We start from the raw sequence: 115,343 nt of genomic DNA on the forward strand, positions 1-115,343 counted from the left end.
TGGCGAAATGCTTTAAGACAACCGTTGTTACCACCAGCGATTCCGCGCGGCTGCCGGGAGCAGAGCATTATGCCTTTGACCATCACCATTCCAATCTGGGAGAGATCCATGACCTGGCTGCCAGGATTGTGGAACGGGGCATCGAAAGCTTTCAGGCACGCAGGGAGGTGCCGGTGTTCATCCCAAAGTATGAAGTGGAGGCGGAGATTGGGTTTTCTGCTGAATTTGCCACAGAGCACTTCGGAGGGCTGGAGGCTGTTGCAGAGGCCCTGAAGGATGGAAGGATCCTTGGCATCGTGAACCTGGTGGGGTGCAGCAACCCCAGGGTCATTTATGAAAAAGCCGTGGCAGAGACAGCGGATATCCTGCTTAAGAACAATGTCTTGATCCTGACCAACGGATGCGCCTCATTTCCGCTGATGAAGCTGGGATACTGCTCGGTAAAGGCCCTGGAGCAGACAGGGGAGGGACTGCGAAGCTTCCTTGCTGATGTGCCCCCGGTATGGCAGATGGGCGAATGTCTGGACAATGCCCGCGCCTCCGCACTATTTTCCGGTGTAGCGGCAAAAAGCGGCCATGCAATCAAAGACCTGCCATATGCTTTCGTAAGCCCTGAGTGGTCCAACGAAAAGGGCATCTGTGCGTCACTGGCCTTCCGGCTTCTGGGCATGAATTCCTACCACAGTGTCTATGCGCCCACCCAGGGTTCAAAAAAAGTGTCGGATTTCCTGGAACATGGCACGAAGGAACTTTTAGGCTCAGAAATGATCGTAGATGTGGACCACATGGCCCTGGCGGAGCGTATCGTGGGTGACCTGAAAGAAAAAAGAAAGGGATTAGGCTGGGATTTATAAAAAGACGTGAATAAAAGAAACGAAAAGCACATGCGGCACTGCTGACATTGGTTTTACTGTTTGGCAGTGTATTTAACTATAAATATGGCAGGATACTACTATATATGAAAAAAACTGCAAGAAAATAGCTGCTGTACGGCGGCTTTTTTCTTGCGCGGCCGTGCAGCAGATTACATATTGAGAATGACCACAGCCCCTTTGTCTTCGATCTTAACAGTGTTTTCTTCAACCGATATAACGACAGCTTTTTGGTAAACATCTGTGGACAATATGAATGCAGTCAGGTTGGGAAGCATCGCTTTGGTTAGGTATTTGGGGAACTTAAGCATTGCAGTTAGCAGTGTGTATTTTACAAGCATGTTATTGAAGAAATCTGTTTGTTTTGGTATATTTATAATGAAAACATGTAGGAGAATAAAAAGGAACAAGAGGGGCTGCTAATGAAGAGAACAGAGCAGGCATCCAGGTGCATTTTTGAGGCATACCATGCACTGAAGAGGGTAGGGTGCGGGACAATGAAGTCGAACTGCTTTACCAGAAAGTTATGCTTTGCCCGGTAGGCAATCGAACGAGAAGCCTCCTTCTTTCTATCCTAATGGCTTTTTCCCTTTATTTCATACACTGTAAAAAATAAATCATGAAATTAATTTTCATTTCTATCACGAATGAGGAGGGCGTCACAAATGAAAAAACAAACCGCAGTAATCCTGTCACTGCTATTTCTGATCTGTACGCTATCAGCATGCGGTTCGGCAGAGAAAGAGAAGACCAATGCCCTACAGAGTGAAAGAAAGAAAATAGTCACGCTAAAGGTCATCAGCATCGGCACACCTCCGAAGAATGGCTTGGACTCTCTCTATAAATCCCTGGATGAGATGACAGAGGAGGAGCTTGGCTGCAGGATCAGGATAGATTATATTCCCTGGGGAGATGAAAGGAAACAGCTTCAGATCGCTATCGCTTCAGGAGAGTACGATCTGATCCCAAACGGAACTTTCTCTGATTATTATGAGGAGGCCGTAAAGGGGGCTTTTGTGGATCTAAATCAATATAGGGATACAGTGCCGGAGTTATTTCAACATTATGAAGAGTACCGGAGTGATTATCTGGAAGGGATTGAGATAGATAATAGGCTGTATGGTATTCCCCAGTTTGAGAAGGATGGGCCTATCCATGTTGGGGAAGGGTTCCTGTACCGCAAGGACCTGCTTGAGGTATGGGGCCTGGAACCGGTCACAGACCTGGAGACCATGGAGAAGTATCTGTATGCCGCGAAGGCGGATGTCAGATATGCAGGCAGCTCACTGGTAACGGATAACAGGATTTGGAATTCTCTGTGGTATATGCTGTGTTCTCCCGATTATCCCGAGTTGGAATCTATTACATCCATTCCCTACGCAGTTGTGAGTGCCGAGAATCCACGGAAGATACTCAGCCGATTCGAGACAGAGGAGTTTCAGGAAATTTTGTCCGTTGTGCGAAAATGGTATCAGGACGGCATTTTGAATCCCAGTATTCTGGCTTCCAGTGATAATGAGGGGACAGCCGGACTTGAGCTGATGCTCAGCGACAAGAAGCCCTGTGAGACCAATACGCCTGTTTGGGCGGTAAACAGCAATTATATTCCTGCGCTATATGAGAAAAATCCAAAATGGACCTATGATTTTTTTGATTACAGCATTAACCAGGAAGTTGTCTGGAGAAAAAACAGAGGGCGAGAGGTTTCCTGTATTTCTATTTCCAGTAAGTCAAAGAATCCTGAGACAGCGGTCAGGCTTCTGGAAAAGCTTCATACAGACCAGAGGTATCACGACCTGCTGAATTACGGGGTCCCTGGTGAGAACTATGATCTGGACGGAGAGTATGTGACATATGAACAAGTTGCGCCCGATAATAAATTCAGTTATCTGACAGGAGGCGCAGATTTTCAGATGGCACGGAAAAGTTCGAGTGTCAATGCCCAATGGCAGGAGGTCTATGAGCGGGAAGTAAAGAAGCAGGATGATAGGGTTTCTGAGGCGGAAGTTACACCATTGGATGGTTTTTCACCAGACCTTTCTTCTATACAGAAGGTGAAGAGGGAGCTGGATGCAGTAAATAAAACATATTTGCTTCCCCTCTGCTGCGGGGTGACGGAGGAGCCGGAGGAGGATTATGGGAATGCGGTCCGGAAGCTATATGAGGCGGGGCTGCAGAAGTATCTGGATGAACTGCAGAGACAATTGGATATGTATTGGGAGGAGAGAGACAATGAAGCTGCTGATCGTGGATGATGATGAATATACAAGAGAAGGGCTTGCGGAGGATATTGACTGGGATTTGTATGGGATTGATGAAGTCATGCAGGCAGCCAATGGCAGAGATGCCCTTAAGCTGGCAAAATGGTATCAGCCGGAAATCGTCCTCACAGATATCCGTATGCCCCAGAAAGACGGAATTGCGTTTACCAGTGAATTCAGGAAGCAGGTCCCTGAATGCCGTATCATTTTTATTACCGGATATATGCAGACTGATTACCTAAAAAGTGCCATTGAACTTTCAGCAGTGGCTTTTATCGAAAAGCCTATTCGTATAGAGGAAGTGATGAAGGCTGTGGATAAGGCGGTCCGGGAAGTGAGGCAGAGTCGGAAGCATAGCGAGATTGCCAAGGATAATCTGTCATACAGGAAAAAACGTCTCGTACATCTTCTTCTTAGCAAAGAGGAAGATCATCGGAAACTTTTGGATGCCTGCCGGGATATCGGATTTTCGGTGGGGGAGGATATGGTGTATATCTGCTGTTTTGCGGAGTACAGGAGAGCGGACCGGGAGATTGAGGTGTGCATGGAGGAGACAGAGGCCTATTTTCAGGAGCTGGGTTTTTGCATTATAACCGGGGAACCGGAGAAAAAGAGATTTCCCATTATCCTGGCATGCAGACAGAACCAGTCCGAAGAGATGGGGCATTGCTGCAGACGGTATGCGGCATTTAAGACAGATTATCTGATTGCGGCAGGTTACTGTGTGGACAGCATCTATAATATTTATAACAGCGGGCGCATGGCGGCGGCTGCTTGGGAGCAGTCTTATTTTCAGAAAGATAAAAATTACTTTGAGATGGAGGAATTGCCGGCAGGAGAAACCATGGGACCGGGGATTTACCAGGAGTTCTTGGATGTTTACAGGAATGAACCGTTTCAGCTGAGGGTCTGGTTTTTGAAATTGACAGAGGAACTGACTGACAGGAAATCATGCAGGAAGGATCAGATCATTTCCCTTACGAAATCATTTGCATACCTGATATTGAATGAGCATCCTGAGGTGTTTGAGATCTTGCAGGGACGGTACAGAGACAGGGAGGAGATATTTACTCGGATGGATGACACGGAAAATATCTTCAGCCTCAGGGAATTGTTTTTGGCGACAGTCATTGCACTTGAGGAATACCTGACTAGGAATAATAAGTATTCCAGACTGATCAATGACATCTGCAGATACTGTGGGGTGCATCTCTCCGATACTGAGTTGTGCGGACAGGCCATATCAGATGAATTCAGGCTCTCCCTGACGTATCTTAATATTCTGTTTAAAAAGGAACTGAACGTAACTATAAAACAATACATCAGCGATATGCGCATGGAACGGGCAAAGGATCTGCTGAAAAACAGTTACTGCACCATTGATGAGATAGCGGCACAGTGTGGGTATTCCACAGGTAATTATTTTGCGAAAGTATTCAAGGAAAATGTAAAGATGACGCCTTCTTCATACCGGAAGAAAGAGGGGCAAGCGGATGGCACACAGTAATAAGCCAAAAAACGGGAGGCTGAGGGAGCATTATCTGAATCTGGAGCTTGGAAAGAAAATGGCACTGTTGTTTCTGACAGCAGGTATCCTGCCCATAACCCTTTTGTTTGGAATTGCTGTTTTCAGAATAGCACGCAATTCCCAGGAAATGCAGACGTATATGCTGAACAAGGGATTTGAGCAGACGGCCCAGTCTATTGATGACATGCTGCGGCGGGTTTACAGGGTGTCCACAATGGTCACGGTATATGATAAGGTAAGGGAAATGCTGCAGCCCGGACAGAATCTGACTCAGATTGAGGAGCTGCAAGCTTTTGAGGAGATTTCTGACTATACCTATGAGGTGGAGATGAGCTCTGAGGATATAACGGTTCTCTACTATATTAATGATACATTTATCATTGCGGACAGCTCCAATACTTGTTTCCGGTCCATGCTCAGGCTGAAGGATACCAGCCTGAAGGAATGCCTTCTGGAGAACAATGGCAGGGCTCTGTGGCGGGTGGTCAAAGAGAAGAACAGGTATGGGCAGACAGAGGAATACTTAGCTGTTTACAGGGCTGTGTGGAATGAGGAGAAATACAGTGAGATGATCGGTGCCACTGCGGTAATGATCCCTGTCCGGTGCGTTCAGCAGGCACTGATCAGTTCTATGAGAAATCAGGTGTTGTATTTGCAGGATGAGAGAGGATATGTGCTCGTTTCCAGTGGGAAGATTCCAGGGGAAATGAAGGATTTACCGGAGGGCGGACTGCAGGAAACTTTTGAGGAGATGATGCTGGGAGAAGAGGAGTATCTGGTATGCGAAAAGGAGATGGAGGATGAAAATTTGAGCCTGGTATCCGCAGCTTTGGCAGAAGAATTCTCGGCAGATACGGTCCGGATCGTGAAGGAAATGTTCCTCTGGTTCCTTGGCATTTGTGCTCTTGCAGCGTGTCTCATGATTCGTGTATCCAGACACATTTTAAGAAGGATCAAAATGCTGGATAAGGGAATGGAGACCGTGGATCAGGGCAGGCTTGAGAAGTTGGATATCCCGGAATACCGAGATGAGGTTGGACGCCTGGTCACAAGATATAACAAAATGGTTGACAAAATAGAGGAACTTTTGAGACAGCAGTATGTGCTGGGTAAGGAGAAAGCTAACGCCCAGCTCCAGGCATTGCAGTCCCAGATCAATCCCCATTTTTTGTACAACACACTGGATATGATCAGTTGGATGGCAAGGAAAAATGAGATGGGGAATATCCAGACAGCTCTGCTGGCAGTTTCCCGATTTTACCGCATGGTTCTCAGCAGGGGGCAGGATATTGTGCCTATAAAACGGGAAATTGAAATGTGCAGCGCCTATATGGAAATACAGCGGCTTCGGAAAAAGGACAAGATACGTTTTATCATGGAAGCAGATGAAAGCTTGTTCTCCTATATGATCCCCAAAATAACGCTGCAGCCCATCATAGAAAATGCTGTAGTCCACGGTATAGAGGAGAAGGAGGACGGAAAGGGAACCATAACAGTGAGGGCGTTCTCAGAAGAGGACAGGATCATCCTCCAGGTCATAGATGACGGTGCAGGTGTAAGACAAGACAGCGGTATAAAAGAAGAGGGAGATATAAAGGAGGTGCATGAGAGCAGCCACTACGGGCTGTATAATATCCAGAGACGCCTCTCCCTCTATTACGAGGAGGATATAAAAATTGACGTAAAAAGTGCTTCCGGTATTGGGACGGAGGTGACGATCCGGATTCCCAAAAAGCAGGAAGAGACGTCAACAGCAAATATCATAAATAATGGGTAAAAACAAAAACAGCATGGCAGAGATTTGAAAACTGCCATGCTGTTTTTGTGTGGAAAATTCCTGCTGTGTTGCATTTTTTTCTCTTAAATTTACAGGGAAAAAACGGTTATGATTATCACATAAAAGAAATGTTCATTTTCTGCTAAAATGGTTGAAAATGATAAAATAGAGGAGGGGATCAAAACAGTGAATACCGCAGAAAGGGAAAAAGAAAAGGTTGAATTCCGCTATTATGAAATACCCCAGAAACTTCCTCTTATAGCGCTTCTGGGTGAACGATGGGAGACTAGATACGGCGGAGATCCCATGCATTTTCACAATTATATGGAAATAGGTTACTGTCACTATGGGAATGGAACCATGTATTTTGGAAATAAGGAGGAGGAGTACGGGGACGGAACGGTCACAATCATACCCAGGAATTTTCCCCATCATACAAAAGGCAGAAAAGGTGGAATAGAGAAGTGGGAATACTTGTTTATTGATACGGAACGTTTCATCAGAGAGACTTATAGGGATAAGCCGTTTCTGGCCGGCAGCATGCTGCAGCGGCTTCATAGCCAGATAATTATTATGTCAAAAGAGGAACATCCGGAGATATACAAAAGTGTAAAATCTCTCCTGGAAGAGATGCGGGATAAAAAAGAATTTTATCAGGAGGTAGTCCAGGGGGAACTGTTGGTATTGCTTCTGAACATTGTACGTCTCAATGCGGATGTGCAGATAACGGATGTAGAATATACATCAGACGGGAAGTTAAATGGAATTCTGCAGAGCCTTAATTACATAGAGAATAACTATCAAAATGAAATACGAGTGGAACATCTGGCAGCTGTAAGCAGAATGAGTGAGACACATTTCCGGAGAAAATTTTCAGAGTACATGAATACATCTCCAGCGGAGTATGTAAATCTTGTTCGTATTGAAAAGGCGTGTGAATTTTTGGTAAAGACAGAGTACCGGATGGAGGATATATCCAGAATGACGGGATACAGTACATCCGGAGTATTTATACGGAACTTTAAGAAGATAGTTGGTATGCTGCCCCGGGAATGGAGAAAGGCAGCGAGAGAGAAAGGGGATGTGACGACGCACTATAATATTTCAGTTCTGAGAGGCTGGTAGCAGCAGACAGGACAATATGACTACAGCACTTAAAGTATCATGTAACTATTCAGTAGGTCTGCGCATTCACTGCGCTGACCGTAAGGAAGCATTCCGCAGCCAAGCAAAAATCCCATCGCCAAAGGCGATTCTGCATAGATTTTTGCCTGTAACTGTGAGGGTACTGAACAGTTACAGTATTATTTAATCAAGGAGGACAATTTTCATGAAAAAAGGAAAGATAAGCAGAATCCTAAAGCGCAGCGGATTAGCTTTCACGATGGCAGTTACTATGGCAGCAACATCTTTGCCGGTATCCGTAATGGCAGCAGAAGACACGGCAGAGATCCCTTCTGTGGAGGACAGAAGTGTCCATGATTATGGAAAGTCAGGGGATGATCCAGCAACACCGGAGGACGAATCAAATTTAGTGGCAGATGAAAATGTGTTTCGATCAGCACAATATCAGGAGTCGACGAAATACAGCCTTACAGCAAACGGGACTCCCATTTCTGTATATAAGTATCAAAAGCAGGAGAATCCCGGGAAATATTATCATATGGATGTAGCCAGATTTTCCTCAGACGATGCACAGCCAACGTTTCAGGTGACAGTGAATGACGGAACGACAATTGACAGTGTAACTATATATCCGGAGAGGTATTATACTCAGGAAGATTTTCAGATCAGTGAGGATGGGAAAACTCTTACATTTAAAATGGCAGAGGAACTGAGATACTGTATTGTAAATATTAATGGCACTGAGAATAACCTGGATGGAAAACCTCAGCTTGCAATCATCAATGACCCTACAGAGACAGATGCACCGGATGTAAACGGTGCTAATGTGCTGAACTTTAAGACCTTTTCCGAACAGTATCTTAAAAAACACCCAATCAAAGATAAGGTAGGAGACACATGTAGAGATGCCGGTGAGGTTACAGATACTTCTATGAATAACAATACAGAATACACATGGGAGTATGGAGAAGGTAAATTCGAGGACTATTGGGCAAAAGAAGTTAAATTTCCCAATAAACGTGCCAGACTGACCTATGATGTATCTGAGGCGTTTCAGGCAGCCCTTGAGGAAGTAAGATCAAGTAGCACATTGAATACAATATATTTTCCGGCAGGTACATATGTCTGGTCTGGCCTTTCTATTAAAGATTGGGATGGTAATGGAACAGATGGAGCACTGAATATTTATGTAGATGAAGACGCTCTGATGGTAAACCGCATGCAGGAATGCCAGGAAGCTATGGAACCGGCTATTGGTATATGGGATTCATCAAATATTACGGTATCCGGACGGGGAATTTTTGACGGCCAGGGAACATATTCAAAAACTACGGACAGAGCGGATGCCAACAAGTCGCCGCATCAGGGCGGATGTATGCTGGTCCGTTCACAGAATATAACATTTAATGATACTTATGTGCGCGATGTGAAACAGTGGAACTGGGAATGCCATACCGTTGAAAATATTGTATACAATAATATCAAGGGGTTGTCTCCGTTCCAGCATTCCTGGGTAGACGGTCTTGATTTGACTAGCGGGAAAAATGTTACTGTGAACGGCGCCATAACAATGGGTAATGATGATACTTTTGCAGCCGGCCATTATAATCCCAGTGATGGATTTCCGTTTAGTAAACTTACAGGGCAAAACCTTGATGACCTGAGTGAGGAAGATAAAAATATCGCAGCAGCAGCAGGTGTTTATAACAAAGACAGACTGCAGTGGGATACAGATGATTCCGAAGGTTTTACAGTGAATAACACACTGGGGTGGAGCACCTTTGCTAATGCTGTGCGCCTTGGTCATAATACAAAATGGAAGGGCGAAGGAGGCAGCTATCAGATGAAGGACTATACCTTTAACAATGTAAATACGCTGCATGTTACAGGCTGGAGTCCAAACGGGGGAGGCGGAGCGTTCAGTATACAAAATGGTACAAATGGATGCCATCCGGATTATCAAAGCTTGACATTCAACAACTGTTCTTTTACAGCAAATACCGGAAACAGCGCACTGTTCCCAAATGGAAACGATTTGAATGAATTTTACCCGGAATCTGTTACATTAAAGAATTGCTGGTTTAAAGATGCAAAGACTCCGGTGGGATTTAGAAAGATCCAAAATGTCACCATTGAGGACTTGTATCTTGGAGGGAAACTGGTAGAGTATACAAGTCAGGTGGATTTGAGATTGGGAGAAGGTAAAGAAGCAGTCGACCATTTCGTATTTACAGCCAATGGAGAGCCGGTGAAGGATAATCAGCTGCCGGTCATTACATCTCCGGGAGAAAAAATACAGGCATATGCAGGAAATCCGCTGATTTTTTATCTGCAGGCAGAAGACCCGGACAGCAATGACACCGTTACCATGGAGGACGCAGATGTAAGTGCAATGGAAGGTGCATCCTTTGATCCTGCTACAGGGAAATTTACATGGACTCCTTCAGAGGACGAAATAGGAAAGGCTTACGAGGTTACCTTTACAGTATCAGACCATACAGAACAGCCGGTTCGGCGCACGGTACATATTGAAGTGGACTCTCCGCTGAACAGCGCGCAGAGTTTTATGGTGTCTGAAGATGCTCATATGCAGACCTGGAAAGGTGAAAAAAATCAGAATTTTGGAAATACCAGGTACCTTACTACAGTTCTGATAAAGAATCAGGGGTTGATGGGAGAACAGTTCACGAACACCAGCACTAATGATGGTACAGACGGAAAAATGATTTATTTCAAATTTGACCTTTCTGATATGAAGGAACAAAAAGGATTGTATGATAAGGCGGAATTGGTGCTGACCTATCTCAATAAGCGTGATAGTAAATATGGTGATGTGGATAGTAATCTGCGCGTTGCGGTTGTGGGGGAGTCTGAGTGGAATGAAAATACAATAACATGGACGAACAAACCAATATTTTCAGCTCAGGAAGACAATACGAAAGTATCTGAGAAGTTCAAACTGGGGACGGCATATAAAGATAAGCCGTCTGCTAATGACCAGGCTATAAACGGTACAAAAGTAAAAACAGATATCACCGATTTTGTGACTGACGCCATAGAATCAGGGAAAGATTACCTTACTCTTGCAGTATGTGAAACACTGGGAGCAGAAATCTATTTTGTAAGCCGGGAAGGTGCTGAGGAATTTGAAAAGGCCTCTCCTGACATGGCGCCAGCAATTCAGCTGAACCTTCCTACTGCGGTAGATGTGGAAGGTCCTGAAGGCATGACAGTGAAAGAAGGTTATAACGCAGCGGATTCAGATAGTTTCTCATTAAAAGGCAAAGGTCCGTTTACAGTATTACTTTCCTGTGAAAATGGTGATGGAAAAATCACATGGAACGAAGAAACACAGCAGATCCATATAGAAGAGGGACTTCAGGCTGGCACATATGCTGTAACGCTTACAGTCAATAATGCTGACGGGAACGAGAAAACTACAGAGTTTATCCTTACAGTATTAGAGAATCCGGACCTTCCGGTTCCGGTGGATAAGACTGCATTGCAGCAATTATATGATGATAATAAAGATAAGGTACAGGGAAACTACACAGATAATAGCTGGAATGCATTTACGGAAGCTCTAACAGTGGCAAAAGATGTACTGGAAAGTGAGGTAGCAGATGAATCGGCAGTTTCCAATGCGCTGATAAATCTTCAGAAAGCAGCAGATAATCTGATTCAGATACAAATTCAGAAAACCAGCCTTAGGCTTGCTGTGGAAATGGCAGACAATTTAAGAGAAGGAAGTCAGGAGTTTACAGAGGAAAGCTGGAATCAGGTAGAAATTGCGCTGGAGGCAGCTAGAGCAATTCTGGAGGACGAAAACGCTTGTCAGAACCAGGTGGATGAGGCATTTATTGGACTGGTGACAGCTTGTACCAATCTGGAAGCCGGTGTACAGAGATCTGGCCTTCGTATAGCCATTTCCAGTGCGGAAGCAGTTCTCGCCGATGAGGATATAATAAACAATTATACATCAGAGAGTATTCAGAATGTACAGGATAAACTTGAGGCGGCAAAGGATATTCTGGATACAAAATATGATGATATAGAGGAAGGGCAGGAAGCTGTCAATCTTGCCACAAATGACTTGATCACTGCAGTGACCGAGATGTTGAGGAAAGATTTTGGACGTCTGGGGACTTTGATCGGTCAGGCAAATGCTATTCTCGATAAACCTGAGAATTTTACACCTGACTCTATACAGAACCTTCAGGAGGCGGTTGATGCAGCGGTAAAAGTAGTAGAAGAACAAAAGGCAGACCCAGAAGAAATTGATCGGGTATATAATGATCTGTCAAATGCACTTATAGCTATACAGTTAAGAGGAAACAAGTCTGAGTTGGAGACAGTTCTGGCAAATGCGAAAGGTATGCTTGACCAGCCAGACAGATATCTTTCCGCATCACTGGAAGGACTGCAGGGAGCTTACGACTCTGCGTGGAGTGTATTTGGGGATGACAACGCTGTTCAGAGCGAAATTGAACGTGTACTTGAGCTTCTGCTTAATGAATGTATGGAGGTCAGAGTTTTAGGTGATATAGATTTAAACGGTAAAGTAGAGACTGCGGACAGTGCAATGATGCTTCAATATAATGCAGAATTGATTTCCCTAACCGATGAACAGGTTCAGGCAGGGGATGTGAACAGAGATGGACAGAGTGATACTACAGATGCATCGGTAATCCTGCAGATGGCAGCAGAAAAAATTAATACCTTTTAATCCGCGTTCCGGACACCGCAGGGTGTTACACTGTAGTGTCCGGACTCCGGAAACAACATCAAAAAGGCAGGTAATCATATGAGTAAGAGAAAGAAACTGGCAGCGATTTTATGTGTAAGTTTATCTATGCTTCTGCAATCCATACCGGTTCTGGCGGCAGAAGGGACAGAAATCACAATAGAGGCAGACAGAGTCCAGGAAGGCAGCGGCCAGATAGAGGTTGCCTGCCGTATTACAGGCGGACAGGATGTGACCAACGGAAAACTGCGGATTCAGTACGACAGTAGCAAGGCTGTATTAATCGAAAACAGTGCCGGGGATGCGCTGCCAGGCGCCCTGTGTGAAATTAATGACTGTCTCACAGGAAATAAAACAGAGGGAGAGATTGTAGTGGCATTTGCGTCTTCTGGGACAATCTCCGGCGAAGGGAGCTTACTGGATATGACATTTGAGGTTTCACAGGATGTAAAGGCAGGAGATTCCATAGATTTTTCGGTTAATCCGGAAGAATTAGCAGGCAGCAATGGAACGATTGCTCTGGAGCCTTCCGAATTCAAAGTGACTGTAGAAGAAAAAGACAGTAATACCCCGGTACAGGAGCCTGATAATAACCCAAATGATACAGAAAAGGATAATAAGCCGGATAATGATCAGGACAATACAGAAAAAGATAATAAGGCCGATAATGATCAGAATAATACAGAAAAGGGGAAAAAGCAGGTAAGCAGTAGCAACAACCAACAGACGTCATCCGGTAAAACAAACGGTACAGCTTCTAAATCCAATCCTGTAAAAACTGGAGACAGGACAAACCTGTTTCTCCCGGCAGCAGGCATCTGTATATCTCTATTGAGCTTTGCGGCAGTTATACGATGCGGTAGAAAAAGAAACAGAAATCAAGCAAGGTAATACAAAGATAAAAAGAGACTGTGAAAATACAGTCTGAATAGCAAAGAGGATCTTCAATACACGTTAGTGGTTGAAAATCCTCTTTTTTAACTGATTATACACCAAAACAAGGCGTTTTGATATGAAGACCACAAAGACACCGACCATCACACCCACGAAAACGAACGCCATAAAATGGAGAGCCTACCATCCGATAACAGATTTTGGAAGGATTTTATTATATTATCTTAATAAATTTTGAGATTTTTTCCTTTTTATATTAGCTGGTGCATCAGGCTTAGTTTTCAGAACACATTATTACAGTAACTGTAAGTGTATTTTTTCATCAAGCTGTGCTATCATTTGAGCAGAAAATGGTAGTGTAAAACAGCCTTGAGGCTGAGCCGACTTTAGAGATATAAAATGGACACTGCCAGAAAAATACAGGAGGTATCTCATGGAACCGATTTTGAATATCGAAAATCTAACAAAAATATATGGTATTGTGCCCAACCAAACCAAGGCGCTGGATGGCATCACCTTTCAGGCGATGCCCGGAGAATTTCTGGGGATCATGGGAAGCAGTGGCTCCGGAAAGTCCACGCTGCTTAACTGCATTGCAACGGTGATCAAACCCACCGGCGGCAGTATCGTGATGGATGGCAGGGATTTGCAGTCCATGAATGGCAGGGCACTGGCGGAATACCGGGGGAAAACCGTGGGTTACCTGTTTCAGAATTTTGAACTGCTGGACAATCTCACCGGCCGGGAGAATATTTTGCTGCCTACTTCGCTCCACAATGTAACAGAGAAAGAGAGTCATCTGCGTCTGAAGCAACTGGCAGAATATCTGGAAATTACGGATGTACTGGATAAATTTCCTATGCAGATGTCCGGCGGCCAGTGTCAGCGTGTGGCAGCAGCCAGGGCTATGATCCTTCACCCTAAACTGATTCTTGCGGATGAACCTACAGGCGCATTGGACAGTAAAAATGCGAAGAATATTATGGAGAAACTCTCCGGTCTGAATCAGGACGAACAGGCCACTATTTTGATGGTGACCCATGATTCCAACGCAGCCAGCTTTTGCAAACGAATCTTGTTCATCCAAGATGGAGTTATCTTTCATGAACTTCGCCGTGGCGACGAAAGCCAGCAGGATTTCTACCAGCGTATCCTAAAAGTCATGGCTCAGTTGGGAGGAGGTAGCTGCAATGTTCTCTAATCTGATACTTAGGAATAGCAGACGCAACCGCAAAGAAAACGGGCTGTTTTTCAGCTCTTTGGTCATTTCCATTGTGGCTTTTTATATAATCCTCTCCCTCTCCAAGCAGGATGTGATGATATTTCTTGCGAAAATGGAGAGTGATGCGGTAAGCCGGCTGCTGCTGATGATTCCTGTTTTCTATGTGATGACATTGGGAATCCTTTTTTTTCTGAGCTATTTTGCCTGTAAATATCAGCTGGAACGCCGCAGAAAAGAGTTTGGCGTCTATCTGATGATGGGGATGCGCAGAAGCAAGCTCTTTATCATGCTTCTTGCGGAGGATCTTTTGAGCAGTATCTTGGCTCTGGTCATTGGACTTCCGGTTGCGGTGCTGCTTTCTGAACTCATCAGTCTTGTGACTGCCAAACTTGTTGGTATGGGGATCATCGGACATCAGTTCACATTTTCTCTGTCTGCTGTTTGCTTTACCGTTGCGGGATTTCTGGCCATTAAGCTGACAGCGTTTTTGATCCTCAGCGGTAAGATCAGCCGTCAGGAGATTGGCACTCTTTTGGCTCATTCCTCCGGGAATGAAAAAAAGCAAAAACGGGCATTTGTCTATGGGATTTGCACAGTCTTAGGTGTCATAATGCTGGCAGCCGCCTATACCATGGCCATTCAGGGGATAGCTTGGTACGCAGCAGATATGATGCTCCTCACCATGCTCCTGGGTCTGTTGGGAACCATTCTTCTGTTCTACGGGATGCGGGCAGTGATCGCTTTACTGGTGAAAGCGGGAAAAGCAAATCGAAAGCTTCATGTATTTTCATTCCGTCAGATCCAGGAAAATGTCATTCACCAGTCTACCGCCATGGCCATCAGTTCTCTGCTGATCTTGGCAGCGCTGTGCTGCTTTGGCGCCGGCATCTCAATTGCAAGCGCCAATCAGCAAGGGGGGGATCATGTGTTGGATTATACTTTTCAAGAGGATAACACGGAAGAGCCACAGGATGCCCTTCCTCATTTACAAACCGTACTAAAGGAAAATGATCTTGAAAGTCAATTCTCCCAGCTTTTTGATATGCGGATAGGATACGTCCAAACTACAAAGGATTATGACAATGTGTTTCAGATGGATTCTGTTATGGAGTCCCTGCGTAACCTTACACAGTCGGAGGACCGGGATATTCTTCTGAACAATCTGAGCTATGACGACTATCCAGAGCTTATCTGTTTGTCAGATTATAACGATTTGCTGAAGGCCGCCGGTAAGCCTGCACTGACACTGGCGGAGAATGAGGCTGCCGTCTATCAGGATACTGAATTCACGAATGTGTCCAGAATGGCCATGCTCAATAAGATCATATCCAGCCATCCGGAGACCATACTGGACGGAAATCCTGTGTATCTGACCGGGGATATCCAGTCTGTTGATTTGGTGACAGACCGTTCTATCACCTTGTCTTTTGCTCTGATCTTGCCTGACGAGCAGTTTTTGCAATATACAAATGGAGACTATGAGGTCTATATCAACGGCATTATGAGCCGGGACGCTACCAGGGGCGGCAGTCTGATGAACGCAATATCTGACATGAACGCCCGACTGGATGGAATTGGCCTTCAGGATATGGGAATTGTATATGAAAGCTATCTGCAAAATATAGGGCGGCAGTTATTCTATGTGGTAGCAGCCAGTTATATTACCATCTATTTGGCCATCATCTTTCTGGTGGTTGCCAATACCATCATGGGTGTTCAGTTCCTGATGAATCAACAGCAGACAGGCCGCAGATATCAGACGCTGGTACATCTTGGTGCTACTTATAAGGATATTTGTTTATCTGCCCGGAAACAGATCGGCTGGTTTGTAGGGCTGCCCGTCTTTGTGGCGGCGATCAGCAGTATCTTTGGGGTCAAGGCATTGTTTACGGGATTGCTTTCCTCCCTGTTACAGGGAACACAAAGGGAAATGCTTGTGGTGTCTGCCGCTATGATTTTTCTGCTGTGTGTGGTAGAATATATATACATGACCGTTATTAAGCGTTCCAGCGACCGGTACTTGCTGACGCTGATGCAGCCGCAGAGAGAAGAGTGACCAAGGAGGGCTGTCATGAAGAGAATTGCAGTTGTAGAAGATGAAGTCTATATGCGTGAAGAACTTTGCAGTATGCTGGAGAAGGCAGGATACTCCGTTTTGGAAATAACTGCATTTGAAAATGCCGAAGAGCAGTTGACAGCTATCACTCCTGATCTTGTGATCCTGGATCTCAATCTGCCTGAAATCAGTGGTTTTCAGATTTGCCGGAATCTCAAGCAGAAAACCCCCATTCCTGTTCTTGTTTTGACTTCCAGAGACCAGATGGCCGACGAATTACATGCCCTCCGGCTTGGGGCGGACGAATATCTGACAAAGCCCTGCCGTAAAGAGCGGCTCCTGGCCAGAATCGCCAATATACTGAAACGATACGAAGGCCGCTCCAATCTTTTGGAAGGGCAGGGGTTCCTGCTGGATCGTGGGACTTATACTTTATATATAAACAACACTTCCGTGGTACTTCCCAAGAATCAAGGAAAGCTTATGGAAGCATTGCTTGCGGGAGGAAACAATTTGGTGACTTCTGAGCAGCTATGCAGGGCGCTCTGGGATACCACGGAGTTCATTGACGAAAACGCACTCCAGGTTAATTTGACGCGTCTTAAAAAGACCATGGCGAATTTAGACATGAAGCAGAAAGTGGTGGCTGTCCGTGGGTTGGGCTACCGGCTGGAAACGGAGGGCACACCATGAGACAGTTCTGGAAAATCTTAAAACGATATGCCCCGTGGCTTCTTTTGCTGCTGATAATAGATGTCTTTTCCACATTGCTCCTCTGGCTTTGCGATGCGCGGGCATTTCAATTTCTGATCGGGCTCATTTTGCTTACAAGCCTTGTACTTTTTTCAGCAACCGTGATGGTTTTTTACTTCAAAGAGCAGCACAAACAGGCATTCTTTCGGGCTTTTCTTACGGAGCCGGACGTGGTGAATACGGAGAAGCTTCTGGGGGCAGTGAGCCAGCAAGAACGGGAACAGCTTTATCTGCTGGTTTCTATCTTGCAGGAAAAGCAGAGAAGGATTCAGAAGATGGAGGAATCTCTTCGAGATTATGAGGAATATGTGGAGGGATGGGCACATGAAACCAAGACACCGCTATCTCTGCTCACCATGATCTTGGATAATCGGGCCGATGAGCTTTCTCCTTCTTTGCAAGCCAAATTAGAATATGTGCGAAGCCAGTTTCAGGAGGACATTACCCAAATACTCTACTATGCCCGGTTAGGGAGCAGTACAAAAGATTACCGGTTTGAGGCGGTTCATCTTCAAAGCGTATTAGAAGAAATCATGGATGATTATGCGCCTCTCCTGGAAGAAAAGCAGTTTCTTGTTGAAAACCTCCTGCAATCGGAAACCGTTTATACAGACCGGCGAGGTCTTCAATTCATGTTGGGACAAATCATCAGCAACGCCATAAAATACAGCGGTGATGATCCTCGGCTCACCGTATCCCTGCAGCAATCCACGGCGGCAGATATTCTGATCATTGCCGATAACGGTATGGGGGTCAAGAGTTATGATCTGCCCTATATCTTTCAGAAGGGTTTTACCGGTGACTCCACCGACGGCGGGAAGAAAGCCACCGGCATGGGACTGTATCTTACAAAAAAGATGGCGGATGATCTTAATTTACAGCTGGAAGCAGAATCACAATGGGGAAAGGGACTTTCGATTTTTATCATCTTTCCCAGAGTTCGACTTAATTGATAAAAAGTATTGTATTTCTTTTGTTTCATCCTGTACACTGACGATCAGTTTCTTCACATTTCCGCATGATCCTTTTTCGACTGGTAAGTGTCACTCTATACGGGGGCTTTTATGGGGCTGGCAAGTTCGCCCCCACCGTCAGAGTGAACCGGCCCGTTGCCGGAAAAACTGGCATGGCGTATGGCTGAGAGCCACATCACCACGTCTGGATCACTTAGGCGGTTTGAGAGTTTTTGAGCTAATATACTATGCAAACCGAGATTTATATGACGAAACCAATTTAAAGTTCTTCAACAAAATTAAAGTTCTTCAACAAAATGGTTTTCATACATATTCCAATACTTTTTATAAATAAAATTTTCATCGCCATTAAAATTTAATTGATACATTCTGAAAATCACAGGGATATTTTTCGGCTGCCACTGTTCTTCATACGAGTAGCAATATTTCATACCCACTTTTTGCATAACCGTTCCGCTTCTTGGATTATTTCTGTCATGGGTTGCTGTGATATAAGGAAGCCCATCTTTTTTTACTTGCTCCACAACAGCTTTTCCCGCTTCTGTAACAATCCCCTTATGCCAAAATTCTTTGCGAAGCCCATAGCCAAAATCGTGATGCTCTTCCATATCAACTTTAATATAGCCGATAGGGAAATTGTCACTTTTAAGGCAAATAGCATAAGCGTATGCTTGCGGCTGCTCATATATTACAGAATATCTTTCCTCATAGAATTTTCTGGTTTCCTCAAGATCTTTCATAGGATACCAGGGCAAAAATTTATTAACTTCCTCATCTTTAAGAATGAGGAAAAGAGCTTCCATATCTGCTTCCGTAAACTTTCTCAAAATTAAGCGTTCTGTTTCTAATGTTGGTGTATTCATAATGCTATCCCTCCGAGATGTTTTATCAAATTCATATAAAATTTCTTTCAATGTATGGTGGGCGTTTTGGGCTACTGCTGGGTTTGGATCAGTACAGGTGATCAGTGCTTTCCATAGCGCCCAACCTCTTGCTCTATCAATAGTTTCACGATCAAGCCCTTCTAAAAGATAATAATAGCAATCGGGCTTTAAATTGGCAAGGAAATCTCAATGTCGTATTCTTTTACGTCTTTTGATTATTTCGCGGGCAGTAGATATTTTCCTCGCCTTTTCATTTCGCAATTCTATTTCTAAAAAACATTCATCCAATATACAACGCTTCTTTTTCTGGTATAAACAATGCATACAATTTTTTTCAATCTCGTACGGCATATTTGGTTACCTCACTTCTGTAATTTGCTAAAAAGTTTTCCAAATCCTCGTTTATCGGTGCATTATAGAGTTTTAAAATCGAATGTTTTCCTACATTGTTTGCCAACACTCCTAATATGGACTTAATATCAGTTCTTGTATTATCTGCGTCTAAATCTGCGTCATAAGAAGTAGAGCTAAAAAATCGTACCAATTCTACCGCAGATGTGACATCAGATATATAAATTTTCCTTTCCTGCATAGTTTTCTTCCTGACCTTTTCTTGTTTCTTACATCTATCTTGCTTATCTGAGAAATTTTAATATCATCTATTGTTTCAGTTTATCTCATTATATTCGTTATTTAATACCCTTTTTGCATCAAGTCGTGTATGCAGTTGCAAAAGAACAAATCTTGCAATCGGCTGTGCGATACACATTTCCACAAACAAGGATATGGCAAAATTTCTAGGCCATTTGTAGAAAAACATGTGTATCGGTTCTAAAGTAATAGAGCGTGTCCCGATCCACGTTCCGATTACGGTCAGTAAAACTGACATCATCAGTACCGTACATAATATATTCACAACGATATGAGAACGGAAGCTGTCACCCTTTGCAACGATCCAAGCTGTCATTTTTTCTGCCGGAATATACGTGAGCAGAACGATCACAATCACACTCAGCCAGATAAAAGGAAGCACTGTTAGTACATCCTGCCAGACATAAAGATGAAACCCTGCTTCAAAACAGGTGATGAGCGGGGCAATGATATTTACAGAGATAATAGAGATGATCCCCATAAATATAGCAAATTCTTTTTTATTACGTGGTAATTTCATATAGTAATCCATTTTAATCATTCCTCCTAAAAATAGTAAAAATATTGATGAATATTGACGATACACTTTCTCAGATAACGCAGTTTTACCTTTTGTCTATTTTACATGACCTCCACTTTTATTTGATCTTATGAACCTTTTATTTGAGACAAGCAAACAGAAAATGACAAACAAAAAAACAGCGTAGAAAGATCAAAATTCTACGCTGTCCGCTGTTTGATTGCTTAATTTTAACAAACTTTTTCTGATATTGTCAACAAAAAATTAATCTAAATAATTTCCTACTGGAGACGAGTTATATTGTTTCTTTATCTCAAGAATAACCGAACCATCTGTCTGTTTTTCTTCTGAGAGAATTTTATATTTTGAATGATTTCCTTCCAGATGTTCCTTGTATTTCTTCACTTCCTCTTCAACTGCTCTTACTGCATATCCATGTTCCAAATCCTCCTTCAAAAGAAAATGCATAGTCTGTATAATACACGCTGATTGAATTCTTCTCATATCATACCTCCATATCTTTTATATCTATATTTTAACTCTTTAAATTATTTTTTGTAAGTTTTTATTTTATTTTTGTCGTTTTGCTCATATGTATATAATATATTTTTATGCATTTTTGCGGAATAACAGTACCTCTGTGTGTGAGTCATATAACATTTCCGAGTTCAGTAATAAGCGTGATCATCCGGCAAAAGCCGTTGACGACTTCGGGGGATTTGCTATTACTTATTCCTCAGATTCCGGCATGAAAAAGGAAGCAGATAGGGATCGTTTCTGTCGGGTAAGGAGGATTTTCCCTACTAAGATTGGCTGCGTATGATGTGGGAATTCTTTGTTTTGGTACCAAATAATTAGTAATTATGCGTATATATGTGAATGCATATTTTTAGTAATACTCACATATTACGAAAAGAAAGATTATATGATATACTAAATCAGTACATTAAATAGGTGGTAGCCGAAATGCGATAGCCAACATTTCGGCTGCTATTTTTTTTTGCACGAAGTTATTATAAGACCATGGATGAGGTTGACGAGGCAGTAGGAGAGGGGAAACCAGTTGCCTCTTTATAACAGAAAGAAGGACAAATGGTGGATGAAAATAAGAAAAAGGCATTAGATGCAGCCATACTAAAGATCGAAAAGGATTTTGGAAAAGGCGCAGTAATGCGTTTGGGAGAACCGAATGCGTTGGGGAATGTGGAAGTAGTACCTACAGGGGCATTAAGTATGGATATTGCATTAGGGCTTGGTGGGATACCGAAAGGCAGAGTAGTTGAGGTATATGGACCCGAATCAAGTGGTAAAACAACGGTATCCCTGCATATGGCAGCAGAAATACAGAAAAGAGAGGGGATAGCAGCTTTTATTGATGCAGAACATGCACTTGATCCAAAGTATGCACAAAATATCGGTGTAAATATTGATGAGCTGTATATTGCGCAGCCCGATACGGGGGAACAGGCATTAGAGATTGCAGAGACACTGGTGCGTTCTAATGCGATAGATATTATCATCATAGATTCTGTAGCTGCGTTAGTTCCCAAGGCAGAAATTGATGGGGAAATGGGGGATACACATATTGGATTGCAGGCACGTTTGATGTCACAAGCATTAAGAAAATTGACACCGGTAGTAAGTAGATCAAAGTGCATTGTTATATTTATTAACCAGCTTCGTGAAAAAATCGGTATTATGTTTGGAAATCCGGAAGTGACAACTGGTGGACGTGCATTGAAATTTTACGCCTCTGTCAGAATAGATGTAAGAAGAATTGATCAGATCAAGATGGGTGGAGAACGTGTAGGTAACAGAACCAGGGTAAAGATTGTGAAGAATAAAATTGCATCGCCTTTTAAAGAGGCCGAATTTGATATTATGTATGGCACAGGCATATCAAAAGAGGGAGATATACTGGATTTGGCCACTGAAATTAATGTCATAAACAAAAGCGGTTCGTGGTATTCCTATGAGGGAATGAAGTTGGCACAAGGCAGAGAAGCATCTAAAGAGTATCTGAAGGAGCACCCTGATTTTATGATAGAGGTTGAGAAAAGGGTCAGAAAACATTATCATTTGGAAACGGATGATAGTGGAAATATGATGGCAGATGTTACTGTGGCGGAAGAAAATTTTGATGCGATTCCGGATGATCTATGAAAGGAGTTGCAAAAAGGATGAAGGCTTATGACGGAGGTGAATCATGGAAACTATCTATGTAATTACAGAAAGTGGAATAGTAAAAAAGCAGGATGTCAAAGTTGGTATTATACGTGAAATCAGCACAAAAGAAGAACTTACAGAGCTGATGGAAAGAATGCCTTATATCCAGACGATTCAAGCACCTAATGGAAAAGCACGAAAAGAACTATATGAGCTTTCTATGAAAAAATATGATGATGTGGAATGGGTTAAGATAATAAAAAGTGTTTACCTAAGAATGGAGGATAGGAGGTATGATGATTTTGAGACAGAATATATGAAAAAAGCAAAAAAATTTTTGTATCAAGAGATGGCACTCCGTTTTTTGCTTCCATTTGATGAAATAGAACATTTTATAAATAAGACAGTAAAGCAACATTTAGAGGAATTTTAAGGTTGAAAAGTCTTCACATTCTTGTGGAGTAAAAATCTCGTGATCCACCTGGCGCCATGAGAAGGATTTATTCGATGGAAAGAGTGTTGTCCCTCATGTTGAATCCAAAGGAAGCCGCTAACATTAACGGTTTCTTCCAAATAATGGATGATTATGTTACAATTAATATAATATATGGCAGTGAAGGAGGCGAAAAACCATTGAAAACGATTCCAACCAATACTTTTTTCTTTCCTCCTCGTTTAAAAACCGCACTAAAATCTATATTATCTTACCCATTGACGTTGATTACGGCAGGGTCGGGTTTTGGCAAGACAACGGCGGTTTCCTGCTTTCTGGATAAGCTCCGGCAAGATACGGTTTGCCATTGGTATACCTGTTTCGGGGAGCCGCCGGAACGTGCATGGTCCGGAATTTGCACGCTGCTGTCTTTTGCGGATCCATATACAGGTGATTTTTTGTCTAAGATCACTTCTCCTACGCTGGACAACCTGGGCAGTATCGCGCTCCTGATGGATGGTTTATCCTGTGATAAGGAAACGATTTTGGTGGTTGATAACTATCAATTGGCAGAGTTTCCGGCGCCCTCCCGTTTGCTGGATGCGTTGGCAGCGCATCACTGCAGGAGGCTGCACTTGGTCGTCCTGACACAGCCCTTATGTACGGAAAAAGTCAGTACTGTTTCAAACCCGCATATTGGTCAGATCTTTCAGGATGTGTTCAACTTTCAAACAGAAGATATCCGGAAGCTATTTGAAAAGAATGGCGTGGGGATCTGTGCGAGGGAAGCAGCGCGGCTGTATGAATTGACAGGAGGGTGGGTGGCTGCTCTGCGGCTCCATCTTTCACAATATATGGAAAGCGGCAGACTGAGTGAACAGGTGGGGATTGATGAACTGATGGAACGGTCCTTTTGGGGAGCATTAGATGACAGCCAGCGGTGTTTTTTCCTGGGGCTGTCACTGCTGGATACATTTACAGAAGCCCAGGCAGCCCGCATTTCAGGACAAAAAACAGTGCCTGATGCCTTGTGGACCATTGTGCGGCGCAATCCGCTTGTTCACCGGGAGGGAGCAGAGTACATATTGCATGGGCTTTTGAAAGAATACTTATCCGCAAAGATGTTGGCGCGGGATGCTGATTTCCGAAAAATGATGTGGGACCGAGCGGGTGATGCTTGTTCGGTACAGGGGAAAAACGTGGAGGCAGTCCTGTTTTTTATCCTGTCTGGAAATGATGAGGCAGCTCTTGGCGTGACACTGAACAGTCTGCAGCTTGCTGAGCTGGTGCGCACGAAAACGGACCGGTTGAATGCCCTGCTTTTTCGGTGTTCCGTAGAGCTGTTGGCTGATAAATGGCAGCTTTTGCTTGGTTCGGCCATCAAAGCTAGCCTCAATGGAAAAATCACATTGGCCAGGACGGCCATCGCCCGGATGATGCAGCTTCGGGAGTTTCCGGGGGGCAGCCAGCAGAAATCAGTGGAAGCGGCACTTGAGTTGGTCGCATCTTTTCAGGCGTTTAACGATGTGGCTGGTATGTGCCGCCACCATGCTGCAGTATATGGATTGTTGGATGATCCGAGCGATTTTTATCTGACAAATGACTCATGGACTTTTGGAGTTCCCAGCGTGGTGTATATGTTCTGGCGGGAATCGGGAGAGCTTGCGAAAACGATTCGGTTGGTCAAAGAGGGAGTCCCCCGGTATGCGGTCATTGGAGGCGGAAAAGGACTTGGTGCGCCGGAGGTGATGCTCGCAGAGGCACATCTTCTCTCCGGAGATGAAGAGGGTTGTAAAACTTTCTCCAGTCAGGCAAAATTTATTGCTGCCGAACACGGCCAGGACAGCATCTATTTTTGCGCTCTGACCTTAACTGCCCGGCGGGCACTGCTGCGAGGAGATGCGGAGTGTTTCTCTGCCGCGGTAAAAGCCATTGAGCGGCATGCTTTTGAGGGGAAAGAGTTTCGCTGTGTGACCGTCGCAGAGGTCTGTCTGGGCTATGTTTATTTTTTGCTGGATATAGAAGAGAAGATTCCCCAGTGGTTATTCCGTAAGGATGCGATCGGTCAGCAGCTCTATCCGGTCAGCATTCCCTTTGCCTATATCATCGCTTTGAGGTGGCTGCGCCGGCATAAACGGGATGAATTTGCAGGGGCAGCGGAAGTCTTTCTTCAGGAAAGCAAAGCCCGGCACCATCTGCTGCCCATGCTCTATATTTGGTTGGAGCAGGCAGCCTGTTATGAGGAAGACGGCTCCCGGGTCATGGCGCGAGAGCGTGTACAACTTGCGCTGACCCACGCGTTTCCCGATGAGGTCTATTTGCCCATCGCGGAATATTACACGAATCTGTCTGGAGTTTTGGAGGACCCTGCACTTTCATGCAAGGATGAGACTGCTCTGGAGCGGGTACGCGCCTTGGGCAGGCGGTTTGTTTCCGGTACTGCAGCGGTGCGGGCTGAACTTTTTGGGTACTCCCCTTTGACTTCAAGAGAACGGGAGATTGCCCTGCTTGCCAAAGAACGGCTTTCTACGCGGGAAATTGCTGAAAGGCTGGTTATTTCCCCTGCTACCGTAAAAAATACGCTGAACAAGATCTATAGCAAGCTGAATATCCATGGGAAGTCAGATCTTCTGAATATCCGTTTTTAGAAATAGGCTGTTTTGGCCCATGCGCATAGTGGTGGTCTATTATATAATGTAAAAGTCAAAAGTAGTACCCACACAATGCACTCAATCCGGACAGACAAAGGAGATTATTATATGAGTAAAATTAATAAAGCTATTGACCAGATTCTCAGCGATGAAGAACTTTTGAAAAAACTGCAGGCAACAAAAACGATTGATGATGTTGTTTCATTGGCAAAACAAGAGCATATCGATGTGTCCGAGGAGGAGATCAGAGACTATTTCGCTAAGGGAGAGATCGATCCGCGTCTGATTCCATCTTCCGGCTCTTGTGGCAAAAATACCTGTTCTGTACATGTTAATTAACTAAAATAACCTGTCCGGATTGACCTTTTTAAGAAAAGAGTGAAAACAGATGATTGATTTGGCTGCGCACCTGTATGACTGCGGTAATAACCGTCATGTGGACTTCTTGCTGGAATGCCTAAGGGACAAAACGTGGCACAATCTATGTACCATTCCAACCCGCATGGGCATCCCTTCTATTTTTACAGATCTTTATTATGTATATACCCGGAAGCAGTCAAGCAACACTATCCATTTGGTGGTGGAGCAAGGGAACGATGTCTGGGCAGCATATGTCTGTGTCAGTGTACAGGGCAGCACGGCTGAAATAATGGGAGGCGTTGCTCCTGCTTTTTCCGACCGTGGAATGGGACTTGCCTGCTATGCTTGTCTGCTGGATCAGATTTTTTCAATCAAACCCGGCATCCAGACCATTGTGACAAAGACTGCGGAATGCCATCGTACGATTCAAAGGATCAACGATGTCTGCGGTTTTCGCATGGTGGGCTCGGTACCGGAGGGATTCTATGACCAGGAGACAGGAAAACGGGAGCGTCTGCTGCGGTATGAACTGTCAAGAGAGCAGCACCCTACAGCCTTTGTCCTGCGGCTATGTACCCGATTCCATGTGCGGATTGACAGGGATGCCTTTACACAACTGAAGGAGATAGATGGATGAATCGTATTTGTTCGCGGAAACTTACTATGCCTACACAAGATCCCAATGCCAGAGAAATTGAGGTCTTTTTTCTTTCAACCCGAGATTGGGCACATCAATTGGTGTATATCCCAGCCGCTCAGCGTGTGGCATTGCTGCCTGAAGAACTGTCGGCTGGCCTGCAGGCAATTCCGGATGCGCTTGACGAGCGGCTTTTGGGTATGCTTCCTGCCTCTGCCGATGAATGGTTGATGTTTTGTCCGAAGCCCAGCGCTTTTCCTACTTTCTGCATTAATTTAACGGATGGTTGTAATCTGGGATGCCGTTACTGCTATCTCTCCACTGACCGGGCACCCGCGCCACTTATGAGCAAAGATCAGGTACGCTCTATTGTGCAAGCCATCGTGAAGAAAAAAGTGCAGTCTGAAACATTTCCCATAATACCGGTGACGTTTTACGGTGGTGGGGAACCTACCCTTAATGAGGAGCTGTTTCGCTACGCTGTAGAATATTTAAGAGACTATGCGGGACAACACCGTATGGTGGCGCGTATGTCCATGACAACCAATGTCAACTATCCAAATCCGGAGTTGAGCAAGTTTATCATACAGAATTTTGCCAATGTTACCGTATCCATAGACGGCCCGGAAGATATTCAAAATCAACAGCGGCCCAGGGCCAATGGGCATGCATCCTTTGACAGGGTCATGCGCAATGCTGAGCAATTACATAAATCCGATTGCACGGTCTGTTTTCGTGCCACGGTCACGGCCCAATCCCTCGTACATATAGACCGCATTGTGGATTTTTTTGCGGGGGAATTTCCGGGGTGTACTGTGATCGTTTCGCCCATGCTGACAGTGGGGCATGGCAGTCATACTACCCTGACGCCGCCGGATCCTGAAGCGTATACGTGCGGCATTTATGAGGCCTATAGCAGGGCAAAGGAACTGGGCATTCGTCTGCTCACGCCGGAGACCAGTCATTTATCCCCACGTTTGTTTTTTTGTGGGGCGGCACAGGGCAGCCTGATGATCATCTCGCCTGACGGTTTGATAACCAGTTGTGCACAGGTAGAAGAAAAAAGCCGATTCAGCACAGGGCAGTTCCTTTTTGAACAAGAGGAGATCTGCTATTGTGACAGCCATAGCAAATCCATGAGCGTGGATAACTATCCCGAATGCGCTGACTGTTTTTGCAAGTATACCTGTTGCGGCGGCTGTCCGGAAACCAGGATCAGTAAAAGTGGGGATATGCATTGTGAACTTACCAGGAATATAACTGCGGACCTCCTGTACAGTCGTTTAAGATGAGGAGAGGCTTTCGGATGGGATTGTTACCGGGGGATGTTCTGGTTTTCCGGGCGGTTCTATGTTTTGAAAGTAAAAGGCATAGATGTCTGGTTTGTGCCGGCAGAAAATCTTTAGTAAAATCCTGTTGTGCTTATTTGTTATTATGATATTCACTTGTTTCTGAGCAAAAAGAATCCCCAGATAAAGCGATGACTTGGCTGGGGATTCTTTCTTGCGTTACCGCCTGCAAGGGAAGTGACCTCATTCATGAGTGGAAGAGCAACCGAAAAGATACCTTTAAGTGTATAAAATAGGAAGTCTCAGGGGGGCAATGCCGGAATATATCCTTTTTATTTGTCGCGTGTTTTTTGTTTCTATGTGATATAATACATTTAAAATACAATTTGCGGAGGAAGTAATATGGATATACGCACTGCCACAATAACAGAATATCCCATGGTTAGAGATTTTTATCATGAATTAATAGAAGAAACACAAGATTCGGAATTTGATATCGGCTGGAAAAAAGACATCTATCCATCGCCTGAGTTTCTGAAAGATTCTATTACGGAGGGCAATTTATTTATCGGAACAGAGGAGAATAGGATTGTTGCGGCAATGGTATTGGATCATCAGTGTAACGATGGATATCAAGAATTTGATTGGCCGACGAAAGCGGCTAACACGGAAGTGACCGTCATTCATGCACTCGGCGTTCATCCTAAAAGTAAAGGGAAGGGGTATGCGAAACAGATGGTCCACGAAGCATTTGCAGTTGCAAAAAGAAATCACCAAAAGGTAATAAGGTTAGATGTACTCAATGGAAATATGCCTGCTGAGAGGCTGTACACCAGCTTGGGATTTCATTATTTGCACACTTTAAAAATGTTTTATGAAGATACTGGATGGACGTATTATAAGTTATATGAGTATGTACTGTAATAAAAGAAATTTGCATAGACATCCACATGCAACAATTATTCATACATATAGAGCATAAATGTTTAATATGGGATAGAGCTATGGATATGATTCCTGCAAAAGGAAGATATCCTGTGAAGCAGGATGTCCTGATTTATTCAGAGAATGGCGTACTTTAATAAGCTATGTGGCTTATGGAGTTGACAAGTTCTATGCAATTGTGATAAAGCAGGCCAGTGTAAAGGCTTGCTTTTTACTTTACAATAAATCGACCTGGTGTATAATGTGATTAAAATGGTAATAAAAAATTTGCAATCTCCTTTCAGATTACGGGATGGGAAAATCATGACATTCATCACTATTGCGGTTTAGGAACCTCAGATATACTAGAGTGTGTCTGAAGATTCATTTGTGAGGCCGTTTTCACTTACAAAGAACACTAGCTGGAGGCGCTGAATTCCCTGAATGTCATTATCGTAAAAAGTAATAGTGAAATTGCTATTTTAAAATTGAGATAACAGGAGTCAGGAGATAAACATATGGATTATAGAAGAGAAGATCTGACAGAAGCCAAACGGCAAATTGAATCAACACTGCACAAATTAAGAGAAACCGTAAAAACTTTGGAGGCGAAAGAAAAGCCGGATAGATATAAATCTCAAATTACATTGGCCAAAAGGAGAATAGCTGCTTTTGAAATCGCTATTTACTTGATCGAAAAAGAACTTGAGGGATCGGTTTAACGATCATGATGCGGTTCCTATTGAGTAATCGATAATTTAGAAAAAGAAGTATTAGGGGTCGGACCGCCCTGAGGAGATAATACATGAAGAATTTTTTTGTTCCTGAACATGCTGTCATGGATTTTGAATTTTACGATAATAAAAAAGTACAGATGCATTTTCATCAAAATGTAGAATTGTTTTTCCTGCTGGAAGGAAAAGGTACTTTATTTTTAGACGAAGGTGAAATTGCATTGGACACAGGCAGTTATTTTGTTGTCAATGCAAATCGCAGACATGCATTTGAGGCTGAAGAGGATGTACTATATATATGTCTTCACATTAATTTTAATATACTAAATTTTTATATTGATATGAACCGTGTAATTTTTATGTGCGATTCCAATGCTGTGAAGCATGATACAGACAAAAAGATCAGAGATAGTCTCACTAAAATGATCAACTGTTACTTTGCCAAGTCAGGGACCGGACAGGTTCATTTAACTACATTTTATTACGAGCTGCTGGATATCCTACTGAATTCATGTGTTGTTTATGGGGATGATGAACGGTTCAGCAGCCGTAAGAGTGCAGAACAGGACAGATTGAACCGAATTGTTAACTATGTATATTCCAACTATCATAATGAGATAAGCTTGAATGATTTGGCAGACCAATTGTTTCTGTCAACCACATACCTGTCAAAATATATTAAAGACCGTCTGGGAATGAACTTTACGGATTATGTAAATAATATCCGGCTGTATCACGCAGTGGAAGAAGTGCGGGGAACAGATAAAAAAATGACGCACATTGCCATGGATAATGGATTTCCCAACATTACGGCATTTAATAAGGCTTTTAAGAAAATATATGACATGACGCCCATGGAGTTTCGGGAAAGAGAAAAACATGATCATGAGAAGGCAGGGAATGATGTGGCGAAAAATGCGCAGATTTCCAAAAAAGCAAGGTCTTATTTAAAAAATCAGGAGGAGCAGCATAGAATTCCCGAAGGTGCGGAACAGGAGATCCAGTATGTATTTGCGGATGCATATGAGCAGAGTGTTTATAATAAATACTGGAATAAATTGATCAATATCGGATACATGAGTGATTTGCTCCTGTCCGATTCTCAGCAGCACGTAGTCTTCCTGAAAGAAAAACTTCATTTTGAATATGTGAGATTCTGGGATATCTATGGGGAAGCCCTCCATTTGAATATAGCGGAGCACGGGGAATCGTATAATTTTGGTACAATGGATAAGGTGTTTGATTTCCTGCACCAAAACGGAATTTATCCATACATAGAATTGGGATTTAAGCCTCTAATGCTGGTGGAATCATTGGATGGGTTTCTTGTTTCAAAGGAGCGGGAGATCCTGTTTCAGTCAGCAGAGGAATATGATGCTTTTTTACGGGCGTTTCTGAAACATTATGCGAACCGCTATGGAATTGAAGAGGTGGAAAAATGGAAATTTGAACAGTGGAAGGATACAAGATTAACGGATAACAATTTTCAGGGTTATTTTGAATTGTTTGAGACTGCATATCAAGCTGTAAAATCTGTGTCTCCCAATATTCAGATTGGGGGAGGCAGTATTCACCGCTCTTATGACGAACCCATTGTTGAAAACCTTTTGGTACAATGGAAGAAAAGAATGATGTATCCTGATTTTATAACGATCTATTCTTACCCCTATAAGACCGGAGATGCAGGACAGGCAATTGACCGGAGGCGTTCACAGAATCCGGATTATTTAAGGGAACAGATCGAGACTGTACGGGATATCTTAACACGCATAGGAATGCATGTGAAAGAGCTTCATGTTACAGAATGGAGCATGACAGTATCGAACCGTAACCCCATGAATGACAGCTGCTATAAAGGCGCCTACGTTATGAAAAACATCATGGACAATATGGGAAAGGCTGATATGCTGGGATATTGGCTTGGCTCAGATATCTTCTCACAGCATAGTGACACAACGGGTATATTAAACGGCGGGGTGGGGCTTTTATCAAGAGACGGAATAAAGAAGCCATCCTGTTTTGCATATGAGTTCATGAACCATATGGGAAAATATATGATTGGAAAGACAGAGAATACGCTGGTGACTTCCAATGGTAAAGATAATTATTTTATTGCTGCGCATAATTATAAACAGCCTAGTTATAAATACTATACAATACCGGAAAATGAGATCAATATCCAGGAGATGGAGCAGTATTTTGATGATCTGAAGGAAAAAGAAATCAGCTGTCAGATAAAGAATGTTAGAAATGGTTCTTATAGAGTCAGGGTTGAAAAAATCAATGTGTTGGAAGGAAGTGCGCTGGATGAATGGATACGGCTGGGGAAATTTAACAGCCTGACGGTAACTGACGTAGAATATCTACGTCAGATATCAATTCCAAAAGTAAATATGTGGGAGTGCCGGGTCACAGATTCTGTTTTGAACTTTGAGTCAGTGCTGAATGCCAATGAAATACAGTATATTCAGCTCACATATTGTTTTTAACAGGAAGTGTGGATTCCCTTAAGATCAATTCCGTTTCCAAAAATGTGCGGCGCTTTGGTGTAAAGGGATTCTCGTATTCCTCAAGAAGATATTCAAACGCGGTATAGCCCAGTTCATAACGGGGCTGGCGCATACTGCTGATAGAAGGCGAAGAGGACGTGGCAATGGGGATATCATCAATCCCAATTATGGACAACTGTTCCGGTACACGAATATGAAGCCGTTCTGCGGCTTTGACTGCAGCTGCGGCATATATGTCAGAGATACAGACCAGAGCATCCGGTTTACAGCTTCGCAGATATATTTCCGCCTGGTATATGGAGCGTTCCAGATCCATGTCGGGAAAACAAGACACAAGACCCGGATAAAAGGGGACATGTGCCTCACTGAGTGCTTTTTGATAGCCACGGTTTCTGCGGATGGTGAAGCCGAATGGCGCTTCTGTGGTGAGCATCCCGATATGGCGGTATCCATTTTCAGTAAAATACTTGGTGGCCCGATAAGCAGTATCCATATCATTGATGGAAACATAAGAGATCTGGTCCATCTCCTCATTATATTCACTACACTGGACAACCGGGAAAAGAGATGTGAGTTTTTCCAGTTCAGGGGATGGAATGGTTTCGGTAGTAATAATACCGGCAGCGCCGTGGGACTTTAGCAGTGAAAGAAATAAATCCGAATTCGAGCTGCGGATAGGGGTATTATTGATCAATAAGTGATGTCCGTTTTTTTGTGCGGCGGTCTGCGCGCCGTCCATGATATCTAAAAAGAATACATTAGAGAGATGAGGAACAGAGAGAATGAAGAGCTGTTGCTCATTTTTTTTGCGTCGAAAACCGGTGGAAGACTGCTGGGCAGAGACTTCCTTCTTTTTTTCCGTATCAAAGGCCAGTGCTTCTATAGCTGCCAGAACCTTCTTTTGAGTTTTATGTGTTACCTGTTCAGGATGGTTGATGACCCGTGAGGCGGTGGCGGCAGAAACTCCTGCTTCTCTCGCAACATCATAAATGGTAGCCCCCTGTTTTTTCATGAAAATAATTCCCCCTTGTCATGGAAAAATAAAAATGTGATGCAAAAATTTGATGTGTTTCTGAAATATTGACTAAGATTTCCTATTTACATCAAATATATCACAACAAGCAATAAAATCACAAGAAGAATTTTGAACTATAGGAAGGTATAATTCTCTTAACAAATGAGTTAGGAGGAAATAGAAATGAAAAAATTGAAAGTTGCAGTCATTGGGTGTGGTGGAATTGCCAATCAGAAACATTTTCCGTCTCTGAGATCACAAAGTGACAGATGTGAGATGATCGCTTTCTGTGACATTATTGAGGAGCGTGCCAAAAAAGCAGCAGAAGAGTTCGGAACAGCGAATGCGAAGGTTTATACAGACTATAAAGAAATGCTGAAAGATAAAGAGATTGACGTGGTTCATGTGTGCACCCCCAACGTGGCCCATTGTCCTGTGACAGTAGCGGCATTTGAGGCTGGCAAGCATGTTTTGTGTGAGAAACCTATGGCGGCAACAACCGAAGATGCCCAGAAGATGATGGACGCATGGAAAAAATCCGGTAAAAAGTTCACTATAGGTTACCAGAACCGGTTCAGAAAGGATACGCAGATGCTCCACAAGGCATGTGCGGCAGGGGATTTGGGTGAGATCTATTTCGCAAAAGCCCATGCGATCAGAAGGAGGGCAGTGCCTACCTGGGGAGTATTTCCTGACAAGTCTAAACAGGGCGGTGGTCCGCTGATCGATATCGGCACTCATGCATTGGATATTACCCTGTGGATGATGGACAACTATGATGTGGAGAGCGTGACAGGAACTGTTTTTGAAAAGCTTGGACATTTGAAAGCAGCCACAGAGGGAAATATGTTCGGCGCATGGGACCCGGAAAAGTTTGAAGTGGAGGATTCCGCTTTCGGATATATCAAAATGAAAAATGGGGCAGTCATTTTCCTTGAATCTGCATGGGCCATCAACCTGAGGGAGAACAGAGAGGCATCCACTACCTTATGCGGAACGAAAGCGGGTGCAGAAATCATAGGCGGAATGAGCCAGGATGGAGATTACCAGCTTATTTTCAACAAGACATCCCATGGACAACTGACAGAGGAATCTTTGTCTCCGGGCGGTACTATTGCATTCTTCTCAGGCTCCTCTGATAAAGAGGAGGAGATTGAATGCGCACAGTGGCTGGATGCTATTATCAATGACGGAGAGCCTCTGGTAAAGCCGGAACAGGCGTTTATGGTAACGAAAATATTAGATAACATATATAGATCAGCAGCAGAAGGGCATGAGATAAAATTCTGATGGGGGAGAAAAAACATGAGAAAAAAAGTATTAGCATTTGCGTTGTCCGTAGTGATGGCAGCGGGTTTATGTGCTGGGTGTGGTAGTGATTCCGCGCCGAAGGAAGATGAAAAAACAGCATCAAAAGAAGAAAACAGTTCAGAGGTAACCATTGGTTATAACATTTTTGGCAGCGGACCGTACGCGCTTGGGATGCTGGCCAATAATACGGAAAGTGTGATCAAGGCATATGGGCAGGAATCCATGGCACTGGATGATGAGTTCTCTGTGGAGAAGATCATTCAGGATGTTGAAAATATGATCTCCTCAGGATGTGACGGATTGGTTATCTGGCTTCCGGCAGAGTCTCTATATCCAACAGTAGCGAAAATGTGTGCCGATGCGCAGGTTCCTTTTGTACTAAATGATAAGGTTCCATCTAATCAGGAAATCATAGATACCCTGCGGGAAAATGCTTATTTTGCGGGATGCTCCGCACCAAATGACAACGCATTAGGAAAAGGGTGTGCAGAATATGCTATCGAGCAGGGCTGGAAATCCTGTATCATTACCTCTTCCGCAGCAGGTGACTCCTCAGACACTCCAAGGATTGAAGGGTTCAGGGAAGTATTTGAAGCTGCAGGCGGAGAAGTGAAAGAGGAACTGCACGCCGATAATTTGGATGAAAGTGTGGGACAGGTACAGGATGCCCTGACTGCCACAGGGGAAGTGGACTTTATATACGGTACAAGTTCGGATTACGGATTAAATGCCTGTACAGCATTGGAGGGAAAAGGCGCGGATACGAAAGTGATCAGCGCAGGACTGGAGACAGAGGCGCTGGATGCACTGTGCAACGAAGAGAGTCCGCTTGTATATCTTGCGGGGGACAGCTGGGTGTCAGGGATTTACTCCACTATCCTTCTGGAGAATGCAATTGCCGGAACTCCGGTTCAGGATGAAGACGGAAATGTCCCCTGGATTGACAATGTTGCACCTTTCCAGATTCTCCCGGAGGAGTATGAGCTGTATACGACCTGTTTTATTGATAATCTGTGCTATTCGGATGAAGAATTATTGGCTATGAACGGAATTGATTATGACTCCTTTATGGAGATTGTAAACAATTACAGCTTCGAGGACAGGGTAAAAGCGAAACTGGACGAAGGTCTTATTACTCAGGAAGATATTGATGCGGCAGGGCTTACCATACAAGATTGATCGTTACTGGTGATTACATACAGCGCCGCCGCCTATGGCGGCCTGTATCTTATAGGAGGATATCATGGCTGGAAGTAAGAAAAAAATAAAAGCCCAAATTTTATTGTTATGCGCTTTCCTGGCCGTTTTTCTTATCTGCAATCTTATTTTCAAAGGAAAACTGCTGACACCGGATAATATGAAAACCATTGTATCTCATGCGATATTTCCTATTTTTACAGCCTGGGGTATGAGCTTCATCTTTACAACCGGAATTATTGATCTGTCAATCGGCGCCAATATTCTTCTCTCGGCAAACATAGGGGCATATTGTGCAGAGACATTGAAAATGGGTTACATAGGGTTATTTCTTGGCACTATTGTGACTTCTGTCATCATTGAACATTTATGTGTCCGGTGCAGCCAGACACTCAGGATTCCCGCATGGATCTCAGGCATCGGCGCGGCTTTGATCGTGGAAGCAATCCTGTCCCAGTGGGCAACTGTTTTGACGGGAATGGGAGGAAAGCTTCCTATTCTGAAGAACTATAAGATGTTTGGCAGAATGCCGGCAATGGCTGTTTTGATGCTGGCCGGGTTAGCAGCTGCATACTTTCTGTTTGAAAAAACAAAAATCGGAATCAATTTACATGCCATCGGCGGCAATTCTTCCGTGGCTGAGGTAATGGGCATCAACACGAAAAGAACAATCTTTATCTCAACGATGATTGGCGGGATTTTTATCGGGCTGGCGGCATTAGTTCAAATCAGCTTTTCCGGCAAACTGCTCAGTACAAGCGGACTTGGGAGTTTAAACACTATATTCAAAGCACTGGCAACAGTCCTTTTGGCAGAGTCCATTCAGAATATTGTCCCAACACCAATTGGAATCGTATTCAGCGGAATTGCCATTACCGGTATGTTTAATATCCTGACCTTGTTCGGGGTACCGTCAGGTACTTGGCAGCAGTTTACACTGGGCATTGTTGTTGTTATTTGTGGGATTTTATCACACCTGAAAGAGAAAGAGGTGGTGAAATAATGGCAGATGAATTATTGAGAGTAGAAAAATTGAACAAAAGCTTTGGTGTCACACATGCCAATAAAAATATCACAATGACTTTGGATCAGGGAGAGATCAGAGGGTTAGCAGGTGAGAATGGTTCCGGAAAATCCACACTTACGTCCATGATCAGTGGGATGCAGGCCTTTGATTCCGGTAAAATGTTTATTCATGGGAAGGAATATGCACCTCATAATCCATTAGAGGCGAATGAATATAAAGTATCCATGGTGGTGCAGGAGCTTGGTGTAATTACCAGCCTGAGCGGTGCTAAGAATCTTTTCCTGGGCAAAATGGAGTCATTCACAGCCCTGGGCATCGTGAATACAAGAAAAATGGTGAAAGCGGCAAGAGATATCTTTGCGGAGTGGGGCCTGGGAGAAGTTCCGCTGGAAATCCCGGCAGCACATCTGACAATGGAGCAGAGAAAACTGATAGAACTTGCAAGAGCGTTGTCCATTGACCCGGATTTACTGGTTCTGGATGAGATCACACAATCCCTGTCTCATGATACCAGGCAGATCATCTATCATCTGAAGGATAAATTTAAAAAGCGTCACAAGTCCATGATCATTATCTCCCATGATCTGGAGGAAACTGTGGATATCTGTGACAGTATTACCGTCCTTCGTGATGGTGAAGTTGTGACCACAGTAAGTACAGAGGAGATCACCACGGATGACTTGAAGCAGTATATGATCGGACGGAAACTGGAAGGGGATTATTACAGGACGGATGAAAGCGCTGATTATGAGGATGAAGTTTTACTGGAAGTAAAAGATTTGGGGTTAAAGAACGGAAAACTCAAAAATATTTCATTTGAGTTGCATAAAGGAGAAATACTGGCGGTCTGCGGCCTCAGTGATGCCGGGATCCATACCCTGGGAAGTGCCATTTTTGGTATGGAGGAGGGGCGGACCGGGACTGTAACCGATAAAAACAGCGGCAAAGAACTGAAAACACCACTTCATATGATCCGGCAGCAGGGCGCCTACCTGTCAAAAAACAGAGATGAGGAGGGCCTGATGCTTCAGGCATCCATAAGAGACAATCTATATATTCCTTCTGCAAATGAACTGGCAGGTTTTCTTGGATATACAAAGAAGAGGGATATCAATGGTTTTGCACAGAAGGCATACGATGATTTTGATGTGAAGGCCACAGGGATCATGCAGCCTATCGGACGGCTCAGCGGTGGAAACAAGCAAAAAATCAATTTGGGCAGATGGCTTTCAAAAGATTTGAAATACATGATATTGGATTGCCCCACGCGGGGAGTCGATATAGGCGTCAAAGCATATATTTATGATATTCTTCGTAAGCAGAAAAAGGAGGGCGTTGGATTTATACTGATTTCCGATGAACTTCCGGAGGCAATCGGAATGGCAGACCGGATTTTGATCCTTAACAATGGAGAAATAAAAGGGGAAATGACCCGTGGAAGTAATTTCTCGGAAAGTAAAATTATAGAGGTGATGATCTGATGAAAAAAACTAAATTTAAAGTGGAAGAGTTATTGCCTTTTATCATTCTGCTGTTGCTTATCCTAATTTTCAGTATTACCACGGGAGGCAAAGTATTCGCCCCCAATAATATCATGATCATTATCAAACAGACCCTGAATGTGATCATTGCGGGGCTGGGGCTTATCTTTGTGGCATCCATGGGAGCAACAGACATTACACAGGGTTCACTGGTAGCTGTCTGTGCAGCGGCAGCTGTCATTGTTGCTGCCGACCATTCTGTTGTGCTTGCAATTCCGGCCGCCATTGTAATAGGTATCCTGTCAGGCTTTTTTCTTGGGTTTGTGAATGCAAGGTTTAAAGTGTCATCCTTTATGGTTTCTCTTGCAATCCTCATTGCACTCCGGGGACTTGTCAGCGCGATTTTAGGTTCCAGATCGGTTATGCTGCCATTATCGCTGATGAAGCTGGATGAGACAGGGATCAAGCTTCCCATTGTGATTCTTCTTGTATTGGTAATGGGATTTATATTCAATAAAACACCTTTTGGGGCCTACTGCAAAGGCATTGGAGAAAGTGAGAATGCAGTGCAGTTTGCCGGTGTAAATGTAACAAAGGTGAAAATCATGGCATTTATGATATCGGGCCTGATGACCGGAATTGCAAGTTTGTTCGTATTGGCCCGCGTGGGAGGCTCCAGCAATGTACTGGGGATTGGTTTTGAGATGAGGATCCTTATGGCAATGTACATAGGAGGTGTACCGGTCCGGGGCGGTACGGGAACGAAGATCTATAAATTGATCATAGGGGCATTTATGATCACCCTGCTGGAAAGCGGACTGACCATTACAGGGGCCAGCGGCTCATATACCCAGATGATCCGGGGTGCGGTATTACTTCTGGTTGTATATATTATGGGTGTGATGCAGCGTAGGTTTTCACCCCAGGCAGGTTGAGATCACAGTTTAAAGGACTGCATTTTAAGAGTTGTAAACAGCAGCGATTTGAGAAAGAAGGGATTGAAATGAAGTTAGGATTTGTATCAGCTATATTAGACCGGTCATCTTTTGAGGAGATGATTGACACAGCCAGTGAATTGGGATTTACATGTGTGGAAGCAGCGTGCTGGCCTCAGGGAAAGGCGGAGAGGCGATATGCAGGTGTCTGCCATATCAATACCGACAGGATTCTGGCAGAGGAGGATTATGTACAGTATATTCAGGAATATTGTAAGAAAAAGCAGGTTGAAATTTCTTCCCTGGCTTATTATCCGAACACCCTGGATGGAGATGCAGATAAACGAAATATGGCAGTTGAACACCTGAAAAAGCTGATTCTGGCAAGCCACAGGCTGGGAATTGATATGGTGACCACCTTTATTGGACGTGACCAGAATAAAACAGTGGAGGCAAATCTGGAACTGGTGAAAGAAATCTGGCCGCCAATCATGGATTTGGCCCGGGAAAATGGAGTAAGGGTGGCAATTGAAAACTGCCCTATGCTGTTTGGCGCTGACCAGTGGCCCGGGGGACAGAACCTGATGACTACTCCTGCAATATGGGATAAGGTATTTGAAATCCTGCCATATGAGAACCTGGGAATCAATTACGATCCGTCCCATTTTGTCTGGCAGATGATTGACTATATTAAGCCAATCTACAAATATAAGGATAAAATCTTTCATGTACACTATAAGGATATTAAAGTGTACCGTGAGAAACTGGACCAGGTTGGGATCACGGCGTATCCTCTCGATTATATGTCCCCGAAACTGCCGGGACTGGGAGATGTGGACTGGGGAAAATATGTATCTGCCCTAACGGATATTGGCTATCAGGGATATACCTGCATTGAGATTGAGGATAAAGCCTTTGAGGGTTCTTCTGAGGCAGTGAAAAATTCGCTGCTGCTGAGTAAGCGGTATATAGAGCAGTTTGTGATTTGAACGTAACGATTCAGCTGGTCTGTGCATTTATTGCGCAGACCGTACCGGACTACAGATGTCCGCTTTGATAAAGGGAGGAAAAGATGGGGATTAAATTTGGTATTATCGGCCATGGATTTATGGGACACGAGCATGAATCCATGCTCACACAGATGGATGGAGTAGAAGTGATTGGCATATGTGACAGCAATCGGGCACAGATGGAGGACGTAAAAGAAGGAATCATTCGTTATGGCTCAGCGGACGAATTGCTGAGCAACCCGGATATCCAAGTTGTGATCATTGCTGCCAACAACAATCAGCATTTGGAACTTGTAACAAAAGCGGCAAAAGCAGGGAAAGATATCATCTGCGAAAAACCGGCTGCCATGTCCGTTGCAGAGTTGGATCAGATGGTAAATGTGGTTGCGGAAAACAATGTAAAATTTACAGTACATCAGCAGAGAAGATTTGACCCGGATTTCAGAACCGTGAAAGAGGTATATGACCGGCATTCCCTGGGAGAAATCTATACCGTCAAAAATCAGTTATATGGTTTTAATGGAAATATGCATGACTGGCACGTGTTTGTATCAGAGGGCGGCGGTATGTTATTTGACTGGGGTGTTCATCTGATCGACCAGCTTCTATGGATGATTGACGCAAAAGTCACATCTGTTTTTGCCACTGTAAAAAATGTGATCAATGAAGAAGTAGATGATTTCTTTAATATCCAGCTTTTGTTTGATAATGGTATTACCGCAGAGATAGAGCTTGGCACTTATTATCTGAAGGACCAGCCAAAGTGGTTTGAACGCCACTGGTTTTTGGGCGGAGACAAAGGCTCCATGTATGTGGATGGATTCCGGCCGGAAGGGAAAATAGTGAGAACAACGGGACTTTTGACAAATGTAAGCGGCAAAAGAACCATGACGGCAGCAGGACCTACACGCTCCTTTGGCAACCCAAGGGAAGGGCTGATCATAACGGAAGAACTTCCAGAAGTTAAGACCTGCCACCGGGATTACTTTGAACAATTTATCAGGGCGTATGAAGGAAAAGAAGATTTCTTTGTAAAAATACCGGAGGTCCGCAGGGTTTTGAGCCTGATGGAAGCAGTCAGGGAATCGGCCAGAACAAAGAAGTCAGTAGATTTTGAGTAAAAGTAGGAGGAAGAAAGATGAGCAGTATTAAGACATGCGTCAGTTTGTATAGTCTGCAGAACGAATATATGAACCATAGAATGTCACTGGAAGATATTTTTAAGTTTCTGCATGAGAATAAAGTGGTTGGGGTTGAGGTCCTTCCGGACCAGATGCTTCCGGGGGCACCGCACCCTTCTGAGGAAACATTAAAAAACTGGGACAGATTATGTGAAACCTATGACATTAAACCAGTTATATCAGATGTGTTTTTGAACACAAATTTGTACAAGAACCGGGAACTGACAAAAAAGGAATGTGTAGAACTTTTGATTGACGAGATCAGGCTGGCACATCGCATGGGAATGAACATAATCCGTCTGGTATCCATGACGCCGGCATTTGTACTGGAACCTTTACTGCCGTATTGTGAAAAATATAATGTCAGGATGGCGCTGGAAATTCACGCGGGACTCAGTTTTGATAAACCCAAGACCAGGGATTATATAAAAGAAATGAAGCGTTTGAATTCCCCGTACATAGGGCTTGTCATTGATTCGGGTATTTTTTGCGAGAGGGTACCGAGAGTGATGGAAAATTACTGCAAGGCTCTCGGAACGAACCAGGAACCCATTGATGTAGTGAATAAGCTTTTTAAAGAAGGAAAAGACGGACGTGCCGTATATGGACCGGAGGGAGGTTTTATACCGGAGTTAACATCAGCCTTAAAGAACGATGCTGATTTTATGTATGCACACTTTGCAGACGGATATGAGCATGAGCCGTTTACTGTTCTGGATGAACTGATGCCATACGTTATGCACATCCACTTCAAATTATTTGAAATGACAGAAAACGGTGAGTATTCCGTAGATTATAAAGGATTCCTTCAATATTTACATGAAAAGGGGTATGACGGATATGTGGCCACGGAATATGAAGGGAACCGCTGGACAATTCCAGGTCAGCCCACAGTGGAAAAAGAAGAAGTCATTGCACACCAGAAATACATCCGGGCGTGTCTGGAAGAAATTCAGGGATAGGGGGCAGGAAGATGTTTGATAACAATGTATTTATAGAAGGAACATGCAGAAATTGTGAAAAAGAGGGAAAGATAACAGGATTTGAACTTCAGACTTATATCACATATTATAGGGGGATTCCCCTTTCCATGGTCAATGACATCCGTGTAAAAGTGGATGGCGAAGAAATTCCGAGAGAGGTGATCCGATGCAGTGTTGATAATGGTGAATATTGGTTTACGCTTGACGAGATGACCACTGTTGTTGGACATAAGTGGGAATATGATACGCCTATGACAGTACAAGTGATTCGTGACGGCGGTCTTTCCAAGGGAGAACACAAGGTTGAACTGAGAGTGATCGTGAGAACCGCATATATTCCGGTTCCTCTGGATGGAGTAAAGGAACGAAGCGTGACAATCTTATAAAGATTATAAAAGACTGTATCATATGAGCAATGGTACAGTCTTTTGGGTTGAGAAAACGAGGTGAAAAATGAAGAAATACGCATTTGGTGTAGAGATTGGCGAAACATCAATTAAATTAGCAGGGCGGTCCAAGGATGCAGGGATATATGGCGGCGCCAGGCTTATATTAGAAAACGGAGGGAATGACTAATGCCTGAGACTAAAGGAGAATCCATCTTTTTTACAGCAGTTACTGCTTGGATCATGGTATATATCATGACGCTTTACAATACAGTTCTGGTGGCAGGAGAATTCTCAAATCATATGTTTCTGACTGCATTGAAAGGGATGTGGATCGAATATATCATTATTTTTTTACTTGCCTATTTTGTGTCAGGACACATTGCGAAGTTCTTTGCCTTCCGTGTTGTACAGCCAGGGGACCGTCCAATTGTAATTATCTTTGCAATCCAGATATTCACGGTTGTGGCCCAGGTATTCTTTGCCAGTTTTATCGGAGTGTTTCATGCATACGGCTTTACGGGCAATGCAATTCCTAACTATATCATAACATTCTGTAAAAATTTTGTTATGGCTTTGCCTGCGCAGTTATTTATCGCAGGACCTTTGGCAAGATTATGGTTCAGGATAGTATTCAGAACACAGCCGGATAGCCGGTAAGAAGCTCTTTCAATTAATAATTCAGAAACAATTCTCAAACATAAATCAAAAGAACCCCTGCTATGCTAAAGCATATTGTGATGAGGAGGTATCCCCATGTCAAAAAGATTTCAAATATCTGGTAACAATTCAACAATTGAGAACGCGGGGAAAAAGAAAAGCCGCTCCATCCAGATCACCGGCGCTGCCTGTATGGGAAATTTTTTTGTGAGTATTGGGAAATTAATGTTGGGGATGTATATATTACAAAACTGCGGGATAAATTCTCTGTCTGCGATGGATTTGAAATAAAAACAGTACGGGGGCTTGGATATAAGGCGGTGCTGCTATGATAGGAGAAAAGCATTTTGCAGACAGACGGGTGAAAAAGAAATTATTTCCGGTTTCCACATTTATTTCTGTCTTTACGGCGTTTGCGGTCTTTACCACAATTCAAATGAAGATCAAAGGGCGATCCATTGACTATAAATCCATCCCCATAACAAACCAAATATCAATTTTTGCTTTTTGGATCTTATCAGCCGCAGTATTTACCTTATGGACCAATCATCAGATTACACGCCACTATTTTGGGGATATGGGAAAATAAGAGGGCAGAGACAGAAGCCCGTGCTGTCTGTTTGCCTGCTGGGAACCGGAAGGGTCATGGGGATGGCATGGGTATTTGAGGCATTGTACACAAAAAGGAAAGGCAGTCAACGTCAGGGGCAGCTCGTTTATCCTGCCGTTGACTGCCCCGGCCAGCTTTGCGGCCGTTGTGGAATCTGCAAAAATGACACTCCTCCGTTATTATGGGAGTCAGTCCCGAAAAGGTGCTTTAGCAGACTTGACTGGATCTGCCATCAATGCGTATATTCAATGATCCTCACTTCCTCACCAACGGCTTTTCTTACACACTGGATCATGGTCTCTGCCGTGGGACATGGAAATCCGATGGGTGTACCTTTTTTTATACAGGAGGCAAACGCGATAGTATCAGCGCCCCGCTTCACCAGCTCTTTGGCGCGTAATACAGCTTTTTTTCCCGGACAGCCTCCGCAATTGACAAAACCAATGATCTCAATCTCTTCCTCTATATCGGCAAAAGCCCCCACTCTTTTTTGGATAGATTTAAAATCAGCAGTGCCCGGGCAAAAATCTTCTGTCTGCATACAACGGATGATTCCAAGTTTCATAAAATATCTCCTTTCCCATGTCAAACGACGTTCTAAAAACACAGTAAAATATTGTAATAAAGAATCATGATTCCACAAAATAACATTGTGGAGGGCAAAGTCTTGCGTATCAGTTCGCCCAGTGTAATGTGGAAGTAATCGGCTGCCACAACTAAACATACATGTGTGGGGGAAATTTGGCTTGCTGCATGACACATACACATTAATAAAACCATTAACGGCATACCGCCGGAGACTGCAGCGAATGCCAGCGGGGTTCCCAAAGCAATAATGCCGTTCGTGCCGCTGATGATCGCTCCTGCAAAGAAAAGCAGTGCGAAGATCAAATAGGCTGGAATCGGCAGGGAAGACAGTAACTCAGGTAAATTTTGCAGAACACCTGTGTAGGAAATATATTCCTTCAATACTAATACCAAAAAGGTATTGAGCAGCAGGTTGATCTCAAAAGCACTGCGGACCATTGAAAAAAGTTCTTTTAGCCGAAACCGATAGATTACCGCCGCTCCTGCAATAACAAGAAAAACAGCAGTGACGACTGACATTTTTCCTATGAGAATAAGTGCGATGATCAACAGCAGTGACCACAAGTGCTGAAAAAGATGTACGGCATCTTTTCCCCGCTGTGTGCTGCGGGGCATTCCGGGGTCTTTAGGCAGTTTGCGTATGTAGGGCCAATATCCCAGTAATGCCAGGACTATAACCGGTATGATCATACCAGCCATAAATTTTGGAAGAGGAACACCTGACAGATTTGCCATAAGCAATACACCGGCATATGTCGGCAGTGTACTTTCAGGGATATGGCGGAACCAGCTGGTTACAAAGGCTTGCTCCCTGGAATCCAAATATCCCTCTGTAGATTCCTTTACAATATCACCACACAAGATCATTGCAGCAGCAGATGGCAGAAGACCAATAAACAGAGGGGCACATGCCGCATTGATACGGCGGTTATGGAAGAGGCCGTTCAGATCCTGCTGGGCCAGCTTGATCTGACTGCGCGCTTCCAGCATTTGCTGCAGGTACGTGATGAAATACAAGGATATCAGTACAGAAAGAGAGTCGGGGTTCTTAAACACAGCCATTGTCTGCTTCCAAATACCGGATGGAGGTATTTGGAATAAGAGTACAGTCATGAACAATCCGCCTAAAACAGCCTGGTATAGCGGACGGCGAAAAGTCAGCAGCAAGACAATAGTAAGAAAAACACAACCTAAATAAACAAGCTGCATGAATCTTCTCCTTCTCATTTCATAAGTTTGACAACTGTATGACTTTATGCTAAAGTATAAACACGAAATATGAAATTGTCAATGAATGGAAATGAAGTTTGACATTTTTACCGGTCTGTCCGGTTTATTCGGAAGCAGGAGTAGGAGGATCATATGTACCAGGGCACCAATCCATCTGCCATACGTTCACGTGAAGAGATCATCCGGGCATTTTTTTCCCTTTTACAGAATAATTCTCTTGAGGAGATTTCAATCAAGCAGATAATGGGGGCTACAGATTTGTCCCGGCAGACCTTTTATCAGATCTTTAATTCCAAGGACGAGATTTTGGAATATTATCTTGATACGGTCTTTGAAAGTTTTATCACCCATTCGGAAAGACACACAGTAAATAATCTGTGTGATGCAGCAAAACTTTTCTTCTCGTTTTTTGAAAAATATGAAGATACCCTCCGTCTTATTGTTTATAACGGAAAAAGCGGTGTGCTGCAGCGCAAATGCCGGGAATATCTGCAAAAAGGAAAATATATCAGCTATTCTTTACATGGGGTGCAAACACAGCAGGAACAGGAATATGCCACTACTTTTGTCATAAGCGGCATGGTTGCCATGCTGGAGCAGTGGCTCCGTGAAACAGGTGAAACGCCTATGGATACGGAACATCTGGCTAAGCTGATCTGCCGTATTACTGGTAGTGATCTTTGAGCAGGAGGCTAAATTGACGGAGGCTTCATGTCTTTAAAATGGATGGTAAAAAAGTTCCAAATAGGATGCGCGTTTCACGGCACATTCCGTGAAAGGAATGAAGCGGTCCATTTCTGTGTTATGATACATTCGGATTCAAGAAAGAGGTGATTGGTATGAGGATACTTGTGGATGCAGATGCCTGTCCGGTGATAAGAATTGTAGAACAGGCAGCAAAGAAGAAAAACATTCCGGTCCTTCTGCTGTGCGATACGAATCATGTACTAAATTCAGAATACAGTGAAGTAAAAGTGATTGGAGCCGGTTCGGATGCTGTTGATCTTGCCCTGGTAAACCAATGTCAAAAGGGAGATATTGTTGTGACCCAGGACTATGGTGTGGCGGCCATGATTCTCGGAAAAGGTGCGTATGGAATCCATCAAAGCGGGAAGTGGTACACAGATCAGAATATAGACCAGATGCTGATGGAAAGGCATTTGGCAAAGAAAGCCCGCATGGGAAAAGGAAAGCATCATCTGAAAGGCCCTGCAAAGAGAACAGAGGAAGATAATCTGAGATTTGCAGAATCCTTTGAAAGACTGATACTAGAAGCTGGGGAAGAATTCAAAGTTTAAAGACTCGGTTTTCTCATATGATAAGACGGTTTTGTCTATTGAGGCAGAGCCGTTTTATTTTTATACTTATAACAGCTTATAGAACAGTTTTATCTTATTATAAAAAAGGTAGATAACGGTTCAGTCATACGGAGGGGATTCTGAGGACGAAAGAAGATTCTAAAGGGCTGAGTGTTGATGGACTGCCGCTTTAACGATTAAATAACCGTGCAGCGGCAGCCCTTTTTGCCTTTTATGAATAGGATTACTGTGAAACGGAGGTGAGCTAAAGTCCTATAGATTGTCATTAACTCCGAAAATCCATAATGTTTCTCTATTTTGCTCTGTATAAGTTTTGAATTTTAATATGCGAAGGGTTATATAAGTCCCGTCGATTTTTTGATAGATGAACTCTGGGGTGGTATTTCTATTCAATTGTATCTTTAAATTTTCATATATGCAGAAATTTATAAACTGATTTCGGTATTCGGGCATTACAATACGATTTGCATATAGAAACAGAGCCTTACTAAACTGGTCATTTGTTTCCTTCAGCATTTCTTCAAAATAAGATGGGATAAACAGATGACGAATGGTGTCATTATCCAGATTAACGAAATAAACACCTTTAAAATCAGGTGCCAATACGGATAGAAAAGTATCCGCATCTTGCTTTTCAAGGACCATCTGCTCTACTTCCTGATTTAGTGTACGCATCTGGCGCTCTTTTCCGTTCTCTTTATAATAACGTTGCTTCTCGCTCTGCATGTTTTTTTCTGCATTACCTACAATTGTTTTGATGTCAATACCTTCATCTTGCCATTCGATCCCGACAGAGATCTCATAACCTTGATCCTTTAAATTTTTTTTGACGATCTTCATTTTATTAAAGATTTCCTGTTTGTTCTGATCCATACAGAATACTACGAATTCATCACCGCCAATACGATAGACTTCATTTTGAGGAAATACATGAAAAAGTTCATCCGCAACTGCTTTTAGCATAGCATCACCGGCTTGATGCCCTAAATGATTGTTTATTTCATGTAACCCATTTGCATCTATATAGATACAGGCCAAGGAATCATAATCGTTATTAGAGAAAGAATTCAATACAGAGAGATAACAGTTTCGGTTGTTACAATTTGTAAGTGAATCGTAATTTGCAATAAAATTTAATTTTTGGTTAATCTCAGCACTCTTTTTTGTACTGGAAATGATCCAAAAGAGGATAAGCATAGATAACACAAGAAACACTGCAACAGATATGCTAAGCGCAGGACCCTTGACAATGGAGGAAAGCAGGGTGGATTTCAACATGACAGCAAGCTCTTCTTCACGCAAGCCAGCCAGCAGCACCCAATGTACGGATGGAATGGGAATATAAACCACATAACATAAACCGCCTTCCCAATAGTAGGTACCGACCCCAGATTCGCCATTCAGACCCTTTTGCTCCAGCTCCATAACGGAACGGACCGAAGGGTCTTCTTTTTCCAATAAAAGTTGCTGGGCATTGTAACCATCATTTACCCAGCTAATATGCTCAGGATCACTGACAGCGATATCAGTTCCCTCTTCATTAATAATATAAGATTCACCTGTATCAACAAATCGGATATTTTTAATCAGTTCACAAAATAAATATCCGTCTTTTTCTACACTGAATGCTCCAATCACTTTGTCATCCTGGAAAATAGGGGAAGAATAACAAATGACATACTCGTTTTCTTCGTTAAAATATGGACCATAGATGGATGTCTTACCAGAAAGAGCTTCTGTAATGTCCTGACGACCTCTTATATCGCGCTGTCTGCCGTCTGAGGAAACGGAGCCGGTTTCTGAAACGTAAACCATGCGCAGTATATCAGAATGAGAAATGCCGATTGGGAAATCCATCTGATTTTTATCATCGGAAACAATAAAGGAGCTGGACAATTCCTTTGTTTCTTCTAAGCTGCTTTTTAGTTCGGTTTCTACAGCTGCAACGCCCTGCTTTGCCATGGATTGTACAAGCTGGATCGTATAATCCATGAATAGATTCTGAAAGTTATTGGATAATATCACATAAGCTGTGAAGGCTAAAACACAAACTGCAATTAAAAATACAAAAGCGATACGAGCACCTAATTTTGCTGCATTTTTTTTACTATACGATTCCAATATATCGTGGCTCCTTTCGACTAATTATATTATAATTGAATCCAAACATTTATACAATTGCTGATAAGCTTAAATATTTATCATATTAAAGTTGATGAAAAACAGCTGGCTATAATTTTTAGAATCAGTTGTTTTGAAGTGAAACAGAACGTAGGTTTTGATAAAATATGCCGGTTTATCATGAATGGACATATGCTTTTGGCCGGTATGAATATATAGGCTGTTTTTGGGAGAATATAGATGTAGATAAGGTTTTCAAAGAAGGGTATTTGTAGCTGAGAAGTCAAATAAAAGGGCGCAAACAAGTGGTGGCGCCCTTTCTGTTATAGAATACTACACACAAGGAGATACGTTTTATGAAATTATGGATCAAAAAAGGCCTTGCCCTGGGAGGGGTATTTTTCTTAGCTGTTTTACTGGTCAAACCGATTGGTGTTTCCACACAGTTTTCCGTGCTGTCCGGCATCTTCCACAGCGCGTTGGATGAGACGGTCATTACTGAAAATGATGAGCGTGATACCGGGTATGAGAGCACTAACGCCTACTACGACAAAAGTGAAGGAAAACTGGCAAAGTCGATTCAGCATCCGTGGAACTACGATTTTGTTTTTGTACTGGCGATTCCAGTCGGCGCTTATTTAGCCTATGCTGCGAATGATAAACGGAAACGCCTGCAGATGAGCGATGTAGGGCAAAACCCCGATGTACCGGATTCCCGCCAGAGTTTTTGGCGACGTTACCTGCCTTCTTTTCTGGGAGGCTTCATTATTCTGTACGGTGCCCGGATGGCAGATGGGTGCACCAGCGGGCATATGATGAGCGGTATGATGCAGGGCAGTGTCAGCGGTTATATTTTTGCGGCTGCGGCTTTTGCAGTAGCCATTCCCGTGGCCATGCTTACCGGCCGTGCAGCGAAAGGGGGAAAATAAGATGGAAATTGTATTGGCAATTATTCTGGGACTTCTTTTTGGCTTCGTCCTTTACTGGGTCGGTGCCTCGTCACCAAAGAAATTAATCGCCATGCTGCGCCTTCAGGACCTGACGATTATGAAAATTATCGTTTTCGGAATCGGATCTGCAAGCGTATTGCTTTCTCTATTCAGTATGCTTGGCTTTTTCAATCCGACACACCTGAGCGTTAAAGGCGCAAATCTTGGTGTGATCATTGGTGGCCTGCTCTTTGGCATTGGTTTTGGAACAGTAGGAACCTGTCCGGGCACATGTGTGGCGGCAACTGCCGGTGGGGGATTTCGGAAAGCATTAAGTGCGGTACTGGGAGGATTACTGGGGGCATGGGTGTTTTCTATGAGTTATGGATTTTGGAAAAACTTGGGCTTGTTCAGCATCATGGACTGGGGTAAGATGACATTGTTCCAGATTTCAGATCAGTACCCATCCGTATTTTCTTTAGGATATGTTGGATTATTGATTGTGGGGATCATATTTATTGGAATAGCGTTCTTTCTGCCTGCAGATATGGAAGGTAACTGATATCAATAGAATAGTTTGGATCGCGCTATTGTTGGACCAATTTGAATTCATGAACCTGTGTGGCTGATTATATTTGGTCAGCCACGCAGGTTCATGTTAAAAAAGCATTGATACATCAATCCTTATGGTCCGCATATGTTATCGTTTGGAAAGAAAAGGTGTTTCGCTCTCTTTGAACCCCACTTCATTTAACAGTTCCGCCACATTATCCAGTTCATATAACATAAATTCTTCCAGTTTGGCGGCGAAACCGGCAGCGTCACAACGTCCCAGACAATCCAGGAGATAGTTTAGGCAAGGAAGGTAGAAGGTTTCCATAACGTCCTGCTTTTTATGAATACTCTTCAGTGGATATCCCCACAAAAGCTGCTGAAATAATTCAGTATATACTGTCCGAATGGTCTTGTATGGTGCAAAATAGGAGAGCAGATCCAAGACTCCATATCCGGTCAGCTCATAATGCTGCAGGTACCGCAGCGCGCAGAGGCGTTTTTTAAACAGTTCAGCAGTGGTCCGATTGATGGAGGCAATCGTGATCTGTGCGACTTCTTTACAGGAAAGAGTCAAAGTCTGCAGGCTTTGCACATAATCCAGCAGACGGCTGCGAATGAAGGGCTGTGTGAAGTCACAGCATTGTGCGATCTGTTCCGGGGGTAAAACCTGCGTGCCGATTCCGTTGATGGATTTCATCGCACCGATACAGTTAAGCATAGAGAGCGTGCGGCGAATGGTACTGACAGAAACATTCTTTTCTTTCGCTAATTTTTCCGCTGATGGCAGAAACGCACCAACCGGATAGGTGCCCCGTACTACATCTGTGAGCAGTTCTATGACGAGGGAATAACACTTTTGTGAGGTCTTTCGATAGCCGCTCCAGTAAAAATCAATCTGCTGTTCAGCTGGAGGCAGACAGGCTCTTGTTTCGTAAAAACCATCGAGTACGGTTGCCATCTGCGCCTGAAATGTCTCCACATCCTCTCGAAGCTGCGTCCAGTTTTTTTCACGGCAAAGGCCAATCATCCGAAGCAGGGGATTCTCTTTTGGATGCGTTATTTCGGCAGTTTCTTTAATGCTCATAAACGGCGCCTGGTAAAACATAAGTACTTGCCAGACCAGACGCATGAGCATGTCATTATGCAGAGAGCCATACACCTGCTGAAGATGCTGGATCATTCTGTTAGACGGGTGGATGCCCTTAATCTGGATAAACTGCTCCATATTATCCAACAATTCCGGTGAAGCATTCTGAAACCCCAGCCATTGCGCTTTACTAAATAGCGGCTGCATGGAACGGCTCAGGTCGATCAGCGCGTCTTTGCGGCAAGAGAAAAAGGACTGCACATACCGTTCGTTCTCCGTCGTGCTGTACTGCACCTTTACCTTCACACCGACTTTTTGGGAGATTGTGATAAAGCCTTCTTTTTGCAGATTTTGATAGGCTGCGCGGATTGACCGGGTGGATACCTGAAAAATCCGGCATGCTTCTTTTATGGTGGGCAGGCGGTCTCCATGCTGGTAGACGCCAAATTGTATTTGTATTTTCAGTATGCTATATATTACCTGCTGTAATTCGATGTTTGGTTCCAAATTTTAGTTCCTCCCAGCATTTCTAAAGCAATTTTGGTAAACTGATGCACCAAAATAGTATAACATTTCCAAAGATAAAATTCTATATTTTCCTCCATAATCCGGAGAATAGTTGCATTCCCTGTCAGGCTTTGCTATACTCAAATTATTACTATGTGAACAAGGTTGCTTGATCAATAAATCTAGGAAGAAACTTGTAAGCCGGATAGAAAGGTAGGCGTTTGAATATGCAGGGATTCAAATCGTGTTTAGAAGCGGATGGTATGGACTATTCCATAACAATGGAGCGCTTTAAGGGAAATTTGGGGTTAGCTCCGTTATATGATGCAATCTGTGCGATTGTGGAACCTCTGCGAACCCAAGAAGAGCGGGACGAATATCAGATCCTATACCGGGAGGTGCAAGCCGAATACCAAAAAGCGGCTGTATTCAGTAATATGCTAAAGGGGGCGAATTAGAATGTCTGAACAGGTTGTTTTATCCCCGGACCAGGTGAAGGCAATCCTCGATAACGCACCGGTAGCTGTGTTCGTCAGCCGGGTGAATGACCATGGCCTGCTGTATGCCAACCATCGGGCAAGGGAGATATTTGCGCTGTCGGGCCGGTCAGATGTGGACTGCCATTGTATTGCAGGCTTAGAGAGTGAATGCCCTTTTGGCCAGGTTGGACAAATGAGCGGGGACGAGTTTGCAGTCCGGGAATTCAGATCTCCACACAGCAGCCGTGTCTATCAGCTTAGTGGCAAGCTCATCGACTGGGCGGGGGAGTCTGCTTATATCGAATACATCATGGACATTACCGATAAAAAGCAGGAAGAAGAACAACATAGGAAAATCGAGGAGGAGCTGCAAACGTCATTCGGAAATCTTCCCTGCGGCCTGTGTGTTTACCGGCTGAACGGTATCCCGGCTTATGTTCAGTACATACGTGATGTAACAGAGGAAGTGAAAGCCCGACAGGAAAAGGAGAGACTGGAGTTGTACTGCCAGACCCTCATTCAAAATCTGCCCGGAGGGATATCGGTCATCCGGATTGAAGCGGATGGCAGTATGACGCCGGAGTATATCTCGGATGGTTTTGCCGCTCTGACGAAGATGACGGTAAAGGAAGCTGACAGGCTGTATTCTGAAAATGTCTTTGCGGGAATCCACCCGGATGATGTTGAATGTAATCAAACCAAAATGCTGGAATTTTTAGATAGCGGCCGGGAGCATTGTGAGTTTAAAGCCCGGTTCTTACGGGGGGATGGCAGTTATATTTGGGTCAGAGACAGTGTCTCCATTCAGGAAGCCTCAAATGGAATACGTCGGATGTACTGTATTTATACAGATATCAGTAGTACGGTGGAAGAAAGTGAGCGTCTCCATCAGCAGTATGAAGACTTGTTACTGCAGCATTACCACGCGCCGAATCCGGATGAATTGATCCTGGGGCACTGCAACGTTACAAAAAACATGATCATTGAGATCAAGGATTTTACAGGATCGGATCTTTTGGAAAGACTGGGCAGGAATCAGGAACAATTCTTTATCGGTATGGCAAGCTCTATTGTAGACGAAGAGGAAAAACAGGCGTTTTTGGATTCTTTTCTTAATGCGCCGATGCTGGCTGCCTTTGAACAAAAAAACAAAGAGCAGATACAAAAATGCTTCCTTAAGTTTCCCGGGCAGAAAAACGGGTGCTATGTACAGATCAAAATGAGTCTGGTGGAAACGCCGGATACCGGCGATGTCACAGGAATCCTTACAGTAACGGATATCACGGATCAGACTATGTCCGACCGAATTTTAAATCAGATGTCTTCTGTGATCCATGACTATATCGCTGATGTGAACTTAATCGAAGATAATTTCCGGATTTTGAGCAGCAGGAGTAATGCACATCTGGTTCCGGATTCCATCGGCTGCTATTCCAAGCGGGTAGCGTATATGGCAGAAGCCATCGTTGTTCCAAAGGATAGGGAACTATACTCAAAGGCGCTGGATCCGGAAGAGATCTGCCGGCGGCTGCAGGAGGAAAGTTCTTATATTGCCACATACTCTGTTATAGATGAGGAAGGTGATATCCGCACCAAGAATATGACGTTTTTCCCTATTGACCTAAGGATCGGACGGGTCTGCCTGGTATGCACGGATATCACGGATTCTGTCCGGGCGCTGGAAAACGCACTGGCTTTTGCCAGGGAGGCAGACCGGGCCAAGAGCGACTTTTTATCTTCGATGTCACACGATATCCGGACACCCATGAATGCCATTATGGGGATGACGACGCTGGCTCTGGCTTTTCCGGATGACCGGGAACGTGTGGATAACTGCCTGCATAAAATTGATCTTGCGAACAGGCATCTGCTGAGCCTTGTCAATGATGTGCTGGACATGAGCCGGATCGAGCGATCCAAAGTTGTTATGAACCTGCGGGAACTTTCGATTTCTGATCTTGTGCAGGCGGTCTGCGCCATCATCGAGCCGCAGGCGAAAAGCGCTGGCCTACAGTTTTTTGTTAAGAAAAAGGATAGCTGCGGGGAATACTTCCAGGGCGATTCCCTGCGGATCAACCAGATTCTGATCAACCTGCTTTCCAATGCAGTTAAATTTACACCGGAGGGCGGCCGGGTAGATTTCCTGATTGAAGGAATCGTTCCGCTAGAAGAGGAAAAGCATATCCGCTACCGGTTTACCATTCGGGATACGGGGATCGGGATGCCGGAAGACTTGCTGAAACACATTTTCGAGCCGTTTGTCCGTGCAGCTACAGCCATGCGCATCGAAGGGACCGGGCTGGGGCTTAGCATCACCAAGGGACTGGTGGAGCAGATGAATGGAGAGATTACAGTGGACAGCCATCCGGGCAAAGGAACCGTGTTTCAAGTAGAGCTGGAATTTGAAGCAGCTGTGAATGCGGAAAGGGCATGTAAAAAAGCTAAAGTGGGAAATTCAGGCTGCCGATCTGAAAGACCTTTCACGGGCCGTACCTTTCTGATCGCCGAGGATCATCCGATCAATTCAGAATTGCTTAGCACCCTGCTGGAAATGGACGGTGCTGATTCGGTGGTGACCACCGACGGCGTCCAGGCGGTTCGGGAATTTGAAAGTACGGCACAGGGAACGTATGATGCGATCCTGATGGATATCCAAATGCCGAATATGACGGGCTATGAAGCGACACGCGCCATACGGAAACTAAACCGTCCGGATGCGGGAACCATCCCGATCGTAGCTATGACCGCCAATGCTTTTTCAGAAGATGTGCAGGCGTCTCTGAATGCCGGGATGAATGCCCATGTGGCGAAGCCCATCGATGTAGAAGTGCTGCGCGATACACTTGGCAAGGTACTGAATGATATCTGAAAGAGGACAGCTATGAAAAAAGTAGAGAATAAAAAAACAATGGACCAGCTTCAAAAAGGGCAGCATCTGAGTACCCTCAGTACCGTTGTGCTTATCCTGTTAATGCTCATTTACCTCATTATGACCATCGAAAGCTCTGCTATGCTGGCGAAGCAGACCGATATCATTTCAGACCATCCCTTTGAGGTGGTGATCGCCGTCGGAGATACAACACAATATATCTCAGAAATGAATCTTCGTACCGGACGTCTGCAGCGCCACCACAATGCGGAGGATGTTGAGATTACTACTGCGGAATTAGAAAAGTTACAAGCATCGATCCAAGAGCCGCTGGATAAGATCGAAGAGTTGTATCTGGGAGACAGAAGGGATATCCGGGCACTTCGGGATACTTTGACGTCTTTAGAAATAAAGCAAAAAAACTTCCTGGAGTATGTTGCCAATGAAATGGTAACGGGAGAGGAGATCGAAGTATATGAACAGAAACATCTGGATCCCTTATATTCAAAAGCATTAGAGGAAGCGGAGCGTATCACAACAGTCGCACAGGAGAAAAAGGTGGGATATGGAGAGACATCGGAATCCCTGCGGAAGATCACGCTCGTCAGTTCTATCATTTTGATGGTGCTGATGGTCGGTACTCTGCTGGTTTCCCAGTCTGTGCTGCGCAGACAGCGCAGGGAGCTTGTTTACCGCAACAAGCTTTTTGATGATCTTTCACTGAGCATCGACGACACCTTTTTGATTCGGGACGCAGAAACCGGCGAGATACAATATTGCGCCCTGAATATGGAACGGGTACTGGGAGCGAATCCTGACACAGGGGATACTTATCAAGGACTAAAAAAAGAAGATGCCGAAATTTTCAACCAGGCCATTGCCAACCCTGCATTTGTTTCCCCTTTTGAGAAAACTGTGGAATATACGCGGCCGGATGGGGAAAAGCGCTGGATGCTGATCCGGATTTATAAGATACAGGCCTCGGCTCATTCTCAGTTCATCTCGGTCTTTTCAGACAGGACCGATGAAATCCAGTCTCATCAGGCACTGCAGGATGCCATGCTGAGTGCTCAGCAGGCTAATATGGCAAAAAGTGATTTCCTATCCCGTATGTCACATGAGATCCGTACGCCACTTAACGCTATCATCGGCATGATGACGATTGCGGCAGCGCACGTCACGGACCCTGTACGGGTGGGGAACTGTATCACAACGGCTGTCCTATCCTCCAAGCAGCTGCTGTTGATCATTAATGACGTGCTGGACATGAGCAAGATCGACAGCAATAAAATGGTCATCCAAAATGAACCCTTTGATATCTTTCAAGTGGTCAATGCCTTTGTATCTACTGTGTTTGCGCAGGCGAAAGCCAAAGAGATCGAGTTCACGGAGATCATGGAAGGCTTCGGTGAACACACAGTATTTGTCGGAGACGAGCTTCGGTTAAGCCAGATTTTGCTTAACTTAAGTTCCAATGCGGTGAAGTTTACCCCGCCGGGTGGAAAAATTCATTTGTCGGTCACCCGGATCGGTACCAAAAACAAAGTGGATATGATTCGTTTTGTTCTATCGGATACAGGGATCGGCATGACGCCGGATGCCGCTGAACGGATTTTTCAGCCATTTGAGCAGGCCGATGCTACCATTGCGGGCCGGTTTGGAGGGACGGGACTTGGTATGTCCATTACCCAAAATCTGGTATCGTTGATGAACGGCAGTATCCATGTGGATAGTGAGCAGGGCAAAGGCTCTTCGTTTCTTGTGGATATTCCATTCCTGCGGGGGGAAGATAAATTTGATGAACCTGATTTTGAAAATCAGAATCTGTCCGCGATGATCGTGGACGATGACTTACAGGTGTGTGAGCAGACCGTTTCTTTGATGGAGAAAATAAAAATATACGCCGAATATAGAATGTCTGGAACTGAAGCGATCGAGCGCCTGAAAGAAGTGCGCCGCCAGGGCTGTGATTTTGATATCTGTCTGCTTGATTGGAAGATGCCGGATATGGACGGCGTGGAGCTGGCTCGTCTGATTCGGCGGGAAATCGGAGCAGATGTTCCCATTGTGATGATCTCTGCTTATGACGTTTCGGAAATTGAGGACGAGGCCCGCAAAGCCGGCGTCAACGGTTTTTTGCCAAAACCTTTATACCGTTCCTCAGTATATCATGCGATCCGGGATGCGGTGGAAGGTACTATCATGCCTGGTGTTGTAGAAAAGCCATTGGAGGGAAAATATCTATTGTTGGTGGAAGACAACGTCATCAACCGGGAGATTGCCGAAGTGCTGCTGCAGGACAAGGGGGCCAAGGTGCAACACGCTGCTAACGGCCAGGAGGCGCTGGAAGTATTCCTGTCCTCAAAGCCTGGAGAGTTTGATGCGATACTCATGGATGTGCAGATGCCGGTTATGAATGGATATGAGGCGGCACAGCGCATCCGGGCTTCCTCACATCCGCAAGCGATACGGATCCCTATCATCGCCGTTACCGCCAACGCTTTTTCTGACGATATCTCAGCTGCTTTAGCGGCTGGGATGAATGCTCATGTCAGTAAGCCGATGGACATCAGGCAGCTCTGTGAGGTGCTTGATGAAGTGATAGAAAAGGCGGGAGAAAAAATAAAAAAGTAAATTAGAATCCACAAATTTTTTAGGCAGCCGCAGTTTCGCGGAACAAAAAGGAAGGTGGGGCGGTATGGACAAGACATTACATAGTCATAAATATCAGATACTGATGGATAATATTCCCAGTGGTGTACAACAGTGCGTAAATGACGAGTTCTTTACGATCATAGAGGTTAATCAAAGTTTTCTGGAACTCTTTGGATTTTCCAGGCAGGAACTGGAGGATCGGTTTCAGAACCGCTTTATTGAGATGATCCACCCGGCGGACCGGAAGAATATTCTGGTCGAAACATCGGAAAAACTTAAGGTTAAAAGCAAAGCAATCTTAAACTACCGGGTTCTTTGCGGTGACGGAAGCTATAAGTGGGTTGCGGATAATGCCCAGATGATCCGGGATGAAAACGGAGAGGAACGGATGATTTGCATCCTGATCGATGTTACTGAGTCAAGGAACGCCCGGGAGGAACTGCGCTTGTCCCTGGAGCGGCATCAAATTCTCATGGAACAGACTGCGGATATTATTTTTGAATGGAATATTTTGGCGGACACCTTGAGTTATTCCGGTAAATGGATCAAAAAGTTTGGTTTTGAAGCTATCACCGAGAATGTATCAGCCGGAATCCCTCTCAGCGCCAACATCTATCAGGATGATATACCGGTGATCTTAGCGCTCATGGAAGCTGCCAGGTGTGGAACGGCCTATTCAACCGCTGATTTCCGCGTCAAAAATGCCGAGGGGAAGTACATCTGGTGCCGAATCCGGGCTACGGACCAGTATGATGATGAAGGCGATCCACTCAAAGCTATTGGCGTGATCACGGACATTGATGCAGAGAAGCGGATGATGGAAGATCTGCGCCGTCGGGCGGAACGGGATGCCCTAACAGGTCTTTTTAATCGGGGAGAAACGGAGAGCCGGATCCGCCGGCATCTGGAAAGTAATCCAAATGAACTGTGCGCTCTGCTGCTGATCGACACGGATAACTTTAAGGCTGTCAATAATACCCAGGGCCATCTCTTTGGTGATGCGGTTCTGACAGAGCTTGCGGCAGGAATGAAAAAGTTAACACGACAGTCCGATGTGGTCGGCCGAATCGGCGGGGATGAATTCACGATTCTTTTAAAAAGTATTACTTCCAGGGAAAAAGCAGCGGAAAAGGCGCAGCAACTGCTTGACCTGTTCCAGCATTTGTTTGAACAGGGAAAACAGCCCATCGAGGTTACCTGCAGCGCGGGAATTGCCCTTTATCCGGAGGATGGAAAGGACTTTCCATCCTTATACTACTGTGCTGATCAGGCGCTCTACCAGGCCAAGAGCCTTGGGAAAAACCAGTATATGTTGTTTGATAGGGATAACGCTGTGCCGGTAGAGCAGACAGGGTATTCTGCGCTGGGCGCCTCCATCGATTCTGACCTGCAGACCGCAGGCGCATCCGGGGAGTTACTCAGCTACGTGTTTCAGGTACTCTATGACAACCGGGATATCGACCGCGTGATTCAGGCGATTCTTGAAATTGTGGGTAAACGATTCGACGTCAGCCGCGCATATGTCTTCGAGAACTCGGACGATGGCGAATACTGTGACAATACCTACGAATGGTGCAACGAGGGTGTTGTTCCACAGAAAGAGTTACTGCAGCATTTCCCATACAGCGACGTAGCGGGATATAAGGATCTTTTTAAAAATGACGCGGTCTTTTACTGCCGGGATATCCGTTCCCTGACACCGGAACAGACGGCCATGTTTGAAGCACAGGGGGTTTATTCTACCCTTCAGTGCGCAATCATGGAGGAGGATGCGTTTCATGGGTTTATCGGCTTCGATGAATGTACAGGTATACGGATGTGGACAAAAGCGGAAATCGCCACTTTGACATTGATTTCCCAGCTGCTTACCATATTCTTGTTGAAATACCGTGCCACCGACCGGGATCAGAAGCTGGCCATCCAGCTCAATACGATACTGGACACGCAGGACGCCTATATCTACGCTGTGGAAAAGGGTTCCTACGAGTTGTTATACCTCAATTACAAGACACGTACTCTGGATCCTGACGCTGAAATTGGAATGACCTGCTACGGTGCGTTTTTTGATAGGGAGAATCCCTGTGAATTCTGCCCGCTGTCCAGTGAAGTCAGTGAAGTCTACAACCCGAAATATGATGTTTGGAGCAAGACGAAGACTGCACCCATGAAATGGGGGGATTTGGATGCCTATCTTGTAACATGTTTCGATATTACGGAGTATAAAAGGATGCAGGGCAAAAAATCCTGATATTGTCATATTGGGGCGGGAAACGAGAAATACGATTCATATTGATAAAATAATGAAAGTAGCTGTTCTGGTGCGGTAAATGCATGAAATTTTGTTCAAAAGGTGCATTTGAAAAAGTTGAATAGAACAACTCTGTTTTATAGACATAATGGAGTGAATCATGATGCTGGGAAAGAATCCAAAATCTAAAAGCCCGGTTTTTTTCATAAAACAAGACGGTTTTGTCCATTGGGGCAGAGCCGTTTTATTTTTATACTTATAACAGCTTTTATAACAGTTTTAACTTTATTATGAAAAAGGACAAAAGATATAGTTAGAGAAAATGAAAGATTTAAGAGATAAATTGAGGAAAATTGGTTGGAGAAACCATCCAATATCCGGGAAGGTGGATTATCCGAGACACTTGCTATATATAATAAGCAGTGATATTCTAAAGTTATGAAGTTTTCACAGAGTGTATTAAGAACTTAGCGGATAGGGAGGACCTATGAAAAAATGGTTATCAGGCATCAGTATAAAAAGTAAGCTTTTGTTTTTGTTGGTATCGGTTTCTCTTTTATCCGTAATTATTCTGTTTATTTTCACATTATATGTCAGTGGTGAGTACGAAGAAAAGATTTATCAGATACAGAAGAATAATCTGAATATCATAACGGAAAATATCGAGAAGGAACTGATGGATATCAATGATATATCTCAGTTTCTTGCTTTTAACGGTGAGGTACAGGACAGATTGGTGATGGGGGAGACATCTGGAATTACTGATTCACTGGATTACGAGATGATTCGGCAGAAGCGGGAAGTATTTCATTTGATCAAGACATATAAAGGGCAGAATCCATACATTACATCTGTCATAGTTTATGGCAAAGCAGAGACATTTAATGAAGGTCGGGCCATTACATCGGAGGATGAGGATACAGCTAAGAGATACAAGAAAATCATGCACAAGACAGATACATCAGTCATGTGGATGCCTTTTAAAGAACAGGAGGCAGCGCTGACTCTGATAAGAAAGATCCCTTATATTGGTAATTTGTCAGAGAGCGACTTGGGAGTAGTACAAATTGAAATCAACTTGGAAGCGATAATACAGAAACAATTTGAGCGGGAGCTGCGTACAGAAAACCAGTTGTATCTGCAGATATTAAATGGAAATCGGGAGATTTATCATACAAGAGGTATGCCGGATTTTCCCCGGATGTCGGTTGACAATGCTGATTATCAAAAAGTCCGTAACAGAGGCATAGACTATTTTGTGACAAGCTTTGAGAATTCGGGCATGGGTTGGAGCTATAAGACTTTTCTGAATATCAACCAGGTGACAGGATCTGTCAGAAATCTGAAAGCAGCGTTTACTATCTGTATAGTTGTTGGTGTTCTGATGATTGCCGCAGCGAGTCTCCATATGTTTAAGGTAATGATGACACATTTTAACCGGATGGCAGAAAAGATCAAAGACTTTAACCAAGGACAATTCCTGCCGGAAACACAATATCAGGAGCGGAAGGATGAGATTGGGTATGTTCATCAAAATTTTGACCATCTTTTGTTGGAACTGCAGAGGCAGATAGAGGAAAATTACGTGAAACAGCTTTTGTTAAAAGAAGCACAGTTAAAATCGCTGCAACAGCAGCTAAATCCTCATTTTTTATTTAATACACTACAGACTATTAGCTGGAGCGCCAAGATCAACCATCAGAAAGAATTGGGTGAAATCGTAGATTCCCTGGGCAAGATGATGCGATTTAACCTGGAGGAGAATAGTGCCTTGATTACGCTGGGCGACGAACTTGTCTTTATCAGACATTATGTCAGGATCCAAAATTACCGTTACCGGGAGCGGCTTCGGGTAGAGTATCACATAAATGAGGAACTGTATGGGGAAAAACTTCCCAAACTGGCAGTACAGAATGTGGTAGAGAACGCGATCAAATATGCTTTGGAGATGATGATGGAGACTTGTGTTATCAAGATTTATACGGAGATGGAACCGGAGGCGTTCTATCTCCATGTCGAGGATAACGGTCCGGGTATACGGCAGGAAATTTTGAGGACGAAAGAAGATCCTAAGAAGCTGAGTGTGGATGGGATCGGAATAGGGCTTGTGAATATCCAGCAGAGGATGCAGCTTTTATTTACGGCAGAGTATTATTTCGAGGTACATAATACCGGGAACGGGACACGGGCTACTTTTTATCTGCCAAGAGAAAATGTAAAGGAGCGTGAAGATGGACACTTATAAAGTGATTTTAATTGATGATGAAGTGATGGAGCTGGAAGGAATCCGTCAGTTGGTACGCTGGGAAGAATATAATGCAGAGGTCATCGGTGCGTATAAGAATGGAGAAGAAGGATTGAAAGGAATCAAAGAACTGGAACCCGATATCGTAGTCACAGATATGAAGATGCCGGTTGTCAGCGGCCTGGACGTTATAAGGCGTTCCCGCGCTTTTGTCAAGGTTCCGGAGTTTATAATCCTTTCAGCTTATGCAGAATTCTCATTGGCTCAGGCGGCAATGAAAGAAGGGGTGGAAATCTACCTTTTGAAGCCTTGTGATGAATACGATATAGAGGAAGCGCTTGGGAGGGCAATCCAAAATGTGGATAAAAAATATGTATTGAAAAATGTAAAACAGCTGCTGTTCCGCCAGAGCATACAGGCGTTGATCGAAAGTGATGGTGCTATAAAGTATGTCAGGGCAGTGGAAGAACTGCTGGAGGAAGGCGAATGTCTTCTCTGGATTGGGATAGAAGGCAGGCTGGACAATACCAGTGCAGGTGAGATTTATCGTTCTTTTTATGAAAACAGCAGTACAGATCTTATCTTTACTTCTATTATTTTAAAAGTGAATCAGGTGATTGGCGGATTTTATGTTGGCAGCGGAAATGGGAACCACAAGGAAGAATGCAGTGCATTATTAAGATCGCTCAGTTTGAAGGCAGACCGTTTGCTGTCTTTAAGTAAATGCGAATGGGTCATGCCTGATGAGATCTTAAATATTATCAGAGAAGAGAGCAGCGGTGTGGAAGGGGCATTCCTCTTTGAGGAGGGTGACTGGAAGTATGTGGGAGTTTCGGATAAACTCAATAGTAAAAAGGTTACAGAGCAGATTAATGCACTAAAAAAGGCATATCAAAAGCAGGACCGTGAGGCGTTTAAAAGGGTGATCCATGATATATCCGTGAAGAATGAAATTCCAGCTGTTCAGCAGATTTGCCTTGGATTTTATCTCCAGGTTATCTGCGAAGGAAAACTTCAGCCGGAGAAACTGCTGATGCTGCAGGATGATATCTCAGAAGGCAGGAGCCTTCCGGATTCTGTTGAAGATACTTTAGGAATCCTGTTTCCTGAAGCAGACAGGGTACCTTATGTGGATGCGATCATCAGCTATGTGGAGAGACATTTGGATGATCCGGACATCAGCCTGAAGAGAATTGCGGAGGAGGTTGTGTTCTTAAGTGAAGATTATGTGGGAAAGACTTTCAGCAGTCAGACAGGTGAGAACTTCAATAATTTTCTAAACAGGAAAAGAATAGAAAAAGCAAAGTTCCTGATTCGTATTGTAGGCGTTAATAAGATGCAGGATGTGGCAGAGCAAGTCGGTTATGGCAAAAACCCTTTATATTTCAGCAAGGTATTTAAGAAATATACAGGTCTGACACCAAATGAATATAAAAGTCAGCGATAAAGGAAAAGAAGGCAGACAGAATACATTGTGGGAGCCTTCTTTTTCTTCATATCCGTAATCTCTACGGACATTTTGCGGGCAGTCCCGAACCGTTAAACGGATTTTTACATATTAGACAGCTGTTTTGTGCATTGAGAAATCACGTCATTCTTCCTATACTAAAAAAAATTAAATAAAATACAGAAATAGAGGAGAACGTTGGAGAAATGATTGATTCTGATTTCAAAAAAAACAGTCGGATACAGAGGCTTTGGGAGAGAAGCACGGAACTATCCAAAAGCGGAAAAAGAAATGTCTATGTGGATAATGCAGAGTTCCTGGTCTATCACTGGTCCGGGCATAGCGCGGGGTTCTCACCTGCAACGGGGGAACTGGCTCTTTCGGATGATGAGAGGATTAATTTAGGAGACCATAATTGCCGTGTCGATGTGGGGACCCCGTTTCCCTATCTGGATGAGATGCCTTCCAAAGTAAATGGATTTGAGTATTCAGCTACAAACTGGGCCGAAGACTATGCTTTTTTTCTGGACCACAGCCCGGCAGAGATTTATCCGGATGAGACGATCGTCGGAGAATTTCATTGGCAATTGGATGAGGCCAGAAGATTTGTGTATCCTGATGAAGTGGTAGAACTTGGATTTGATTTACGTCAGATGGGGGCAGGCGGCACCAGCCTTGCACATACCTGTCCTGATTTAAGCATTGGGTTAAAGAAAGGCTGGAGCGGACTTCTGGAAGAGGTATTGGAAAGCAAAGCAAAGTGGGAGAAATATGGCAACAAAAAGAGATATGAATATCTGAGGGCCCAGGAGACTGTGGTACAGGCCATCATACGCTTTACCTTGCGTCATGCAAAACGTGCCGAAGAACTTGCGGCGGTGGAAAATGACAAGGAGCAGCAAGCACGGTACCTGCAGATTGCCGGTAATATGGCGCAGCTTGCAAAAGGTGCACCTAAGAATTTTGAGCAGGCAGTGCAGTGGATCCAGTTGTTCCAGGTCGTGGAGCGGATCAATGGGCATGGTAACGGATATGGAAGGCTGGATCAGCTTCTGATCGGCTTCTACAGAAAAGACATAGAGGATGGGATATTAACAAAGGAAAAGGCAAGGGATATCTTAGCAGAACTGTATCTGAAATACGGAGGGAATTATTTTTCATTTGGCGGCAGGGACAGAGAAGGCAGGGATGCAACAAACGAAGTCAGCTGGATAGGGCTGGAGGCATATGACATGTTAGGAGGATATAATCATCTGGGGGTGATGTGGCATGAAGATATGGATCCGGAATATTACAGCTACGCATGCGATGTTGTGACCAGACATGGCTGCGGCGTTCCTACATTGGTCAACTATGATGTCATGCGCGATTCCGAACTGTACAGCGGGTACAGTGAGGAGGATGCTTGCAATGTAACGTACAGCGGCTGTCAATGGTATTGCGCGGCAGGTGCAGAATACAGCGACCATGACTTAAATTCTTTTGTTCTGATTGCCCCCATGCAGAGGGCAATGAAGCTGGCGGAAGAGCTGCATACGGAGACATTTGAAGATTTCTGGGATCTGTATGCACAGGAAGTCGGTAAAACGGCACAGGCATTTACAGAGTTCAAGAATCGTGTCTATAAATGGCAGGACCGCGTGTGGCCGGAGATGGTTACGACGCTTTGCATGAAAGATACCATTCAGAAGGGGCTGGATGTCACATCTATCGGGGGACCGCATAATGCATTTACATCAGTGAATGTTCTTGGTGTGCCTAACGTGGTGGATTCCATGTATGCCATAAAAAGAGTAATATTTGAAGAGAAAAGATATACGATGAAGGAACTGAATGAGGCGGTCAGGGAGAACTGGAAAGACCGGGAAGTGATGCGGCAGATCATGCTGAATCAGGAGAAATTCGGAAATGACATGGATGGGGTCGATGCAATGTATGTAAGGGTAGCCCGGAATATCCATGATACGCTGGAAGAGCAGAGAAATATCAAGGGTTTCCATTTCCGGGCATCCCTCTTCCAATACATGGGGCATACTTATGCCGGTCCGATTTTGGGAGCCACGCCTGATGGAAGATTTGCTGAGGAACCGATCGCCCATGGATGCAATCCCATGCATGGAAGGAATCAAGAAGGCATTACTGCTACAGCGAATTCCTTACTGAAAGTACCGTTCAGGGAATATCAGGGAGGTTCTCTTCAGATAGAACTGCAGCCGAAATTTTTTGACGGAAAGGAAAATAGAGGCGCCTATATTGAGCATTTTTCAAAGGCATATATGAAGAAGGGCGGCATACAGATCAATTTCAATGTGGTTGATCTGGAAAAGTTAAAAAAAGCAGTAGATGATGAAAAAAATCCGGAGTATGCAGATATTGTAGTGAAGGTGACCGGATATAGTGCACATTTTGTGGTTATGGACCATGAGTTCAGAAAGGAGTTCGTGGAACGGGTTAACTATGAAAGTGTTTGACAGGAGGGCACAATGAACGAAGGACTTGTGTTTGACATACATAGGGGAACCACACATGATGGGCCTGGAATGCGGACTACTGTTTTTTTAAAAGGGTGTCCCCTGCATTGTACATGGTGCCAGAATCCGGAAAGTATCTATCCCGGAAGGGAACTGATGTGGGATGCAAAAAAGTGTATCGGCTGTATGGAATGTATAAAAGCGTGTCCGGTAAAGGCGCTGACCGCAGATGACAGCGGGATAAAGACAGACAAATCTGCCTGCCGTAAGTGTTTTGCCTGTGCAGCCGGCTGTCCGTCAAAGGCAATGCAGATAGTGGGGAACCCCTGGGAAGTTTCCACCCTTGTAAAAGAGGCTTGCAAAGACAGAATGTTTTTCGAGGATTTTTCAGGAGGCGTCACCGTATCTGGCGGAGAACCATTGTTACAGAGTGAATTTCTCCCGGAATTCTTAAGAACGCTGAAGAAAGAAGGCATAAATACGGCTTTGGATACTTCTGGGTTTGGAAGGCAGGAAGTCCTCCATGAAGTCTATCCGTTTGTGGATACATTCCTGTACGATATAAAATTTATAAATGATGGAATGCATCAAGCGCATACTGGGGTAAGCAATAAAATTATATTGGAAAATTTGAAGAGTATTGCGGACAGGATCCGAAGACAAAAGGACTCCCGCCTGTGGATACGGACTCCGCTCATACCAGGGGCAACTGCAGCGGAGGAAAACATAGAGGAAATCGGGCAGTATATCCGGAAAGAATTGATCGATGTGATAGAGCGGTGGGAACTATGTGCATTCAACTATGTATGTAAAGACAAGTATATTAAAATGGGACAATACTGGAAGTATGCGGAATGTACATTGTTAGACTGCAGCACAGTAGAGGATCTGGCTTCGATTGCTGAAAAATATGCAGAAGGACTTGTTGTTGTCTCAGGGCTGACAGCACAGAAAAAGTAAGGATAATAGAAGAATTAGAAAAAAGGAGACAGGATATGAAGAAACATTACTATCAGACATGGGAATCTGTGAAGGAACATAAGGTACCGCAGTGGTACGAAGACTGTAAATTTGGTGTTATGATTTGCTGGGGACCATACTCAGTACCGGCATATGCCCCCACGAATTTGGAATTTGGTGAGGTGGCAGGCGATGAGGGATGGTTCTGTAATAATTCGTATGCAGAGTGGTATTTTAATTCTGTGAATGTAGGAAAAGGACCAACCTATGAACATCATAAAGCCACATATGGGGAAGATTTTCCATATGAGAACTTCGTGGATATGTGGAAAGCAGAAAAATGGGAACCGGAAGAATGGGGACAGCTTTTTGAGGATGCGGGCATAAAATATGTGGTGCTTGTAACAAAACAGCATGATGGCTTTTGTCTTTTTCCAAGCAAATATACAGATTATAACTCAGTTATGAGAGGACCAAAGCGTGATATTACAGGTGAATTGACACGGGCAGTTGAAAAGCATGGGATTAAGATGGGAACCTATTATTCAGGGCTTCTGGATTGGACATATGAAGATACTCCCATATATGGGGATACGCAGGGATGCTTTTATAACCCTACTTCAGCATACGCGGATTATGCTTATCTGCAGAGCAGGGAGCTGATTGACACCTATAAGCCATCTGTATTTTGGAATGATGTGGGATGGCCGAAACAAGGAGAAAATGCACTGCCTAACTTATTTGCACACTATTATAATACTGTGGAAGACGGTGTAGTGAATGACAGATTTAACGGATTGTACCATGATTTTACAACCAAAGAATATCTGAGCGGAGAAGGAAACAAGAAGGAAAAATGGGAATTCTGCAGGGGAATGGGAATGTCCTTTGGATATAATGCGGAAGAACGTGAAGAATCTATGATAACAGTCCCGGAGCTTGTACATCTGTTGGTAGAGACAGTATCCAACAATGGAAATCTGCTCATAGATATTGGACCAAAAGCGGATGGCACGATTCCGGCGGAACAGGTAAGCCGGCTTCAGGCAATCGGCAGATGGCTGAAGTATAATGGGGAAGGCATCTATGGCACCAGATGCAGTGAACGGGAGAATGAGCAGCAAAACGGAATGGATATTTTTTATACAGCGAAAGATGACAGGCTGTACGTTTTCGCAGAGTTAAAGGGTGCACTTCCTGGGAGGATTTATATAAAAGGGGGAAAGACAGTGACCGCCCTTGATGAACGGGTGAAGTTTACATATTCACAGGATACGGATGGAATATCCATCCAAGTAGAAGAAAATGCATCAGGTTATGAAATGGTTGGGTTTGAGGTGGCAACGGGCTGTTAATAGAAAAGAGAAAGAGTTCTGATCATGAAGATAAAAATCATAGCAACGATACTTATAGCAGGTGTATTACTTTCAGGCTGCTCCTCAGATACGGGGAACATGAGCGGTACTGATACCAGAGATAAAAAAGAGGAGCCGGTCAAGCTCACATATGCAAAGATGATGAATAGTAATGCATCGTCAGGAGTGAAGAGCGGACAGACACCTGAAGAAAATGATTTTATAGATTACTTAAAAAACGAAAAAAATCTGGATCTTACACTGGCTTGGAGTGCTTTGGATGAGGATTATCAGAATAAGCTGTCATTGAATATTGCTGCAGGAAATCTGCCGGATTTTTTCGAGGTGGTTGACTATGATACATTCAGGCAGCTGGTTGCCAATGGGATTGCAGCTGATGTGACGGATGCATACAACAGTAAAGCGTCTGATTTATTGAAAGAATATAATGAATCAAGCGGGGGCAGATATAATGATGCAGTTACGATTGATGGCAGGTTGTATGGAATACCCAGCGGAAACATGGGATATCAGCAGCAGATCCTGTGGCTGCGGGCGGATTGGCTGTCTAATCTGGGTTTGGAGACACCGCAAAGTATGGAAGCGCTGGAGGAAGTTCTCCGGGCATTTACAGAGGACGACCCCGACGGCAATGACGCAGATGATACCTTTGGTCTGACGGTTAATGCCACAAAACCTGTTAGTGGTACAAGTGTAGGCGGGGTATATGGACTTGATCCCATTTTTTATGCTATGAATGCTTTTCCTCAGCAGTGGATGGAAGATGATAATGGCGATATTTATTATGGAAGTATCGGAGAGAATATGAAGGATGCTCTGGAAATTCTTCAGAAATGGTATACAAAAGGATATATTGACAAGCAATTTCCTGCCAGAATTGGAACAGGTGAGACGCTTGGTACGATAACATCAGGCAGTGGAAGTGCCTTCTTTGGCCCGTGGTGGTCATTTCCTAATGATGCCGCTGTTTTGCAGCAGGACTGGATTCCGGTAAATTGTCCGCTGGATAGTGAATGCAAGTATAATTATGTGGAACTGTCGCCTTTTTCTCATGTATTTGTAGTAAATCAAAAATGTGAAAATTATGAAGCAGTGGTGGAGGCAATCTGTACCAGCTTGGATGCCGGCAGGGGAAAAGATAGAGAAGGGTATAAAATCCTTCAGGATATAGGCAATAGCAACGGGGGATATGTAACACCTTTGGGGCTTTGGACTATTGATTATTATGATATCGTTCCGAAGCTTGGAAAAGCATGTAAAGATAATGTGGACAACGGCTCATATGAAGCGTATACAGGCCTGACAGATTATGACAAGGTGGAAATAGAAAACTGTCGGAAATGGGCAACAGGTGAGAAGAAGAGTAACGCACTTCAATGGAGTTATTATACACGGGTCCTTGCCAGTAATATTCTTCAGAATGAAGAGTGTAATCCTATTTCGGCAGCATATTATTATACCACAGAATCATCAGCCAATATTCTGCCGTCTTTAGATGAGATGGAAGATGAAATGTATTTCAAGATTATTACCGGAGAAAAGAATGTTGATTATTTTGATGAGTTTGTGGAGCAATGGCACAAATTGGGTGGTGATATTTTGACCAGTGAGGTGGAGGAAGCAGCAGAAAAGTAAAAGGGAATATGCTATATGAATGAAGGGGTAAAAAGCTTGAAATACTAGCTTTTTACCCTTGATTTATGTGTAACAGTTGCGAAAAGGCCAGGTTACGAAAATATTATTAAAATTTCAGTTATTTTTTATAAAAGGTCAAGGAAACGAAAGAGTGATCCTTAAGGATCAGAACGGAAAATATCATGGTATATGCATAAAATATCATGGATTAGAGATAAGAGTTTATTTATAATATGAAGCATAGAAAGGGGGTAAATAAATGAGTCTATTACCAAAAAAGAAAGGAAAAGGAGAAAGCGTTTTAGCACAAAAAACATTATGGAAATCCATTAAAAGCAATAAAGTACTGTTACTTATGATGATACCCGGTGTCATTTATTTTACCGTATTTTGTTATGGCCCTATGTATGGGGTTGTACTGGCATTCAAGGATTTTCATATTACGGATGGAATCCTGGGAAGCCCTTGGGCGGGCTTACGGTATTTTGAACAGGCATTTAGGGATCCATATTTCTGGAAAACGGTGTTTAATACTTTGATCATCAGTTTTGCAAAACTGATAGTAGGATTCCCGGCACCCATTATCTTTGCTATACTTATAAATGAGATGGTCTTTCCTCGTTTTAAGAAAGTAGTACAAACCTTTGCATATCTTCCTCATTTCATGTCTTGGGTAATTTTGGGAGGTATTTTCTTTTCACTGCTTTCCATCAATGGTCCAATTAATAGTATCTTGGAATTCTTTGGCATGGAAAAGATTATGTTTATGGGAAGTAAGGAGTACTTTCGAGGAGTATTGGTTCTGAGCGACGTATGGAAGAGCTTTGGATGGGGATCCGTGTTATACTTTGCAGCCATTGCAGGTATTGATCAGGAGATGTTTGAAGCCTCAAAGATGGATGGTGCAAACAAAATACAAAATATTTTTTACATTATCCTGCCGGCTATTTTTCCGGTAATCTGTATCAATCTGATTTTAAGCTTATCAGGAATCTTAAACGGGGGCTTTGACCAGGTGTTTAATCTTTACAGTGAATCTGTATATGAGGTGGCAGATATCATTGATACATATGTATATAGACTGGGTCTGAAAAATATGCAGTATAGCTTATCTACCGCAATTGGACTTTTTAAATCCGCAATAGGGTTGATCATGATTGTTGTCGTGAATTTCATAGTGAAAAAAGTGGGTGGAAAGGAAAATGCATTATGGTAAAGAAGAAAAACAAAATTAAAAAGAGCAAAGGAGAAATTGCTTTCAATTGTTTTAATGTCATTTTTATGGCAGTGATCGTAGTAATTACCTTTTATCCATTTTGGTACATAGTGGTTGTTTCGCTTAGTAAAACGGCTGCCGGAGGCGGATTTGCCTTGTGGCCGGATGAGATTAGCTTTAATGCCTATAAAGTTTTATTGGATTATGAGGCAGTATGGACCGGATATAAGAATACCATAATCCGTTGCCTGATCGGTACGTTTTTAAGCGTTGTGTTCACGGCAATGACAGCATATCCTCTCTCAAAGAGGGATCTGCCTTTTCAAAATTTCTTTACAAATTTCATATTATTTACAATGCTATTCAGTGGTGGCTTAATTCCCACATACTTACTGGTAAAAGATCTGCATTTGTTTAATACGGTTTGGGCACTTGTTTTGCCGGGCATGCTGGGAGCTTATAATATCTTTATCGTCCGTAACTTTTTCCGTTCGATTCCGGCAAGTCTTGAAGAGGCTGCCCTGATTGACGGGGCAAACTGGTTTTATATATGGTATAAGATAATTATCCCGCTGTCCAAGCCGATACTTGCCACTATTACACTTTGGATCTTAGTTGGCCACTGGAATTCCTGGTATGATGCCATGCTGTATATTCAGGACAATGATAAGACTGTAGTGCAGATGATATTAAGAAAGATAGCCATTGAGAACAATGCAAACAGCGTGAGTTCTATAAATGCATTGATGTCCAAAATACAGGCAGGAAGCGTGATGCCGTCTACGAAAATGTTGGAAGCTGCAATTACTGTGGTTACCATTTTGCCTATGCTGATCGCCTACCCATTTTTACAGAGATATTTTGTAAAAGGAATTATGGTAGGTTCTGTTAAGGGGTAAGTGCTTCAGGAAATCTGGATGGATCCGGAGGCCTAAATACAAAGAAATATAAAAAAATAATTTGCAGGAGGAATGAAAAATGGTAAAGGGAAAGAAAATGTTAAGCTTGTTGCTTGGTTTATCCATGGCGGCCGGACTGTTATCCGGCTGTGGCGGAAAATCGGATTCGGAATCCGATTCAAAATCAACATCAAAAGCGGATGGAAAAGAGGGAGATTCTATGGTATTGGATCTGGCTATCCCATGGCCCGAGAAGTATACGGAAGATCAGCAAGTTCGCAAGATGTTAGAAGAAAGATATGATGTAAAATTTGAATATCATGTAAGTCCCGGAAAGGAAGGGGTTAATCTGCAAATCGCTTCAGGCGATACCCCTGATTATATGGTTGAATTTAATGTCACCGATTATTGGAATCTGGTGGATCAGGGAGTCTTAGCGGAAATTCCGGTAGAAATGCTGAAAGAACATGCTCCCAGATACTGTGAATGGGTAGAACGTGAGAGCGGCATGGGAGAAAATGTGTGGGAGCAATTTATGAAAGATGGAAAGAATTATGCCATGCTAAACTTATGGACTCTGGCAACCAGCGGTAATGTTATGGGATACCGTCAGGATCTCCTGGAGGACGCAGGCGTTGAAAAAGCTCCGGAGACGATTGATGAGATGGAAACAGCCTTTAAGGCTATAAAGGACAAGCTGAATATTCCTGCGTTTGGCGCCGAAGGGGCAACCGTGGAGGGCGCTGAATGCATGACACCTTTTGGAGCCATATTCGGAGCCTTCGGAACTTACCTGTGTAATTATGAGGAGGACGGAGAATTAAAATATGGTCCCATTCAGCCGGAAGCAAAACAGGCATTGGAAGTGCTGAACCGCTGGTACGAAGCAGGCTATATCGATCCTGAATTTATAATCACAAAACATGAGCAAATGAATGAGAAATTTGCTAACAGTGAAATTGCATCAGCGTCTTGGGCATGGTGGAACTTTACGCCAAAAGAAGCCTTTTTCGGAGGAGATTATTATGAAACAGCTCATGAAAAAGATCCGGAAGTCTCCTTTACCCTTACGAATCCTCCAAAAGGACCGGAAGGCAAATCAGGTATGACTCAGCAAAATCCTATAATTGGGGTTATTGTATTCGGAAAACATTTAGAAGATGAACCGGAAAAACTTGCAAAATATCTGGAAGTGTTTGACGGATCCTTTGACCGTGAAGTTCAGGATTTACTTTACTACGGTATAGAGGGAGAGACTTACACATATGACGAGGAGAACGGCCGTACATGGCTCCCGCCCTATGATACACAAGAAAAACGTAACGAATTTGGTATTGACCTGTATCTGCTTCCCGGATGTTTTAATGACTATGATCTACTGGCAAAGTATATGACACAGCCACAGTATATGGATATACGCAAAGATGCTGAGACTAAGGGTACCGGAAAATATGATGTGCTGGCCCCGTATTATCGTCCTGTCTATAATGAAAAAAGTGAAACAATAAACAAAATATATCAGAATGCTTACCTTGACTTTATCACAGGGGAACGTCCCATCAGTGAATTTGATCAGTTTGTGGAAGAATGGCTTGCAAACGGAGGAAAAGAAGTTCTGGAAGAAGGCGAAGAAATATTCAAAAATATCCAGTAAAACAGGGAATTAAAATGCGACTTTCATGGTAAATAATGTATAATGGTTTTAGGATGAAAACGTGACAATTATTTAATATGAATAGGCAAAATATCGCGCTGGCTGCTGCGGGAATCTCATGCACAAGCGTATAAAACATCCCGCAGGGCAACAGCCGTGAATAGCAACGATAATTTGCCTTTTCATATATACGCGAGGTGAATCATGAAAACTGATAAAACATTAACCATGAAGCAAATTATATTACGTTCCTGTATTCTTCTGTTTGTGATACCGTTGTTGGTCTTTGGCTGGATTTTATTCTATTATTCAGCAAAGACCATTCATAAACGTATCATCGCAGAGCAGCAAAGTGTTGTGGGATTAATGAATTTGGTCCTGGAAAAGCAGCTGAAACAAATGGAACAGAATGCAAGACAGATTTATCTGGATAGCGAGGTTCAAAGGATAGTAAAAGAAACGGATTTTAAAAATTTCAATTCAAGGCTTGCAGCAGATTATCGATATCTTGATGATTTTATGGATTCCATTAATGCGGATAATAGCGATTTGAAGATGGAATCCGTTATTTTAGTGACAAAAGAAGGGGATTTTTATACAAATTCTTTTGTGTCAAAACAGTTTATGAGTGATATTGTTTTGAAAGAATGGTGTCCCGCTGCACAGAAGGAGAATGGAAAAAGTGTCATTATAGGAATCGCAAAGAATGATGAGAATAAGGATGTTTTAGTGCTGGGGAAGATGATGATACATCCCAAGAGCCTGCAATTTCTGGGCACTCTTTTCACTACCTACAGTGTGGAGGAATTATTTCAACCCTTGCAGAGCCGCCTAAGTGATACCACAGATATTTATGTTGCTAAAAATGATAATACTGTGCTCTATTCTGATGCACCAAATAAGGATGAGTTTGCAGAGTTCCTAAACACTAAGCGTGCTGCTTTGGAACAAGAGGGGTATCTCGAGGCGGAAAAATCAAATAAAAAGATTGTCTATATCGCATCTGCAAAGGAAAAAATGAAACTCTGCGTGTTTAGCTGTATCTCTTTTTCAACGGTTCGTGCACAACTGTTGAAGCAGCAGATAACTGTAATTTTTTTAGGGATCATCTGTATTATACTGTTCACGGTATTTATTCGCTATATTAACCGTAAATTATACAAACCTATTGAGGCTATTACTAAAGGAGGAGAAAAAGGTGATGTGATCAATGGAACAGATAGTGACTGCTATGAATTAAAGCAGATTAGCGATACTATCATGTCCCTTTCCAAGAAGTCAGCGGATGGGGAAGCGGAGATTGTAAAATTGGTTGAAAAATGCGAAAGTATAACCCTTGAGAAACTGCAGGCACAGATTAATCCGCATTTTTTATATAATACGCTTACAAATATTAAGTATATCTCCATTTTAAACCATCAGGATCAAATCAGCCAACTTATTTCAGCGTTAGTTAAGCTGTTACGCAGTACAGTCGGCCGGGATGGAAATATGATTTCGTTAAGTGAAGAGATTGAAAATGTAGAGTATTATATGCTGATCCAAAATGTTGTTTATAAGGGCAATATCCGTTTTACCATAGAGATTGAACCGGATATAAAAGATTTGTTGATCCCCAATTTTATACTGCAGCCATTGGTTGAAAACTGTATCTTTCATGGTATCTATCCAAGTGAAAAGGGTGGTGAAATCACCATTTTGGGGAGTAGAAAAGAAGAGGGAATCCTTCTGCAGATCAAGGACAATGGAGTGGGATTTTGCGAAGACAGTCTTATTAATTTCATGCAGACAGGAGAACAAAAAAAGAGTGAACATCTGACTAATCTGGGAATAAAAGCAGTGCATAAAAAGATACAATTGTTGTGCGGTGATGACTACGGAATCAAAATATTCAGCAAGAAAAATGAGGGCTCTGTGGTAAATATTAACCTTCCCTGCATTGTAAAACAGGAGGCAGACCAATGATCGATGTATTAATTGTAGATGATGAACCCATGATTATTGAGATCTTAAGGAGAACAATAGACTGGAAGAAATATAATATGCGTGTGGTAGGGTGTGCTTATGATGGTTTTGCTGCAATAGATTTTTTGAAAAAGCACGATGTAGATATCGTTTTTACAGATGTTAAAATGCCTCATATGGGAGGGTTGGAACTAATAGAACGGCTGCACGAGTTTCTGCCCGATTTATTGTTTGTGGTGATCAGTTCATATAGTGATTTTAACCTGGTCAGGGAAAGTTTTAAAAATGGGGTAGAGGATTACATACTAAAGATTGACATTGATAATGAAAAGGTTCTGGACAAACTTTTGAGTAAACTCAAATCCAAAGTGGAACTGCGTAATCCTATAGCTGGATCAAAATATCCAACGGAACAGCTCTTGCAGAAAATCAATCATGAACAAGCCTATTTAGAGCAGTGTGTATTTAGGATGATGACCATAACACTGGAGGATAATGTAAAGACGGTTCTGGTGTCTGAACTGCTTTTTATACTTCGGGAAAATGCAGCACATTTTGTATTCGGATTCTTTGACTGGAAGATCATTATCCTTTGTTTTGGAGAAGATGCAGAGCAGGTTTCAAATATCTGTGATTTCCTGGTACAAAAAATACATAGTGATCCGGAGGCAGATCAGATCCTCATCGTTGGTTCCAGTAACTGCTTGGGGTATAAAAACTTAAATGAACTGTATGATCAGGCAAAACAATCCTTAGATGCCGGATTTTATCACCCACGTGAGGCTTATTTTCAATACAAGAATACTTCAAATAGGGAATATTTGGCAGCCTATAAGCGCTTGATGGAAATGACATCTAAATTAATGGAAAGTGTATCCATACATGAATTATCAAATGGGATAGACCATCTCTTTTGTATTATTAGTAAAGAAGAGACCACACCAAGTCTGATAAAAGAAAATCTGGTGAGTTTTTTTGGGGAGCTCCATCGGGTGATTGATAAGAAATTTGGCAGTATGGCAACGGAAAACATTTTAGCCCTTACAGGACTGATCTTATCAGCAACTGACTATGCGGAATTAAAAGAGCTGTGCAGCAATAAAATTTATGAACTAAGTTTGAAATTGAATGATCAGATGAATATTCCGTTATCCGATGCCATTCAGGCATATATACATATGCATTATCACAACCCGAATTTGACCATTCAAGATGTGGCGGATGACCTCCATGTAAATCAGAGAAGTATCAGCAATTGCTTTGCAGAAAAAATGGGCATGCATTTTAAAGATTATCTCAACCAAATCAGAATTGAGAGGGCAAAAGAGATTTTGGCAAATTCCTCATTACGAATAAACGAGACGGCAGCCCGGGTTGGTTATTCAAGCGTAGAACACTTTTCACGCCTCTTTTCAAAAAGTGTAGGAGAGTCACCCATTAAATATCTAAAAAGAAATAGACCGTAAAATAATAACCAAAGAATAATGGAACCGGATAAAGTTGAAAACAGGAGATTGAAGAAATGGATGCAATACAAAATTTAGCAAAACGTGTTCTGCCGAAACACTGGGAACAAATAAACTTTGAAAAGATACAAGCTGTTGGAGAACAGGATGTCTATGAAGTAGATACGCTTGAGGGAAAATTAGTGATCAGGGGTAATAACTACATAAGCATGGCTGTGGGACTGGGGTGGTATCTGAAACAAGTTGCAAATTGTAATCTTTCTTGGTGTGGAAGCCGGATGGAATTGCCGCCGCTGCTCCCCCCTGTAGCCAAGTGTTTCAGAACTGTGATCGAACAGAAATACCGGGTTTATATGAATTATTGTACCTTTAACTACTCCGCATCATGGTGGAACTGGGAGCGGTGGGAGAAGGAAATCGATTTTATGGCATTAAACGGTATTAATATGCCCTTAAGTGTCGTTGGGATAGAAGGTGTTTGGCGTGATACGCTGATCGAGTTTGGATTTACGGATGAAGAAGCACGTGAATTTTTATGTAGCCCGGCATTCTTGGCATGGCAGTGGATGACAAATATTGAAGGATTCTGCGGTCCTCTTCCAACAAAATGGATAGAATCCCATGTGGCTCTGGGGCAAAAAATAATAGAGCGTGAGCGGAGTTTGGGAATGCAGCCCATACAACAGGGATTTTCAGGCTTTGTTCCTTTGCTTTTAAAAGAAAAGTATCCGGATGCAAATATTATGAAAAAGGAAGAGTGGTTTGGCCTGCCTGCCACAGGGCAGCTTGATCCTACAGACCCTCTTTTTGAAAAATTGGGCACTCTCTTTTTACAGAAACAGAAAGAGTTATTTGATACAGACGGGTTCTATGCGATCGATCCATTTCATGAGAGTGAGCCGCCGCTGAACACCACAGAATATTTGGAAGCAGTTGGTGATTCCGTTAAAAATTTACTGACAAACTTTGATCCAGATGGTGTTTGGGTTGCACAATCCTGGTCAATACGTCGTGATATTGTGTCAAGAATGGATAAAAAGCACCTTCTCATTTTAGACTTATGCGGAGAGAAGCATACGGAAACTGATAATTTCTGGGGGTATCCGTTTGTTACCGGTACGCTTCATAATTTTGGCGGCAGAACAAACCTGCATGGGGATTTAAAGATGCTGGCATCTAATCCTTATAAAACAGTGTCCAAAATTGCGCCAAATGTATGTGGAACGGGATTGTTTATGGAAGCGATCGGACAAAATCCTGCATATTATGATTTGGCGTTTACCCAGCTGACGGGTAATGGGACAGTGGATCTGTCAGAATGGATGGATAAGTATATGCTGCGCCGTACCGGAGTTGACTCGGCAGAGGTGCGCAAAGCGGGAGAGATCCTGTTAAAAACTGTTTATATGCCTGGTACAAACGGAGTGGAAAAAAGCTCTATTGTTGCTGCAAGACCTGCAGTCCGGGTTAAAAAATCCGGTCCTAATGATGGATTTCACTATCCTTATGGAAATAAAAGACTATTTACAGCATTAAAGCTACTTATGGCTGCTAAGGTGAATGCAGACGGTGCACGGTATGATGTGGTTGATATTTTACGCCAGGTACTGAGTAATTATGGACAAGCTTTGTATACAAAGGTTGCAGATGCTTTTTTAAACAGAGATGCAGAAGCTTTTAGGGCAGAGTCAGAGTCTTTTCTGGAATTACTTTCTGATATGGATATACTGCTGTCATCACGGTCTGAATTCCGGTTGGATAAGTGGATTGGGGATGCGCGCAGCTGGGGAGAGACTTCAGAAGAAAAACATTATTACGAATGGAATGCAAGTGTGCTTCTTACTCTGTGGGGGACCACGGATCGAACTCATATTTTTGACTATGCGTGGAAAGAATGGTCGGGAATGATTGAATCATTTTACAAACAAAGATGGAGCAAATTTTTTGAAATGCTTGCCCGCTGTCTGGAAAATGATGAGGAATATGTGGAGGATGATCTTCCCCAGATTTTTGAACGGCAGGCATGGCGGGCGAATGCGTTCTATAACAGATTAGCGGATTGGGAAACTGCGTGGACGACACAGACAAAGGAATTTTCAGCAGAAAAACCAGACGAACTTGAGATAGTCAGTACTTTAATTTCAAAATATGAAGACCGTATTTAGTGTTAAACACAACTATATATAAAAGAGGAGAATCGTGAATTATGGGCGTTACCGGAGAAATTAAAAAAGATGAAAATTTACAGGAAGAAATTGTTGATAATGGGGTTCATCTTTATTCTGATCATAAAGATTATATCCCGCCAAAGGAGCAGGCAGTTAAAGAAAACCTGGCACGTTTTATGGGTCTGAAACTGGGTTTTATGGTACATTGGGCGCCTGCCTGCCAATTGGGAATTGTGGAGTCCTGGCCACTTTCAGACGGAGACGAAAGCTGGAGCCGGCAGGACATTGACTGGACAGATGATATGGATGAATTTAAACAGCAATACATTGATTGCAATAAAACCTTTAATCCAGTCAAATTCAGGCCGGATAAATGGGCTGCATTTGCTGAGGAATGCGGTTTTAAGTATCTTCTCTTCAATACGAAACATCATGATGGCTTTTGCATGTTTGATACAAAGACCACGGATTATAAAATAACAGATTCATCCTGCCCGTATTCAACAAATCCGAATGCGGATATTGTTGGTAGAGTATTCGAGGAATTCAGAAAGAAAGGAATGGCTATTTCGGCCTATTTTTCAAAGCCGGACTGGCACAGTGACTACTATTGGGCAAAGCAATTTGGAGATGCAGTTGACAGGAATGTAAACTATGACATTGATGAGTACCCGGAACTTTGGGAAAAATTTGTTGAATATACCCATAAGCAAATGCTGGAGTTGACGTCTAATTACGGTAAGATTGATGTCCTTTGGCTGGATGGAGGCTGGGTGAACCCGGAGATCAAAAAACAGGATATCCGATTAGGGGAAGTGGTAAATACCATAAGAAACACCACGCAGCCACACTTGATTGTAAGTGACCGTACTGTTTCGGGAGAATATGAGAACTTCATCACTCCGGAACAGATGGTTCCGGAAAAGCCAATTCCTGTTCCATGGGAAAGCTGCATCAGCCTTGGAGAAGGTTTTTCATATTCTTATTCTGATCACTATAAATCAGCACATGAGCTTGTCCACCTGCTGATTGATATTGTTGCGAAGGGCGGGAATCTGGCGCTGAATATAGCACCGCAGCCGGATGGTAATCTTCCGGAGGAAGGTATGAAATCTTTATATGGACTTGGAAAATGGCTTAAAATAAACGGCGAAGCCATATATGAAACCGTTGTTTGCGAAACCTTAGAGTCCAATGAAACCTATGCCTTTACACAAAAGGCAAACGCTATTTATATGTTATATAAGTATAGTGAGGGTTCTATCCGCTTACCAAGAAGCATAGAATTAGCCATCTCAGATCCTGTTCGTGAAATACGCCTTTTAAGGACAAATGAAATCATTCCTTTTGAAAAAAATGCAACTGGCATTACTATTTTAACCGCAAAATTAGAAGTGGCAGTAAGTGATGCAGAGCATTGTGACTGTTTTAAAATAGTAATGGAATAACAGGAAAAAAGCACTTGCAAGGATATTCTGTTCGGAGACATAGCAACGAAAATATTAACCGGCAACGAATGGAGCGCGGACAATCAGTAAAGGATTGTCTGCGCTCTATCTTTTTCCCCGGTACACCTGCGTAGTTTTCCTAAAGTCACGCTTTTCATGAGGTTTTTTCTTGTCAGAACTGCGTAGTAGGATTCCAACAATCCACTGTAATTGCCTATAAAGTCTTGCTTTCAGCTTTTAAGCATATCATTTGAAGGAAGTCTGCCAAAAAAAGCCTTATATGTTTTGGAAAAATAGGAGTCGTTCTTGAAACCGCTTAAAGCAGCGCTTTCACTGATGCTGTAATTTCCCTCCAGCAGCAGACTTCTCGCATGCTGGCATTTGAGGAAATTTGCATACTGAATAATAGTATTGCCTGTCATTTCTTTAAATGTATGACATAGATAAAACTTACTGTATCCGGTGTCAGCACACAATTCATCGATGGTAATGTGTTCAAGAAAATGTACACGCAGATACGAGATTATCTTTTTTACCACCTGTACCTGCTGATTCTCTGTAGATTTCTGTTCGGCTGTATCATCAATGTACTCTCGCATCAAAAGGATGACAATAGAAATGATTTCTGTCTGCACAGCCTGTTTGTAATAAGCATCCTTTCTTTCCATTTCCGCGATGATTCGTTTGATGGATGCTTCCATTCGGGCATCCTTTATCTTTTTCTTAAAAACAAACAGATGTGGCTCAAGTCCCAGAGGGCTGTACAGCGCACTCCCCAGATCAAGGGAATACATGCGGCATTCGGATTCCGTAAACCCATCATGGATATCTCCGGAATTGACAATGGCGATATCACCCTCTTCCACGAAAATGCGGTCACTGCCGGAAATCACCCAGCCCTGCCCGTATTCACAATAGACGACCTCTATACAGTCGTGCCAGTGGAGATACGCAGCGTCAGGATGACTGGCTGAGAGTACCCTGCATCCAAAAATAAGCGGAAAATCCGCATCAAGGTCATTGTGTAATTCATATTTCATATATCATCGTACACCTTTCCGGAGAACAATATTGTGTTAACTTATGGCAATATCCTTTCTTTTGATTCTTTGGTTTCTAGTATATAATGATATTATATTCTGTGTCAAATGATATCAGCACGGACAATATAGGCGTAGTTTTTTCGCAGTGGAATCCCCTTATTTTCCGAAGGTGCAGGCAGAAAGCGTTAAGGAAGCGATAACTTCCGGTTGGTCGAACTGGAAAATCAGAATTTGAAAGGAAGATGTAGATGAAAAACATTTTTATACATGGTTCGGGTCATATGTCGACAAGTTGGAATGAAACGGTTTCATATATGAATAACAATAAAGATATTTTGTGTCCAAACTTATCCTCAATTCTTAACGGAAAAGAGGCCAGTTATAATAATTTATATTCTTTATTCGCTGAATATTGTAATGATAATGACGGACAAATAAACTTATGTGGTATTTCGTTAGGAGGTATATTGGCATTAAATTATACTTTGGATTTCCCTGATAAAGTAAATTCATTAGTTTTAATCGGGACTCCGCATAAAATTCCCAAAGTAATGTTTAGTATTCAAAATATAATCTTTAGATTTTTGCCAAAATCATTGTTTGAGAATATGGCATTTAATAAAAAAGACACTTTCATATTGGGAAACTCTATGAAAGAATTAGATTTCAGCAACAACGTCAATAGAATAAAATGTCCTACTCTTGTGATTTGCGGAAAAAAAGATAGTGCTAACATGAAGTCTGCATATTATTTAGCGGATAATATCCCAAATGCCAAACTAAAGATCATTGAAAATACGGGGCATATTGTAAATGAAGAAAATCCGAAAATTTTAGCAGAAATATTAAACGAATATTATAGTGAAACCAAATAAAACGTATCATGTTTACGGAATACAGAAAGGTTATTTCCGGTTTATCGGGCAGAACAACATATGATCAAAGAACCGGATGCAGAGCTGATAACACACTTGCCCGGAGGTGACGGAGCCGGCAATGGAGGATAAACTATGAAGAGGAAAAAGGAATACTTGGTTTCATCAATGCTATTTGCCATAGGTGCGGTAATTTGGATTACTACTATTCCCCTAAACTGCCATTATAGGGGAGCTTTTGATACATGGTTTCTGCTGCATTGCTGTTGTGCACTATTGTTCAGTGTGGCAGCTATCGCTTTTTTTATTAAGTACAGACGCAGCGGGCGGAATAAGGATGGCAAATAACATCTGGTCTCCGGAAATGATGAACAAAAGTACATAATATGGAGAAGATGCTATAAAAATCGGCCTGAAGGTGCGGGTGCTGTGGGTTTTATTCTAACATCCCGGAATATGGAGAATATGATGTCCTGTTCATCAATCTGATGGGTGAGGCCATGTATGCAGCCATTTATAGGAGCCTTGAACATAAGCCGTCGATGGAGCAGCTTGCTGATTAGTATGAAAAAGTAATGAACACCAATCTTGTAATGCAATTTTTGATCGCTGCGGTATTTGGCATATAATGAACCGACCTGTGATCCCAGAAGCAACTCCGGCTTTATGTCGGTATGATTACGGAATGGCAAAACTGGCGAATACGATTTTTAGTAAGAGAGCAGACGTTGGCTGGCGGCGGGGCGGTCATCATGATAATAGACATTCAGCTTTCTGACAAACCGTATAGGTAACTTAATAAATCCTCTTTTCTTAGTGGTTCTGCATGGCTTAAAACGCAGTAAATGCAGTCCGTCGCTTGAATCATATGCACCAGTTTCCGCAGCTTGCTTTTATCCATATAACCATTGTTGAAAAAATCTTCACTTGTGGCATCTCCCAGGAAGAGGACTTTTTCCTCCGGTACATAAACACAAACGGTATCTTCAGAATGAGGGGCTTCGGTGTGATATATTTTTGCGGTCATTCCACCTAAGTCTAGAAGAAGCTCTTTCCGGAATTGAATGTCGGACAATACGATATGCAGTTTTGTTTCACCATGATATTCTCGTTCAAAACAAAGATCCTCTTTTTTTAAACGATTAATATACGACGGTTCAAGAGCTTTTTCTTGTTGCTCCTTCAGGAATAAATTTGTTTTTTCGTGGGCGATGCTGGCTCCATGAATCCGGCTCATGCCAAATGTGTGGTCGTAATGCCAGTGTGTTATGACGGTAAAATCAGGTTTTTTAAGCCCTGCTCCTTTTAATTGATCATAAAAGTCATCAATATGTTTTGCTGAATATCCAGCGTCTATGGCAAGCGAAAATCTGCTTCCTTTCAAGTACGCAAGCATGGGACGATCTACTTCTGCTTCATGTGGCAGATAATAAATTCTATCGGTAAGATTTTTTATGCCCATTTTTTATTCCACCTTTCTGGTAATATTTATTTTTATGGAATCGCATTTTCTATGTCTGCAGAAAACATCGTATCTATCGTAACATCGCCCGTCTGTTCTTCATATTCTCTGGTTCCTGCCCTATTCACATTTTATCATCAGCCGGCAAATCTGTCTATTCTGTTACCGATTTTGGGCAGGATCATGGAAGGCTCCACGACAAGCATTATCATGCCTTTGATCAAAGGGATGAAATGCAGTTGCTGCGATAATTCTCTTGTTGGTATAAAGGAAACGATGGAGCAAGGATACTGTAAAAGTACGGATTTTATAGGATTGGCGTGTAGAAAAATATCTTGACATAGTTAACCAGATTAACTATAATAGGTTTAAAAATAAGGTTCAGGGAAAACAAATGAATGAAGAGGAAAAGAATGCCTGGGAAATCTCTCTTTTTTGCCGCTTGAATATGAATATGAAACGGGAACTTCCCATTCGTCCAAGTGAGATGGGGCTTCTGATATTTATTGCGGAAAGTGAGCGGGAGGTGACCCCGGTCATGGCGGCTGAGTTTTTTAAGGTCAGTAAGCCGATGATCGCGGTGATGGTTAAAAAGCTGTGCAGGATGGAGTATATCAGAAAGGTCCCGTCAACGGAGGATAAGAGGAAATATCTTTTAATGCCTGAGGATAAAGCCATAGAATTAGTAAAAGAAACCCATGAGGAATATCTGAGGAATATGACATTGCTGCAAAAAGGCATGGGGGAGGAACGTTTTACAACATTCATCGGGCTTTTGCGGGAGGCAAATCAGATTCTGGAAAGAGAGTAGAAAAAAATGGGTAAGATTTTAGTGACAGGAGCGTCCGGCAATGTGGGCGGGTTTGTGTTGGAATATCTGCGGCAGGCCGGACAGCCGGCGGTGGCGGCGGGTACCCGGCCGGAAAGACTGGAGGAGGGTATGGCAGGGAAGGCGGAGTGCAGATACCTTGACTTTTCAAAGCCGGACAGCTTTCAAACGGCGCTGGAAGATATCGACAGGGTGTTTCTTATGCGGCCGCCGCAGATGGGCGACCCGGGGGAGATGCTGCCGTTCCTGACCTATATGAGGGATGAGAAAAACATAAAGATGGCAGTGTTCCTTTCTCTGATCGGAATTGAAAAGAATCCCATGCCTCCTCATCATAAAATAGAAAAGTATATCCGTCAGTCTGGGATACCGTACTGCTTTTTGAGACCCAGTTTTTTCATGCAGAATTTATCAGGGATACATGCCTTTGAGATACAGCATTTTGACAGGGTGGTTGTCCCTGTGGGTAGGGCATTGACCAGTTTTATTGATGCGGAGGATATCGGGGAGATAGGGGCAGAGGTCCTCTTAGAACCGGATGCGCACAGAAATACGGCCTATGATCTGACGGGGCCGGAGGCCATTGATTATTACCGGGCGGCAGAGATATTTTCTGAGGAGCTGGGCAGAGAAATAAGATATGACGCCGTTTCACCCGGACTGGCTTTGAATTACTGGATCCATATCCGGGGGATTGAGGCTGAGTACGCGAAAGTGATGCACATGCTTTACCGGCTGACCAGAATGGGCACAGCAAAGCATGTGGCAGATGATTTTGAGAAAGTGATGAAGAAGAAACCGCATGATTTTCGGATGTTTGTAAGGAAAAACAAGGATGTTTGGGTAAGGTAGGTTCTGTGTCTGTGCCAAAAGGAGGACACCCCGGACAAAAGGTGCCGTGTCACGAAAGGCACGGTCCGGCGGGATTGAGGCTCATAAGGTGATGAAGTTGGTATATCCCGCCAGCTCCTGGGGAATCTGTTCGGTGATGATGGGGTAGGTGTCTAAGTCCGCTACTTTTACCATTGCGATCAACCCGAATTTTGAGCTGTCCAGAAGGAAATACGGCTGCTCTGAGTTTTTCAGCGCTATGGTCTTGATCACCTGTTCGTTCATATCGTGATTGGTGATTCCCGACTGGATGGCAAATCCGCTGGCGCCCAGAAAGCATTTGTTGAAGTACAAGGTCTGCATGACCGTTTCAGTCAGGGGTCCCAGGCAGGAGTTGGTTGTTTTCTTTATACTGCCGCCGATCATCAGACAGGGAATATCATAGGCAATTAACTGGTTGATATGGGAGATTCCGTTTGTCAATACCGTGATCTTCTTATCGGCAAGGTAAGGGATCATCAGATAGGTTGTGCTGGAGGGGTCCAAAAAGATGACGTCGCCTTCTTTTACCAGGGAGGCGGCTTTTTTTGCGATCAGGTCTTTGGAGTCTTTGTTCATATTCAACTTGGTCGTTATGTTCAGCTCTACAGGTCTCTGTGAAATTTTTACCCCGCCCCCATGGAGCAGTTCGATTTTGTGTTCCTGCTCCAGCTTGGTCAAATCTCTGCGGAGTGTGGATATGGAAATTCCCAGTTCTTCCATGAGAGATTCTGTGGATTTGATTTCGTTTTTGGACAATATCTCCAGAATCCTTTCTTGTCTCACTGCAGGTATCATTGCTTTCACCTCATTCTATTTCTTGTATTTTGCATGGATCAGGTCATGGATCTTGGACCCATGACTGCCATTCGCCGTTCGTCAAATATGCAGGCATATTTTCCTCACTAACGTTTATTATATCATAAAATGAATGAAATGTGAATAATTTTCAAGAAAAATGATTTTAAATGATTTTTTTTGATTAATTATTGAAAATAATTTGATTTTGAATTACAATGCTAAGATAAGAAAAAAGAAAGGGAAGAGCAGCTGGGATGGAGGCTGAACAGCTGCGGGGAGGGAATATGTACCATAGTGATAATCATATGCACCCGGACAGACATCCTAATATGATATGGATCTTTGCCGACCAGCTTAGGTTTCAGGCTTTGGGATGTAATGGGGACGGGAATGTCTGTACACCGAATCTGGATCTGATGTCCCAGTCGGGTATCCAGATAGAGGGAGGCGGGGTATCGGGCATGCCTCTGTGCTGTCCGTTCAGGGGGTCTCTGCTGAGCGGCAGATATCCCCACAGAGCGGTGCCGGGGCATGAGATGCGTCTTGACTGCACGCTTCCCACAGTGGCGGATGTATATAATGAGAACCGATATGATACCGCCTACTTTGGAAAGTGGCATTTGGACGGGTTGAAGGACGCGGAAAATACCTGTGAGAACTATGTGGTCCCAAGAAACAGGCGGGGGAATTTCAAGACCTGGATCGGTTATGAGAATAATAACAGTCCGTTTCACACATGGGTGCACGGGCATATAGGGGGAGAGGAGGGGGAGAGGGAGGCTGCCCCTTACAGACTGCCGGCATATGAAACGGATGGGCTGTCTGACCTGCTCATTTCCTATATGAAAGAAAAGAAGAGGCAGGAATCCCCTTTTTTTGCCGTGCTGAGTGTACAGCCCCCGCATGACCCGCATTTTGCGCCCCCGGCCTATATGGGGAGGCATACGCCGGGCGGCGTGGAGCTGAGGGAGAATGTGCCGAAGATCCCCAGGATAACCGAACGCGCCAGGCGGCATATTGCGGGCTATTATGGGCAGATTGAAAATCTGGACTACAACATGGGAAGGATACTGGATGCATTGGAGGAGACTGGGCTTGAGGAGAATACGCATATTTTCTTTTTTAGTGACCACGGGGAAATGATGGGCTCTCACGGGCAGTTCCGGAAAATGTCCCCCTATGAGGAGTCTGTCAGGATTCCGGTTATCTTATCAGGGGGAAGGAGTACGGCGCTGAAGCATGGGCTGAAGGGGGGATACAGGGAAAAGATATGCTTTAATCATGTGGATTTTGCGCCCACCAGCCTTGGGCTGTGCGGGCTTGCGATACCTGCATGGATGGAGGGCACGGATAAATCCTGGATGAGGATAGAGGGAAGGACGCGCCCTGCGGGGGATAAGAGGTCTGCATTTTTGCAGTCTGTGATCCCTACGGGACATTTTGACAGTGTGGATAAGCCGTGGCGGGGAGTGATAACGGAAGATGGCTGGAAATATGTGTGCCTGCCGGGCTGTGAGTGGCTGCTCTTTCATCTCACAGAGGATCCTTATGAGCTGGTGAATTATGCCCATGAACCGCTCTATGCGGAAAAGAGACGTGAGCTGTATGAGGAACTGGAGGAGTGGATCCTGGGGACCGGGGATACTTTTTTGATGCCTCCGAGGCCGTAGACGTCTGCAGTGCCGTCCGGCGTAAATACGCCGATATAGAGCACCGGTTATCTGCGCCGGGAGGCACTGGCAGTTTGGGAAATGCAGAGAAATAAAAATCTATTTTATGAGGTGGATCTTATGACAGAAAAAGAAAAATCATATGCCGGTATGCTGTACCAGCCGGGAGACCCTGAACTTGCCGGGGACCGTGACGTGACCGTTAAAAAGCTGTACGACTATAATCAGATACACCCCCTGGACCGGGACAGGCGCCAGGCGGCCATAAAGGAACTGTTTGGGAAGGCGGGAGAGAACTGTACCGTGGAACAGCCGCTCTTTTGTACCTATGGGTATAACACCACGGTGGGCGATAATTTTTTCCTGAATGTCAATTGCAAGCTTTTGGACAGCGGAAAGATCACCATTGGAAATAACGTATTTATTGCCCCTAACGTGTGTATCATTACGGAGGAGCATGCAATGGATGTGGAGCAGCGGCTGGCGGGTCTGGAATACACCCACCCGGTCACCATCGGTGACAATGTCTGGATCTGTGCCGGCGTCATGGTGCTGCCGGGGGTGACCATCGGTCCAAATAGTGTGATAGGGGCGGGTAGTGTTGTTACGAAGGATATCCCGCCCAACAGTTTGGCTGTGGGCAATCCCTGCAGTGTGATACGCACATTGTGATGGGGCTGTATTGGGATACGGCAGGTGGAGACAGGGAACGGGGGCGCTTCGGTGCCCCCGTTTCCATTGTCCGCAGGCGGCCCCGCTTTGGCGCGGGAGTCCGGCTTGCCGGACTGTTTCATGGACTGGTACATGTGCACAAAAAAGAGGCGCTGTCCTTGGGAAATAGTGATAGTGTGACTTGTGAAATTCATTCAAGATCAGATTGAACTCATATTATGGTCATAAAAAATCAAAAAATGTTCAAATAATGCTTGATTAGATGAATAAAATGTGATAGTATAATGACTGTAGAAATCATTCGTTAATTATCAGGAGGTAAGCGGAAATGAAGAAGAAGGTATTGGCAATGGTGCTGGCTGCCATGATGGCATGTACAGGACTGGCGGCTTGCGGGAGTGACGCAAAAGACGGTGATGCAAAGTCCGGCAAGAGTGCTTCCGGGGAAGTGACAGAGCTGGAGTTCTGGGGATGGTGGAGTTCAGATGCCAGAAAACCGTACATTGAAGAGATGGTGGAGGGTTTTAACGAGTCTCAGGACAAATATCATGTTACATATGTGGATACTCCTTTCGGGGATATCTTTACAAAAAACATAGCGCAGATCGCAGCCGGAAAACCCTGTGATATCATGGCGAACAGCATGGAGGAAGTGAAATTCCGTGCACAGGAGGGACAGGTGGAAAGCCTGGATGAATTCCTGGAGGATGAGACGAAGAACGCATTTTATGAACAGTATATGGATGCCTGCACCGGGGATGACGGGGAGACGTACGCACTTCCGCTTTCCGTAGATACGCGGGTTATCTATTATAATAAAGCCCATTTTGAGGAAGCGGGGATCAACGCGGAGGAGATTGTCACTTGGGATGATCTGGCGGCTGCTGCCAGGAAGCTGGACAAGAAAAACGGAGATGACTGGGAACGCGTGGGAATAGAGCCGGTTCTGGGTAACGGCGGTGTGGATACCTGGCTGGTGAATGCAAACCAGGGTCCGTGCTGGTATGACAGGGAAGCGGAAACCCCCATCGTAAATTCAGAGACAAATAAAGAGGCTTATCAGTGGATCAGGGAACAGATGGATGTGTATGGCCAGGATAAATATAATGAGCTGAAGGCGGCATGGCAGTCAGGCATGGGCGACCCGTTTGCCTCCGGTATGGTATCCATGGTGGTGCATACAAGCGGTTATGTATCCAATCTGCAGCAGTCAGCTCCTGACTTGGAATATGGTGTCATAAAAATGCCGGAATTCAAAGAGGGACAGGGCCATGTCACCACAGGCGGCGGCTTTGTATTAGAGATTCCAAAAGGCGCCAAATGTCCGGAGGGCTCCTATGAATTTATCAAATATGTGACCAGCAGGGAGACACAGGATTTCCTGTCCACAAAGCTGGGTGATTTTTCAGCCCGGAATGATTTTGATGATACCTCGGAATTTTATAAAAAACCTTTGGTGAAGGAGATTTCTTCTGCCCTGGATGAGACAGTCCTTACCCTTACGCCTAACAGGATCAAGGGGTATCAGGATGTGGTGAACCCGCTCATCGAGGAAGGGACACTTGGCACCAAATCCACAGATGAGGCATTGGATAAGGCCCAGAAGGCATTTGAAGATTTCCTGTCAAACAAATAAAGGATACAGGTCAATACGAAAAGCGGCAGATGAGGAAAGCTGTTCACCGACTTTTGCTGGTGGGCGGCTTTTTTCTTTTTCCATCTGCGGCAGCGAAAAAAAGAAAGAAGGTCTATTATGTTTGGAAAGCTTTTGACAAAGCTGGGGATTAAAAATAAAAAATCCAGAGAGACGGCATATGGATATGTTTTTATCCTGCCCTGGCTGCTGGGGATTCTCTGTTTTACCTTAGGGCCTATGGTTTTTTCCTTCATTACCAGTTTTGCGGATTATAATATGCTGAAGATTGATTTTGTGGGTGTGGAGAATTATGTCCACATGTTCACAAAGGACCAGCTGTTCTGGAAGGCATTTGGAAATACCTTGTTTTATGCCCTCATCAATATTCCGCTGGTTACCGTGGGCGGTGTTGTGGTGGCAGTCATTTTGAACAAATCCATTTTTGGACTGCGGACATTCCGTACCATTTACTATCTCCCTTCCATTATGGTTGGGGTGGGGACTTATTTTTTGTGGATGCTGCTTCTGGACCCGGCCAACGGACTGGTGAATTCCGCGCTGGCGGTGATAGGGATCAAAGGCCCGGCCTGGCTGACAGACCCCAACTGGACGAAACCGGCGATCATCGTGATGCACCTTTGGGGGCTTGGGGGGCAGATGCTCCTCTATCTGGCCAGGCTGCAGAGCATACCTCAGGACTATTATGAGGCGGCAGGCCTTGACGGGGCCAACGGATTTCAGAAATTCATAAAGATCACGGTGCCGCTTCTTTCGCCTATCATATTCTACAACCTTATCATCGGTATCATCGGTGCCTTCCAGATTTTCCAGGAGGGATACATATTCTCCGGCGACGGCAGCGGGAATCCTGCAGGTTCTCTGCTGTTCTATAACCTGCATTTGTGGAATCAGGCATTTAAAAACTTTAAGACAGGGTATGCAAACGCTATGTGCTGGTTCCTGTTTGCAATCATCATGATCATTACGGTGATCAACCAGAAGGTTTCAAAAAAATGGGTGTATTACGAGGAGGGTGAGAACGATGACTAAAGGTATGAAAAAGAAGCAGAAACTTTCATCCATTGTCCTGCTGATCATTTTGTCCCTGGGCGCGGTGATCATATTGGTGCCCATTGCGTGGATGCTCAGTACAGCGCTGAAATCAGCGCCGGAGGTGGCGGCATATCCGCCGAAGCTGCTGCCTGAGAAACCGTTGTTTGAAAACTTTGTTATCGCGTGGCAGAAGGCGCCTTTTACCAGATATACCCTGAATACGCTGGTGATCGTTTTCTTCAACATCATCGGTTCGGTTTTTGTGAACTCTTTTGTGGCTTACGGGTTCGCAAAAATTGAGTTTGCGGGGAAAAAGATTTTATTCAGCGTGGTCCTGGCCACGATGATGATCCCCGGGTTTGTGACACTGGTGCCCACCTATGTTATCTTTTCCAAGCTGCAGTGGGTGAACACGTATCTTCCGCTGATCGTACCTGCGTTCTGTGGAAATGCGTTCCATATTTTCATGATGAGGCAGTTTTACCGGACCATCCCCAATGAGCTGATGGAAGCAGCCAGGGTGGACGGGGCAGGGCATTTCTATATCTGGGGAAAACTTATGATGCCCCTGGTGAAACCCATCCTGGCCACAGTTGCGCTGATCTCTTTCAAGGGAGCGTGGAGTGATTTCCAGGGTCCGCTTCTGTATCTGAGTGACCGGACAAAATATACGCTGCAGCTTGGACTGCAGGTATTCAAGGGGCAGGGCTATACAGACTGGAATTATCTGATGGCGGTTTCTTTTCTGTCCATGATACCTATCCTGCTCCTGTTCTTCTGCTTCCAGAATTATTTTATCCAGGGTATGAATGTGGGAGGTGCGGTGAAATAGATGAAGGTTAAGGTAGGAATCATACATACCACCCCGGCAACGATTTCCAGCCTGGAGAAACTGGCTGAGCGTATCCTGCCGGAGGCGGAGCGGGTCCATATTCTGGATGATTCGATCCTGAAGGATATGATCGCGGGCAAGAGTACAGAGGATGTGAAAAAACGCTGGATGGCCTATGCGGAAATATTGAAGGAGCAGGGGGCGGACGCGGTGTTGTCCGCGTGCTCCACCGTGGGTGAGATCGCGGAGGAGGCGGACCGGTCTCTGGGCATTCCTGTCTACAGGATCGATGAGGCCATGGCTGTGCAGGCGGTGGAGAGAGGAAGCAGGATCAGTGTCCTTGCCACGCTTCCTTCCACCCTTGGGCCTACGGTCCGTCTGATCGGGCAAAAGGCCAAGGAAGCCGGGAAGAGCGTGGAGATGGAATCGGTTCTTGTGGAGGGGGCATATGCACTTCTCATGCAGGGGAACCGCCGGGAGCATGATGATAGGATACGGGAAGCCGTGGAGCAGTGCAGCAGACATTCGGATGTGATCGTGCTGGCCCAGGCCTCCATGGCTGCGGCGGTGAGCCCGGAACAGGCGGACATGGTTCTGACAAGCCCTGTCTCGGGGATGGAGAAATTGAAACGGGATTTGACAAAGCTGCATAGATAAAGGAGGTTCTTATGGAAGGGATGATCGCTCTGGATGTGGGGACCACACATATAAAAGCCGTGCTTTTCGGGGAGGACGGGGAGGAGCTTTGGAAGAGGAAAGTCCCCACGCCTCTGGAGCATGACGAGTGGGGGGCGGTGTACCGGCCCGGGGTGCTCTGGGGTCTGGTCCATGGCATGCTGCTGGAAGCGTGTGGGGCGCTGGCGGATGTTTCGGTGACGGGAATCGCGGTTACCGGTATGGCGGAGGCAGGCCTTGCGGTGGACCGGATTACGGGCAGGGAATTGTCGGACATAATCCCCTGGTTTGACAGGCGCAGCATTGGGTTTGTGGGGCAGGGGGAAGCTTTTGAGCGGACCGGGCTTCGGAACAGTTATAAGTATGGGCTCTATAAGTTCCTCTGGGTCCTGGAACACAGCCCTATAGACCGGTCACGAACCGTTTGGCTGTCTGTCTGTGATTATGTGGTATATAAGCTTACAGGTGCTTTTGTGACGGAGCCGGGTTTTGCCGCAAGGACCTATCTGTATGATATCGGCGCGGGCTGCTGGGATGAGGAGCGGATGGCTGCATTTGGCCTGAATAAGGAGAACTTTCCCTGTGTGGGAGCCTCCGGGGAAACGGCGGGGATCTGGGAAGAAAAGAAGATTCCGGTGGCTCTGGCCGGGCATGACCATGTGTGTGCTGCGTTTGCCATGCTGTACGGTGATCCCGGCAGGATTTGTGACAGTGCGGGGACATCGGAAACCTATATCGGACTGGCGGGAAAACGTGCGGGAGGGTTCCGGCAGGAGGATGGACTGCAGTATGGGCCTTTCGGGGACAGCAGATGGTATTATATGGCCAATATCCCCTCATCCGGACATTCCCTGGAGTGGTACCGGAAGAAGCTGCAGCTTACGGAGCTGTCCTATGAGGAACTCAACCGGAATCTGGAGGAACTGCCAAAGGGTCCTACGGGGATCCTGTATTTTCCCTGGCTTACCGGCAGCGGAAGCCCGTATTATGAGGCTTCCATGCAGGGGGCTTTGCTGGGGCTGCGGGAAGCGCACAGCGGCCTGGATATCATGAAGGGCATGATAGAGGGGATCCAATACCAGGGGGCATTGCTTTTGGAACAGATTGAAAAAGTGCAGGGAGTGCAGATCGGGGAAGTGATATGCGGGGGCGGAGCGGTGAACAACCACGCGCTTATGCAGATGAAAGCGGATATCCTGGGCAGGGAGGTGCTGGTACCGGCCTGCAGGGAGACCACGGCCCTGGGTGCGGCGGCTGTTTTTCTGGAGAGAGACAGGGGCAGGGAGGCAGCGGCGAGATTCCTGCTAAAGCCCATGGGGATGGAGAAGGAGTATCTGCCCGGACAGGGAAACCGTGAGGATTATAAGGAAATACTGGGGAAGCGTTTTCTGCCTATGGCAGAGATGCTGAGAGAATTCATGACACATAAATAAAGGAGCAAACATGGAAAACGTTGAAAACCTGACAAATTTATTACAGAAGGCGGGAGAGGGAAGATATGCGGTAGGTTCTTTTTCTGCCAGGTATACCAAGCTGATCAAGCCTATCATAGAGGCGGCAGTACATACGGATTCACCGGTGATCGTCCAGCTGTCCGAGAAGGAGATCGTCCGCCATCAGGTGGGGGCAAAGGCATTTGCGGATGAGTTTTACCGTGTGGTAGAGGAGCTGAAGCCGGCGGTGCCTATGGCGCTTCATCTGGACCATACGAAAAGCCTGGAGACCATACAGGAGGCCATGGACGCAGGGTTTACCTCTGTGATGATCGACGCCTCCGAGCTGGATTTTGACAAAAATGTGGAGATGACCAGGAAGGTCGTGGAGCTGGCCCACCAAAGAGGCATTACGGTGGAGGCGGAGCTGGGGAAAATCGGCACCACGGATTTTGTGGAGACGGATACGGATGAGGAGTTGTATACCGTGCCGGATGAGGCAAAGGCCTTTTGCAGCCTGACCCATGTGGACGCGCTGGCTGTTTCGGTGGGGACTGCCCATGGGGTGTACACGGTGAGAAAGCCAAAAGTGGACTTTATGCGGCTAAAAGAGATCAATGCGCGGACAGAGGTTCCGCTGGTCCTGCATGGCGGCTCGGGGGTGCCAAGCGACATGGTCTTGGAAGCAGCCCGGATGCCCCAGGGCGGTGTCAGCAAAGTGAATATCGCCACGGATCTGGAACTGGAGATGCTGGCGGTCCTGGGAAGAGAGGGCCATATGACGGAAGCGGAACTGAACGGTTATCCTTACGAGACCATTGAAAAGTGCAGGGACGCAGTGAGGAGTCTGGTGGAGGATAAGATCCTTCATTATCTCAACAGCAAGGGCAGGGCGTAAGAGCCGGGCACAAAAAGGAGGACGTTATGAAAGATAAGAAACTGCATATGATCGGAAATGCACACCTGGACCCGGTGTGGCTCTGGAACTGGCAGGAGGGCTTTCAGGAAGTGAAGGCTACGTTTCAGTCAGCGCTGGACAGGATGAGGGAGGACGAGAATTTTGTATTCACCTGCAGCTCTGCGGCTTTTTATGAATGGGTGGAGGAGAATAACCCGCAAATGTTTCAGGAGATCCAAAAGAGGGTGAAGGAGGGCCGGTGGGAGATCGTGGGCGGCTGGTGGATACAGCCGGACTGCAACATCCCGTCCGGGGAGTCTTTTATCCGGCAGGGTCTTTACGGGCAGCGTTATTTTAAAGAGAAATTCGGTGTCACGGCTAAGACGGGATATAATGTGGATAGTTTCGGGCACAATGGGAATCTCCCCCAGATTTTGAAGAAAAGCGGAATGGATCATTATATCTTCATGCGTCCCATGCCTTTGGAGAAAGGCCTTCCGGGCCGGATCTTCCACTGGAGATCCATGGATGGCTCAGAGGTGACGGCATACCGGATCCCTTATGAATATTGTACCTGGGGCAAGGATTTGGAAAAATATACAGACCGGCTGAAATGTGAGATGGAGGACGGGGAAAAAGAACTGATGATGTTTTACGGGGTAGGCAACCATGGCGGGGGACCGACGAAAGAAAATATCAAAAGTATTTATGAGCTGAATGCCAGGGAGGATATGCCGGTTTTGGAGATGGGGACCACAGAAGGCTTTTTCCAATCCATAAAAAGCAGCGGCAGGGTCTTTCCGGAATACACAGGCGACCTGCAGCACCATTCCAGCGGATGTTACAGTGTTCTGTCTAAGATCAAGCGGGAAAACAGGAGGGCGGAGAACCTGCTGATTGCCGCAGAGGGATACAGCGCCATCGCAAAGGTCCGGGAAGGGCAGAAATATCCGGAGGATTTCAAGACCGCATGGAAGGGTGTCCTGTTTAACCAGTTCCACGACATCCTGGCGGGAACCAGCATTCCCTCTGCCTGTGAGGATGCTTCTTATCTGTATGGACAGGCAATGGCTATGGGGCAGAAGAACCTGAACTATGCAGTGCAGGCCATATCCTGGGATATCCATATAGAAGAAAATACGGCTATGAAGCCCATCGTGGTCTTCAACACCCATGCCTGGGCAGGGAAGATGGCAGTGGAACTGGAAGTCAGGGGACTTTCCAATGATTCTTTCAAGCTGACGGATTCCGCGGGAAAGGTGCTCCCTGCCCAGAGGATCCAGTCCGAAGCTGCGGTGAACGGCCAGTCAAGGCTGCTTTTTGTGGCGGAATTGCCTGCTATGGGTTATGAGGTATTTAAACTGTACACGGATGTGGAGGATGTTCCTGCATTTCCATGTGTGAAGGCAGGGGAAGATGACCTGGAGAATGAGAACCTTCATATCAGGATGAATCCGGAGACCGGCTATATGGCGGGTCTGTATGATAAGAAAGCCAATCTGGAGGTGCTGCGCAGAGAAGGCGCACGTCTAGTCGTGCTGGAGGATAAGTCGGATACCTGGTCCCATAATGTCTTTCAATTCGACAAGGAACTGGGCGATATGAAGATGGTGTACAAAAAGGTGCTGGAGGAAGGCCCGGTGCGCTCCGTGATCCGGGTGAAATACAGGTATAACCAGTCTTACGTGATACAGGATTTCCGCCTTTACAAAGACCTGGATCATGTGGAGGTAAAGGTGCGGGTGGACTGGAGAGAACCCCAGACTATGCTGAAGCTGCGATATCCGGTCAATCTCAATTTCAGGAAGCCCACCTATGAGATTCCCTATGGCTATATTGAGAAAAGCGCCAACGGGGAGGAGGAGCCGGGCCAGACCTGGTTTGATTTCACTGGGGAGCACTTCGAGAAGGGCTGTATGTATGGGCTGTCCATAGCCAACGACGCAAAATACAGCTACAGTATGGACATTGACGAGATGAACCTGACAGTGCTGAAAAATTCCGTCTATGCACATCATAATCCCAAAGTGCTGGAGGAAGGGGTGGAATATCAGTATGTGGATGACGGGATACAGGAGTTTACCTATCTGCTCCTGCCTCATCAGATGGGATGGAAGAGCTCCGGTATCCTGGAACATGCGGCAGAGCTGAACCGGAAACCAGTGACCATTATCGAGACATTCCATGAGGGCAGTCTGCCACAGAAAAATTCATTTCTCCGTGTGGACAGCAGCCATGTCTGTGTCAGTGCGGTGAAGCAGGCGGAAGACGGGCAGGGGGTCATTGTCAGGGCCTATGAGACCAGGAAACAGGAAGGGAAGGCTGTGCTGAAGCTTCCGTTCATGGACCGGGAGGCAGAACTGGCATTTACACCTTGTGAGATCAAGACAATCTATTTTCCATATGACCATTCCAAGCCGTGGCATGAGGTGAATATGCTGGAATGGTAAGGGATATGAGGATGACGGAGGAACAGATATGCCGTATACGGTAGTGATAGCGGATGATATAACGGGAGCCAATGACATTGGCATTATGTATGCGAAAGAAGGGCTGTCCGTCCATGTTTATAGTTATAAGGAGGGGGAGAAAACAGACTATGCCCCCTGTGATGTGCTAATCCTTGACACGGATTCCCGGTTTGACACAAAAGAACGGGCTTACGAAAAAGTACGGGGCGCGTTGGAGCAGATACCAAAAGAAGGTGTTGTCCAGTATATAGACAAGCAGTGTTCTGTATTCCGGGGGAATATCGGGGCAGAATTTGATGCCATGATGGATTTTCTGCAAGTGGATTTTGCAGTGGTGGTCCTTGGGTTTCCAGACAACGGGAGAACCACTGTGGAGGGAAAACATTATGTGCACGGGGTGCTTCTGGAGGAATCCCAGTTCAGGCATGACCCGGTCCATCCTATGCTGGAATCCGACCTGACTAAGATTTTGGGGGGACAGACCTCCAGAAAGGTGGGGCATATCTCTTCTGACCGCTATGCAGACGGTGAGGGCGCAGTGAGAGAGGCGCTGGATGAAATCAAAAAAACATGTCATTACTGTATTATGGATGTGAGGGATAATGCAGATTTGGAATTGCTGGCAAATGTACTGCAGTCGGAAAAAATGATCTGCGGAAGTTCGGCTCTGTCCAGATATCTGGGAAAGATATATGCTTCCAAGGGGCAAAAAGGAGTGCCGGCCCCCAGCCAAAAGGTAAGGGCAAAGGTTTATTGTGCAGCCGGAAGCCTTACCCCTCAGACGGTTCATCAGACTGCATACATGAGAGAGAAGGGCTGCTGTCTCTTGGAGCTGGATACCAGGAAGCTGTTCACGGACCGGGAGCGGCAGCAGGAGACAGCGCGGGTGATCAGCCTGGGAGAGAAAGCATTTTTGGAGCATGATTTTCTGATGGTGCATTCTATGCATGACAGAAGGCTTGTGGAGGAGACAAAAAAGATTGCAGGGGAATATGGCTATGACAACACGGCAGCCTCCTCTGTGGTATCTTCTGTTTTGGCGGAGATTTCCTGCAGGCTCATAGAGGCGGCCGGTATCCGCCATGTGATTTTCTGCGGAGGGGATACTTCCGCCGCCATATGCAAAGCCCTGGGAATCCGGGGGATGGAGGTTTTGGACGAGATTGAGGCAGGGCTTCCCACGTGCAGGAGCCTGGAGGCGCCTTTCTATAAGATGGTGCTCAAGTCAGGCAGCTTCGGGAGTGAGGCGTTTCTTGAAAAGTCCATAGATAAATTATTGTTGGAGAAGGAGCAGGAAGATGGCTGTTTTGGAACATCTGGAGAAGCTGATTGAGAATTATCCGGTTCTTTGTGTCTGCAGGGCGGACATAGAGAGGGCTTATGAAATTCTGAGGGATACCTATGACAGGCAGGGTATGCTGCTTGTCTGCGGCAACGGAGGAAGCGGTGCGGATTCCGAACATATTGTGGGGGAGCTGATGAAAGAGTTTGCCATCAGGCGTCCCCTGCCAAAGCCGGAGCAGGAGAAGTTAAGGGAGCTTTCCCCGGAGAATGGACAAATCCTGGGGAACCATCTGCAGGGTGCGCTGCCGGCCATTACACTGACCAGCAATATCGCGCTGTCCACTGCGTTTTCCAATGACGCGGTCCCGGAGATGGTGTTTGCACAGCAGGTATACGGATATGGAAATGAGAAGAATACGCTGCTGGGTATCAGTACCTCGGGAAACTCCAGGAATGTGATCTATGCCCTGGAGACCGCAAAGGTGAAGGGCATGGACCGGATTGGGATGACAGGGGAGAGCGGGGGCAGGATGAAGGAGTTATGTGATGTGTGTATCTGTGTCCCGGCCCTGTCAACGCCTGATATCCAGGAGCTTCATCTTCCGGTTTACCATACCCTGTGCAGAATGATCGAGGAGGCATATTTCGGATGAGAGATTTGGCTGGAATTGATATCGGCGGAACGAAGTGTGCAGTTACCCTGGGCAGGCAGGAAGGGGACGGGATAAGGATCCTCTGTAAGGAGAAGTTCCCGACCCCAAAAGACCCTCATAAGGCAGTGGGGCGTATGGTGTCTGTCCTGGAGTCCCTGCTGAAAAAATACCCCCATGTGAGGCCGGAAGCGGTGGGAATCAGCTGCGGAGGGCCTTTGGATTCGGAGAAGGGGCTGATTTTAAGCCCGCCCAACCTTCCTGCCTGGGACGGGATCGATGTGCGCACCCCGTTCCAGGATGCGTTTCACATTCCTGCGGCAGTGCAGAATGACGCCAATGCCTGTGCGCTGGCGGAGTGGATGTGGGGTGCGGGAAGAGGGACACAGAATATGATCTTCCTGACTTTCGGGACAGGGCTTGGAGCAGGACTGATCCTGGACGGCAGACTGTACAGCGGCACCACGGATCTGGCGGGAGAAGTGGGACATGTACGGCTGAGAGAGGATGGCCCAAGAGGTTATGGAAAAAAAGGGTCCTTTGAGGGATACTGCAGCGGCGGCGGGATTGCCCGGCTGACAGCGGACTATGTCCGGGAATGGACGGGTGCGGGAAGAAAGACCGCCATTTGGGACGGCAGCAGGAGCATGGATGAGATTACCACTGCGGATGTGGGGAATGCGGCAGAAGCAGGGGATGAGCTGGCGCTGCTTATCCTGCAGAAGACCGGAAGGATGCTGGGCCGGGGGATTTCCATTTTAATTGATATCTTAAATCCCCAGAAGATTGTCATCGGCAGTATCTTTTTACGCCAGGAAAGTATTTTAAGAGGCCCCATGGAAGAAATGATAAGAAAAGAGGCACTGCCTTTTTCCGAGAAGATATGTCAGATCGTCCCGGCAGGTCTGGGGGAGGAACTGGGAGATTATGCAGCGTTGTCAGTTGCAGGAAACAGACTGGCCGGGTGAGGCGGACAGTGAGAAAAAGCGACGGAGGATAATAGATTGAAGGTGCAGGACCCGCATTTTATATTGGAAAAGATCAGGAAGTATCTGGATGAGGATATCCGTCCCACCAGATACCGGGAGATTGTAGACATAGAGGAATGGAAATACTTTGAGACGGACATGGATGACCGTATAGATGACGCGTATCTGCCGGAGTATGATGATTCCGGCTGGGCAGACTTCCGTTTATGGGACACCTGGGGAGGATATGACAAGGTGGCCTGGTTCCGGACAACAGTGAAAATACCGGAGAGTTTTAGAGACGGCAGGATTGCAGTCAAGCTTCTGGTGGGGCCAAGGGATGGCGGTGACTCCACGGCGGAAACATTGCTGTACATAAACGGCAGTGCGGTCCAGGGCATAGATATCTGGCATGAGGAGGCGCTCCTGGAGGAAACGTTCAATAAGGAAACAAAACTCCAGTTGTCTCTCAAAGCATGGAGCGGTGTGCTGGTACCGCCAAAATTCAGGACCTTTAAGGTGGCACAGCTTGTTAAACTGGATGAGAGGGTAGATAAATTTTGTTTTGTGGTGGATACTCTGCTTCGCTGTGTCCTTCTTCTGGATGAGGGGGACCTGAGAAGGATCCGTATGACAAGACTTTTAAATGATACCTTTAAGAAGGTGAATTTCCTGAATTATAAGGAAGAGGAATACTACGGTTCTGTCTATGAGGCTCTGGAGTATATCCAGGAGAATCTGGAGGAGCTGGCAGGTGTGGAGGAGATCAAACCCACGGTTTACGGTGTTGGCCATTCCCACATTGATATGGCCTGGCTGTGGCGTCTGAATGCTACACGGGAAAAGGCTTCCCGGACATTTTCCACGGTCCTGAACCTGATGAAGCAGTATCCGGAATACCGTTTTATGCATACCTCACCACAGCTCTATAAATTTTTAAAAGAGGATTACCCTGAGATTTTCAGCCAGGTCAAAGAGAAGATTGAGGAAGGGCAGTGGGAGATTACAGGGGGGATGTGGGTGGAGCCGGATACCAATATCCCGTCCGGGGAATCCCTGGTCAGACAATTCCTTTACGGGAAACGGTATATCCGGGAGGAATTCGGAAAAGAGAGCAGTCTTGCCTGGCTTCCGGACGTTTTCGGCTACTCGGGAGCCATGCCCCAGATCATGAAAAAATGTGGGATGAAATATTTCATGACGACCAAGATCAGCTGGAACCAGTATAACCACTTTCCTTATGACACGTTCTGGTGGAAGGGGATTGACGGCAGTGAGATCTTTACGCATTTTATCACCACCCCGGAGGACGGTTCCTGGTTTTACACTTATAACGGCCATATGACCCCGGAGGAAGTGACAGGGGTGTGGAAGAATTATAAAGATAAGGATAAGAATGATAGTCTTCTCATCGCTTACGGATGGGGGGACGGCGGAGGCGGTCCCACCAGAGAAATGCTGGAGACCAGCCGTGTCATGAAGAATATCCCGGGGATTCCCAGAGTGAGGATGACTTCTGCGGAAGGCTACTTTGAGAAGATTTATGAGCGCACCAAAGAAGAAGAACTTGGTAAGTGGGATGGAGAACTGTATTTTGAACTGCACAGAGGCACGTATACTTCCCAGGCGGCAAACAAGAAGTATAACCGGAAGACAGAAGTGCTCCTGCATGATATTGAAATGATGGCGGAGCTGGGGACGCTCCTTGCCAAGAAGGGGGACTACCCAAAAGAGAAGCTGGACGAGATGTGGGAGAGAACGCTTTTGAACCAGTTCCATGATATTCTGCCGGGTTCCTCCATCAGGCAGGTGTATGAGGACACTGCCAGGGATTATGAATGGATAAAGGATGAGGGAACGAAACTGCTTCGGGCAGCCGGGCGGAATCTGGATATGTCCCTGGAAGTGGAGAAGGATTCCCTTGTGCTTTACAATACCGCGGGGTATGAGCGCTCTGACTATGTGTGTATCCCTTATGGCGGACAGGTCACAAAGGGCATGTGTGTTTGGGATAAGGACACCCTGGTCAGGGGACAGGATACTGAGGATGGGATCCTGCTGTATGCGGAGCATATCCCTGCCTGCGGATTTAAAACCTTTGCCATTTCTCCGCCCTGTGGGGAGGAAAGCGCCCATGACCGGGATGAGCTTACCATGGACCGGGATCATGCTGAAAACAGGTTTTATGAGGTGCGCTTTAATGAAAACGGTGAGATCTGTTATCTCTTTGACAAAGAGAACAATAGGAAGGTGACCTGTGATTCCCCTATGAATGTCTTTGCTGCCTATGAAGACAAACCGCAGCGTTTTGACGCGTGGGATGTGGATGTCTATTACAAGGAGAAGAAATATGCTCCTTTTGTACTTCAAAAACGTGATGTGGCGGAGTGCGGCGCGGAGAGGGCGGTGCTTCGGCAGGTGTGGACGTTCAACGCGTCTACCGTGACCCAGGACTTTATTCTTTACGCCAAGAGCAGAAGGATTGATTTTGCCACCACAGTGGACTGGAGGGAAAAGCAAGTATTCTTTAAAACTTATTTCCCGGTGGATATCCACAGTACAGAGGCTTCTTATGAGATTCAGTTTGGCAATATCAAACGTCCCACACACACCAACACGGAGTGGGATTTTGCCAGATTTGAAGTCCCGGGACATAGATGGGCAGATCTGTCGGAGGGCAGCTACGGAGCGGCGCTTCTGAATGACTGTAAATACGGATGGGATATCCATGAAAATGTACTGGGGCTGTCTTTGATCAAATCCGCCGTAAGGCCGGATGAGACGGCTGACCGGAGAATCCATACGTTTACCTATTCTCTTTTCCCGCACAAGGGTGGAAATGCCGTGCAGGAGATCCAGAGAGAGGCCCAGAATCTGAATATGCCTCTGCTGACCGGAATGGCCAAAGGAAGTAAGCCGGGAACAGGAGCGGCAGAATTTTCTCTGGTGCGTACGGACAGCGGCCATGTGATGATAGATACCATAAAACGCTCGGAGGACGGGACCGGGTGTGTGGTGAGGCTTTATGAATTTGCCAACCAGGCGGATACGGATGTGAGCCTGGTATTTGGGATCCCGGTTAAAAAAGTAATAGAGACAAATCTCTGTGAAGAAGAAGAGAAGGAACTGGAATTTAACGGAAATCAAATTCATTTCGGAGTGGGATGTTATGAAATCAAGACATTTAAGGTTTACTTCTGAGAGATAAAAAAAGCGAATGGGTTGGCGCCCGGGGACGAATCCGTCTTTCGGGGCGTCAGCCCATGTTCTGCGTGGAGAGGAAATACTATGGAGATATCATTGTCAAAACTGAAATGGGAAGTAAAGGGGTACTGGCCCTATGTGCCTGTGAAGGAAAAAAGTATGGAGACAGGGCAGACCCTGCACGGTGTGACGCCCTGGATCCCCGCCAAGGTTCCGGGCGGCGTTCATTATGATCTGTGGAAAGCCGGGCTGATTGAACATCCTTATTATGGGATGAATAGCCTGAACTGTGAATGGGTGGAAAACAGGTGGTGGATGTACCGCACAGAGTTTCCGGAGGATCTGGACGGAGTAAACCTCTCAGGGGAGAAGGTCACTCTGATATGCAGAGGACTGGATTATGAGGCGGAGGTGTTTTTTAACGATGAGCGGGTGGGGAGCAGGAAGGGGATGTATGAGCCTCTGGAAATAAACCTGACCGGAAGGATCAGAAGCAGGAATAAGCTGGTGGTCCTTTTCCGGGGCGTGCCCCAGGAGATGGGACAGATTGGCTATACCTCCCGCACATCCACACAGAAAAGCCGGTTTAATTATAAGTGGGATTTTTCCACCAGACTGGTCAATATAGGGTTCTGGCAGGATGTACTGCTGCGCACGGACCGGGAGGTGTGTCTGAAGGACTGCCATATAGACACGGACTACAGTATGGGGAAAGGGAAGATTTATTTCAAAGCCAGGCTGGAGGATAACAGGGTAGCCGGACATGGAAAGCTTAAAATAGAAGCCAGGATAAAAGAACTGGGCAGTCAAAACAGCCTGGATGTGAAGCTGCTTCGGGGCTTTGGATGTGATACAGGTGATACGGAAGAGAAAAAGATAACAGAGGAGACCCGGAAGATAGAAGCAGATGGGGTACAGGTGGATGAGGCTTTTGAGATAGAAAATCCCTCTCTCTGGTATCCCAATGGGTATGGCAGCCAGCCGCTGTATCTGTTTCAGGCAGCAGTTATGGATGAGACGGGGCTTCTTTGGGAAAAGGAGTGGAGAGTGGGACTGCGCGCTCTGGAGTATGCGCAGAATGAAGGCGCCGTGGACGCCCTGCCTTATACTTTTGTCATAAACCGGAAGAAGATATACATAAAGGGAGTGAATATGACCCCCCTGGACCATATTTACGGCAATGTGTCTAAGGCGCAATATGAACATATGGTGGCGGCCATGGTAAACGCAGGGGTGAACCTGGTGCGGGTATGGGGCGGAGGCCTCATCGAGACTGAGGAATTTTACCGTCTTTGTGATGAGAACGGGATCATGGTATGGCAGGAGTTTATACAGTCCAGCTCGGGGATCGATAACCGTCCCTGCCAGGATGAGGAATTTCTGGGGCTGCTAAAGAAGAATGCGGCTGCTGCGGTGGAGGAAAAAAGGAATCATACGTCCCTGGTGGTCTACAGCGGCGGAAATGAACTGATGGAGAAGGAAAATACGCCCTGTTCTGCTGAGAATAAGAACTTAAAAATGCTGCAGGCGGTTGTGGAGCGTCTGGACGGCAGGCGTATGTTCCTGCCCACATCGGCTTCCGGTCCGAGAGAGTTTATCTCCGGAGAAAAGGGTGTCAGCCATGATGTCCACGGGAGCTGGAGATATGAGGGAAACCCGGGGCATTATGAGCTGTACGGGGAGTCGGACAATCTCTTCCACAGTGAATTCGGGATGGATGGGACCAGCAGTGTGAAATCCCTTAAAAAGTTTCTGCCGGAAGAATCCCTCCGCCCCACCCCTATGTCGGGGGACGGGAACTGGCAGCACCACGGTGAATGGTGGGGGACGTATTTCCGGGACTGTGAGATGTTTGGAGAGATTCCAAAAGATACGGCACATCTGGATGAATTTGTAACATGCAGCCAGTACCTTCAGGCGGAGGGGCTGCGTTTCATCGTGGAGGCGGACAGAAGAAGGGCATTTCAGAACAGCGGCGTTATCATCTGGCAGTTAAATGAGCCGTGGCCCAATGCCTCCTGTACGAATCTGATGGATTATTATGGGGAGACAAAACCTGCCTATTATATGGTGAAGAAAGCCTTTGAGCCGCTGCATGTTTCGGTGGATTACCGTTCTTTGCAGGTGAAGAAGGGGAAAGAAAGTGTCTTCCCAATCTATGTATCCAATTCCGGAACAGAGGGTGCGGTACGGATTGAGGCTGTGGCCAGGGACTCGTCGGGGAAGGTGCTGACAGAAAAGGCCATGGAGCGCAGCGTCCCCGTGGGGAAAAGCTCTCTGGTGACGGAACTCTCGGTTGAGATTCCGCAGGAGGACGGCCTTTATTATATTACGGTATCCTGCGGCTGCAAAACAGGGGAGAGAACAGAGAATACTTATCTTTTCAGCACCCTGGAGAAAGAGCTTCTGCGGCCGTTAAAAGAGATGGAGAATGAGGCTGCCATTGTCCGGGAAGAGGAAGAAAACCTGGGGAACGGAAGGTTCAGAAAAAAGGTATGGATAACAAACACAGGAAGTAAGATGGTTGTGCAGGCAGGGATAGAGCTGGAGGAGGATGGTTATTGGATGCTGGGCAATGACAATTATATTGTTCTGGCTCCGGGGGAAGAAAGGTGTCTGACTTTCCTGCTCATCCCCAAACAGGCAGGTACGTTCCTGGATGTGGAAAATGGCGGGGGAGAGAGAACCTGCCGTTTGAACTGGCTGTGAAAAATTACGGTGGGAGGGATAACAGATGGCAACCGTTTATAACAGGGATGATTTCCGGCTGGAGCTGGAATTTACAAGGATTTACAGAGAACATGCGGGGGAACATAAAGCCGTACGGGAGGCAGAATGCCTGAAATGGCAGCTGCCCAGGATCCTTTTGGATATAGAGGAGGATGACCTGGTTCCGGGGGGCTGTCATTACGGGGCAGTGGGATTTTCCAGCCAGATTGGCGGATTCCTTTATTATTATCATGAAGATAAAATAAGAGCCGAGATGGAAAGAAAGAAGGAAGATAGCGCTTACACGGAGGCGTTATCTGATATGCTGGAATTCTGGAAAGAGGAGAACAGCAGGACAAGGCTTCGGGGGACATACCCAAAGCGGCAGCTTTTGGCCCTTCCCACAGATGACTGGGAGGGGGAAAAGGCGGTAACTTATCCTCTCTACAGGATTGCCGGGGCTATTTTAGATTTTCATAAACTGCTTGAACTGGGATATCCGGGTATGGTCAGCAGGATTGAGGCGTATCTGGCTGCTTCTGAGGCGGGAAGTGATGCCCATGGGTTATACAGAGGAATGCAGATTGCTTTGGAAGCCCTGGGGGAAGTGATAGCCTGTTACAGGGACCGGGCAGCAGAAAAAAGAGAACGGGCCAGGAGGGAAGGCAGGCCGGAAGCGGCCCGGCGTATGGACGCTGTGGCCTGTGCGATGGAGTCCATTCTGGTGAAAAAGCCGGAACATCTGCTGGAAGCAATGGAACTTTTCTGGATGTATGTGCTGGTCTCTGAGGTGCGCAACTATGGCAGGATTGACGATTATCTGGGAGATTTTTATGCGGCGGATATTGACAGCGGTCATCTGACGCAGGAGCAGGCGGACGCAATGATCCGGAAGCTGTGGGAGCGTATGGGGAAAAGGCGCACCATCACGGACGGAAGGATTTTTATCGGCGGCAGAGGGCGCAGATGTGAAAAGAATGCGGACAGGCTGGCAAAGTCCTGCATACAGGCCACCAGGAGCCTGAAGAATCCGGACCCGCAGCTTTCGCTCCGGTTTTACAAAGGCATGGATGAAGAACTGCTGGATCTGGCATATGAAGCCATCGGGGAGGGGTGCACCTATCCGGTCCTCTACAACGATGATGTGATCATCAGAGATGTGGAACATGCCTTTTCTCTTCCCAGGGAGGAGGCGGTGCATTATGTTCCTTATGGCTGCGGGGAATATGTCATTGATCATGAGAGTTTTGGTACACCCAGCGGTGTCATCAACCTGCTGAAAGGACTGGAAATCTTTCTTAGGTATGGAAGGCCTCAGGATGCCAGATATCTGTCTGTAAATAACGGACTGGATGTGTTGGGAAAGATCAGAGAGATCACGGGAGCGGGGAAGCCCTTTGAAGCGTATGAAAGTTTTGAGGAGTTCTACGGGGATTTCAAGAAGTGGATCGCCTTTCACATAGAGGCAGCCGCATGGCAGGAGAAGGCGGAATATGATTTTGCAGGGCAGGTCTGCTGTCTTCCGTATTTATCCATGCTGTATGATGACTGCTGTGAACGGGGAAAGGGAATCTTTGAAGGCGGGATCCGGTATCTGGGAGGCACGCTGGAGAGCTATGGAAATGTGAATACAGCGGACAGCCTGTACGCTATAAAGAAGCTTGTGTTTGAGGATAAGTGTGTGGACAGGGAGGAACTGCTGGAGGCTTTGTGTCATGATTTCAGGGGATATGAGCTTTTGCAGAGGCGGCTGAAAAAATGCGGTAAGTTCGGAAACGATGAGGAGGGGCCGGATGGGATGATGAAGGACTTGCACCGGTTTGTCTGTCTGAAGGCAAGGGAGCAGGCGGAAAAAAACGGACTGGACAGCTACCTGGTGGTGGTGATCAACAACAGTGCGAATACCTCCCTGGGGCTTTTGACCCACGCCTCCCCGGATGGAAGAAATGCGTATCTGCCCATGGCGAACGCCAACAGCCCCCAGGCGGGAGGCGACAAAAGCGGTGTGACCGCGGTGCTGAACTCCATGCTGAAGATGGACACGGATATCCATGCGGGGGCGGTGCAGAACATCCGATTTTCCACAGATACGTTCTGTCATCACCGGGGCGCTGCCAGAGGGGTGATGGAAGCTTATTTTGAGCATGGAGGCGCACAGCTTATGGTGACGGTGACGGGGCGTGAGGATTTGGAACAGGCCATGGAACATCCGGAAAAGTATGGAAATCTGCTTGTGCGGGTGGGCGGATTCAGCGCCAGGTTCGTAGAGCTGTCCAGGGAAGTGCAGGGGGATATCCTGAGCAGGACCTGTTATTGACGAGGAGATTGTGATGGGTGATGAGAAGTGTACAGGCCGGGTATTTTCTATAGAGAGATTTTCCATTCATGACGGCCCGGGAGTACGGACCAGTGTTTTTTTAAAAGGCTGTAATCTTTCCTGTATCTGGTGTCACAACCCGGAGAGCGGCAGGCGGGAGCAGGAACTGCAGTTTGTGGAAAAGGACTGCGTCCTTTGCGGGCATTGCGGGCAGGTCTGTGAGAGGGGCGTCCACCAGTTCTGCACAGACGGCAGCGAAAGAACAAAACATACTATTTTAAGGAAAAATTGTGACCTGTGCGGCAGCTGTGTGAGAAACTGTCCCGCAGAGGCACTGCATATATTGGGATATGAGATGGGTGTGGCTGAGGCCATGGAGATCATACGCAGAGATAAGATTTATTACAAGACGGACGGAGGGGTGACGCTTTCCGGGGGAGAACCTCTTCTGCAGGCAAAATTCTGCCGGGAACTGCTGAAGCAGTGCAGGGAGGAGAAAATCTCCACCTGTGTGGAGACTGCGGGTGATGTGCCTTTTGAAAGATTCCGGCAGGTTATGGATGTGACAGATGTGTTCCTGCTTGATTATAAATTGTCGGATGAAGATTCCATGAGGCGTTTTACGGGAGGAAATCTGGGTAGGATTCTTTCTAACCTCCGGGAACTGAGGCGGGAAGGCAGGGAAGTGATACTGCGCTGCCCTGTGATACCGGGGATCAATGACACGGAGGCGCATTTTCGGAGTATTGCCGCACTGGCCCGCAAAGAAAAGATTGGGCAGGTGGAGCTTATGCCCTATCATAATTTCGGAAAGGATAAGTGGCTGCAGATTGGCAGGGATTATAAACTAAAGGATCTGGAATCTGTCTCCAGGGAACAGGAGAACAGGTGGAAGGATATACTCAGAAGTTATCTGGAGGAAAAGATATGAAGCAGAAGATACGAAGCATGGAAGTTTGGGTAAACAGGCAGAGAGGCGGGAGAAAAGAACTGCTTCCATCCGGCAGCAGGGAGACGGAGACAGGTGTGGTTTCCTGTTTTGGGGATGAGAAAACAGGAGCCGAAGTGACGGTGGAGGAAAGGGACGGTATTCTCACAGGAGAGATAAGGCTGTGGCTGGAGACCCAGCCTTTCCGGGAAAATGATAACCTTTCCGCAGATGTTCCTGTGGAGCTTGTGTTTGGTATGGAGGAGCAGCCGAAAAGAATGACGGCTATGTATCTGCACCGTGACTGGTGGACCAGGCCTGTTTTTCTTACTGAGACAGCAGGGATACCGGCCAGGACGCAGGCTCTGTATATGGAACAGGAGGAAGGGTATTCCTTTCTGCTCCCGCTGGCAGGGGAGGTTATGAAAACAACACTGAAGGGGGAGGAGGGGAACCGGCTGGTCCTGCAGATGACGGCCCACAAAGGGGGAATCTGTGAGGTGTGTGAGAAGGTATTCATGCTGGCGGAAGCGGATTCCATTTATCAGGCTGTCTCCAAAGTGTTCGGGCAGGCTGCCCGGGAGAAATCACTGCCTTTGAAGGAAGAAAAGGAGTACCCGGCCATGCTGGAGTATCTGGGATGGTGCAGCTGGGACGCATTTTATACGGATATCACGGAGGAGAAGGTCAGGGAAAAAGCGGAGGAGCTGCAGCAGAAGGATATCCCTGTCCGCTGGATGCTGCTGGATGACGGCTGGCTTTCGGTACATGGGCAGAGACTGTACAGCCTGCAGCCGGAGGAGAAGAAATTCCCCAAGGGATTTAAGAGAATGACGGAGGACATCAAAGACAGGACTTCTGTCCGGTGGTTCGGGGTCTGGCATGCCCTGGGCGGCTACTGGGGCGGAATCGAACCGGGTTCCCCGGCCGCGGTCTGTGAGAGGGAACATCTTTATGAGACGGCGGAGGGGAAACTTCTGCCTCACCCGTCCGCTGAAAAGGGGTTTGGATTTTTCCGGGACTGGTATGAAAGCCTGAGAAGGGACGGCATTGACTTTGTGAAGGTGGATGGCCAGAGTGCGGTCAAGAATTATTTTGAAAATGAGTTTTCCGTGTGCCGTGCTGCCAGTGGGTGTCATCAGGCCCTGGAGGGAGCGGCGGCCTCTTATATGGGGGGACGGCTCATCAACTGTATGGGCATGGCTATGGAGAACCTGCTTGGCAGGCCCGGCTCTGCGGTGAGCAGGAACAGTGATGATTTTGTGCCGGAGGCGGAGGACGGATTCCGGGAACATTTGCTGCAAAATGCGTATAACGCGGTTTATCATGACGAGATGTATTTTTGTGACTGGGATATGTTCTGGACCTGCCATGAAGACGCCACAAAGCATGGAATCCTGCGGGCGCTGAGCGGGGGGCCTGTCTATGTAAGTGACAAGACAGGGGAAAGCAGCCGGGAGGCTGTCCTGCCTCTTGTATATCATGACGGAAGGATCCTGCGGATGGATAGAGCAGGGAAACCGACCCCGGACTGTATGTTCCCGGACCCTTCTAAGGGCGGAGTCCTGAAAGTGTGCAATATAGCCTCCTGCGGCAGCAGAAAGGGCGGGGCTGTGGCGGTATATAATGTGAGCAGCCGGCCGGCAGAGGGTTGTGTATGCAGCAGTGATATTTATGACCTGCCTTCCGGTGCATATTATATCTATGATTACATGGCAAAGTCCGGCGAAGTGGCTGAGTGCAGGGAGTTCCGGCTGGAAGCAGGAGCGTGTGGATTGTATCTGTTCATTCCCGTGGAAAAGGGATTCGCTCCGGTAGGACTTGCGGATAAGTATATCAGTTTCCATGCAGTGCGGGATACCTGGGCCACAGATTCCCAGGCCATGGCAGTGCTGGAGGAAGGCGGGGAGTTTGTCTTTTACCGGGAGAAGAACGTGGAGAAGATCACAGTGAACGGGGAGGACTGTACTTCCATGCTGACAAGAGAAGGCAGCTTATACAGGATTCGGATAGCGCGTACAGAGAAGCTTATCGTCATGGTGGAATAGGAGGATCTTATCATGTTTGGAAAAGAGAAAAAAGAACTGTGCCGGATCTGCCATCTGCTTTATCAGAAAGATCTTGTGACAGCAACGGATGGAAATGTCAGTATGCAGACAGAGGAAGGCTTTATTCTGCTTACACCATCGGGAAAGCATAAAGGCATGCTGGAGCCGGAGGAGATACTGGTTTTGGACGGTGACGGAGCGGTGAGGGAGGGAAGCGGCAGGCCTTCAAAGGAGTATCCCATGCACAGAGCGGTCTATGAGCAGAGGCCGGAGGTAAACGCTGTGATCCATACACACCCTGTCTATACCACGGCATTTGCTCTTGCAGGCAGAAATCTTCCCAATGACTATCTCATTGAGATGCCTATGATGCTGGGCCGGACTGCACTGGCGCCCTTTGCCCTTCCCGGCACAAAGGAGATGGCGGAGGCAGTCAAGCCTTTTCTTGAGGAGTGCAGTGCCATTCTTTTGAAGAACCACGGCGCCCTGACCATGGGGAAGGACCTGACAGAGGCATACTGCCGGATGGAGGTTATGGAGAGTATTGCCAAGACCATTATCCTGTCCGCTGTCATAGGGAAACCGGAGCGGATTTTGGCAGAGGATATGGAAAAAATGAAAAAATAGTGCCCCGAAGTGCGCGGAAATGGAGAGTTCTATGGAGAATTTGATTCAGATAAAGGAAAATGGTATCAATTTGGTGTTTAAGATCGCGGAGGACAAGACCGTATCTTTTCTGCACTGCCAGAAATCGGAATTTAACCCCGGTGACATCAGGGAGAACCAGGAAGACTGGTATAGGCTGGTGGAGGTCCAACTGGCCGGGGAGGACCAGGATGACCATCATGGTTCCAAATACACGGGAACGCTTCCGGGCAGGCGTCTGGTGTTTTGTGACTGGAAGGATACGAGGAATGGAAGGGGAAGGAAGCTGGAGCTTTCCCAGAGGGATGAGAGGACAGGGCTTTTCGTGACCAGCCATTTCCAGTTTACAGACGGCACGTCTGTTCTGGAGTCCTGGACAACCATTGTAAATCAGGGGGTGGAGCCGCAGGGGCTTACATATGTATCCTCCTTTGCGCTGACGGGTATCACAAAGGCTTCCATGGAGGACTGGGATAGGGCGGCGGCGCTGAAAGTACCGTCCAACACCTGGTATGGGGAATTTCAGTGGAAGGATTATACCTTGCCGGAACTGGGGCTGTATAAGGTATTCCATTATTCCACAAAACGTCTTTCTTTTTCAGCCACGGGGACGTGGAACTCCCATGAGTTTCTTCCCATGGGTTATATCAGCTGTGAGGATTCCGGGGAGGGATGGTATTTTTCCATTCTCCACAATGGCTCCTGGCACTGGGAGGTCAGTGACATCAAGGACGCGCTGTATCTGCAGCTGAGCGGCCCGGCGGAAGCGGAGAACCATTGGTTTAAGTGGCTGGAGCCGGAGGAGGCGTTTGAGAGTGTCCATGCCGCTGTTGCCGTGACAACCAGGGGATTTGAGGATGCGGTGGCAGAAATGACCGGTTACCGGAGGCTCTGCCGCAGACGAAATGAGGATAATGAAAAACTGCCGGTAATCTTCAATGACTTCATGAATTGTCTGGGCGGGGACCCCACGGAAGAAAAGGAGTATCCTCTGATTGACGCGGCGGCGGAGATTGGCTGTGAATATTATACCATTGATGCGGGGTGGTATGCCAATGGCTCCTGGTGGTCCAGAGTGGGAGAGTGGGAGCCAAGCAGCAAACGGTTTCCCCATGGCCTTTCCAAGGTCCTTGACTATATCCGGGATAAGGGCATGGTGCCCGGCCTTTGGCTGGAGCTGGAGGTCATGGGAATCCATTGTCCTATAGCGGCTGAGAAGCCGGATGACTGGTTTTTCTGCAGGCATGGCAGGAGGGTCATTGACCACGGCAGATATCAGCTGGATTACAGGAACCTGCAGGTGCGGCAGTTTGCCCATGAGGTGGTACGCCGTCTGGTGGAAGAGTATGGCGCAGGCTACATAAAGATGGATTACAACATCAATGCGGGGATTGGCACGGAGCTGGGAGCCGACAGCGCGGGGGACGGTCTTCTTTTGCATAACCGGGCGTATCTTTCCTGGCTGGATGAGGTATTCCTTGCATATCCAAAGCTGATCATAGAGAACTGCGGGAGCGGGGGGATGAGGATCAATGACGCACTTCTTTCCCGGCACAGTATCCAGTCCAGCTCAGACCAGACGGAATATACCAACTATGCCGCCATATCAGCGGCAGCCCCGGCGGCTTTGACGCCGGAGCAGAATGCGGTATGGTCCTATCCTCTGACGGGGGCGGATGCGGAGCAGACGGCGTTTAATATGGTGAATGCCATGACCATGAGGATCCATCAAAGCGGGCACCTGGCAAAGCTTTCCGGGGAAAATAAAGAACTGATCCGGGAGGGTATCGCTTATTATAAGTCGTACAGAGAGCTGATAAAGATATCGTTTCCTTTCTGGCCCCTTGGGATGCCGGCTTTTGACCACAAGCAGTTCGCCCTGGGATTCAGAAATGAAGTGTGTGCCCACCTGGCTGTGTGGAATATAGAATCTGCTGACGGTGGGATGGAGATTCCGCTGGATGGCCTGGAACGAGAGATATCCCATATTGAGCTGGTGTATCCGGCCAGTCTGCCCTGTGAATACCGTTATTATAGGGAAACGGGGAAACTTGTGGTGAGACAGCCGGAAA

86 protein-coding genes and 1 pseudogene (2 of these 87 only partly in view) are annotated in these 115,343 nt (G+C 45.4%); 75 read left to right on the forward strand and 12 right to left on the reverse strand.

Going from position 1 to position 115,343, the window contains the following annotated elements; genetic code table 11:
• From cooS to CI595_RS12025, 11 genes are all read left to right on the forward strand, one after another.
• A protein-coding gene (cooS, locus tag CI595_RS11970; protein ID WP_095173494.1) for an anaerobic carbon-monoxide dehydrogenase catalytic subunit crosses the window boundary here: on the forward strand, positions 1–854 show its final stretch. The gene continues 1,144 nt to the left of window position 1, outside the view; the window shows 854 of its 1,998 coding nt (coding positions 1,145–1,998); the start codon falls outside the window, past its left edge; it ends in the stop codon at positions 852–854.
• Positions 855–1,537: 683 nt separating this feature from the next.
• Positions 1,538–3,127, forward strand: a complete 1,590-nt coding sequence (locus tag CI595_RS11980) for an extracellular solute-binding protein (protein WP_162291865.1) — start codon at positions 1,538–1,540, stop codon at positions 3,125–3,127.
• Positions 3,105–4,640 carry a response regulator transcription factor gene (locus tag CI595_RS11985; RefSeq protein ID WP_162291866.1) on the forward strand — a complete coding sequence of 512 codons (1,536 nt, stop codon included), beginning with the start codon at positions 3,105–3,107 and terminating at the stop codon, positions 4,638–4,640. Before CI595_RS11980 ends, CI595_RS11985 begins: the two co-directional genes overlap by 23 nt.
• Positions 4,627–6,438, forward strand: a complete 1,812-nt coding sequence (locus CI595_RS11990) for a sensor histidine kinase (RefSeq protein WP_095173498.1) — start codon at positions 4,627–4,629, stop codon at positions 6,436–6,438. The genes CI595_RS11985 and CI595_RS11990 overlap by 14 nt, the downstream gene beginning before the upstream one ends.
• Positions 6,439–6,624: 186 nt before the next feature.
• Entirely contained in the window at positions 6,625–7,563 is a 939-nt protein-coding gene (locus CI595_RS11995; RefSeq protein WP_162291867.1) for an AraC family transcriptional regulator, read from the forward strand.
• Positions 7,564–7,768: 205 nt separating this feature from the next.
• Positions 7,769–12,289: a DNRLRE domain-containing protein gene (locus CI595_RS12000; protein ID WP_095173500.1), complete on the forward strand. Its 4,521-nt coding sequence runs from the start codon at positions 7,769–7,771 to the stop codon at positions 12,287–12,289.
• Between the two features lie 78 nt (positions 12,290–12,367).
• A complete protein-coding gene (locus tag CI595_RS12005) occupies positions 12,368–13,198 on the forward strand; it encodes an LPXTG cell wall anchor domain-containing protein (protein WP_095173501.1) in 831 nt (276 codons plus the stop codon).
• A gap of 436 nt (positions 13,199–13,634) precedes the next feature.
• Positions 13,635–14,402 carry an ABC transporter ATP-binding protein gene (locus tag CI595_RS12010; protein WP_095173502.1) on the forward strand — a complete coding sequence of 256 codons (768 nt, stop codon included), beginning with the start codon at positions 13,635–13,637 and terminating at the stop codon, positions 14,400–14,402.
• Positions 14,392–16,479, forward strand: a complete 2,088-nt coding sequence (locus tag CI595_RS12015) for an ABC transporter permease (RefSeq protein WP_095173503.1) — start codon at positions 14,392–14,394, stop codon at positions 16,477–16,479. Before CI595_RS12010 ends, CI595_RS12015 begins: the two co-directional genes overlap by 11 nt.
• Positions 16,480–16,494: 15 nt before the next feature.
• On the forward strand, positions 16,495–17,172 hold the full coding sequence (locus CI595_RS12020; protein WP_095173504.1) for a response regulator transcription factor: 678 nt from the start codon (positions 16,495–16,497) through the stop codon (positions 17,170–17,172).
• Entirely contained in the window at positions 17,169–18,185 is a 1,017-nt protein-coding gene (locus CI595_RS12025; RefSeq protein ID WP_095173505.1) for a sensor histidine kinase, read from the forward strand. Before CI595_RS12020 ends, CI595_RS12025 begins: the two co-directional genes overlap by 4 nt.
• Positions 18,186–18,484: 299 nt before the next feature.
• Here the strand turns inward: CI595_RS12025 and CI595_RS12030 are convergent, their stop codons facing one another.
• From CI595_RS12030 to CI595_RS12045, 4 genes are all read right to left on the reverse strand, one after another.
• Entirely contained in the window at positions 18,485–19,069 is a 585-nt protein-coding gene (locus tag CI595_RS12030; RefSeq protein WP_095173506.1) for a GNAT family N-acetyltransferase, read from the reverse strand.
• Positions 19,070–19,424: 355 nt separating this feature from the next.
• Complete coding sequence (locus tag CI595_RS12035) at positions 19,425–19,682, reverse strand: hypothetical protein (RefSeq protein ID WP_095173507.1); 258 nt, start codon at positions 19,680–19,682, stop codon at positions 19,425–19,427.
• A gap of 75 nt (positions 19,683–19,757) precedes the next feature.
• Positions 19,758–20,282 carry a hypothetical protein gene (locus CI595_RS12040; protein ID WP_330397275.1) on the reverse strand — a complete coding sequence of 175 codons (525 nt, stop codon included), beginning with the start codon at positions 20,280–20,282 and terminating at the stop codon, positions 19,758–19,760.
• A 243-nt stretch (positions 20,283–20,525) separates the two neighbouring features.
• The gene (locus CI595_RS12045) at positions 20,526–20,765 is read right to left on the reverse strand and encodes a hypothetical protein (RefSeq protein ID WP_095173509.1); all 240 of its coding nucleotides are present in this window, start codon (positions 20,763–20,765) and stop codon (positions 20,526–20,528) included.
• Positions 20,766–21,353: 588 nt separating this feature from the next.
• Here CI595_RS12045 and recA point away from each other — a divergent pair.
• The 9 genes from recA (at position 21,354) to CI595_RS12090 (ending at position 31,944) form a co-directional block, all read left to right on the forward strand.
• Positions 21,354–22,424 carry a recombinase RecA gene (gene recA / locus CI595_RS12050; protein ID WP_095173510.1) on the forward strand — a complete coding sequence of 357 codons (1,071 nt, stop codon included), beginning with the start codon at positions 21,354–21,356 and terminating at the stop codon, positions 22,422–22,424.
• 43 nt (positions 22,425–22,467) lie between these two features.
• Positions 22,468–22,860 (forward strand): hypothetical protein, encoded by a 393-nt coding sequence (locus CI595_RS12055; RefSeq protein WP_095173511.1) that lies wholly within the window; start codon positions 22,468–22,470, stop codon positions 22,858–22,860.
• A gap of 458 nt (positions 22,861–23,318) precedes the next feature.
• Positions 23,319–25,508, forward strand: coding sequence for a LuxR C-terminal-related transcriptional regulator (locus CI595_RS12060; protein WP_162291868.1), 2,190 nt, complete (start codon positions 23,319–23,321; stop codon positions 25,506–25,508).
• 111 nt (positions 25,509–25,619) lie between these two features.
• Positions 25,620–25,850: a Nif11-like leader peptide family natural product precursor gene (locus CI595_RS12065; RefSeq protein ID WP_095173513.1), complete on the forward strand. Its 231-nt coding sequence runs from the start codon at positions 25,620–25,622 to the stop codon at positions 25,848–25,850.
• 49 nt (positions 25,851–25,899) lie between these two features.
• Complete coding sequence (locus CI595_RS12070; RefSeq protein WP_095173514.1) at positions 25,900–26,508, forward strand: GNAT family protein; 609 nt, start codon at positions 25,900–25,902, stop codon at positions 26,506–26,508.
• Complete coding sequence (locus CI595_RS12075) at positions 26,505–27,800, forward strand: radical SAM/SPASM domain-containing protein (protein ID WP_095173515.1); 1,296 nt, start codon at positions 26,505–26,507, stop codon at positions 27,798–27,800. The genes CI595_RS12070 and CI595_RS12075 overlap by 4 nt, the downstream gene beginning before the upstream one ends.
• A gap of 399 nt (positions 27,801–28,199) precedes the next feature.
• Positions 28,200–28,721, forward strand: a complete 522-nt coding sequence (locus tag CI595_RS12080) for a GNAT family N-acetyltransferase (RefSeq protein ID WP_095173516.1) — start codon at positions 28,200–28,202, stop codon at positions 28,719–28,721.
• 518 nt (positions 28,722–29,239) lie between these two features.
• Positions 29,240–29,443 (forward strand): hypothetical protein, encoded by a 204-nt coding sequence (locus tag CI595_RS12085; protein ID WP_095173517.1) that lies wholly within the window; start codon positions 29,240–29,242, stop codon positions 29,441–29,443.
• An 83-nt stretch (positions 29,444–29,526) separates the two neighbouring features.
• On the forward strand, positions 29,527–31,944 hold the full coding sequence (locus CI595_RS12090; RefSeq protein ID WP_095173518.1) for a GH39 family glycosyl hydrolase: 2,418 nt from the start codon (positions 29,527–29,529) through the stop codon (positions 31,942–31,944).
• Here CI595_RS12090 and CI595_RS12095 read toward each other — a convergent pair.
• Positions 31,928–32,977 (reverse strand): LacI family DNA-binding transcriptional regulator, encoded by a 1,050-nt coding sequence (locus tag CI595_RS12095; RefSeq protein WP_095173519.1) that lies wholly within the window; start codon positions 32,975–32,977, stop codon positions 31,928–31,930. The genes CI595_RS12090 and CI595_RS12095 overlap by 17 nt on opposite strands.
• A 186-nt stretch (positions 32,978–33,163) precedes the next feature.
• On the opposite strand from CI595_RS12095, the gene CI595_RS12100 reads away from it, so the two are divergent.
• From CI595_RS12100 to CI595_RS12155, 13 genes and pseudogenes are all read left to right on the forward strand, one after another.
• Positions 33,164–34,270, forward strand: coding sequence for a Gfo/Idh/MocA family protein (locus tag CI595_RS12100; RefSeq protein ID WP_187144019.1), 1,107 nt, complete (start codon positions 33,164–33,166; stop codon positions 34,268–34,270).
• Positions 34,271–34,285: 15 nt separating this feature from the next.
• Positions 34,286–35,470 carry a sugar ABC transporter substrate-binding protein gene (locus CI595_RS12105; RefSeq protein ID WP_095173521.1) on the forward strand — a complete coding sequence of 395 codons (1,185 nt, stop codon included), beginning with the start codon at positions 34,286–34,288 and terminating at the stop codon, positions 35,468–35,470.
• A 64-nt stretch (positions 35,471–35,534) separates the two neighbouring features.
• Positions 35,535–36,491: an ABC transporter permease gene (locus CI595_RS12110; protein WP_095173522.1), complete on the forward strand. Its 957-nt coding sequence runs from the start codon at positions 35,535–35,537 to the stop codon at positions 36,489–36,491.
• Positions 36,491–37,996 carry a sugar ABC transporter ATP-binding protein gene (locus CI595_RS12115; RefSeq protein WP_095173523.1) on the forward strand — a complete coding sequence of 502 codons (1,506 nt, stop codon included), beginning with the start codon at positions 36,491–36,493 and terminating at the stop codon, positions 37,994–37,996. The genes CI595_RS12110 and CI595_RS12115 overlap by 1 nt, the downstream gene beginning before the upstream one ends.
• Positions 37,996–38,931, forward strand: a complete 936-nt coding sequence (locus tag CI595_RS12120) for an ABC transporter permease (RefSeq protein ID WP_095173524.1) — start codon at positions 37,996–37,998, stop codon at positions 38,929–38,931. Before CI595_RS12115 ends, CI595_RS12120 begins: the two co-directional genes overlap by 1 nt.
• 68 nt (positions 38,932–38,999) lie before the next feature.
• Complete coding sequence (locus tag CI595_RS12125) at positions 39,000–39,920, forward strand: sugar phosphate isomerase/epimerase family protein (protein ID WP_095173525.1); 921 nt, start codon at positions 39,000–39,002, stop codon at positions 39,918–39,920.
• Between the two features lie 83 nt (positions 39,921–40,003).
• Entirely contained in the window at positions 40,004–41,062 is a 1,059-nt protein-coding gene (locus CI595_RS12130; protein ID WP_095173526.1) for a Gfo/Idh/MocA family protein, read from the forward strand.
• Between the two features lie 17 nt (positions 41,063–41,079).
• Positions 41,080–42,084, forward strand: a complete 1,005-nt coding sequence (locus tag CI595_RS12135; RefSeq protein ID WP_095173527.1) for a sugar phosphate isomerase/epimerase family protein — start codon at positions 41,080–41,082, stop codon at positions 42,082–42,084.
• A gap of 11 nt (positions 42,085–42,095) precedes the next feature.
• On the forward strand, positions 42,096–42,491 hold the full coding sequence (locus CI595_RS12140) for a C-glycoside deglycosidase beta subunit domain-containing protein (RefSeq protein WP_095173528.1): 396 nt from the start codon (positions 42,096–42,098) through the stop codon (positions 42,489–42,491).
• Between the two features lie 67 nt (positions 42,492–42,558).
• Entirely contained in the window at positions 42,559–42,681 is a 123-nt protein-coding gene (locus tag CI595_RS26620; protein WP_279233386.1) for a hypothetical protein, read from the forward strand.
• Entirely contained in the window at positions 42,681–43,151 is a 471-nt protein-coding gene (locus CI595_RS12145) for a DUF2798 domain-containing protein (protein WP_095173529.1), read from the forward strand. Before CI595_RS26620 ends, CI595_RS12145 begins: the two co-directional genes overlap by 1 nt.
• Positions 43,152–43,384: 233 nt before the next feature.
• A pseudogene (locus CI595_RS27130) lies at positions 43,385–43,483 on the forward strand (response regulator transcription factor); the annotation flags it as partial.
• Positions 43,480–43,740, forward strand: a complete 261-nt coding sequence (locus CI595_RS12155) for a hypothetical protein (RefSeq protein WP_095173530.1) — start codon at positions 43,480–43,482, stop codon at positions 43,738–43,740. The pseudogene CI595_RS27130 and the gene CI595_RS12155, both read left to right, overlap by 4 nt.
• 253 nt (positions 43,741–43,993) lie before the next feature.
• On the opposite strand, the gene CI595_RS12160 is transcribed toward CI595_RS12155, so the two are convergent.
• Together CI595_RS12160 and CI595_RS12165 are read right to left on the reverse strand one after the other, a co-directional pair.
• Positions 43,994–44,326: a CGGC domain-containing protein gene (locus CI595_RS12160; RefSeq protein WP_095173531.1), complete on the reverse strand. Its 333-nt coding sequence runs from the start codon at positions 44,324–44,326 to the stop codon at positions 43,994–43,996.
• Positions 44,327–44,358: 32 nt separating this feature from the next.
• Positions 44,359–45,558 (reverse strand): DUF401 family protein, encoded by a 1,200-nt coding sequence (locus tag CI595_RS12165; RefSeq protein ID WP_162291869.1) that lies wholly within the window; start codon positions 45,556–45,558, stop codon positions 44,359–44,361.
• 153 nt (positions 45,559–45,711) lie between these two features.
• On the opposite strand from CI595_RS12165, the gene CI595_RS12170 reads away from it, so the two are divergent.
• Together CI595_RS12170 and CI595_RS12175 are read left to right on the forward strand one after the other, a co-directional pair.
• The gene (locus tag CI595_RS12170; protein WP_095173533.1) at positions 45,712–46,263 is read left to right on the forward strand and encodes a TetR/AcrR family transcriptional regulator; all 552 of its coding nucleotides are present in this window, start codon (positions 45,712–45,714) and stop codon (positions 46,261–46,263) included.
• A gap of 155 nt (positions 46,264–46,418) precedes the next feature.
• Positions 46,419–46,877, forward strand: coding sequence for a YaiI/YqxD family protein (locus CI595_RS12175; RefSeq protein ID WP_095173534.1), 459 nt, complete (start codon positions 46,419–46,421; stop codon positions 46,875–46,877).
• A 273-nt stretch (positions 46,878–47,150) separates the two neighbouring features.
• On the opposite strand, the gene CI595_RS12180 is transcribed toward CI595_RS12175, so the two are convergent.
• Positions 47,151–49,019: a sensor domain-containing diguanylate cyclase gene (locus tag CI595_RS12180; protein ID WP_095173535.1), complete on the reverse strand. Its 1,869-nt coding sequence runs from the start codon at positions 49,017–49,019 to the stop codon at positions 47,151–47,153.
• A 356-nt stretch (positions 49,020–49,375) separates the two neighbouring features.
• Between CI595_RS12180 and CI595_RS12185 the strand changes: the two genes are divergently transcribed.
• Both CI595_RS12185 and CI595_RS12190 read left to right on the forward strand, forming a co-directional pair.
• Complete coding sequence (locus CI595_RS12185; protein ID WP_095173536.1) at positions 49,376–49,948, forward strand: YeeE/YedE thiosulfate transporter family protein; 573 nt, start codon at positions 49,376–49,378, stop codon at positions 49,946–49,948.
• 1 nt (position 49,949) lies between these two features.
• Positions 49,950–50,510 (forward strand): YeeE/YedE family protein, encoded by a 561-nt coding sequence (locus tag CI595_RS12190; protein WP_095173537.1) that lies wholly within the window; start codon positions 49,950–49,952, stop codon positions 50,508–50,510.
• 138 nt (positions 50,511–50,648) lie between these two features.
• On the opposite strand, the gene CI595_RS12195 is transcribed toward CI595_RS12190, so the two are convergent.
• Positions 50,649–52,097: a GntR family transcriptional regulator gene (locus CI595_RS12195; protein WP_095173538.1), complete on the reverse strand. Its 1,449-nt coding sequence runs from the start codon at positions 52,095–52,097 to the stop codon at positions 50,649–50,651.
• A gap of 459 nt (positions 52,098–52,556) precedes the next feature.
• On the opposite strand from CI595_RS12195, the gene CI595_RS12205 reads away from it, so the two are divergent.
• The 16 genes from CI595_RS12205 to CI595_RS12280 all read left to right on the forward strand — a co-directional run bounded on the left by CI595_RS12205 (position 52,557) and on the right by CI595_RS12280 (position 81,298).
• On the forward strand, positions 52,557–55,445 hold the full coding sequence (locus tag CI595_RS12205) for a PAS domain-containing hybrid sensor histidine kinase/response regulator (protein WP_095173540.1): 2,889 nt from the start codon (positions 52,557–52,559) through the stop codon (positions 55,443–55,445).
• A gap of 12 nt (positions 55,446–55,457) precedes the next feature.
• On the forward strand, positions 55,458–58,079 hold the full coding sequence (locus CI595_RS12210; protein WP_095173541.1) for a hybrid sensor histidine kinase/response regulator: 2,622 nt from the start codon (positions 55,458–55,460) through the stop codon (positions 58,077–58,079).
• Between the two features lie 64 nt (positions 58,080–58,143).
• Positions 58,144–60,348 (forward strand): GGDEF domain-containing protein, encoded by a 2,205-nt coding sequence (locus tag CI595_RS12215; RefSeq protein ID WP_095173542.1) that lies wholly within the window; start codon positions 58,144–58,146, stop codon positions 60,346–60,348.
• A 487-nt stretch (positions 60,349–60,835) separates the two neighbouring features.
• Entirely contained in the window at positions 60,836–62,593 is a 1,758-nt protein-coding gene (locus CI595_RS12220) for a sensor histidine kinase (RefSeq protein WP_095173543.1), read from the forward strand.
• Positions 62,580–64,040 (forward strand): response regulator transcription factor, encoded by a 1,461-nt coding sequence (locus tag CI595_RS12225; RefSeq protein ID WP_095173544.1) that lies wholly within the window; start codon positions 62,580–62,582, stop codon positions 64,038–64,040. The genes CI595_RS12220 and CI595_RS12225 overlap by 14 nt, the downstream gene beginning before the upstream one ends.
• A gap of 206 nt (positions 64,041–64,246) precedes the next feature.
• Positions 64,247–66,511, forward strand: coding sequence for a pyruvate formate lyase family protein (locus tag CI595_RS12230; protein ID WP_095173545.1), 2,265 nt, complete (start codon positions 64,247–64,249; stop codon positions 66,509–66,511).
• A gap of 12 nt (positions 66,512–66,523) precedes the next feature.
• Positions 66,524–67,471 carry a glycyl-radical enzyme activating protein gene (locus CI595_RS12235; protein ID WP_095173546.1) on the forward strand — a complete coding sequence of 316 codons (948 nt, stop codon included), beginning with the start codon at positions 66,524–66,526 and terminating at the stop codon, positions 67,469–67,471.
• Positions 67,472–67,506: 35 nt separating this feature from the next.
• Positions 67,507–68,826 (forward strand): alpha-L-fucosidase, encoded by a 1,320-nt coding sequence (locus CI595_RS12240; RefSeq protein WP_095173547.1) that lies wholly within the window; start codon positions 67,507–67,509, stop codon positions 68,824–68,826.
• Positions 68,827–68,850: 24 nt separating this feature from the next.
• Positions 68,851–70,482: an extracellular solute-binding protein gene (locus CI595_RS12245; protein ID WP_095173548.1), complete on the forward strand. Its 1,632-nt coding sequence runs from the start codon at positions 68,851–68,853 to the stop codon at positions 70,480–70,482.
• Positions 70,483–71,017: 535 nt separating this feature from the next.
• A complete protein-coding gene (locus tag CI595_RS12250; protein ID WP_243135156.1) occupies positions 71,018–71,698 on the forward strand; it encodes an ABC transporter permease subunit in 681 nt (226 codons plus the stop codon).
• Positions 71,692–72,597 carry a carbohydrate ABC transporter permease gene (locus tag CI595_RS12255; protein ID WP_095173550.1) on the forward strand — a complete coding sequence of 302 codons (906 nt, stop codon included), beginning with the start codon at positions 71,692–71,694 and terminating at the stop codon, positions 72,595–72,597. The genes CI595_RS12250 and CI595_RS12255 overlap by 7 nt, the downstream gene beginning before the upstream one ends.
• A gap of 79 nt (positions 72,598–72,676) precedes the next feature.
• Positions 72,677–74,251: an extracellular solute-binding protein gene (locus tag CI595_RS12260; protein WP_095173551.1), complete on the forward strand. Its 1,575-nt coding sequence runs from the start codon at positions 72,677–72,679 to the stop codon at positions 74,249–74,251.
• A 204-nt stretch (positions 74,252–74,455) separates the two neighbouring features.
• Entirely contained in the window at positions 74,456–76,216 is a 1,761-nt protein-coding gene (locus CI595_RS12265) for a sensor histidine kinase (protein ID WP_095173552.1), read from the forward strand.
• Entirely contained in the window at positions 76,213–77,682 is a 1,470-nt protein-coding gene (locus CI595_RS12270) for a response regulator transcription factor (protein ID WP_095173553.1), read from the forward strand. Before CI595_RS12265 ends, CI595_RS12270 begins: the two co-directional genes overlap by 4 nt.
• A 56-nt stretch (positions 77,683–77,738) precedes the next feature.
• The gene (locus CI595_RS12275; RefSeq protein ID WP_095173554.1) at positions 77,739–79,847 is read left to right on the forward strand and encodes an alpha-N-acetylglucosaminidase; all 2,109 of its coding nucleotides are present in this window, start codon (positions 77,739–77,741) and stop codon (positions 79,845–79,847) included.
• A gap of 41 nt (positions 79,848–79,888) precedes the next feature.
• Positions 79,889–81,298, forward strand: a complete 1,410-nt coding sequence (locus CI595_RS12280) for an alpha-L-fucosidase (protein WP_095173555.1) — start codon at positions 79,889–79,891, stop codon at positions 81,296–81,298.
• Positions 81,299–81,528: 230 nt separating this feature from the next.
• Here the strand turns inward: CI595_RS12280 and CI595_RS12285 are convergent, their stop codons facing one another.
• Positions 81,529–82,338, reverse strand: coding sequence for a helix-turn-helix domain-containing protein (locus tag CI595_RS12285; RefSeq protein WP_095173556.1), 810 nt, complete (start codon positions 82,336–82,338; stop codon positions 81,529–81,531).
• A 251-nt stretch (positions 82,339–82,589) separates the two neighbouring features.
• Here CI595_RS12285 and CI595_RS12290 point away from each other — a divergent pair, with 251 nt between their 5' ends.
• Positions 82,590–83,216 carry an alpha/beta fold hydrolase gene (locus CI595_RS12290; RefSeq protein ID WP_095173557.1) on the forward strand — a complete coding sequence of 209 codons (627 nt, stop codon included), beginning with the start codon at positions 82,590–82,592 and terminating at the stop codon, positions 83,214–83,216.
• A gap of 766 nt (positions 83,217–83,982) precedes the next feature.
• Here the strand turns inward: CI595_RS12290 and CI595_RS12300 are convergent.
• On the reverse strand, positions 83,983–84,678 hold the full coding sequence (locus CI595_RS12300; protein WP_095173559.1) for an MBL fold metallo-hydrolase: 696 nt from the start codon (positions 84,676–84,678) through the stop codon (positions 83,983–83,985).
• Between the two features lie 394 nt (positions 84,679–85,072).
• Here CI595_RS12300 and CI595_RS12305 point away from each other — a divergent pair, with 394 nt between their 5' ends.
• Both CI595_RS12305 and CI595_RS12310 read left to right on the forward strand, forming a co-directional pair.
• Positions 85,073–85,489, forward strand: coding sequence for a MarR family winged helix-turn-helix transcriptional regulator (locus CI595_RS12305; RefSeq protein ID WP_095173560.1), 417 nt, complete (start codon positions 85,073–85,075; stop codon positions 85,487–85,489).
• A 6-nt stretch (positions 85,490–85,495) separates the two neighbouring features.
• The gene (locus tag CI595_RS12310) at positions 85,496–86,359 is read left to right on the forward strand and encodes an NmrA family NAD(P)-binding protein (protein WP_095173561.1); all 864 of its coding nucleotides are present in this window, start codon (positions 85,496–85,498) and stop codon (positions 86,357–86,359) included.
• A gap of 81 nt (positions 86,360–86,440) precedes the next feature.
• Here CI595_RS12310 and CI595_RS12315 read toward each other — a convergent pair whose 3' ends face one another.
• A complete protein-coding gene (locus CI595_RS12315) occupies positions 86,441–87,175 on the reverse strand; it encodes a DeoR/GlpR family DNA-binding transcription regulator (RefSeq protein WP_095173562.1) in 735 nt (244 codons plus the stop codon).
• A 287-nt stretch (positions 87,176–87,462) separates the two neighbouring features.
• On the opposite strand from CI595_RS12315, the gene CI595_RS12320 reads away from it, so the two are divergent.
• The 19 genes from CI595_RS12320 to CI595_RS12410 form a co-directional block, all read left to right on the forward strand.
• Positions 87,463–88,848, forward strand: coding sequence for a sulfatase family protein (locus tag CI595_RS12320; protein WP_162291870.1), 1,386 nt, complete (start codon positions 87,463–87,465; stop codon positions 88,846–88,848).
• Positions 88,849–88,968: 120 nt separating this feature from the next.
• Positions 88,969–89,520, forward strand: coding sequence for a sugar O-acetyltransferase (locus CI595_RS12325; protein ID WP_095174334.1), 552 nt, complete (start codon positions 88,969–88,971; stop codon positions 89,518–89,520).
• Between the two features lie 328 nt (positions 89,521–89,848).
• The gene (locus CI595_RS12330) at positions 89,849–91,156 is read left to right on the forward strand and encodes an ABC transporter substrate-binding protein (RefSeq protein ID WP_095173564.1); all 1,308 of its coding nucleotides are present in this window, start codon (positions 89,849–89,851) and stop codon (positions 91,154–91,156) included.
• 117 nt (positions 91,157–91,273) lie between these two features.
• The gene (locus CI595_RS12335; protein ID WP_095173565.1) at positions 91,274–92,206 is read left to right on the forward strand and encodes a carbohydrate ABC transporter permease; all 933 of its coding nucleotides are present in this window, start codon (positions 91,274–91,276) and stop codon (positions 92,204–92,206) included.
• Positions 92,199–93,041: a carbohydrate ABC transporter permease gene (locus CI595_RS12340; RefSeq protein WP_095173566.1), complete on the forward strand. Its 843-nt coding sequence runs from the start codon at positions 92,199–92,201 to the stop codon at positions 93,039–93,041. The genes CI595_RS12335 and CI595_RS12340 overlap by 8 nt, the downstream gene beginning before the upstream one ends.
• Positions 93,042–93,698 carry an aspartate/glutamate racemase family protein gene (locus tag CI595_RS12345; RefSeq protein ID WP_095173567.1) on the forward strand — a complete coding sequence of 219 codons (657 nt, stop codon included), beginning with the start codon at positions 93,042–93,044 and terminating at the stop codon, positions 93,696–93,698.
• An 11-nt stretch (positions 93,699–93,709) separates the two neighbouring features.
• Positions 93,710–95,149, forward strand: coding sequence for an FGGY-family carbohydrate kinase (locus tag CI595_RS12350; protein WP_095173568.1), 1,440 nt, complete (start codon positions 93,710–93,712; stop codon positions 95,147–95,149).
• A gap of 10 nt (positions 95,150–95,159) precedes the next feature.
• Positions 95,160–96,047, forward strand: coding sequence for a class II fructose-bisphosphate aldolase (locus CI595_RS12355; RefSeq protein WP_095173569.1), 888 nt, complete (start codon positions 95,160–95,162; stop codon positions 96,045–96,047).
• A gap of 26 nt (positions 96,048–96,073) precedes the next feature.
• Complete coding sequence (locus CI595_RS12360; RefSeq protein ID WP_095173570.1) at positions 96,074–98,497, forward strand: alpha-mannosidase; 2,424 nt, start codon at positions 96,074–96,076, stop codon at positions 98,495–98,497.
• A gap of 28 nt (positions 98,498–98,525) precedes the next feature.
• A complete protein-coding gene (locus CI595_RS12365; protein ID WP_095173571.1) occupies positions 98,526–99,851 on the forward strand; it encodes a four-carbon acid sugar kinase family protein in 1,326 nt (441 codons plus the stop codon).
• Complete coding sequence (locus CI595_RS12370) at positions 99,817–100,455, forward strand: D-sedoheptulose-7-phosphate isomerase (protein WP_095173572.1); 639 nt, start codon at positions 99,817–99,819, stop codon at positions 100,453–100,455. Before CI595_RS12365 ends, CI595_RS12370 begins: the two co-directional genes overlap by 35 nt.
• Entirely contained in the window at positions 100,452–101,420 is a 969-nt protein-coding gene (locus CI595_RS12375; protein WP_095173573.1) for an ROK family protein, read from the forward strand. Before CI595_RS12370 ends, CI595_RS12375 begins: the two co-directional genes overlap by 4 nt.
• Before the next feature lie 42 nt (positions 101,421–101,462).
• Complete coding sequence (locus tag CI595_RS12380) at positions 101,463–104,621, forward strand: alpha-mannosidase (protein WP_243135173.1); 3,159 nt, start codon at positions 101,463–101,465, stop codon at positions 104,619–104,621.
• 87 nt (positions 104,622–104,708) lie between these two features.
• Complete coding sequence (locus CI595_RS12385; RefSeq protein WP_095173575.1) at positions 104,709–107,333, forward strand: glycoside hydrolase family 2 protein; 2,625 nt, start codon at positions 104,709–104,711, stop codon at positions 107,331–107,333.
• Positions 107,334–107,358: 25 nt separating this feature from the next.
• Entirely contained in the window at positions 107,359–109,650 is a 2,292-nt protein-coding gene (locus CI595_RS12390; RefSeq protein WP_095173576.1) for a pyruvate formate lyase family protein, read from the forward strand.
• A gap of 13 nt (positions 109,651–109,663) precedes the next feature.
• On the forward strand, positions 109,664–110,581 hold the full coding sequence (locus CI595_RS12395; protein WP_095173577.1) for a glycyl-radical enzyme activating protein: 918 nt from the start codon (positions 109,664–109,666) through the stop codon (positions 110,579–110,581).
• On the forward strand, positions 110,578–112,626 hold the full coding sequence (locus CI595_RS12400; RefSeq protein ID WP_095173578.1) for a Sip1-related alpha-galactosidase: 2,049 nt from the start codon (positions 110,578–110,580) through the stop codon (positions 112,624–112,626). The genes CI595_RS12395 and CI595_RS12400 overlap by 4 nt, the downstream gene beginning before the upstream one ends.
• Before the next feature lie 12 nt (positions 112,627–112,638).
• Positions 112,639–113,253, forward strand: coding sequence for a class II aldolase/adducin family protein (locus CI595_RS12405; protein ID WP_095173579.1), 615 nt, complete (start codon positions 112,639–112,641; stop codon positions 113,251–113,253).
• Positions 113,254–113,284: 31 nt separating this feature from the next.
• Positions 113,285–115,343, forward strand: partial view of a glycoside hydrolase family 36 protein gene (locus CI595_RS12410; RefSeq protein ID WP_095173580.1) — the 5' portion only. 35 nt of this gene lie beyond the right edge of the window; the window shows 2,059 of its 2,094 coding nt (coding positions 1–2,059); it begins with the start codon at positions 113,285–113,287; its stop codon lies off the right edge, out of view.

Origin of the sequence: Blautia hominis (genome assembly GCA_002270465.1) — a bacterium.
GTDB lineage: Bacteria > Bacillota > Clostridia > Lachnospirales > Lachnospiraceae > Blautia > Blautia hominis.

Bases quoted from the DNA above. Each gene is read 5' to 3' on its own strand.
- CI595_RS12105 (WP_095173521.1), top strand. From the start codon at position 34,286: ATGAGAAAAAAAGTATTAGCATTTGCGTTGTCCGTAGTGATGGCAGCG.
- CI595_RS12210 (WP_095173541.1), top strand. From the start codon at position 55,458: ATGAAAAAAGTAGAGAATAAAAAAACAATGGACCAGCTTCAAAAAGGG.
- CI595_RS12085 (WP_095173517.1), top strand. From the start codon at position 29,240: ATGGATTATAGAAGAGAAGATCTGACAGAAGCCAAACGGCAAATTGAA.
- CI595_RS12065 (WP_095173513.1), top strand. From the start codon at position 25,620: ATGAGTAAAATTAATAAAGCTATTGACCAGATTCTCAGCGATGAAGAA.
- CI595_RS12090 (WP_095173518.1), top strand. From the start codon at position 29,527: ATGAAGAATTTTTTTGTTCCTGAACATGCTGTCATGGATTTTGAATTT.
- CI595_RS12025 (WP_095173505.1), top strand. From the start codon at position 17,169: ATGAGACAGTTCTGGAAAATCTTAAAACGATATGCCCCGTGGCTTCTT.
- CI595_RS12345 (WP_095173567.1), top strand. From the start codon at position 93,042: ATGAAGGTTAAGGTAGGAATCATACATACCACCCCGGCAACGATTTCC.
- CI595_RS12235 (WP_095173546.1), top strand. From the start codon at position 66,524: ATGAACGAAGGACTTGTGTTTGACATACATAGGGGAACCACACATGAT.
- CI595_RS12245 (WP_095173548.1), top strand. From the start codon at position 68,851: ATGAAGATAAAAATCATAGCAACGATACTTATAGCAGGTGTATTACTT.
- CI595_RS12095 (WP_095173519.1), bottom strand. From the start codon at position 32,977: ATGAAAAAACAGGGGGCTACCATTTATGATGTTGCGAGAGAAGCAGGA.
- CI595_RS12160 (WP_095173531.1), bottom strand. From the start codon at position 44,326: ATGAAACTTGGAATCATCCGTTGTATGCAGACAGAAGATTTTTGCCCG.
- CI595_RS12075 (WP_095173515.1), top strand. From the start codon at position 26,505: ATGAATCGTATTTGTTCGCGGAAACTTACTATGCCTACACAAGATCCC.
- CI595_RS12335 (WP_095173565.1), top strand. From the start codon at position 91,274: ATGTTTGGAAAGCTTTTGACAAAGCTGGGGATTAAAAATAAAAAATCC.
- CI595_RS12005 (WP_095173501.1), top strand. From the start codon at position 12,368: ATGAGTAAGAGAAAGAAACTGGCAGCGATTTTATGTGTAAGTTTATCT.
- CI595_RS12355 (WP_095173569.1), top strand. From the start codon at position 95,160: ATGGAAAACGTTGAAAACCTGACAAATTTATTACAGAAGGCGGGAGAG.
- CI595_RS12170 (WP_095173533.1), top strand. From the start codon at position 45,712: ATGTACCAGGGCACCAATCCATCTGCCATACGTTCACGTGAAGAGATC.
- CI595_RS12100 (WP_187144019.1), top strand. From the start codon at position 33,164: ATGAAAAAATTGAAAGTTGCAGTCATTGGGTGTGGTGGAATTGCCAAT.
- CI595_RS12330 (WP_095173564.1), top strand. From the start codon at position 89,849: ATGAAGAAGAAGGTATTGGCAATGGTGCTGGCTGCCATGATGGCATGT.
- CI595_RS12220 (WP_095173543.1), top strand. From the start codon at position 60,836: ATGAAAAAATGGTTATCAGGCATCAGTATAAAAAGTAAGCTTTTGTTT.
- CI595_RS12040 (WP_330397275.1), bottom strand. From the start codon at position 20,282: ATGATTAAAATGGATTACTATATGAAATTACCACGTAATAAAAAAGAA.
- CI595_RS12265 (WP_095173552.1), top strand. From the start codon at position 74,456: ATGAAAACTGATAAAACATTAACCATGAAGCAAATTATATTACGTTCC.
- CI595_RS12320 (WP_162291870.1), top strand. From the start codon at position 87,463: ATGTACCATAGTGATAATCATATGCACCCGGACAGACATCCTAATATG.
- CI595_RS12070 (WP_095173514.1), top strand. From the start codon at position 25,900: ATGATTGATTTGGCTGCGCACCTGTATGACTGCGGTAATAACCGTCAT.
- CI595_RS12395 (WP_095173577.1), top strand. From the start codon at position 109,664: ATGGGTGATGAGAAGTGTACAGGCCGGGTATTTTCTATAGAGAGATTT.
- CI595_RS12010 (WP_095173502.1), top strand. From the start codon at position 13,635: ATGGAACCGATTTTGAATATCGAAAATCTAACAAAAATATATGGTATT.
- CI595_RS12285 (WP_095173556.1), bottom strand. From the start codon at position 82,338: ATGAAATATGAATTACACAATGACCTTGATGCGGATTTTCCGCTTATT.
- CI595_RS12120 (WP_095173524.1), top strand. From the start codon at position 37,996: ATGAAAAAAACTAAATTTAAAGTGGAAGAGTTATTGCCTTTTATCATT.
- CI595_RS12165 (WP_162291869.1), bottom strand. From the start codon at position 45,558: ATGCAGCTTGTTTATTTAGGTTGTGTTTTTCTTACTATTGTCTTGCTG.
- CI595_RS12115 (WP_095173523.1), top strand. From the start codon at position 36,491: ATGGCAGATGAATTATTGAGAGTAGAAAAATTGAACAAAAGCTTTGGT.
- CI595_RS12020 (WP_095173504.1), top strand. From the start codon at position 16,495: ATGAAGAGAATTGCAGTTGTAGAAGATGAAGTCTATATGCGTGAAGAA.
- CI595_RS12225 (WP_095173544.1), top strand. From the start codon at position 62,580: ATGGACACTTATAAAGTGATTTTAATTGATGATGAAGTGATGGAGCTG.
- CI595_RS12080 (WP_095173516.1), top strand. From the start codon at position 28,200: ATGGATATACGCACTGCCACAATAACAGAATATCCCATGGTTAGAGAT.
- CI595_RS11990 (WP_095173498.1), top strand. From the start codon at position 4,627: ATGGCACACAGTAATAAGCCAAAAAACGGGAGGCTGAGGGAGCATTAT.
- CI595_RS12340 (WP_095173566.1), top strand. From the start codon at position 92,199: ATGACTAAAGGTATGAAAAAGAAGCAGAAACTTTCATCCATTGTCCTG.
- CI595_RS12000 (WP_095173500.1), top strand. From the start codon at position 7,769: ATGAAAAAAGGAAAGATAAGCAGAATCCTAAAGCGCAGCGGATTAGCT.
- CI595_RS12035 (WP_095173507.1), bottom strand. From the start codon at position 19,682: ATGCAGGAAAGGAAAATTTATATATCTGATGTCACATCTGCGGTAGAA.
- CI595_RS12175 (WP_095173534.1), top strand. From the start codon at position 46,419: ATGAGGATACTTGTGGATGCAGATGCCTGTCCGGTGATAAGAATTGTA.
- CI595_RS12270 (WP_095173553.1), top strand. From the start codon at position 76,213: ATGATCGATGTATTAATTGTAGATGATGAACCCATGATTATTGAGATC.
- CI595_RS12350 (WP_095173568.1), top strand. From the start codon at position 93,710: ATGGAAGGGATGATCGCTCTGGATGTGGGGACCACACATATAAAAGCC.
- CI595_RS12325 (WP_095174334.1), top strand. From the start codon at position 88,969: ATGACAGAAAAAGAAAAATCATATGCCGGTATGCTGTACCAGCCGGGA.
- CI595_RS12215 (WP_095173542.1), top strand. From the start codon at position 58,144: ATGGACAAGACATTACATAGTCATAAATATCAGATACTGATGGATAAT.
- CI595_RS11980 (WP_162291865.1), top strand. From the start codon at position 1,538: ATGAAAAAACAAACCGCAGTAATCCTGTCACTGCTATTTCTGATCTGT.
- CI595_RS12400 (WP_095173578.1), top strand. From the start codon at position 110,578: ATGAAGCAGAAGATACGAAGCATGGAAGTTTGGGTAAACAGGCAGAGA.
- CI595_RS12240 (WP_095173547.1), top strand. From the start codon at position 67,507: ATGAAGAAACATTACTATCAGACATGGGAATCTGTGAAGGAACATAAG.
- CI595_RS12280 (WP_095173555.1), top strand. From the start codon at position 79,889: ATGGGCGTTACCGGAGAAATTAAAAAAGATGAAAATTTACAGGAAGAA.
- CI595_RS12260 (WP_095173551.1), top strand. From the start codon at position 72,677: ATGGTAAAGGGAAAGAAAATGTTAAGCTTGTTGCTTGGTTTATCCATG.
- CI595_RS12205 (WP_095173540.1), top strand. From the start codon at position 52,557: ATGTCTGAACAGGTTGTTTTATCCCCGGACCAGGTGAAGGCAATCCTC.
- CI595_RS12255 (WP_095173550.1), top strand. From the start codon at position 71,692: ATGGTAAAGAAGAAAAACAAAATTAAAAAGAGCAAAGGAGAAATTGCT.
- CI595_RS12110 (WP_095173522.1), top strand. From the start codon at position 35,535: ATGGCTGGAAGTAAGAAAAAAATAAAAGCCCAAATTTTATTGTTATGC.
- CI595_RS12145 (WP_095173529.1), top strand. From the start codon at position 42,681: ATGCCTGAGACTAAAGGAGAATCCATCTTTTTTACAGCAGTTACTGCT.
- CI595_RS12055 (WP_095173511.1), top strand. From the start codon at position 22,468: ATGGAAACTATCTATGTAATTACAGAAAGTGGAATAGTAAAAAAGCAG.
- CI595_RS12300 (WP_095173559.1), bottom strand. From the start codon at position 84,678: ATGGGCATAAAAAATCTTACCGATAGAATTTATTATCTGCCACATGAA.
- CI595_RS12375 (WP_095173573.1), top strand. From the start codon at position 100,452: ATGAGAGATTTGGCTGGAATTGATATCGGCGGAACGAAGTGTGCAGTT.
- CI595_RS12130 (WP_095173526.1), top strand. From the start codon at position 40,004: ATGGGGATTAAATTTGGTATTATCGGCCATGGATTTATGGGACACGAG.
- CI595_RS12310 (WP_095173561.1), top strand. From the start codon at position 85,496: ATGGGTAAGATTTTAGTGACAGGAGCGTCCGGCAATGTGGGCGGGTTT.
- CI595_RS12190 (WP_095173537.1), top strand. From the start codon at position 49,950: ATGGAAATTGTATTGGCAATTATTCTGGGACTTCTTTTTGGCTTCGTC.
- CI595_RS12275 (WP_095173554.1), top strand. From the start codon at position 77,739: ATGGATGCAATACAAAATTTAGCAAAACGTGTTCTGCCGAAACACTGG.
- CI595_RS12305 (WP_095173560.1), top strand. From the start codon at position 85,073: ATGAATGAAGAGGAAAAGAATGCCTGGGAAATCTCTCTTTTTTGCCGC.
- CI595_RS12315 (WP_095173562.1), bottom strand. From the start codon at position 87,175: ATGATACCTGCAGTGAGACAAGAAAGGATTCTGGAGATATTGTCCAAA.
- CI595_RS12015 (WP_095173503.1), top strand. From the start codon at position 14,392: ATGTTCTCTAATCTGATACTTAGGAATAGCAGACGCAACCGCAAAGAA.
- CI595_RS12155 (WP_095173530.1), top strand. From the start codon at position 43,480: ATGATAGGAGAAAAGCATTTTGCAGACAGACGGGTGAAAAAGAAATTA.
- CI595_RS26620 (WP_279233386.1), top strand. From the start codon at position 42,559: ATGAAGAAATACGCATTTGGTGTAGAGATTGGCGAAACATCAATTAAA.
- CI595_RS12365 (WP_095173571.1), top strand. From the start codon at position 98,526: ATGCCGTATACGGTAGTGATAGCGGATGATATAACGGGAGCCAATGAC.
- CI595_RS12390 (WP_095173576.1), top strand. From the start codon at position 107,359: ATGGCAACCGTTTATAACAGGGATGATTTCCGGCTGGAGCTGGAATTT.
- CI595_RS12030 (WP_095173506.1), bottom strand. From the start codon at position 19,069: ATGAATACACCAACATTAGAAACAGAACGCTTAATTTTGAGAAAGTTT.
- CI595_RS12290 (WP_095173557.1), top strand. From the start codon at position 82,590: ATGAAAAACATTTTTATACATGGTTCGGGTCATATGTCGACAAGTTGG.
- CI595_RS12405 (WP_095173579.1), top strand. From the start codon at position 112,639: ATGTTTGGAAAAGAGAAAAAAGAACTGTGCCGGATCTGCCATCTGCTT.
- CI595_RS12135 (WP_095173527.1), top strand. From the start codon at position 41,080: ATGAGCAGTATTAAGACATGCGTCAGTTTGTATAGTCTGCAGAACGAA.
- recA (WP_095173510.1), top strand. From the start codon at position 21,354: ATGGTGGATGAAAATAAGAAAAAGGCATTAGATGCAGCCATACTAAAG.
- CI595_RS12185 (WP_095173536.1), top strand. From the start codon at position 49,376: ATGAAATTATGGATCAAAAAAGGCCTTGCCCTGGGAGGGGTATTTTTC.
- CI595_RS12385 (WP_095173575.1), top strand. From the start codon at position 104,709: ATGGAGATATCATTGTCAAAACTGAAATGGGAAGTAAAGGGGTACTGG.
- CI595_RS12140 (WP_095173528.1), top strand. From the start codon at position 42,096: ATGTTTGATAACAATGTATTTATAGAAGGAACATGCAGAAATTGTGAA.
- CI595_RS12045 (WP_095173509.1), bottom strand. From the start codon at position 20,765: ATGAGAAGAATTCAATCAGCGTGTATTATACAGACTATGCATTTTCTT.
- CI595_RS12360 (WP_095173570.1), top strand. From the start codon at position 96,074: ATGAAAGATAAGAAACTGCATATGATCGGAAATGCACACCTGGACCCG.
- CI595_RS12125 (WP_095173525.1), top strand. From the start codon at position 39,000: ATGAAGTTAGGATTTGTATCAGCTATATTAGACCGGTCATCTTTTGAG.
- CI595_RS12370 (WP_095173572.1), top strand. From the start codon at position 99,817: ATGGCTGTTTTGGAACATCTGGAGAAGCTGATTGAGAATTATCCGGTT.
- CI595_RS12230 (WP_095173545.1), top strand. From the start codon at position 64,247: ATGATTGATTCTGATTTCAAAAAAAACAGTCGGATACAGAGGCTTTGG.
- CI595_RS11985 (WP_162291866.1), top strand. From the start codon at position 3,105: ATGAAGCTGCTGATCGTGGATGATGATGAATATACAAGAGAAGGGCTT.